The organism is Myroides albus, from assembly GCF_024722315.1.
Lineage (GTDB): Bacteria > Bacteroidota > Bacteroidia > Flavobacteriales > Flavobacteriaceae > Flavobacterium > Flavobacterium album_A.
In genome coordinates this window covers 3,365,585-3,480,927 of record NZ_CP102754.1, presented here as the reverse complement: position 1 = coordinate 3,480,927, position 115,343 = coordinate 3,365,585, and the positions used below count along the sequence as shown (strand labels likewise).

Annotated in this window: 91 protein-coding genes, 1 other RNA gene and 1 pseudogene (2 of these 93 running past the window's edge); 36 read left to right on the top strand and 57 right to left on the bottom strand. The window is 33.6% G+C overall.

All coding sequences use genetic code 11. From position 1 onward, the window contains the following. On the bottom strand, positions 1 to 104 hold the beginning of the coding sequence (locus tag NWE55_RS15475) for a hypothetical protein (protein ID WP_258204385.1). It extends 736 nt beyond the left edge of the window; 104 of the gene's 840 nt are visible here — the first part of the coding sequence; it begins with the start codon at positions 102 to 104; the stop codon falls past the left edge of the window. Between the two features lie 384 nt (positions 105 to 488). Between NWE55_RS15475 and NWE55_RS15470 the strand changes: the two genes are divergently transcribed. Beyond that, positions 489 to 3,923, top strand: a complete 3,435-nt coding sequence (locus NWE55_RS15470) for a methylmalonyl-CoA mutase family protein (RefSeq protein WP_160339022.1) — start codon at positions 489 to 491, stop codon at positions 3,921 to 3,923. An 826-nt stretch (positions 3,924 to 4,749) separates the two neighbouring features. On the opposite strand, the gene NWE55_RS15465 is transcribed toward NWE55_RS15470, so the two are convergent. After that, positions 4,750 to 5,841: a lipase family protein gene (locus tag NWE55_RS15465; RefSeq protein ID WP_160338979.1), complete on the bottom strand. Its 1,092-nt coding sequence runs from the start codon at positions 5,839 to 5,841 to the stop codon at positions 4,750 to 4,752. A gap of 115 nt (positions 5,842 to 5,956) precedes the next feature. On the opposite strand from NWE55_RS15465, the gene NWE55_RS15460 reads away from it, so the two are divergent. The 3 genes from NWE55_RS15460 (at position 5,957) to NWE55_RS15450 (ending at position 9,800) form a co-directional block, all read left to right on the top strand. Then, positions 5,957 to 6,601, top strand: a complete 645-nt coding sequence (locus NWE55_RS15460) for an HdeD family acid-resistance protein (protein ID WP_155091516.1) — start codon at positions 5,957 to 5,959, stop codon at positions 6,599 to 6,601. A gap of 81 nt (positions 6,602 to 6,682) precedes the next feature. Then, positions 6,683 to 7,303 carry a hypothetical protein gene (locus tag NWE55_RS15455; protein WP_160338980.1) on the top strand — a complete coding sequence of 207 codons (621 nt, stop codon included), beginning with the start codon at positions 6,683 to 6,685 and terminating at the stop codon, positions 7,301 to 7,303. A 310-nt stretch (positions 7,304 to 7,613) separates the two neighbouring features. Next, the gene (locus NWE55_RS15450; protein WP_155091514.1) at positions 7,614 to 9,800 is read left to right on the top strand and encodes a glutamine synthetase III family protein; all 2,187 of its coding nucleotides are present in this window, start codon (positions 7,614 to 7,616) and stop codon (positions 9,798 to 9,800) included. 204 nt (positions 9,801 to 10,004) lie between these two features. On the opposite strand, the gene NWE55_RS15445 is transcribed toward NWE55_RS15450, so the two are convergent. From NWE55_RS15445 to NWE55_RS15435, 3 genes are read right to left on the bottom strand one after another with little or no spacing between them, the layout of a single operon-like run. Beyond that, complete coding sequence (locus tag NWE55_RS15445) at positions 10,005 to 13,097, bottom strand: efflux RND transporter permease subunit (RefSeq protein ID WP_160338981.1); 3,093 nt, start codon at positions 13,095 to 13,097, stop codon at positions 10,005 to 10,007. A 13-nt stretch (positions 13,098 to 13,110) separates the two neighbouring features. Continuing rightward, the gene (locus NWE55_RS15440; protein WP_258204384.1) at positions 13,111 to 14,208 is read right to left on the bottom strand and encodes an efflux RND transporter periplasmic adaptor subunit; all 1,098 of its coding nucleotides are present in this window, start codon (positions 14,206 to 14,208) and stop codon (positions 13,111 to 13,113) included. 20 nt (positions 14,209 to 14,228) lie between these two features. Continuing rightward, the gene (locus NWE55_RS15435; protein ID WP_258204383.1) at positions 14,229 to 15,503 is read right to left on the bottom strand and encodes a TolC family protein; all 1,275 of its coding nucleotides are present in this window, start codon (positions 15,501 to 15,503) and stop codon (positions 14,229 to 14,231) included. Positions 15,504 to 16,335: 832 nt separating this feature from the next. On the opposite strand from NWE55_RS15435, the gene NWE55_RS15430 reads away from it, so the two are divergent. After that, entirely contained in the window at positions 16,336 to 16,971 is a 636-nt protein-coding gene (locus tag NWE55_RS15430; RefSeq protein WP_155091510.1) for a LexA family transcriptional regulator, read from the top strand. 85 nt (positions 16,972 to 17,056) lie between these two features. Next, positions 17,057 to 17,725 carry a uracil-DNA glycosylase gene (gene ung / locus NWE55_RS15425; protein ID WP_155091509.1) on the top strand — a complete coding sequence of 223 codons (669 nt, stop codon included), beginning with the start codon at positions 17,057 to 17,059 and terminating at the stop codon, positions 17,723 to 17,725. A 162-nt stretch (positions 17,726 to 17,887) separates the two neighbouring features. On the opposite strand, the gene NWE55_RS15420 is transcribed toward ung, so the two are convergent. Next, the gene (locus NWE55_RS15420) at positions 17,888 to 19,060 is read right to left on the bottom strand and encodes a proline dehydrogenase family protein (RefSeq protein ID WP_155091508.1); all 1,173 of its coding nucleotides are present in this window, start codon (positions 19,058 to 19,060) and stop codon (positions 17,888 to 17,890) included. A gap of 960 nt (positions 19,061 to 20,020) precedes the next feature. Here NWE55_RS15420 and aroB point away from each other — a divergent pair. The 9 genes and pseudogenes from aroB (at position 20,021) to NWE55_RS15375 (ending at position 32,132) form a co-directional block, all read left to right on the top strand. Next, positions 20,021 to 21,088, top strand: coding sequence for a 3-dehydroquinate synthase (gene aroB, locus NWE55_RS15415; protein WP_155091507.1), 1,068 nt, complete (start codon positions 20,021 to 20,023; stop codon positions 21,086 to 21,088). Positions 21,089 to 21,462: 374 nt separating this feature from the next. Next, positions 21,463 to 22,860, top strand: a complete 1,398-nt coding sequence (locus tag NWE55_RS15410) for a type III PLP-dependent enzyme domain-containing protein (RefSeq protein WP_155091506.1) — start codon at positions 21,463 to 21,465, stop codon at positions 22,858 to 22,860. A gap of 39 nt (positions 22,861 to 22,899) precedes the next feature. After that, entirely contained in the window at positions 22,900 to 23,874 is a 975-nt protein-coding gene (locus NWE55_RS15405; protein WP_155091505.1) for a deoxyhypusine synthase family protein, read from the top strand. A gap of 95 nt (positions 23,875 to 23,969) precedes the next feature. After that, positions 23,970 to 24,263, top strand: a pseudogene (locus NWE55_RS15400) (hypothetical protein); the annotation flags it as partial. 136 nt (positions 24,264 to 24,399) lie between these two features. Further along, positions 24,400 to 25,494, top strand: coding sequence for a redox-regulated ATPase YchF (gene ychF, locus NWE55_RS15395; protein WP_155091503.1), 1,095 nt, complete (start codon positions 24,400 to 24,402; stop codon positions 25,492 to 25,494). A gap of 192 nt (positions 25,495 to 25,686) precedes the next feature. Beyond that, entirely contained in the window at positions 25,687 to 26,610 is a 924-nt protein-coding gene (locus NWE55_RS15390; protein ID WP_155091502.1) for a YihY/virulence factor BrkB family protein, read from the top strand. 86 nt (positions 26,611 to 26,696) lie between these two features. After that, complete coding sequence (locus tag NWE55_RS15385) at positions 26,697 to 28,553, top strand: DNA topoisomerase IV subunit B (RefSeq protein WP_155091501.1); 1,857 nt, start codon at positions 26,697 to 26,699, stop codon at positions 28,551 to 28,553. Between the two features lies 1 nt (position 28,554). After that, positions 28,555 to 31,203, top strand: coding sequence for a DNA gyrase/topoisomerase IV subunit A (locus NWE55_RS15380; RefSeq protein WP_155091500.1), 2,649 nt, complete (start codon positions 28,555 to 28,557; stop codon positions 31,201 to 31,203). A 20-nt stretch (positions 31,204 to 31,223) separates the two neighbouring features. Next, a complete protein-coding gene (locus NWE55_RS15375) occupies positions 31,224 to 32,132 on the top strand; it encodes a phospholipase A (protein WP_155091499.1) in 909 nt (302 codons plus the stop codon). A 103-nt stretch (positions 32,133 to 32,235) separates the two neighbouring features. Here the strand turns inward: NWE55_RS15375 and NWE55_RS15370 are convergent, their stop codons facing one another. Further along, a complete protein-coding gene (locus NWE55_RS15370; RefSeq protein ID WP_155091498.1) occupies positions 32,236 to 32,439 on the bottom strand; it encodes a hypothetical protein in 204 nt (67 codons plus the stop codon). 33 nt (positions 32,440 to 32,472) lie between these two features. Beyond that, positions 32,473 to 33,834 carry an oxygen-independent coproporphyrinogen III oxidase gene (gene hemN / locus NWE55_RS15365; RefSeq protein WP_155091497.1) on the bottom strand — a complete coding sequence of 454 codons (1,362 nt, stop codon included), beginning with the start codon at positions 33,832 to 33,834 and terminating at the stop codon, positions 32,473 to 32,475. A gap of 87 nt (positions 33,835 to 33,921) precedes the next feature. Here hemN and NWE55_RS15360 point away from each other — a divergent pair, with 87 nt between their 5' ends. From NWE55_RS15360 to NWE55_RS15345, 4 genes are all read left to right on the top strand, one after another. Beyond that, complete coding sequence (locus NWE55_RS15360) at positions 33,922 to 34,299, top strand: rhodanese-like domain-containing protein (protein ID WP_155091496.1); 378 nt, start codon at positions 33,922 to 33,924, stop codon at positions 34,297 to 34,299. A 102-nt stretch (positions 34,300 to 34,401) separates the two neighbouring features. After that, positions 34,402 to 34,689, top strand: a complete 288-nt coding sequence (locus tag NWE55_RS15355) for a DUF4834 family protein (RefSeq protein ID WP_155091495.1) — start codon at positions 34,402 to 34,404, stop codon at positions 34,687 to 34,689. A 115-nt stretch (positions 34,690 to 34,804) separates the two neighbouring features. After that, complete coding sequence (locus tag NWE55_RS15350; RefSeq protein ID WP_258204382.1) at positions 34,805 to 37,231, top strand: YfhO family protein; 2,427 nt, start codon at positions 34,805 to 34,807, stop codon at positions 37,229 to 37,231. Beyond that, entirely contained in the window at positions 37,227 to 38,525 is a 1,299-nt protein-coding gene (locus tag NWE55_RS15345) for a glycosyltransferase family 4 protein (protein ID WP_258204736.1), read from the top strand. Before NWE55_RS15350 ends, NWE55_RS15345 begins: the two co-directional genes overlap by 5 nt. A gap of 38 nt (positions 38,526 to 38,563) precedes the next feature. Here NWE55_RS15345 and uvrA read toward each other — a convergent pair whose 3' ends face one another. Continuing rightward, on the bottom strand, positions 38,564 to 41,389 hold the full coding sequence (gene uvrA / locus NWE55_RS15340; RefSeq protein ID WP_155091492.1) for an excinuclease ABC subunit UvrA: 2,826 nt from the start codon (positions 41,387 to 41,389) through the stop codon (positions 38,564 to 38,566). Positions 41,390 to 41,641: 252 nt separating this feature from the next. Here uvrA and NWE55_RS15335 point away from each other — a divergent pair, with 252 nt between their 5' ends. Beyond that, a complete protein-coding gene (locus NWE55_RS15335; RefSeq protein ID WP_155091491.1) occupies positions 41,642 to 42,229 on the top strand; it encodes an RNA polymerase sigma factor in 588 nt (195 codons plus the stop codon). 219 nt (positions 42,230 to 42,448) lie between these two features. On the opposite strand, the gene NWE55_RS15330 is transcribed toward NWE55_RS15335, so the two are convergent. Then, positions 42,449 to 43,117 (bottom strand): endonuclease III domain-containing protein, encoded by a 669-nt coding sequence (locus tag NWE55_RS15330; protein ID WP_155091490.1) that lies wholly within the window; start codon positions 43,115 to 43,117, stop codon positions 42,449 to 42,451. 191 nt (positions 43,118 to 43,308) lie between these two features. Here NWE55_RS15330 and NWE55_RS15325 point away from each other — a divergent pair, with 191 nt between their 5' ends. Beyond that, positions 43,309 to 44,178, top strand: a complete 870-nt coding sequence (locus tag NWE55_RS15325; protein WP_258204381.1) for a DMT family transporter — start codon at positions 43,309 to 43,311, stop codon at positions 44,176 to 44,178. 68 nt (positions 44,179 to 44,246) lie between these two features. On the opposite strand, the gene acs is transcribed toward NWE55_RS15325, so the two are convergent. The 6 genes from acs to pyrG form a co-directional block, all read right to left on the bottom strand. Next, positions 44,247 to 46,154, bottom strand: coding sequence for an acetate--CoA ligase (acs, locus tag NWE55_RS15320; protein ID WP_155091488.1), 1,908 nt, complete (start codon positions 46,152 to 46,154; stop codon positions 44,247 to 44,249). A gap of 134 nt (positions 46,155 to 46,288) precedes the next feature. Next, positions 46,289 to 47,245: an NAD(P)H-dependent flavin oxidoreductase gene (locus tag NWE55_RS15315; protein ID WP_258204735.1), complete on the bottom strand. Its 957-nt coding sequence runs from the start codon at positions 47,243 to 47,245 to the stop codon at positions 46,289 to 46,291. Next, on the bottom strand, positions 47,245 to 48,462 hold the full coding sequence (mnmA, locus tag NWE55_RS15310; RefSeq protein WP_155091486.1) for a tRNA 2-thiouridine(34) synthase MnmA: 1,218 nt from the start codon (positions 48,460 to 48,462) through the stop codon (positions 47,245 to 47,247). The genes NWE55_RS15315 and mnmA overlap by 1 nt, the downstream gene beginning before the upstream one ends. A gap of 106 nt (positions 48,463 to 48,568) precedes the next feature. Next, complete coding sequence (gene proC / locus NWE55_RS15305; RefSeq protein WP_155091485.1) at positions 48,569 to 49,378, bottom strand: pyrroline-5-carboxylate reductase; 810 nt, start codon at positions 49,376 to 49,378, stop codon at positions 48,569 to 48,571. 56 nt (positions 49,379 to 49,434) lie between these two features. Continuing rightward, complete coding sequence (yidC, locus tag NWE55_RS15300; protein ID WP_258204380.1) at positions 49,435 to 51,339, bottom strand: membrane protein insertase YidC; 1,905 nt, start codon at positions 51,337 to 51,339, stop codon at positions 49,435 to 49,437. Between the two features lie 69 nt (positions 51,340 to 51,408). Further along, positions 51,409 to 53,019 (bottom strand): CTP synthase, encoded by a 1,611-nt coding sequence (gene pyrG, locus NWE55_RS15295; protein ID WP_155091483.1) that lies wholly within the window; start codon positions 53,017 to 53,019, stop codon positions 51,409 to 51,411. Between the two features lie 561 nt (positions 53,020 to 53,580). Here pyrG and NWE55_RS15290 point away from each other — a divergent pair. Then, the gene (locus NWE55_RS15290; protein WP_208103218.1) at positions 53,581 to 55,038 is read left to right on the top strand and encodes an amino acid permease; all 1,458 of its coding nucleotides are present in this window, start codon (positions 53,581 to 53,583) and stop codon (positions 55,036 to 55,038) included. 72 nt (positions 55,039 to 55,110) lie between these two features. Here NWE55_RS15290 and NWE55_RS15285 read toward each other — a convergent pair whose 3' ends face one another. Next, positions 55,111 to 55,878, bottom strand: coding sequence for a T9SS type A sorting domain-containing protein (locus NWE55_RS15285; RefSeq protein WP_258204379.1), 768 nt, complete (start codon positions 55,876 to 55,878; stop codon positions 55,111 to 55,113). 49 nt (positions 55,879 to 55,927) lie between these two features. On the opposite strand from NWE55_RS15285, the gene tnpA reads away from it, so the two are divergent. From tnpA to tnpC, 3 genes are read left to right on the top strand one after another with little or no spacing between them, the layout of a single operon-like run. Further along, complete coding sequence (gene tnpA, locus NWE55_RS15280; protein ID WP_258204220.1) at positions 55,928 to 56,218, top strand: IS66 family insertion sequence element accessory protein TnpA; 291 nt, start codon at positions 55,928 to 55,930, stop codon at positions 56,216 to 56,218. Next, on the top strand, positions 56,218 to 56,556 hold the full coding sequence (gene tnpB, locus NWE55_RS15275) for an IS66 family insertion sequence element accessory protein TnpB (protein WP_258204378.1): 339 nt from the start codon (positions 56,218 to 56,220) through the stop codon (positions 56,554 to 56,556). The genes tnpA and tnpB overlap by 1 nt, the downstream gene beginning before the upstream one ends. Before the next feature lie 49 nt (positions 56,557 to 56,605). Further along, positions 56,606 to 58,177: an IS66 family transposase gene (tnpC, locus tag NWE55_RS15270; protein WP_258204377.1), complete on the top strand. Its 1,572-nt coding sequence runs from the start codon at positions 56,606 to 56,608 to the stop codon at positions 58,175 to 58,177. A gap of 3 nt (positions 58,178 to 58,180) precedes the next feature. On the opposite strand, the gene NWE55_RS15265 is transcribed toward tnpC, so the two are convergent. The 4 genes from NWE55_RS15265 to def all read right to left on the bottom strand — a co-directional run bounded on the left by NWE55_RS15265 (position 58,181) and on the right by def (position 61,575). Further along, positions 58,181 to 59,506 (bottom strand): S8 family serine peptidase, encoded by a 1,326-nt coding sequence (locus NWE55_RS15265; protein WP_258204376.1) that lies wholly within the window; start codon positions 59,504 to 59,506, stop codon positions 58,181 to 58,183. A gap of 128 nt (positions 59,507 to 59,634) precedes the next feature. Next, positions 59,635 to 60,414, bottom strand: a complete 780-nt coding sequence (gene mazG, locus NWE55_RS15260; RefSeq protein WP_155091481.1) for a nucleoside triphosphate pyrophosphohydrolase — start codon at positions 60,412 to 60,414, stop codon at positions 59,635 to 59,637. 83 nt (positions 60,415 to 60,497) lie between these two features. Further along, the gene (locus tag NWE55_RS15255) at positions 60,498 to 60,923 is read right to left on the bottom strand and encodes a DUF5606 family protein (RefSeq protein WP_155091480.1); all 426 of its coding nucleotides are present in this window, start codon (positions 60,921 to 60,923) and stop codon (positions 60,498 to 60,500) included. A 64-nt stretch (positions 60,924 to 60,987) separates the two neighbouring features. After that, entirely contained in the window at positions 60,988 to 61,575 is a 588-nt protein-coding gene (gene def / locus NWE55_RS15250; protein WP_155091479.1) for a peptide deformylase, read from the bottom strand. A 144-nt stretch (positions 61,576 to 61,719) separates the two neighbouring features. On the opposite strand from def, the gene NWE55_RS15245 reads away from it, so the two are divergent. Continuing rightward, positions 61,720 to 64,023 carry an FUSC family protein gene (locus NWE55_RS15245; protein WP_155091478.1) on the top strand — a complete coding sequence of 768 codons (2,304 nt, stop codon included), beginning with the start codon at positions 61,720 to 61,722 and terminating at the stop codon, positions 64,021 to 64,023. Positions 64,024 to 64,072: 49 nt separating this feature from the next. Here the strand turns inward: NWE55_RS15245 and NWE55_RS15240 are convergent, their stop codons facing one another. Next, complete coding sequence (locus tag NWE55_RS15240) at positions 64,073 to 65,281, bottom strand: NAD(P)-dependent oxidoreductase (protein WP_155091477.1); 1,209 nt, start codon at positions 65,279 to 65,281, stop codon at positions 64,073 to 64,075. Between the two features lie 266 nt (positions 65,282 to 65,547). On the opposite strand from NWE55_RS15240, the gene ssrA reads away from it, so the two are divergent. Together ssrA and NWE55_RS15230 are read left to right on the top strand one after the other, a co-directional pair. Then, positions 65,548 to 65,946, top strand: a transfer-messenger RNA (tmRNA) gene (gene ssrA, locus NWE55_RS15235). A gap of 267 nt (positions 65,947 to 66,213) precedes the next feature. Beyond that, positions 66,214 to 67,380 (top strand): immunity 26/phosphotriesterase HocA family protein, encoded by a 1,167-nt coding sequence (locus NWE55_RS15230; protein ID WP_155091476.1) that lies wholly within the window; start codon positions 66,214 to 66,216, stop codon positions 67,378 to 67,380. A gap of 690 nt (positions 67,381 to 68,070) precedes the next feature. Here NWE55_RS15230 and NWE55_RS15225 read toward each other — a convergent pair. The 3 genes from NWE55_RS15225 to NWE55_RS15215 all read right to left on the bottom strand — a co-directional run bounded on the left by NWE55_RS15225 (position 68,071) and on the right by NWE55_RS15215 (position 70,024). Beyond that, a complete protein-coding gene (locus NWE55_RS15225) occupies positions 68,071 to 68,901 on the bottom strand; it encodes a hypothetical protein (RefSeq protein ID WP_155091475.1) in 831 nt (276 codons plus the stop codon). A gap of 148 nt (positions 68,902 to 69,049) precedes the next feature. Continuing rightward, the gene (locus NWE55_RS15220; protein WP_155091474.1) at positions 69,050 to 69,352 is read right to left on the bottom strand and encodes a thioredoxin family protein; all 303 of its coding nucleotides are present in this window, start codon (positions 69,350 to 69,352) and stop codon (positions 69,050 to 69,052) included. A 252-nt stretch (positions 69,353 to 69,604) separates the two neighbouring features. Beyond that, positions 69,605 to 70,024: a DoxX family protein gene (locus tag NWE55_RS15215; protein ID WP_155091473.1), complete on the bottom strand. Its 420-nt coding sequence runs from the start codon at positions 70,022 to 70,024 to the stop codon at positions 69,605 to 69,607. Between the two features lie 172 nt (positions 70,025 to 70,196). Here NWE55_RS15215 and NWE55_RS15210 point away from each other — a divergent pair, with 172 nt between their 5' ends. Then, the gene (locus NWE55_RS15210) at positions 70,197 to 70,817 is read left to right on the top strand and encodes a class I SAM-dependent methyltransferase (protein WP_155091472.1); all 621 of its coding nucleotides are present in this window, start codon (positions 70,197 to 70,199) and stop codon (positions 70,815 to 70,817) included. Between the two features lie 49 nt (positions 70,818 to 70,866). Here NWE55_RS15210 and NWE55_RS15205 read toward each other — a convergent pair whose 3' ends face one another. Continuing rightward, the gene (locus NWE55_RS15205; protein ID WP_155091471.1) at positions 70,867 to 71,265 is read right to left on the bottom strand and encodes a DoxX family protein; all 399 of its coding nucleotides are present in this window, start codon (positions 71,263 to 71,265) and stop codon (positions 70,867 to 70,869) included. A gap of 22 nt (positions 71,266 to 71,287) precedes the next feature. Continuing rightward, on the bottom strand, positions 71,288 to 71,992 hold the full coding sequence (locus tag NWE55_RS15200) for an SDR family oxidoreductase (protein ID WP_155091470.1): 705 nt from the start codon (positions 71,990 to 71,992) through the stop codon (positions 71,288 to 71,290). Between the two features lie 299 nt (positions 71,993 to 72,291). Between NWE55_RS15200 and NWE55_RS15195 the strand changes: the two genes are divergently transcribed. Further along, positions 72,292 to 74,478 (top strand): S9 family peptidase, encoded by a 2,187-nt coding sequence (locus tag NWE55_RS15195; RefSeq protein WP_308860673.1) that lies wholly within the window; start codon positions 72,292 to 72,294, stop codon positions 74,476 to 74,478. Between the two features lie 165 nt (positions 74,479 to 74,643). On the opposite strand, the gene NWE55_RS15190 is transcribed toward NWE55_RS15195, so the two are convergent. The 5 genes from NWE55_RS15190 to NWE55_RS15170 all read right to left on the bottom strand — a co-directional run bounded on the left by NWE55_RS15190 (position 74,644) and on the right by NWE55_RS15170 (position 78,915). Next, the gene (locus tag NWE55_RS15190; RefSeq protein WP_155091468.1) at positions 74,644 to 75,621 is read right to left on the bottom strand and encodes a quinone oxidoreductase family protein; all 978 of its coding nucleotides are present in this window, start codon (positions 75,619 to 75,621) and stop codon (positions 74,644 to 74,646) included. Between the two features lie 69 nt (positions 75,622 to 75,690). Further along, positions 75,691 to 76,263 (bottom strand): Crp/Fnr family transcriptional regulator, encoded by a 573-nt coding sequence (locus NWE55_RS15185; RefSeq protein WP_155091467.1) that lies wholly within the window; start codon positions 76,261 to 76,263, stop codon positions 75,691 to 75,693. Positions 76,264 to 76,356: 93 nt separating this feature from the next. Next, on the bottom strand, positions 76,357 to 77,271 hold the full coding sequence (locus NWE55_RS15180; RefSeq protein WP_155091466.1) for a hypothetical protein: 915 nt from the start codon (positions 77,269 to 77,271) through the stop codon (positions 76,357 to 76,359). Positions 77,272 to 77,400: 129 nt separating this feature from the next. Continuing rightward, positions 77,401 to 78,090 carry an HAD family hydrolase gene (locus NWE55_RS15175; RefSeq protein ID WP_155091465.1) on the bottom strand — a complete coding sequence of 230 codons (690 nt, stop codon included), beginning with the start codon at positions 78,088 to 78,090 and terminating at the stop codon, positions 77,401 to 77,403. Positions 78,091 to 78,216: 126 nt separating this feature from the next. Further along, on the bottom strand, positions 78,217 to 78,915 hold the full coding sequence (locus NWE55_RS15170) for a carboxylesterase family protein (protein ID WP_155091464.1): 699 nt from the start codon (positions 78,913 to 78,915) through the stop codon (positions 78,217 to 78,219). 233 nt (positions 78,916 to 79,148) lie between these two features. Here NWE55_RS15170 and NWE55_RS15165 point away from each other — a divergent pair, with 233 nt between their 5' ends. Beyond that, positions 79,149 to 79,367: a putative signal transducing protein gene (locus NWE55_RS15165; RefSeq protein ID WP_155091463.1), complete on the top strand. Its 219-nt coding sequence runs from the start codon at positions 79,149 to 79,151 to the stop codon at positions 79,365 to 79,367. Positions 79,368 to 79,534: 167 nt separating this feature from the next. Here the strand turns inward: NWE55_RS15165 and NWE55_RS15160 are convergent, their stop codons facing one another. From NWE55_RS15160 to NWE55_RS15090, 15 genes are all read right to left on the bottom strand, one after another. Next, positions 79,535 to 80,110: a helix-turn-helix domain-containing protein gene (locus tag NWE55_RS15160; RefSeq protein ID WP_155091462.1), complete on the bottom strand. Its 576-nt coding sequence runs from the start codon at positions 80,108 to 80,110 to the stop codon at positions 79,535 to 79,537. A 46-nt stretch (positions 80,111 to 80,156) separates the two neighbouring features. Continuing rightward, positions 80,157 to 80,624: a hypothetical protein gene (locus NWE55_RS15155; RefSeq protein WP_155091461.1), complete on the bottom strand. Its 468-nt coding sequence runs from the start codon at positions 80,622 to 80,624 to the stop codon at positions 80,157 to 80,159. A 21-nt stretch (positions 80,625 to 80,645) separates the two neighbouring features. Beyond that, positions 80,646 to 81,725, bottom strand: coding sequence for an efflux RND transporter periplasmic adaptor subunit (locus tag NWE55_RS15150; RefSeq protein WP_155091460.1), 1,080 nt, complete (start codon positions 81,723 to 81,725; stop codon positions 80,646 to 80,648). A 4-nt stretch (positions 81,726 to 81,729) separates the two neighbouring features. Next, positions 81,730 to 84,888 (bottom strand): efflux RND transporter permease subunit, encoded by a 3,159-nt coding sequence (locus tag NWE55_RS15145; RefSeq protein WP_155091459.1) that lies wholly within the window; start codon positions 84,886 to 84,888, stop codon positions 81,730 to 81,732. Between the two features lie 6 nt (positions 84,889 to 84,894). After that, positions 84,895 to 86,286 carry a TolC family protein gene (locus NWE55_RS15140; protein WP_155091458.1) on the bottom strand — a complete coding sequence of 464 codons (1,392 nt, stop codon included), beginning with the start codon at positions 86,284 to 86,286 and terminating at the stop codon, positions 84,895 to 84,897. 84 nt (positions 86,287 to 86,370) lie between these two features. Next, entirely contained in the window at positions 86,371 to 86,784 is a 414-nt protein-coding gene (locus NWE55_RS15135; protein ID WP_155091457.1) for an HYC_CC_PP family protein, read from the bottom strand. Positions 86,785 to 86,913: 129 nt separating this feature from the next. Continuing rightward, positions 86,914 to 87,471 (bottom strand): hypothetical protein, encoded by a 558-nt coding sequence (locus NWE55_RS15130; protein ID WP_155091456.1) that lies wholly within the window; start codon positions 87,469 to 87,471, stop codon positions 86,914 to 86,916. Between the two features lie 291 nt (positions 87,472 to 87,762). Then, positions 87,763 to 88,221, bottom strand: coding sequence for a MarR family winged helix-turn-helix transcriptional regulator (locus tag NWE55_RS15125; protein ID WP_155091455.1), 459 nt, complete (start codon positions 88,219 to 88,221; stop codon positions 87,763 to 87,765). Positions 88,222 to 89,635: 1,414 nt separating this feature from the next. Continuing rightward, the gene (locus NWE55_RS15120; RefSeq protein WP_155091454.1) at positions 89,636 to 90,496 is read right to left on the bottom strand and encodes an alpha/beta hydrolase; all 861 of its coding nucleotides are present in this window, start codon (positions 90,494 to 90,496) and stop codon (positions 89,636 to 89,638) included. Positions 90,497 to 90,759: 263 nt separating this feature from the next. Beyond that, entirely contained in the window at positions 90,760 to 91,239 is a 480-nt protein-coding gene (locus tag NWE55_RS15115; protein ID WP_155091453.1) for a hypothetical protein, read from the bottom strand. Positions 91,240 to 91,243: 4 nt separating this feature from the next. Next, a complete protein-coding gene (locus NWE55_RS15110; protein ID WP_155091452.1) occupies positions 91,244 to 91,573 on the bottom strand; it encodes a hypothetical protein in 330 nt (109 codons plus the stop codon). A gap of 1 nt (position 91,574) precedes the next feature. Beyond that, complete coding sequence (locus NWE55_RS15105) at positions 91,575 to 92,087, bottom strand: hypothetical protein (RefSeq protein ID WP_155091451.1); 513 nt, start codon at positions 92,085 to 92,087, stop codon at positions 91,575 to 91,577. A 200-nt stretch (positions 92,088 to 92,287) separates the two neighbouring features. Then, complete coding sequence (locus NWE55_RS15100) at positions 92,288 to 92,656, bottom strand: winged helix-turn-helix transcriptional regulator (protein WP_258204375.1); 369 nt, start codon at positions 92,654 to 92,656, stop codon at positions 92,288 to 92,290. 652 nt (positions 92,657 to 93,308) lie between these two features. Next, positions 93,309 to 93,803: a hypothetical protein gene (locus NWE55_RS15095; protein ID WP_155091449.1), complete on the bottom strand. Its 495-nt coding sequence runs from the start codon at positions 93,801 to 93,803 to the stop codon at positions 93,309 to 93,311. A 21-nt stretch (positions 93,804 to 93,824) separates the two neighbouring features. Then, on the bottom strand, positions 93,825 to 94,442 hold the full coding sequence (locus NWE55_RS15090) for a DUF4240 domain-containing protein (protein WP_155091448.1): 618 nt from the start codon (positions 94,440 to 94,442) through the stop codon (positions 93,825 to 93,827). Positions 94,443 to 94,857: 415 nt separating this feature from the next. Between NWE55_RS15090 and folE the strand changes: the two genes are divergently transcribed. From folE to lgt, 4 genes are all read left to right on the top strand, one after another. Next, positions 94,858 to 95,529 (top strand): GTP cyclohydrolase I FolE, encoded by a 672-nt coding sequence (gene folE / locus NWE55_RS15085; RefSeq protein WP_155091447.1) that lies wholly within the window; start codon positions 94,858 to 94,860, stop codon positions 95,527 to 95,529. Positions 95,530 to 95,554: 25 nt separating this feature from the next. Next, complete coding sequence (gene cysS / locus NWE55_RS15080) at positions 95,555 to 97,033, top strand: cysteine--tRNA ligase (RefSeq protein WP_155091446.1); 1,479 nt, start codon at positions 95,555 to 95,557, stop codon at positions 97,031 to 97,033. A gap of 56 nt (positions 97,034 to 97,089) precedes the next feature. Further along, positions 97,090 to 97,314 (top strand): membrane protein insertion efficiency factor YidD, encoded by a 225-nt coding sequence (gene yidD / locus NWE55_RS15075; protein ID WP_155091445.1) that lies wholly within the window; start codon positions 97,090 to 97,092, stop codon positions 97,312 to 97,314. 115 nt (positions 97,315 to 97,429) lie between these two features. Then, complete coding sequence (lgt, locus tag NWE55_RS15070) at positions 97,430 to 98,359, top strand: prolipoprotein diacylglyceryl transferase (protein WP_155091444.1); 930 nt, start codon at positions 97,430 to 97,432, stop codon at positions 98,357 to 98,359. Between the two features lie 41 nt (positions 98,360 to 98,400). On the opposite strand, the gene NWE55_RS15065 is transcribed toward lgt, so the two are convergent. Both NWE55_RS15065 and NWE55_RS15060 read right to left on the bottom strand, forming a co-directional pair. Next, the gene (locus NWE55_RS15065) at positions 98,401 to 98,589 is read right to left on the bottom strand and encodes a DUF4177 domain-containing protein (RefSeq protein ID WP_155091443.1); all 189 of its coding nucleotides are present in this window, start codon (positions 98,587 to 98,589) and stop codon (positions 98,401 to 98,403) included. 153 nt (positions 98,590 to 98,742) lie between these two features. Further along, the gene (locus NWE55_RS15060) at positions 98,743 to 99,207 is read right to left on the bottom strand and encodes a hypothetical protein (protein WP_155091442.1); all 465 of its coding nucleotides are present in this window, start codon (positions 99,205 to 99,207) and stop codon (positions 98,743 to 98,745) included. A 112-nt stretch (positions 99,208 to 99,319) separates the two neighbouring features. On the opposite strand from NWE55_RS15060, the gene NWE55_RS15055 reads away from it, so the two are divergent. After that, positions 99,320 to 101,455 (top strand): class I SAM-dependent methyltransferase, encoded by a 2,136-nt coding sequence (locus tag NWE55_RS15055; RefSeq protein ID WP_258204374.1) that lies wholly within the window; start codon positions 99,320 to 99,322, stop codon positions 101,453 to 101,455. Positions 101,456 to 102,078: 623 nt separating this feature from the next. Here the strand turns inward: NWE55_RS15055 and secDF are convergent. The 8 genes from secDF to NWE55_RS15015 all read right to left on the bottom strand — a co-directional run. Beyond that, on the bottom strand, positions 102,079 to 105,072 hold the full coding sequence (gene secDF / locus NWE55_RS15050; RefSeq protein ID WP_155091440.1) for a protein translocase subunit SecDF: 2,994 nt from the start codon (positions 105,070 to 105,072) through the stop codon (positions 102,079 to 102,081). A 137-nt stretch (positions 105,073 to 105,209) separates the two neighbouring features. Further along, entirely contained in the window at positions 105,210 to 106,145 is a 936-nt protein-coding gene (gene mdh, locus NWE55_RS15045) for a malate dehydrogenase (protein ID WP_155091439.1), read from the bottom strand. Positions 106,146 to 106,218: 73 nt separating this feature from the next. Continuing rightward, a complete protein-coding gene (gene gyrB / locus NWE55_RS15040) occupies positions 106,219 to 108,159 on the bottom strand; it encodes a DNA topoisomerase (ATP-hydrolyzing) subunit B (RefSeq protein ID WP_155091438.1) in 1,941 nt (646 codons plus the stop codon). A 787-nt stretch (positions 108,160 to 108,946) separates the two neighbouring features. Continuing rightward, positions 108,947 to 109,396 (bottom strand): hypothetical protein, encoded by a 450-nt coding sequence (locus NWE55_RS15035; protein WP_155091437.1) that lies wholly within the window; start codon positions 109,394 to 109,396, stop codon positions 108,947 to 108,949. 159 nt (positions 109,397 to 109,555) lie between these two features. Next, positions 109,556 to 111,325, bottom strand: coding sequence for a TonB-dependent receptor (locus NWE55_RS15030; protein ID WP_155091436.1), 1,770 nt, complete (start codon positions 111,323 to 111,325; stop codon positions 109,556 to 109,558). Positions 111,326 to 111,347: 22 nt separating this feature from the next. Further along, positions 111,348 to 114,374 (bottom strand): tetratricopeptide repeat protein, encoded by a 3,027-nt coding sequence (locus NWE55_RS15025; RefSeq protein ID WP_155091435.1) that lies wholly within the window; start codon positions 114,372 to 114,374, stop codon positions 111,348 to 111,350. Between the two features lie 106 nt (positions 114,375 to 114,480). Next, the gene (locus NWE55_RS15020; RefSeq protein ID WP_155091434.1) at positions 114,481 to 115,179 is read right to left on the bottom strand and encodes an LrgB family protein; all 699 of its coding nucleotides are present in this window, start codon (positions 115,177 to 115,179) and stop codon (positions 114,481 to 114,483) included. Further along, a protein-coding gene (locus tag NWE55_RS15015; RefSeq protein WP_155091433.1) for a CidA/LrgA family protein crosses the window boundary here: on the bottom strand, positions 115,176 to 115,343 show its 3' end. 177 nt of this gene lie beyond the right edge of the window; the window shows 168 of its 345 coding nt (coding positions 178-345); its start codon lies beyond the right edge, outside the window; the stop codon is at positions 115,176 to 115,178. Before NWE55_RS15015 ends, NWE55_RS15020 begins: the two co-directional genes overlap by 4 nt.

Below are 115,343 nucleotides of genomic sequence, written 5' to 3'. Positions count from 1 at the left end.
TCCCATGCTAATCCGTTATTAAATCTCTTAAGGGGAACTTTTTCAAAATGGGAGATGAAGTCATCTACTTTATTGAAAAGTACTTCAAATAATTGTTGTTTCATAAAGTTGTCGTTTGGTTGTTGTAAAGTTTTCACAATGTATATAAAAAAAATATTATATTCAATTATTATCCAACTTTTAATTTATTGATCAGATATAGTGATAAATCGTCAACTTTTGATGTTATAATTTATATAATTCTCATTTTATGAGAATTACGATTCCTTCTTTTTATCGTTTTTTTATATTTTCCCATGATCAAATAAAGAATTATACTATTCAAAGCAGTGATTTTTAGGAATTATCATGTATTATCTGCTTTGAGATCCTATAGTAGCTCTATTAACTGTCTTTTTTGAGGATTTATTATTCTTGGAAATTAGATACCAAATATTCGAATATTTCACTATATTGCTTTCCTACTCAAAAACTATAAAATAAGAATTATGCAACAAAATACACCCTATACGCCTACTAACAAGGTGCGTATAGTTACTGCGGCGGCTTTATTTGATGGCCATGATGCGGCGATTAATATTATGCGTCGTATTATCCAATCAACAGGATGTGAGGTTATTCACTTAGGACATGATAAGAGCGTTGAAGAGGTAGTAAATACAGCTATCCAAGAAGATGCTAATGCGATTGCAATGACTTCATATCAAGGTGGTCATAACGAGTATTTTAAATATATGTATGATCTGTTACAAGAAAAAGGAGCAGGCCATATTCGAATCGTTGGAGGTGGAGGTGGAGTAATTTTGCCTAGTGAGATAAAAGAATTAATGGACTATGGTATTACTCGTTTATATTCTCCAGATGATGGACGAGCTATGGGATTACAAGGCATGATTAACGATATGGTAGAGAAGGCCGATTATCCTACAATGGACTTACAATTACCAGACGGAAAAGATGTCTACCAATCTTTAGCAGATAAAGATGTTACTACGATTTCTCGCTTAATCTCTTTAGCGGAAAATAGGGAAGAAGACTTCTTAAAAATATTTAAATACGATCATGAGAAACATAAGAATACGCCAGTATTAGGTATTACTGGAACGGGTGGAGCAGGTAAATCGTCTATGGTAGATGAATTAGTTCGTCGCTTCTTGATTGACTTCCCTGAAAAGACAGTAGCTTTAGTTTCTGTCGATCCGTCTAAGCGTAAGACAGGTGGAGCACTGTTAGGAGATCGTATCCGTATGAACTCGATTAACAATCCTCGAGTATTTATGCGTTCGTTAGCTACTCGTCAGTCTAACTTAGCGTTATCTCGTTATGTTGAAGAAACACTTCAAGTACTTCAGGCGGCTAATTACGATTTAATTATCCTTGAGACTTCAGGAATTGGGCAGTCAGATACAGAAATTTTAGATCACTCAGATGCCTCTTTGTATATCATGACGCCAGAGTTTGGAGCAGCTACGCAGTTAGAAAAGATTGATATGCTTGACTTCGCAGACATTGTTGCAATCAATAAATTTGATAAACGCGGAGCATTAGATGCAATCAGAGATGTAAAGAAACAATATCAACGCAACCACAACTTATGGGATGTAAACCCAGACGAAATGCCTGTGTTTGGTACAATTGCTTCTCAGTTTAACGATCCAGGTACCAATGCTTTATATAAAGCGATTATGGATAAAGTGGTAGAGAAGACCGGAGCGGACTTAAAGTCTAATTTCGAAATCACAAAAGAGATGAGTGAGAAGGTCTTTGTGATACCACCTAACCGTACACGTTACCTATCTGAAATAGCAGAGAATAACCGTAAATATGACGAAACTGTCCTTTCTCAAAAGGAAGTAGCTCAGAAGTTATATGGTATTTTTAAAACAGTAGAAACAGTAGCTGGTAAATTGCCAGAAATAGATAAATCAGGAATTGTAGAAGAAACAGTAGTTTCTAAAGATGCTGATACACAATTGTTCATCAACCTTCTTTTAAAGGAATTTGACAAGGTGAAGATGAACTTAGATCCTTATAACTGGGAAGTTATTTTGACATGGGATCAAAAAGTTAATAAATACAAGAATCCTGTATATTCTTTCAAAGTGCGTGATAAGGAGATTAAGATTGCTACGCATTCAGAGAGTTTATCACATTTACAGATTCCTAAAATTGCACTGCCTAAGTATGAGGCATGGGGAGATATCTTGCGTTGGTCATTACAAGAGAATGTACCAGGGGAGTTTCCTTTTACTTCAGGACTTTATCCGTTTAAACGCGAGGGAGAAGATCCTACACGTATGTTTGCAGGAGAGGGAGGGCCAGAGCGTACCAATAGACGTTTTCACTATGTGTCTTTAGGCATGCCTGCTAAGCGACTGTCTACTGCATTTGACTCAGTTACGTTATATGGTAATGATCCAGGACACCGACCTGATATTTATGGAAAGATTGGAAATGCAGGAGTTTCTATTTGTTGTTTAGACGACGCGAAGAAGTTGTATTCAGGGTTTAACCTTGCACATGCTTTAACTTCTGTGTCTATGACGATTAATGGACCAGCACCTATGTTATTGGGATTCTTTATGAATGCAGCAATTGATCAACAATGTGAAATCTATATCAAAGAGAATGGATTAGAGGCAGAAGTTGAAGCAAAGATTGAAGCTATTTATAAGAAGAAAGGCGTCGAGAGACCGCGATATAATGGAGAGTTACCAGAAGGGAATGATGGACTAGGACTAATGCTTTTAGGAGTAACAGGTGATCAGGTACTTCCAAAAGAAGTATATGCAGAGATTAAAAAGAATACCTTATCACAAGTGCGTGGTACGGTACAAGCTGATATCTTAAAAGAAGATCAAGCTCAAAATACGTGTATTTTCTCTACGGAGTTTGCTCTTCGTTTAATGGGAGATGTACAAGAGTATTTTATTGAGAAGAATGTGCGTAACTTCTATTCTGTGTCTATCTCAGGATATCACATTGCAGAGGCAGGGGCAAATCCTATAACGCAGTTGGCATTTACATTAGCTAACGGGTTTACGTATGTAGAATATTATCTAAGCAGAGGAATGGATATCAACGCTTTTGGGCCAAACTTATCGTTTTTCTTCTCGAATGGTATTGACCCAGAATATGCTGTGATTGGACGTGTAGCTCGTCGTATTTGGGCAAAAGCACTGAAGAATAAGTATGGAGCTAATGAGCGTGCTCAGATGTTGAAATATCACATTCAGACATCAGGTCGTTCATTGCATGCACAAGAGATAGACTTTAATGATATCCGTACTACACTTCAAGCGTTATATGCTATCTATGACAACTGTAATTCACTTCACACTAACGCGTATGATGAGGCTATTACGACTCCTACGGAAGAATCTGTACGTAGAGCTATGGCAATACAGTTAATCATTAATAAAGAGCTAGGATTGGCTAAAAATGAGAATCCAATACAGGGATCATTTATTATTGAAGAATTAACGGATTTAGTAGAGGCTGCGGTATTAGCAGAATTTGATAGAATTACAGAAAGAGGAGGGGTGTTAGGAGCAATGGAGACAATGTACCAACGTTCTAAAATCCAAGAAGAGTCATTGTACTATGAAACATTAAAACACAATGGTACGTTCCCTATTATTGGAGTAAATACTTTCTTGAGCTCTAAAGGATCTCCAACGGTAGTTCCTGCTGAAGTTATCCGTGCAACAGAAGAGGAGAAACTATTCCAGATCAAGACAAAAAAGAATTTGAATAAGGCTAATGAGGCTTTAGTAAAAGAACAATTAGAGCGTATTCAAGAAGTCGCTATTCAAAATGGCAATATATTCGAAGCATTAATGGATGCTTCTAAAGTCTGTTCGTTAGGTCAGATTACTTCAGCGTTATTTGAAGTAGGAGGACAGTACAGACGTAATATGTAAGATTAATTTCTCGCTTATTTATATAAAGCCTGTGGACTGAATGTTCACAGGCTTTTTTTTTGGTTTTTGGTTAATTGTTTTACCAGTAGAGGCAACCCTTTATGTGTCAAACAGGTTAAGAAAACAGTTAAAAGATGTATTATGTGTCACGGAAGATATTTCGACCTTTACCTTATGTGGATTGTGGAAAGATGATGTGGGTATATATTGCAAACTACGCAGCATCTAGTGTACAAAAAAACGCCCTACTAAAGATCTAGCAGGGCGTTTTAAATATATACTATAAACGATTAGTATTATCTCAATAGAGCTTGTTTTATTTCCAAAGGGAATTCTTTTGGATTAATTGGATAGTTAATATGTCCTCAATATAGATAGAATAGAGTATTACGAGGATTGATGCTCTAAAAAAGACTATATCTGAGTAACATCTTAAAAAATATCATATCCTTATAGTTGATTTTTTTTGCAAACAGTATGTTAAAATTTTGTTTTTACATTAATAATACTTGGTAAGTAAATGGTTTGTGTTTGTAAATGTGGATTATTTTAATGTGTTTAATGTAAAAATAATAGTTGTTTGTTTTATTTAATTGATAAAATAACAAAGATGTGTATCTTGTGCCAAGTAATAAGATTAAAAAAGAATTAAACATAGAACAACCCTAACCTAACTATAACTATAATCAATTGAAAAATTGTATTGTGTAAAAGAGACCTAACCAGTCTCTTTTTTTTTTGATGTAGATAAAGCTTTTTATTCGACCATTCTTTTCAGTAAGGGGGGAACAAAAAAAGGCTATCTCATTAAAAGATAGCCGTTGTATTAAAGTTGTTTATTTGTAAGATACTTATAAGCTGGTGGATTGTGGTGCGTCATGATACTTTCAACTTCATTAAACGTCTTCATATATTCTTTATCCTGGATACCATTAAGAATAATAGGGTTGCTTACCCTGTGGTAATTGGCATTTTGAAGATACTTTGGTTCTTGTAGTTCAGGTAAATCTTTGTGGATTTGTTTAAATATAAAACCACCTAAATACTTGTTGTACTTCTTGACAGATTTTTTAGTAGGGTTTTTAAGCCCTTTGAATATGCCTTGTGCAAACCATCTTTTGGGCCAGCTAATTCCTTTAAACATTTTGGTAGTTTCTTTATCCGAAAAAGGACTAATAGCATTAAAATCACTTAGCATTTGCGTAGTAGGTGGTACTTCAGGTACCCAATCTAAAGTATTGATAACTGTATAACTCCATTGCCTTGTGAGTGCTTCGTATTGATAACTAAAATACAGATTACCTGGTTTAGGTGCAGCGATTGCGTAGGTCTTTATTCTCAGATCTTTTGGAAGCTTGTTATCTTTTTGTTGCTGATATAAATTTGCAGTAAGCAAAATGGCGATTGCAGCCCCTTGACTATGCCCTGAAATAATAATATCCCTATGTCCATGAGAAAGTAAGCTGTCTAATTTCGGTTTGATATCTTGCATCAGATACAAAGAGGCAATAGTCCATCCCGCGTGAACTCCTGCTCGAGAATCTTCTGATAATTTGTAATAGACTGTAGTATTAGCATCTAATTTTATACTGTCTGTACTTGGAATCATTGCCGCGTAGTAGTTGGCCATCCAGCTTAGGCCTTTGTTGACAGAACCTCTAATTGCAATTTCGTGGATTCCCTTTTCATTTTTATACAGTGACCACTTATTAGTTAAGCCTATATCATTTGATGAGTAAATCCTTTCGTAATTCGTTAGATCATTTAAAGAGTCTTTGGGATATGCTTTGTGTAGGTCAGTAGCTAATTCAATACTGTTGAGTATCTCTTGTTTATCGTATTTGGGGCTTAGCAGCTGTGCATTGCAAAAATGACTTAGACTTAGAAGTGAAATTATAAGTGCTGATAACTTTTTCATTTATAGTATTTTGTAGTAAATTTATAGAAATAACCTTATTCGAATGACAAATTTACTTCTTATAATGGAGTAAAGGGAATAAAATTTGATTGGGAATTAAACAAAAATCTATATTATGGCACACAGAAGTATTTTAAAACACATTAAGAGCAATGTGAAACATTGGTATATACCAGTTATCTTGGGTATATTTTTTATGATAGGTGGGTTCTTTATTTTCTCCACTCCATTAGCATCTTTTATTACGTTAACTTGGCTATTTGCCTTTTTGTTCTTAGTTTCAGGGATATCAGAAATTATTTTTGCCTTAGTCAATAGGAATGAACTTGAAAACTTCGGATGGTTGTTATTCGGAGGTGTGATAGATACTATTTTAGGGTTAATACTTCTTAACTCGATGGAGTTATCAATGGCTATCCTGCCGATCTATATTGGAATTATCTTAATGTTCCGTTCATTTAGAGGAATGGCTGTATCATTTGAATTAAAGGAATACGGAGCAAAGAATTGGTTCGGTATTTTCATTCTTGCATTAATTGGTCTTATCTTCTCTGTGATGATGGTTGCTAACTTTACTTTTGGAGCATTTACTATTGTGTATTGGACGGCCTTTACTTTTATCTTCTTGGGGGTATCAAGCTTAGTATATGGTTTTCAATTGAGAAGCTTAAAAAAGCACGCTGGGCGAATTAGCGAAGATTTAGCAAAACGCTATGAAGAAATTCAAGAAGAGATAAATAGAGCGATTCACAAGGAGTAATCTTAAATTTATACTAAGGTAATAGTGATTAATACTAAAAAGGTAGTACATTACGTTTTATTATTTTAATGTAGAGTTATTATGAAAAAGTTTTTTGGTATTGCACTATTAATCATTGGAGGAGTAGTTGCAGCAAGTTGTACTGGTTCAGACGGACCACAAGGACCTCCGGGGCCTCCAGGACCTCCGGGATCTGGTAATGGTAATGGTAATGGCAATGGTATTATTGCAGTGTATGAAAAGTTTGATGTTAATTTTGTACAGAATAAAGAGGTGCCAAATCAAAGTAATGAGTATAGAATTGAACACCCTATTGATTTAGGATTAGGAGATGCTGTATTTGTATACTTTTTAGATGGTGTTGATAAGGATGCACCTATATGGACGCCTTTACCAAGAGAGTATAACGATATCGTGCTAAACATTAATGGAAAAGAGGAAAAATCAAGTATCAAGTACTTTTATAACTTTGGTCCTTTTAATGTTGATTTATTTGCAAGAGGAAATCACGATTTAGTAAATTACGATAAGGTAGGACAAATAAGTTTTACCAAAGGACTTGTGTTTAGACTGGTTTATATTCAGGCAGATGACCCGAAAGAAATTAAGTCAGCTAATAATGTTGTGCCATCTAAGCGAGTAAGCTACGATGAGTTAGTAAAGAAATACAACTTTAAAGAAGAAGATGTAATTAAGCTTTAATTACAATTCAACATAGTAAGAGAAGGAGAAGCTAATTTAGCTTCTCTTTTTTTATTTCTGCCCTTTTTACTTTCGAGTTAAGTCGCACTATCCCTAAGTATTAAAACAAAGGGAGAATACAGGGTTAATTAAGCTGTACGAGGCTATAATTGGTTTGCTATATTTTGACTTTGACCAGGGGGTGGTAGGTTGTAAAGATTATTTTTTACATGATTGAGTAAAAAAACAAGGGGGTGTTGGTTGTTTTTTTGAACTTTTTCATACATTTGCATCACTAATAGAGGGGGGGGCCTTCTGAAAAACAATAATTATGTCAACATTTCGTTTTCGAGCAATTGAGAAAGCAGCGTCAAGAGAACCTGTTAAAGTAGAGGAGCTGGGTAGAAAATCATTAATTTTTGGTGACAATGTTTTTAATGATAAGTCTATGCGTCAATTTTTAACTCCTGAAGCTTATCAGGCAGTAAAGAATGCCCAGTTAGGGATTAAAATTGATAGAAGGTTAGCCGATTACATTGCTTTAGGTATGAAGGAATGGGCCTTATCAAAAGGAGTAACACACTACACTCACTGGTTTCAACCATTAACTGGTACTACAGCAGAGAAGCACGATGCCTTTTTTGAAACGCAATTCGATGGCGATCCTGTTGAAAAGTTTAACGGTAGCCAATTAGTACAACAAGAACCAGATGCATCGAGTTTTCCAAACGGTGGTATTCGAAATACTTTTGAAGCAAGAGGTTATACTGCATGGGATCCAACCTCTCCAGCATTTATATTTGGCTCTACTTTGTGTATCCCAACTGTATTTATTGCCTATACTGGTGAAGCCTTAGACAATAAAACACCTCTTTTAAAAGCTATTAATGCTATCGATGATGCAGCTACAGAAATAGCAAAGTTATTTGATAAAAATGTCAAAAAAGTAATACCTACTTTAGGATGGGAGCAAGAGTATTTCCTTGTGGATTCTGCTTTAGCAGAGTCAAGACCCGATATCTTAACTACTGGAAGAACACTTTTGGGGCACACTGCTGCAAAAGGACAACAGCTTGATGATCACTATTTTGGTTCTATTCCGACTCGTGTGTTGAATTATATGCACGATTTAGAGAACAACTGTATATTGTTGGGGATTCCAGTTAAAACAAGACACAATGAAGTAGCTCCGAATCAGTTTGAGTTGGCTCCAATCTTTGAGGAGACAAACTTAGCTGTGGATCACAACTCTTTGTTAATGGATGTAATGAAAAAAGTGGCTGAGCGTCATCACTTTAAAGTGTTGTTCCATGAAAAGCCTTTCAAAGGGGTGAATGGATCTGGTAAGCACAACAACTGGTCTTTAGCAACTGATACGGGAGTAAACCTATTAAGTCCCAGTAAGACACCGAAGAGCAATCTACAATTCTTAACTTTCTTTATCAATACGATTAAAGCTGTAAATGAGAATGAAGAGTTATTGCGTTCGGCAATCGCCTCAGCAAGTAATGATCATCGATTAGGTGCTAATGAAGCTCCACCTGCTATCATGTCTGTATTCATTGGACAGCAGTTGACAAAAGTGTTAGAGGAGTTGAAAGAGGTAACCGATGGAAAACTATCTCCTGAAGAAAAGACTGATTTAAAACTCAACGTAGTTGGGAAAATTCCAGATGTGCTACTTGACAATACCGATAGAAATAGAACTTCTCCATTTGCCTTTACAGGTAATAAGTTTGAGTTTAGAGCTGTAGGTTCAACTGCCAATTGTGCTGGACCAATGACTGTACTAAACACGATTGTTGCAAAACAATTAAGAGCATTTAAAGCACAGGTAGATCAGTTAATGGGCGAAGACGGTCTAAAAAGAGATGAAGCAATCTTTAATGTATTGCGTGAATACATCAAAGAGAGTGAGCGTATTTTGTTTGAAGGAGATGGATATAGTGAGGACTGGGAGAAAGAAGCTGCAAAGAGAGGTCTAAGTAATAATAAGACAACTCCAAAAGCATTGAAAATCAAAAAGTCTGAAGCGACAATTTCTCTGTTTGAAGAAATGAATGTAATGACGAGAAAAGAAGTATTAGCTCGCTACGAAATAGAATTAGAAGAATACGTAAAGAGAATCCAAATAGAAGGACGTGTTTTAGGTGATATTGCAAGAAATCACGTAATCCCAACTGCTATTCGCTATCAAAACCTTGTTATAGACAATGTAAAAGGGCTTAAAGAAATATTTGGAGAAGAAGACTTTAGCAATATTGCAAGTGAACAACTACAAATCATCAGAAAGATTAGTTACCACATTGCAGAGATTAACGCAAAAGTTACTGAGATGACTAATGCGAGAAAGAAAGCAAATCTCATAGAAGACATTGAAGAACAAGCACACGTATACTGTGAAGAGGTTAAGCCATATTTTGATATTATCAGATATCACAGTGATAAGTTAGAGATGAAAGTGGACAATGAATTGTGGACATTAACTAAGTATCGTGAATTGTTATTCACTAATTAAGAGCATTTAAAAATCGCTATACAACACAACACTTACTGGAAAAGGTCTTATCAATTTGATAAGACCTTTTTTATTGTAGTTGTACCATTAACTACCACATAGATTATCATATGTGAGATTTATATTAAAACAAACAAATAAAAAAAGGAGACCAACAAAAATGTCAATCTCCTCTTTCAAACTAGCTACTTAAATAAAATAATGTTATTGTTTTTCTTTATTCTTATATGCCCAGTAGAATATTAAAGGCAATACTGTAAATGATAAAATCATACATACAATAAGTCCACCAACAATCATAATTGCCAAGGGCTTTTGTATCTCAGATCCCATGCCATGAGATAGTGCTGCAGGAAGTAATCCCATAGATCCCATCAAGGCAATCATAATTACAGGTCTGATTCTACTTTTGACCCCATCTTTAATAGCGTCAATTAGCTCCATTTGTTTGCGCATATTTTCTCTCATGACACCAATAAGGACTATACCGTCAATCGTCGCCACACCAAATAGGATAATGAATCCAATACCAGCAGAGATTCCAAATATTGTTCCTGTCATCCATAGGGATAAGAAACCTCCTATAAAGGCAAATGGAATTGTGATGGAGGCAATGGCAGTATCCTTAAAATTGCCAAAGTTGAAGTACAACAAGAATAAAATCAATACAAGAGATACAGGAACGACTAACATCAATTGATTTGCCGCTCTTTCTTTACTTTCAAATTCACCTGCCCATTCGATTTTATTTGATTTAGGCAAGTGTACATTGGCTTCTACTTTTTGTTTTGCCTCTGCTATTGTACTTCCAAGATCTCTACCTTCTATACTAAAGCCAACCCCAATATAGCGACTTGACCCTTCTCGGTAAATAAAAGCAGGACCCGTATGATAATCAATTGTTGCTATTTCCTTCAAGGGAACTTGTTTACCATCTAAGGATGGAATAAGGATATCTCCAATTTTCTCCGCTGAATCACGATAGTTTTTATCGAATCGCAAAACCACATCAAACATTCTCTCATCTTCATAAAAAGTAGTAGCTGCCTGTCCACCGATAGTCATAGCTATCACTGCTTGTGCATCGGCAGTAGTAACGGCGTATTTTGCCATCTTGTGATCGTGAAGAGAAATTCTCAATTCTGGTAATCCGATATTCTTAAAGATATTTAAGTCAGTAACACCTGGTACGTCTTTTATGCTCTTAGCTACCTGATTAGCATAATCTTCCAGTTCAAATAAGTCATTGCCAAATATCTTGATAACCAAAGAACTCTTAACTCCTGCAACATATTCCTCAACGTTATCTTGAATAGGTTGACTGAACCCAAAGTTAATACCTGGGTATTTTTCAAGTGCAACGCGCATTTCTTCTAATAATTCATCCTTGGAAATACTTCTATTCCATTGGCTCTCTGGTTTGAGTTCGGTGTGAAATTCAATATTAAAAAATCCTGTTGGATCAGTACCATCATTAGGGCGACCGGTTTGAGTAAGAACAAACTTAACTTCGTCAAACTCGCGTAGTATACCTTTCATTTCTTTGGTTAATCGAACAGATTCATCAAGATTAATACTACTTGGGAGAGTAGCACGCACATAAATCGCCCCTTCATTTAACTTCGGTAAGAACTCTGATCCATAGTAGTGAAAGCGCACGCCGCAAATCACTAATAGTACTGTAAATAAGCTGAAGGTTACTCTCTTGTTTTTAAAAGCTACCTCAAACATTTTGTATATATTCTTTTTAAAGAAACGAGAGATCATATTTTCCTTTTCTTCAATATTCTTTGTCAAAAGAATTTTACACATTGCAGGAACATAGGTTAAACTCAGAATCAGTGATCCTAATAAGGCATATCCCAATGTAAAGGCGAGTGGAGAGAACATTTTACCCTCTACTTTTTGGAAAGAAAATATTGGCATTAAAGCAACAATCAAGATTAAAAGCGCAAAGAATATATATCCAGCTACGCTTCCTGCACTTTTCTTAATAGTACCTAATTTGGACATCTTATTGAATCGCTGCATGCCCACCATACTTGCTTTTTTCTCTAATCCTACAAATACGTGCTCCACAATTACTAAAGTACCTTCCAGTAATAATCCAAAGTCTAAAGCTCCCATCGAGATAAGGTTTGCAGGGAGTCCTTGTATTTTTAGCATTATGATAGCGAATAAAAAGGCAAGGGGAATTACTGAAGCTACTATAAAAGTTGTGCGCCAGTTGTACAAGAAAATAAATACGATGATAGAAACAAGTATAACTCCCTCTACCAAGTTCTTAGTTACTGTGTGAACTGTTGTATTAACTAAATCAGTACGGTCTATGATAGGCTCTATTTTTACATTCTTAGGTAGAATGCGCTCGTTGAGTTCTTCTATTTTATCTTTCAAACCAGTAATCACTTCACTTGGATTCTCTCCGCGTAGCATAACTACAATCCCTTGTACCACATCGTCCTCATCTTGAAAGCCTACTTGTCCTAATCTTGGTTTGGCACTGATACTCACATTAGCAACGTGTTTGACTAATATAGGTGTATTTCCCTTTACTTCGATAAGGATATTTTCTATATCCTCCACGTTATCTAATAAGCCAACCCCTCTAACAACATAAGCCTGATCGCCGCGTTGAATCACATCTCCACCTACATTTATATTGCTTTTCTCAACGGCCTCATATACATCTAATGGCGAAAGATCATAGTTAACCAATTCAGTTGGGTTAATCTGAATCTCATATATTTTTTCTTCCCCACCAAAGCTCACAATATCAGCAACACCAGGAACAGAAAGTAATTCGCGTTCAATTACCCAATCTTGAATTGACGTAACTTCTTTGATCGGCAAGTCACTTTTGATAATGTATCTAAAAATTTCGCCAGTTGCCCCTGAAGGAGGTTCTATTTCAAAGTCTGCACCCTCAGGCAGATTAACATTGCCCATTCGATTTGATGCATATTGTTGCGCATAGAAATCGTCTATTTCATCATTGAATAAAACGGTCACTACAGACAATCCAAATAAGGAGATAGAGCGTACCTCTGCTTTATTTGGTATGGTATTCATCTCTTTCGAGATAGGTAGAGTGACGAATTTTTCTATTTCTTCAGCACTTCTTCCTGGCCATTGCGTAATAATACGTGCTCTGGTATTAGTCACATCAGGAAATGCCTCAATAGGAGTGTGTATATAACTATAGATTCCTCCAAAAAGCAAGATTAAAACCCCAAAAAGGACGATAAAAGTGTTTTTAAGAGAAAATGAAACTATATTTCTAACAAATTTTTGCATGTTTTCTTCTACTTTATAGTTTGTTTGTTAATTGCTCATAGATCAATAATTCATTTGTAGTAATGACTTGGTCGTTTTCATCTATGTTAGCATTGACATAAGTATATATATTATTCTTGGCGATAGGAGATATACTTCTTATTTCCTGATGACAGTCGTCTTTATAGACTACCACATAGTTTTGATTATTATCGAATATGATCGCGTTATTTGGGATAGCAAGAGCATTTCCTTGATTGTCGTCTAATTGAATAATCACATCAGCTGCCATACCAGGTTTTAGTTTCATTTCGGTATTATTCATGGTTACTTGCGCTTTCAAGACGCGTTCTTCACTATCAAAAACTTGTGAAACTAACGAAATTGTCCCTGCAAAGTATTCATCAGGATAGGCAAGTGTACTTACTTGTACCTTTAAGTCTTTCTTGATGTGTCTCATACTCGTCGCATAGACGTTGATCATTACCCATACATCACTTAGATCTGCTACTGTAAACAAAGCTTCTTCTCCAGCAGAAACAGTTGAGCCATTGGCAATATCTTTGCTGACAATGTATCCAGTTATAGGCGACTTGATTAAAAAAGAACCTGTTGAAGCATTAGCTTCATATCGATTTAAATTCGATCTGGTAGCTTTGACTTTGGCTTCCAAAACGCTTACTTCACTTTGAGCTTCAATTAACTCTTTCTGAGAGGAGATGCCGTCTTCATACATTTGCATTGTCGATTCTAATTCTCTTTTAGCCAGTAGTAAATCTCTTTCACTTGACTTAAGGTCATCTTGTAACTCGCTCAGATCGGTACTGTTTATTTCTGCTAATATTTGTCCTTTCTTTACGTAATCTCCAATAGAGAAGTTAACATGGGTAATAACGCCGTCAACAAGACTGATATAAGGAACAGTTTTGTCTTTGTTATAGTCAATAGTTCCGTTTAAGGTAATTGATCTTTCGATAGGACGATTAACAACTTTCTCTATTTTTAGACCTTCTTTGACTTCAGCTGGAACGCAATAAGGTTTGTCTAGAATCTCTGATACTGATTGTTCTTTCTTACAAGAACTCAAACTTATGGCAGTAAGAAGAAATAGGGGATATATATATTTGTGCATGATTGTATCTTTTTAGTTTATTATAATTCTTTTCCTATAGTGTATTGAAGAACTTCGAAGTAATCAATAACATCTTTCTTCGTTTCTAAAATAAGGTTTTTGTTATCTAAATAAGCTTCTACAAAATCTAAGTATTCTATTAGGCTTACATTTCTCTTTTCAAAATTTCTAAAATAAGCCTCGATAATCTTATCTAATTGGACTTCGTAATCTTTGTCAATTTCCTGGTACAGACTCAAAGCGTTGTTATAATTTCTAAAAGCCTCAATAATCTCATTGGTTATCTCGTTTACCTTGGATTGCGTTTCTAATTTTGTCTTTTCTATTTCGAGTTTAGCTTCTTTAATTCCTCCTTTATTTCTATTGAATATTGGCAAGTCAAAAGAAAGGCCTAATCCCACAAAATCTCTCATGATATTACCTCCTCGATCATAGTCAATTGCCACTGTGAAATCAGGTACTCTTTCTGCTTTTTCAATCTCTAATCGCTTGATAGATTGCTTTTCTAAATTTCTACTTAACAACACATCTGGTCTAAGTTCCATAGCGTCAATTACCCAATCTTGTAATTGCATTTCAGAGACTTCTTTGACAGGTAAACTAAGTTCTTCACTGATCTGAATGGTCAAGTTTTCACTTATGCTAATGAAGTTTTTTAGTTCTTTGAGTGTTTCTTCATAGTCTTTCTTCAATTCGAAGTATTCCTTTTTTAATTGAAGTTCAGCAGCTTTTAGTCGCATATACTCAGCTTGACTGATATTGCCGTGATTTAACTGAGTAGCATAAGCTTTATTAAGGCTTTTAGTTTTGTCAATTTGCTGATTGTATATATTTAATTGTTTTTGTAGCAATTGCAATTGACTGATGTTTTTTCTCAACTCCAGCTTAGCTTCACGTAGGATACTTTCAAACTCTTTTTCCTTTTCTTCAATGGTTAGTTTTTGCAAGGCGATGTTCTTGCGTCTTTTTCCAGCTGTTTGAATTTCTTGCTCTAAGTGAAGTGAGATTTGTTGCGCTTCCCCCCAGTTTTTAAATATGATAGGTTGTTCTTCTATATCTGTTGTCTTCCAGAGGTTGACTTCCGAAATTTCAAAAGTAGGGTTAGGCCATAATCTGGCTTGTATTAATTGGGCTTCTGCTTGTGAAATTTCAAGTCGCTGTGCCAATAAATCTAAATTCTGTTCTAAAAACTTAGCTTCTAATTCTTCTCTTGTCAAGCTAATTACTTGCTCTTGGCTATAACCTATAACAATAGGTGCTATGCAAGCCACGATGTAAAGATACTTTTTAAGCATTTTCTGTGATTTTAACAATTTCAAAAGTATGTTATTCTGATTATAAGCAGATTTGATTCAGATTAAAGCTCTATTAATGTTACATTAGAATTTGATTAGAGTTTTTTCTTCTCATTTCTCTATTATAGTCTTACAACTTTTATTCCAAAGTTTGGAAAGTGTGAATTAGTACTATTTACTGTGTAGTCTGCACAGAATGTATAGCTTATATTTTAACAATTACATACTCATTTGCAACTTCAAGAGTTGAGTATAACTTCACACAATTATTGATTAAACTGCATAAATACATAGTATGAGAAATTGAAAAAAAATATTCTTTTTTGTAACTTGTTGAATAACAAAAAAATAGATTGTTTTTGTTATTCACATATAGTGTCATGATTTAAAAAAAAGGTACAAACAAATCATGTGGAAAGTGTTTTGGCAAAATAATTGTATAGAAGTGCGCATAAAATGAATCAAGTAAAATGATTTTAAGCCCAATATTGATATTAAGAGTTTATCCTTATTGGTTAATCTTTATTAATTAAATGTTAAATTAGGTTATTTTGATGCAAAATATAAATTTCACATATTGTCTGTTTTATAGATCATAATATGTATATATAAGAATAAAAAAGGTTATTTATTTTGTAATTAACTGTATTTTGGTGGTTTTTTATGTTGTAATAGTATTAATTAACATAAAAGGCTTTGATTGTTGTAATTGCAATTGAATAAATGCGAACTATCTTTGTAATGTGATAAGGCAAAATAGTGACTAAAAAAGTCATTATGTCTTATAAAAAATTGAAATAGAAAAAGAAAGAAAAATTAAAAATTGTTAGAAATGCAAAATGCTACTGCAGTAATTAAGAGATTGAAAAAGATGCTAGGCATCAAGACAGATCTAGAATTATCGAACATTTTAAATGTTAAACCCAATACTATATCTTCTTGGAAAAAGAGAGATAGTTTACAATACGATAGTATTATCGCTTTGTGTAAAGAGCACAAGATAGATTTGAATGAATTATTCTTTACAGATTCATCGACTATTTACAACAGCAATTACCAAAAGAGAAAAGTCAAGATGATTTCAGCAGATCATCATTTTGAGTATTTCTTAGATCCTGAAAAAACGTTGGCTTCTGCTCCAAGTTTTATTTTTCCAACAACGGAAGAAGTAGATACCGCTTTTCAAGTAGCTACAGAGAATATGTATCCTACGATAAAAGTAAGTTCATACGTAATCACTAAGCGAATTGAGCTTAGAGATATCCACCCTTGGCATTTGTATTTATTTACACTGGAGGGAAGGGGAATAATGATCTATCGTTTTAAACGTCAGATTGAGGATAACAAATTGCTTTTCATTAGTGATAATACAAACTTCGAAAACTTAGAAGTAAGTCCTGAAGATATCAGAGAGATATTCTGCGTCAGAGGTTCGTTTTTACCTAACTTTAAAAATATTGGGGATTAACTTTATTAAAAAACGTTTATTATTTAGAAAGATTAGTACAGTGTGTACTAATCTTTTTATTTTTGTCCACCTAATATTTTGAATCATGATTAGTAATTTGAGTAGTGATTGGCAAGATAAACTACAGAGCGAGTTTAATCAACCCTATTTTTCAGTTTTGACAAAATTTGTAGAACATGAGTATAAAGAAAAAACTATCTTTCCACCACAAGACTTGATCTATAATGCTTTGAACTTGACGAGCTTTGAAGACGTAAAGGTTGTTATCTTGGGGCAAGATCCTTATCATGGGCTGTTTCAAGCCAATGGGTTGTCTTTTGCTGTGAATAAAGGGGTAAAAATTCCTCCAAGTCTGGTGAATATTTACAAAGAGTTACAAGATGATTTAGGTATTAATAACAAACAAAATGGAGATTTAACCCCTTGGGCAAAACAAGGAGTCTTGTTGCTTAATGCTACTTTGACCGTGGAGCAAAAAAAAGCAGGTTCTCATCAAAAGAAAGGCTGGGAGATCTTTACAGATGCGATCATAAAGCTTATTGCTGAGCAGCGCGAACACGTTGTTTTTATTTTATGGGGGAGTTATGCTCAGAAAAAGGGGAAGGCAATTGATCGAAATAAACATTTAGTGATCGAGACTGCTCACCCTTCACCATTATCAGTTTACCGAGGATTTTATGGAAGTAAGCCATTTTCTAAAACCAACGCTTACTTGAGTGCGAAAGGTTTAAAAGAGATTGATTGGCAAGTGTAAGTTATTCTCACAATGTCGATAAGATGAAATAGGGAATACTATACTGTATTGCTTAGAGAACTTAGGGTTAATTCCAATGAACTAAAAGAGCATAGGATAAAAAATAAAAACGGGGAACTTTTTAAAGTTCCCCGTTTTATATTATAGACCTGTTTTGTTTGCTTACAGGTTTCTTCTCTTCATTTCAGTTTTAATAAGGTCTAACTCTCTGTTAGTTTGACCAGCAACAGAAGTATTTTCTTCAGCTCTTCTGATTAAGTAAGGTATTACATCTCGAACAGGTCCAAATGGCAAATATTTAGCAACATTGTAATTAGCTTTTGCTAAGTTGAAGCTAATATTGTCGCTCATTCCGTATAATTGTCCAAAATACATTCTCTTATCACTGTGTGCTATATTATGTTGCTCCATTAATTGCATCATTAAGTAAGAGCTTTTCTCGTTGTGTGTTCCAGCGAATAAAGCCATGCAATCCATATTTTCAAGCATAAAAGTCACAGCAGCATCATAGTTGATGTCTGTAGCAGCTTTGTCAACGCAAATAGGTGATTTGTATCCTTTTTGTGCAGCACGCTCTCTTTCAATCTCCATATAAGCCCCTCTTACAACTTTCATCCCAATGTGGAAGCCTTCTGCTTTTGCGATTTGGTGCAAGTCTTTAAGGTATTGCAAACGATCCCAACGGTATAACTGTGCTGTATTATATATATATGCTTTTTCAGTATTGTACTTGCGCATCATGTCTAAAACAATCTCATCCGCAGCATCCTGCATCCAGCTGTGTTCTGCATCGATTAAAAGTAAAACTTTTCTCTCAGCTGCATATTGACATGCCACGTTAAAACGGTAAACAATGCGTTCCCATTCTTTTGCTTCTTCTGCTGTAAACTCTTTCTTTTCACCTTTTTTTACAAACATATCAAAACGACCAAAACCAGTTGGTTTGAATACGGCAAATGGAATAGAATCTGGCCTTTCTTGTGCAAATTGAATTGTCTTTAAAGTCATGTTTAAAGCCACGTCAAATTGTTCTTCTGTTTCTTTTCCTTCCACAGAGTAATCTAAAACGGAAGCCACTTTTCCTTGAGAATACATTCTGTCAACTACTGATAAACAATCATCTTCACTGATTCCTCCACAGAAGTGGTCGAAAACAGTTGAACGAATTAATCCTGTTACTGGTAGGTGTGTTTTAATAGCAAAATTTGCCAGAGCAGATCCCATTTTTACTAAAGTGGGTTTGCTGATCATATTAAAAAGAAAGTGCGCTCTTTTTAATTCTTTATTATTTTTAAGTGCAAAAGCAACTTCTGTATTGTTAAATAAATTTTCCATTATAAAAAGTAAATTCGTTAGGCAAATATAAATACTCTTTTAGTAATATTTTAATAGTTTTCAGTATTTATATTACTAATCATGTATTTACTTCAGGCTAATTTTAGTCTTGTCATTTATGTGCTACTCACTGATTGTTTAAACTATTTGAGTTTAAATACTTTAGTTTTTTCTATCGTGTTTTGGTTAGGGATGACTTTGACATTCTTGATCGAGATAAGAGCAGTTGTCGTTGAGAGTACTTAGTTGTTTACTATTATTAGTTAGAATAGAAATTTCCTCTTATAAAGTCCTTTTTGAACAGGTGTTTCTAATCTATATTTACCAAATCCGCAATGATTACAAAAAAGGAATAAATAAACACAAAATAGCACAATTAGATAGGTTGTTTATTGAGCGAGCTTCCCTTTAAAGCCTTATAAATAAAGGGGTGGCTATTTTTTGCTGCATATAATCAATGTCATTTGTTCGGATATTGCTCGGATCAAGTACGGTTTTTACTGGGTTTAGCGCCAATTATCGCAACTAACCCCGACTAAAGCCCGAACAAACTTGGAAGAATAGCTTTTTAAGTATCTGTAAATAGCGATTGGTTATCGTCAAGTAAACAGGTTTAATAGTTGTTTATATCGAGGAGCTTGACTTATTTACAAACTACTTTGGAAAAGGCGTATTTCTCAAAGTTGGTTTAAGCTTTGTTTTGTTTGAAAAGAGAAAGTGTAAAAATCGAGACGTTAGATGAATTAATGTTTAGGGATCTCTGATTGCATTAGATTTACGAAAGGGAATTCTTTTCTAATTTATCTAAAGATATATTTGGTCGAATATCTTTAAAAGCCAACTTTTTTTAACAATAAAAGATGTTTTGAAATTTGATTTGTGGTAAATCGTTAAAAAAGATTTTAAGCGGGCATATTTCAAATATTTATACTTTATTTTGTGTTGAATAAAAACAGTAGCATGGAAAACATAAAAACAGAACATTACGACATCTTATTTGGACAAGAAGCATATGGACAATTGGGGACATATCTAAATAACAATGGTTATAGCAAGCTTTTTATCTTGACAGATTCAAATTGTTACGAACATTGTTTGCCTTATTTCTTAAGTAATTTGCCAACCGAAGTGCCATTTGAAATCATCGAAGTTGAGCCAGGAGAAGAAAACAAGGTATTGGATACTTGTGCAGGTGTGATACAGACTATGTTAGAGTTAGCAGGAGATCGCAAGAGTATTTTAATTACTGTAGGAGGAGGTGTAATCACGGATATGGGCGGATTCATTGCATCTGTTTTTATGAGGGGGATTGATTTTATCAATATACCAACATCGTTGCTTGCTATGGTTGATGCTTCTGTAGGAGGAAAAACAGGAGTAGATCTAAATGGTATTAAAAACTGTATAGGTGTTTTTGCTATGCCTAAAATGCTAATTATCGATGTAAATTACTTAGAGACTTTAGAGGCGAGGCAAATTAAAGCAGGATATGCTGAAATGCTAAAACACGGCTTGATATTTGATGCTAATTATTACAATTATTTGAAGGATATAGCAAATGTTGATTTTGGTGATTTACAGGCACTTATTCATCATTCAGTTGTAATCAAAAATACGGTTGTGACACAAGATCCTAAAGAACAAGGGTTGAGAAAGATATTGAATTTTGGACATACGGTAGGTCATGCAGTGGAGAGTTATTTTTTGACTAATGAAAGTAAACAGACACTACTACACGGCGAAGCTGTAGCTTTGGGAATGGTTGTAGAGGCTTTTATTTCAAAAGAGTTAGCCCAATTATATGAACAAGACTACTTGAATATTAAACACGCGATTCAAAGCATCTATGGGGTGGTTGATTTGTCAGAAGACGACATCCTAAATTCGCTGGAATGGTTGAAGTTTGATAAAAAGAACTACAGTGGAAATATACGCTGTGTCTTATTAAATAAAATAGGGGAGTCTGTCTATGATATTGAGGTAAGTAAGGAGTTGATAATTAGTGGGTTAAATTCATATTTGAATTAAGATTCAAAAACAATCACTTTTTGCTTTTTCATTGCAATATTTTGTTACATTTGCGCTCGTGAAAATAGATGTTTTATATATTAGATTCTGTGTGTCTGCAAGGCACAAAGTAAGGCGTTTTGTCAAAAGGCAAAAGGCCAATTATGTATTTGGCATTATCAAGTATTCTAAGCAGGCACTTAATTCGTTTAGATTTAGAGATAAGTTGCCGATAGTATTTGCTAATATTAGAGTTTGAAAATCGATTAAGTTAGAAGCCAGATTTCGCTCAAAGTAATTAGTAATTATTATCTTTATATTTTAATGATTATAATTGCTGCGTGATCGGAGTTAATTGAGAAAGAATTTTTTTAACCTTTATTAAAAGAAAAGACATGAACACAAAATATGTTGACTTAATCAACCAAACTTTTTACTTTCCACAAGAAGAATTCAAATTAAACAAAGATAACCTTCAGTTTCACAATATTGATTTATTAGGACTCGTTGAAAAATACGGTACTCCATTGAAATTTACTTATTTACCTAAAATCTCTGAAAACATTAGCAATGTAAAGACGATCTTTAGAAAAGCAATGGAGAAGAATAAGTATAAAGCAAATTACTATTACTGTTATTGTACAAAGAGTTCTCACTTCTCTTATGTATTAAACGAAGCGTTTAAGAATGATATTCATGTAGAGACTTCTTCTGCTTTTGACGTTAATATTGTTGAAAACTTATTGGAAACAGGTAAGATTAACAAAGATACTTATGTGTTGTGTAATGGGTTTAAACGCGCGCAGTATATTGATAATATTGCCAATTTAATCAATAATAAACACGAGAATACTATTCCTATTATTGATAACTACGAAGAATTAGATCTATTACAAGAGCAAATCAATAAGAAGTTTAAGATTGGTATCCGTATCGCGTCTGAGGAGTCACCTAAGTTTGAGTTCTATACATCGCGTTTAGGGATTGGATATAAGAGTATCTTACCTTTTTACAGAAAGCAAATAGCTGAGAATCCAAATGTAGAGCTTAAAATGCTTCACTTCTTTATCAATACGGGTATTAGAGATACGGCGTACTATTGGAACGAATTAGTGAAATGTCTAAAAGTTTACATTACTTTAAAGAAAGAATGTCCTACATTAGATAGTTTGAATATCGGTGGAGGTTTTCCGATTAAAGATTCTTTGGCATTTGAGTTTGATTACCAATATATGGTAGATGAGATTATCAATCAAATTAAGATTGTGTGTGATGAAGCTGAAGTGCCTGTACCGAACATCTTTACAGAGTTTGGTTCATACACAGTAGGAGAAAGTGGAGGAGCAATCTATGAGATCTTATATCAAAAACAGCAAAATGACAGAGAGAAGTGGAATATGATTGATTCTTCATTCATTACTACTTTACCTGATTCATGGGCGATTAACAAGCGTTTTATCATGTTGCCAATCAACAGATGGAATGATACTTATGAGCGTATTTTGTTGGGTGGATTGACTTGTGATAGCGATGATTACTACAATTCTGAGCAAAACTTGAACGCTATTTACTTGCCTAAGTACAATAAAGAAAAACCATTGTATATTGGTTTCTTTAATACAGGAGCTTATCAAGATCAAATTGGAGGATTTGGTGGTATTCACCACTGTTTGATTCCACAACCAAAACACATCTTAATTGACAAAGATGAGAATGGAATTATCGCAACAGAATTGTTCTCAGAACAACAGACAGCAGAGCAAGTGTTGAATATCTTGGGGTATAACAAATAAGAATTAAAATAAATATTAATATATAAAAGTAATAATAAAATGAGTAAAGGACCAATTAGTCAGTTTATTGAGCATAACTACAGACACTTTAATGCAGCAGCTTTAGTAGATGCAGCAAAAGGGTATGAAGCACACTTAAACGCAGGAGGTAAAATGTTAATCTCTATGGGAGGTGCTATGAGTACTGCAGAGTTAGGGATTTCTTTAGCAGAAATGATTCGTCAAGATAAAGTACATATCATTTCTTGTACAGGAGCTAACTTAGAAGAGGACGTGATGAACTTGGTTGCTCACTCTCACTACAAAAGAGTTCCAAACTATAGAGATTTGACTCCAGAGCAAGAGAGAGAGTTATTAGATAACCACTATAACCGTGTGACAGACACATGTATTCCTGAAGAAGAGGCATTCCGTCGTTTACAAAAACACTTGGAAGACGTATGGCATGCAGCTGAAGCTGAAGGAAAACGCTATTTCCCACACGAATATTTATACCAATTAGTAAACTCTGGTGTATTAGAGCAATACTATGAGATCGATCCTAAACACTCTTGGATTATCGCTGCGGCTGAGAAAAATATTCCAATCGTATGTCCAGGATGGGAAGATTCAACTTGTGGTAACATCTTTACATCTAATGTAATCAAAGGAAAACTAAATGTACACACTGTAAAAACAGGTATTGAGTACATGATTTATTTAACAGAGTGGTATAGAGCTAACTCAGGAGGACACGGAGTAGGATTCTTCCAAATTGGAGGAGGTATCTCTGGAGATTTCCCTATCTGTGTGGTTCCGATGATGTATCAAGATTTAGAGTGGGAAGATGTACCTTTCTGGTCATACTTCTGCCAAATCTCAGATTCTACTACATCTTACGGATCGTATTCAGGAGCAGTTCCTAATGAGAAAATTACTTGGGGTAAATTGGATATCGACACGCCAAAATTCATTGTGGAGTCAGATGCTACAATCGTTGCGCCATTAATTTTCGCTTATATTCTTGGTAATTAATTTTTTAATTTTTAGCAGCTAAATAATGTGATTTTTTATTTGTATTTTACAATATACCTATTACATTTGAAACTGAAATAAAGCAAGAACAAAGAATGAAAAGAGTAATTGTTGATTACGCAAAGTTAACGAACGAAATCTTGACACTATTAGTGGAAAAGTTTCCTGACGGGTATGACGATTCAGATATTATTCGTTTTAAAAACGTTAAAAACGAAACTGTAGAAGCAGTTGAAGTAAGAACTGAGGATACTATTTACCTGGTAAAAGTAAGTACTAAGTTAGCAGATAGAATTGAGAATTTTGACGATGAAGAAGAAGATTATGTAGATCCTTCAGAAGACTCATTAGATGCATTGAAAGACTTGGAAATTGCCGACGACGAAGATTAACAAATAATCTATATAAAAGAGCCACTCAATTGAGTGGCTTTTTTATTTATTCTATTCTTATATTAAGACTATGAACTTCTATAATTTTCAATATATTTGCAAACGATTAAAAATTCACAATATATTTTAAAATATGAAAGCAGGTATAGTAGGATTGCCAAATGTAGGTAAATCAACATTATTTAATTGTTTATCTAATGCTAAGGCACAGAGTGCTAACTTCCCATTTTGTACAATAGAACCAAATATTGGGGTTGTGAATGTACCAGATCCAAGATTGTCTAAATTAGAAGAGTTAGTAGTACCAGAGCGTGTATTACCTGCTACTGTTGAAATCGTAGATATTGCTGGATTAGTAAAAGGAGCAAGTAAAGGAGAAGGTTTAGGAAACCAATTCTTAGGAAATATTAGAGAGTGTAATGCTATTATCCACGTATTGCGTTGTTTTGACAATGATAATATTATTCACGTAGATGGAAATGTTAACCCTATCAGAGATAAAGAGACTATCGATATCGAATTACAGTTAAAAGACCTTGAAACTGTAGAAAAGAGATTAGAGAAAGTAAAGAAAGCAGCTAAGACAGGAAATAAAGAAGCGCAAGTAGAGGCTGATTTATTAGAACGTATCAGAGTGACTTTATTAGAAGGTAAATCTGCACGTGTAGTGGAGGCTAAGAATCAAGATGAGGAAGAATTATTAGAAGATTTTCAATTAATTACGACTAAACCTGTGTTGTACGTATGTAACGTAGATGAGGGAGCGGCTGTGAATGGAAATGATTACGTGGCTAAAGTAAAAGAGCTTGTAAAAGATGAGAATGCTGAAGTAATCGTATTAGCAGTAGGTACGGAGGCTGATATCATGGAATTGGAGACTTTCGAAGAAAGACAAATGTTCTTAGAGGATTTAGGATTAGATGAGCCAGGAGTATCTAAATTGATCCGTTCGGCTTATAAGTTATTAAATCTTCAAACTTACTTTACAGCTGGTGTAAAAGAGGTTAGAGCTTGGACTATTAAAGTCGGAGATACTGCACCTAAAGCAGCTGGAGTAATCCACAGTGATTTTGAGAAAGGATTCATCCGTGCGGAAGTAATTGGTTATGATGATTATGTCGCTTTTGGTTCTGAGGCTAAAGTAAAAGAAGCAGGTAAGTTAAGAGTAGAAGGAAAAGAGTATATCGTAAAAGACGGAGATGTAATGCACTTCCGCTTTAACGTATAATTCTATACTGATAATATTTGATTAGCCCTCAATTGTTTAATTGAGGGCTTTTTGTTTTTATTAAATAGTTGTTAGTATTTTTAGCAATAAAAAGTGTTGCTTAAATTTAAATTAAACTATTTTTACATCATAAAAGGTTAAAAAAACAAAGTATTGTTTATTGCTCTTGAGTGATTTTGTTGAGAAAAAATAATGAAAAAAGAAGGACTATTTAAACGAGTGATTGAGCTGCTAAAGATCTCAGTATTTGATTTTTTAGATGATAATGCAATGAAGTTCAGTGCGGCTTTGTCGTATTATACTATTTTTGCTTTACCACCACTAATTATTCTTATCATTACAGCCAGTGGGCTTGTTTTTGAGCAAAAGGAGGTGGCGGATTTTTTCTATAGTCAACTAAACGATTTGGTTGGCGAGAATACTTCCATTGAAGTGCGTAAGGCGATGGAGAAGGTGACAGTGAGTCGATCTGGTACATTACCTACTATTATTGGCGTGGGAATGCTCTTGTTTAGTGCATCAGGAGTTTTTGCGGAGATTCAGAGTTCAATTAATTATATATGGGGATTGGCAGCAAAGCCCAATAAGAGTATTGTTCGCTTTGTCAAGAATAGATTGCTGTCCTTTGCAATGATTGCTTCAGTAGGTTTTTTACTGTTGGTCAGCTTGATGGTCAATTCTTTTGTCGGGATTTTATACGATTACATAGCTTCGTGGTTTGATGAAGGATTAGTGGATATTGTTTACTTTATTAATAATATCGTTATCTTTATCGTTATTACATTTTTATTTGCTTTAATATTTAAGACTTTGCCTAATGGTAAGATTGGTTGGAAAGAGACTTTTGTCGGTTCAGCTTTCACTGCAGTATTATTTATGATTGGGAAATTTGGGATAGGTTTCTATCTAAGTACCACCGCAACTTCTTCACTTTATGGCGCAGCAGGCTCTATCATAGTGATGTTAATTTGGGTATATTACTCTGCAATGATTTTATATTTTGGAGCAGAATTTACAAAGAATTATGCTTTAATTTTTGGGAATAAAATAGTCCCAGGAGAATATTCTATTGAAATAGATAAGAATGTAATGAAAAGAGAAAATAAAACTCAATAGTACAGAAAATACAGTAATTACAAGCTTTTATAAATTTTTATTTTAAGCTAAATAATAGTAATTTAGCGCAAATTCCTTACGTTTTTATGCAAGATCAAAGTCAGTATACAGAAGATAATATTCGTTCATTAGATTGGAGAGAACATATCCGTATGCGTCCGGGTATGTATATTGGAAAATTAGGAGATGGATCTTCTCCTGATGATGGTATATATATCCTTATCAAAGAAGTGATTGATAACAGTATTGATGAGTTTGTTATGGGTACTGGTAAGACTATCGAAGTTACCTTAAAAGACAAAACAGTTACTGTTCGCGATTACGGACGTGGTATTCCCTTGGGAAAAGTCGTAGAAGTAGTATCTAAGATGAATACAGGGGGGAAATATGACTCTCGTGCATTTAAGAAATCAGTAGGATTAAACGGGGTAGGTACTAAGGCAGTGAATGCCTTGTCTAACTACTTTAGAGTTGAATCTATTCGCGATGGCCAACAAAAAGGAGCTGAGTTTTCGGGTGGAAATTTAGTTGTGGAAGACGATATTCAAGAAACAACTAAACGCAAGGGAACCCGAGTTACTTTTATTGCAGACGAGACTATTTTCAAAAATTACAAGTACCGTACAGAGTACATCGAGAAAATGCTTAAAAACTATTGTTACCTGAATAAAGGTTTGACAATTATTTTTAACGGTGAAAAATTTTACTCTGAAAATGGATTAAAGGATTTGTTGGGAGAAAACATAGATGAAGAAGATCAAATCTATCCAATTATCCATTTGACGGGGGAAGATATAGAAGTTGCTATTACACATAGTAGAACGCAATATTCAGAAGAGTACTATTCGTTTGTCAATGGTCAGAACACTACACAAGGAGGAACGCATTTAGCTGCTTTTAGAGAAGCTTTGGTTCGTACGATAAAAGAGTTTTTCAACAAGAATTTTGAAGCTTCTGATGTAAGAAAGTCTATTGTTGGTGCAATTTCCGTGAAGGTAGAAGAACCTGTTTTTGAATCTCAAACTAAGACAAAGTTGGGTTCAACCGATATGGGGCCGAATTTGCCAACAGTGAGAACGTTTATCAATGACTTTGTCAAGACGCAATTAGATAACTTTTTACATAAGAATCCCAATGTAGCTGAGGCTCTTTTGAAAAAGATTCTCCAAGCAGAGAAAGAGAGAAAAGAACTCTCAGGCATTAGAAAGATTGCTAAAGAACGAGCTAAAAAAGCCAGTCTTCACAATAGAAAACTCAGGGACTGTAGAGTACATTTGACGGATATAAAGAACCCGCGTTACTTAGATAGTACACTCTTTATTACAGAGGGAGATTCTGCATCAGGGTCAATTACCAAATCACGTGATGTAAATACGCAAGCAGTGTTTAGTTTGAGAGGTAAACCTTTGAACTCATACGGAATGACAAAGAAAATCGTATACGAGAATGAAGAGTTTAATTTACTACAAGCTGCTTTAGATATAGAAGACGATTTTGAGAACTTGAGATATAATAATATCGTAATTGCTACCGATGCCGATGTGGATGGTATGCACATTAGATTGTTGTTAATTACTTTCTTTTTACAGTTTTTTCCAGAGTTGATTAAAGATGGACATTTATACATCTTACAAACACCTCTTTTTAGAGTTAGAAATAAGAAAGAAACAATCTATTGTTACAGTGAGGAGGAACGCATTAACGCTATTGAGAAGTTAAAACCAAAGCCAGAGATTACGCGATTTAAAGGGTTAGGGGAGATATCACCAGATGAGTTTAAATACTTTATCGGAGATGATATTAGATTAGACCCTGTAATGCTTGATAAAGCAATGTCTATTGAGAAAATGTTAGAGTTTTATATGGGTAAGAATACGCCAGATAGACAAGAATTTATTATCGATAATCTTAAAGTAGAACTTGACGTTGTAGAAGAAAAATAAAATGAGCCACGAAGAAAACTTTGATCCTGAATTAAATCATAATATAGAAAGCCAATCGAGTGAAGATGCTACGTCTTCACAAGAGGAAGTACAATCTGAGACTATTACCAAGGTAACAGGATTGTATAAAGAGTGGTTTTTAGATTATGCTTCTTATGTAATTTTAGAACGTGCTGTACCTGCAATTGAAGATGGTTTTAAGCCAGTTCAACGCCGTATTATGCATTCAATGAAAGAATTGGATGACGGGCGCTATAACAAGGTTGCCAATATTGTAGGTCATACGATGCAGTATCACCCTCATGGGGATGCCAGTATTGGAGATGCTATCGTACAGTTAGGTCAGAAAGAACTGCTGATCGATATGCAGGGAAACTGGGGGAATATCTTAACTGGAGATGGAGCAGCTGCTTCGAGGTATATTGAAGCTCGTCTGAGTAAATTTGCCTTAGATGTTCTTTATTCGCCAAAGATTACAACTTGGCAGGCTTCGTATGACGGTCGTCGCAATGAACCAGTTAATTTACCAGTGAAGTTTCCATTGTTGTTGGCTCAAGGAGGAGAGGGAATTGCAGTTGGATTATCAACTAAGATTTTACCTCACAACTTTATCGAGTTAATCACAGCTTCGATTAATATTTTAAAGGGTAAACCTTTTACTATATATCCAGACTTTCCTACTGCTGGTATTGCAGATGTATCCAACTACAACGATGGACAAAGAGGAGGGAGAGTTCGCGTACGCGCCAAAATATCACAGTTAGATAAGAATACGCTTGTCGTAACTCAAATTCCCTTTTCAACTACAACAACTTCTTTGATTGATAGTGTCTTAAAGGCAAATGAAAAAGGGAAAATAAAAATTAAGAAAATTGAAGATAATACAGCTGCGGAAGTAGAGATACTTATTCATTTACCAGCAGGTACTTCTCCAGATAAGACGATTGATGCACTTTATGCTTTTACGGCTTGTGAGACATCGATTGCTCCTTTGGGGTGTATTATTCAAGATAATAAGCCTTTGTTTACAGGTGTGAGTGATATGCTTGTCATGTCAACACATCAAACCGTTGATTTGCTTAAACGCGAATTAGAGATTGAATTAAGTGAATTAGAAGAAAAATGGCATTTCTTATCCTTAGAACGCATATTTATTGAAAATAGAATTTACCGTGCAATAGAGGAAGAAGAAACATGGGAGGGAGTGATTAGCGCAATCGACTTAGGTTTAAAACCGTTTGTTACTAATCTAAAACGCGATGTGACTACTGATGATATTGTTCGACTGACTGAGATAAAGATTAAGCGAATTTCGAGATTTGATATTGATAAAGCTAATCAGATCATCGAGTCTTTGGAAGATGATATCGAACAAGTAAAATACCACTTAGCGCATTTAATTGAGTTTGCTATTGACTATTTTACGCGATTAAAAGAAAAGTACGGAAAAGGCAAAGAGCGCTTAACGGAGCTAAAAAGCTTTGATACAATTGAAGCGACAAAAGTTGTGCTGCGCAATACGAAGCTTTATGTAAATAGAGAAGAAGGATTCTTTGGTACGAGTTTGCGCAAAGATGAATATGTATGTGACTGTTCAGATATTGATGATATTATCGTCTTTTTAAGAGATGGCTCAATGGTAGTCTCTAAAGTAGATGAGAAGAAGTTTGTGGGTAAAGATATTATTCATATTGCAGTATGGGATAAGAATGACAAACGCACAATCTATAATTTAATTTACAGAGATGGTAAGTCAGGTTCTTCTTTTGTAAAGAGATTTAACGTGACGGGTATTACTCGAGATAAGGTATATCCGTTGACACAAGACAAGCCAGGCTCTCAAATATTATATTTTTCTGCAAATCCAAATGGAGAGGCAGAAGTAGTCACAATCTTATTAAGACAATTGAGTAATGTTAAGAAACTCAAGTTTGATTTAGATTTTGCAGAGATGTTAATTAAAGGCCGAGCTGCCAAAGGAAACGTGGTAACTAAATACGCCATTAAAAAAATTGAACTCAAAGAAAAAGGAATTTCAACACTTCGCCCGCGCAAAATATGGTTTGATGAAACTGTTCACCGTTTAAATGTCGATGGTAGAGGAGAGCTTTTAGGTGAGTTTAAAGCTGAAGATAGGTTGTTAGTAATAACACAAAGTGGTAAAGTAAAAACTATCGTTCCTGATCTAAGTAAGCACTTCGAAGAAGATATGATTGTCTTAGAAAAATGGAAACCGACCAAGCCTATCTCTGCTATTTATTTTGAAGGAGAAAAAGAGCGTTACTATATTAAGCGCTTTTTAATTGAGAATGAGAACAAAGAAGAAACATTTATTTCAGATCACGCTAATTCAAGATTGGAATTGGTATCTACGGACTTTAGACCTGTGGTAGAGGTTGTCTTTAGCAAGGTGAAGGGAGTTCAAAAGGACAATCTGGAAGTAAATATAGAAGATTTTATTGCTGTAAAGGGTATTAAAGCACTTGGTAATCAGCTGACTGCAGACAAGATTAAACTTATCAATCTTCTCGAATCTCTACCTTATGAAGAGGAAGAGGAGGAGGAAGAGGAAGTAGTAGATTATTCATTTGATGAGGATCTACCTGATACTATCGTAGATGAGGATGGTCAAGGAACACTGTTATTCTAATTCTTAAAAGAGATCTAATTATGATTAAAAGAATACTATTAATCTCGTTTGCTTTAAGTAGCTATAGTATATATGCTCAAGAAGCTGATGATTTGCTGTTTAGTCAAGATAGGCAAAATCAAGGATTAGATCAAAGATGGGAATTAACCCCAGAGACAAGAGGAAGAACTTTTACGATTAGTCCCTATAAGCCAGTTTATATTTTGCCTTTTCGCTATGTGAATAAGCCTAATGAATTGCCTGCAAGTTTAAGTGAGCCAAATGTTTCTACCGAACACAAAGATTATGATAATTTAGAGATTAAATTTCAGATTAGCTTTAAGACTAAGGTGGTTCAAGGGTTGTTTTTCGGAAAAGGTGATCTATGGGTTGCTTTTACACAGACTGCCAATTGGCAGGCGTATAATGGCGATTTATCAAGACCCTTTAGAGAGTTGAATTATGAACCAGAACTCTTGTTTAATTATCCTTTGAATTTAAGTTGGAATAGATTGAAATTTAAAATGATAGGATTTGGGTTTAATCATCAGTCTAATGGTCAGAGTCTACCAGAGTCCCGAAGTTGGAATCGCTTTACAATGCATTTGGGGATGGAGTACGACCGATGGACTTTCTTTGTAAGACCATGGTTAAGGTTGAGAGAAAAGGCTAATGCAGATGATAACCCTCAGATTACAGAATATGTAGGAAAAGGTGAGTTTAATGCTGTGTATGCCAATTGGGGTCATGTGTTTACCTTGAATTTCAGAACTAATTTTAGGTTTAATGAACACCATAAAGGCTATACGGAGTTTACCTGGTCATATCCGATAAAGAATCACTTAAAGGCATTTCTGGCAATTAGCAATGGCTACGGGGATTCTATGATTGATTACAATTGGAATCAAACCAATATAGGAATTGGAATTTCTTTAATGGAGTGGTTATAAGATATTTGTAAATAACAAAATGAAAAGAGGGAACCATTGGTTCCCTCTTTTTGAATAGCTAATGCTTTGAAATAAACATTTAGCAATAAACAAATGACAATTTTTATTCCCCTTTCTTAGCGTTCTCCTGATCTTGTTGTCTTGCCGCTTTCTTTAAAGAATACACAAGGTATACAGCAAAGATGATAAAGCTTAAATGCGAAAACCAGTTGATTTGAACTGACCATAAATTGGAAGCATCCAAGCTATAAATCCCATAAACAAAGACCAGTAGGACTAAAAAGGTGATTATTTTTTCTATTTTCATTATCTGATACTTTAAAATACTATTATAAATATACTAAATTGTCATTGAAAACAACTGTCTATCTGGCTTATTCGCCTGTAACCTCAAATCGAAGGCCATACAGATGTTTCGAACAAAGGCTCTGCCTTTTCTTGTAATTTTAATAGTATTTCCTTTTACTTCTATGAGTTTATCACTTTCAAACTCTTTCATCTCACTAAGTGTCGTTGAAAAATCAACCTTGTCTAAATCTTCTGTAAGATCCGTTGAAAGTGAACACATCAAGTTTAATATATGTTTTCGTATAATTAAATCTTCTTCATTGAGAATATGACCTTTAACCACAGGAATTGTATTCTGATCTAAAAGCTGGTAATACTTCTCTATGTCCTTTTCATTCTGTGCAAATGCATACCAACTATCACTAATAGATGATACACCTAAACCTACCATTAACATCGTTTTAGAAGAAGTATACCCCATAAAGTTTCTGTGGATATTGCCATTGTTTAAAGACTTGTAGAGAGAGTCACTTTTAAGAGAAAAATGATCCATACCTATTTCTACATAATCGTTTTTTAGCAGCAATTCTTTCCCTTTTTCATATAAAAGGCGTTTTTCATCATCCTTAGGAACGTCAGAATCTTTGAATCCACGTTGACCACTTCCTTTTATCCAAGGTACATGTGCGTAGCTATAAAAGGCAAGACGATCAGGAGATAGCGATTTTGTCTTTTCGATTGTGTCGATGATGTGCTCTAACTTTTGGAATGGCAATCCATAAATTATATCATGTGATATAGAAGTATATCCTATTTCTTTGGCCCATACAGTAACTCTTGCTACATCGTGGAAGGATTGTATTCTATGTATTGCTTTTTGTACTTCAGGGTTGTAATCTTGCACGCCAAAACTAACTCTTCTAAAGCCCAAATTATAAAGGGTTTGAAGGTGACCTTTTGTCGTGTTATTAGGGTGTCCTTCAAAGCTAAACTCATGGTTATCCGCGATTTTGGCTTTAGAGGTAATCCCATTGATTAACATTGTTAAGTGTTCTGTAGAAAAAAACGTAGGAGTACCTCCTCCTAAGTGAATCTCTTTTATAATTGGCGTTTCGTCAAATTCATTACAATATAACTCCCATTCTTTCAACAAAGCCTGAATATAAGGTTGTTCAACCTCATGTCTTTTCGTAATTCTTTTGTGACAACCACAAAAAGTACAAAGGCTTTCGCAAAAAGGAAGATGTATATAGATACTTATTCCTTCATTTGCATTTGATTCCCTAAAAGCTTTTTTAAAAGAATCTATCCATAGATTTCTTTTAAAAGTCTCTTGATCCCAATAGGGAACAGTGGGATAACTGGTATATCTTGGACCGGGAACATTATATTTTTGTATAAGAGATATAGTCATTTTTAGTATATTTGAAACAAATGTAATTGAATAGCAAGCCTATTACAATGACATTTGTCATTTTTTTAAACCACTATTAACAAATGTATGATGATTAAAACACTTTTTTTAACGGTAATGCTGTCAAGTTTATCGTTATCTGCTAGTTATGCACAGGAGAATAATGATAAATTTTTATTGAATAAAGAATCTTTTGAAGTTATATCTAAAGATAATAAAAGCAATGTAATAGATGTGCGAACTGCGAAAGAATTTAGTGAGGGAAGTATAGGAGAGGCAAAAAACATTGACTTCTTAAAAGAAGATTTCATTGATCAAATGAAACAATTCGATAAACAAGAGCCTATTTACATTTTCTGTAAATCTGGAAAGCGAAGTGCAAAGGCAAAACAAGCATTGGTCAATGAAGGTTTTCTACAAGTGTATGAACTTGACGGAGGATATACTAAATGGATAGAAGAATAAGTTATATTAATCTCATAAAGTAAATAGTTTTATCAATATTTTAAGACTATATTTTGTAGTAGTCTTATTATAATTTCTATTTTTGAAAAAAATGAAAAGGTTATGGATACAGCTTCTTTTACAGGTTTTCTAAAAACATTATGTATAATAATCTTAGTTTATTATGCATTTAAATTCGCTATGCGATATTTGTTTCCGATGCTTGTCATTAAGGCGGCAAAGAAAGCAAGTGAGAATTTTCAACAACGACAACAAGATTTCTATCAACAAAATAATAGTTCAACTTCGTCTAATCAAACAACAAATAATGATGATACAGGAGGTAAGGTGCCTCGATCAACAAAAATTGTGGGCGAATACATTGAATTTGAAGAGATAGATAAAAAATAGAGGTTCTGATAATCAGAACCTTTTTTTGTGTCTAATTTTATAGGTGATTCTTCATTGCTCCATTTAATTTATTTAATTTAGCGAATCATAAAAAAAATTAAACTCCTAATTAAAGATGGACACCATAAAGAAGATATTACCTCACTTGCTAATTGTTATTGGTTTTGTTTTTATTTCATTAGCTTATTTTTCTCCAGTATTATCCGGTAAGACTATTAGTCAATCTGATATTGTTCAATATACGGGTATGGCAAAAGAGCAGATTGAATTTCGCAAGAAAACAGGTGAAGAACCTTATTGGACAAATAGTGCATTTGGTGGAATGCCCACTTATCAATTAGGAGCTAAATACCCACATAATTATATTAAAAAGATTGATTCTGCACTGCGTAGTTTACCTCGTCCAGCAGATTATCTTTTCTTGTATTTTATTGGTTTTTATACTTTAATGATTTCCTTGGGGTTAAAGCCACTGCGCTCATTTATAGGTGCATTGGCTTTTGGTTTTTCAACATATTTAATCATTATTTTAGGAGTTGGGCACAATGCAAAGGCACATGCTATTGCTTATATGCCAATGGTGTTAGCAGGAGTAATGTTAGTATTCCGAAAGAAATGGGTAGTTGGATCCATATTGACTGTGTTTGCAGCTGCATTAGAAATTAATGCGAATCACTTTCAAATGACTTATTACTTATTGTTGTTATTGCTAATTGTTACAGCCTATTATACTGTTTTATACATCAAGGTAAAAGATTTTAAATCCCTGGGTATTGCCTATGGTATTTTTATAGTTACTGGTATATTGAGTATAGGAGCCAATGCTACCAATTTATTGGCAACTTCAGAATATACAAAGTTTAGTACAAGGGGTCAGAATGAACTTACTTTTAATCCAGATGGAAGTAAAATAGACACTTCACATTCATTGTCTTATGACTATATTACGGAATATAGTTATGGAAAGTTTGAAAGTTTGAATCTTATTGTGCCTCGTCTAACTGGCGGTGGAAATGCCGAAAAGTTAGATGAGAGTTCAAGTATGTTTAAGTTTGCAACTTCAATTGGTGCTAATCCAATAGAAGCTAAACAATTTTCAGAACAAGCACCAACTTATTGGGGAGATCAACCCATTGTCGCTGCCCCAGCATACATAGGAGCAGTAGTCTTTTTCTTATTTGTATTGGCGTTTTTCGTTGAAAAGAGAAAGATCAAGTATATTTTTATAGCTGGAGCTCTTGTATCTCTTCTACTATCTTGGGGAAAGAACTTTTCTTTACTAACGGATTTCTTTATTAATTATATTCCTTTGTACAACAAGTTTAGAGCTGTTTCCTCAATTCAAGTTATCTTGGAGCTATGTGTTCCTGCATTGGCAATGTTGGGGTTATACAGTTTTTCAAAGGTGACTAAAGAAGAACAATTAAAAGCAATTAAGTATACCACAGCTATTAGTGGAGGGGTGTTATTATTTTTATTTGCTATAAAGGGAACATTGAGTTTCTCAGGATTGAATGACGCTGCTTATAAGCAAATGTACGGTGAGTATGGCAATAGCTTTGTAAGGGCTTTAATAGAGGATAGAAAATCTATTTATACCAGTGATTTACTTAGAAGCTTGTTTTTTGTACTTGTAACTGCTGTAGTTTTATTTGTTGTTAATAAAGGAAAGTTAGCAGCGAACTACGCTTTGATAATCATTGGTTTTTTAATTACTGTTGACCTTGTAGTAGTAGATAGAAAATATGTAAATGACTCGAAATTTGTAGCAAAAAGACAAATGGAAGAACCTTTTATGCCAACAGAAGCAGATAAGGCTATTTTGTCAGATCCAGCACATTTTAGAGTTTTTGAAGTTCAGGGTGGCTTTAGTAGTGCAAGATCTTCGTACTTTCACAATTCTCTTGGAGGTTATCACGCTGCAAAACCGATGAGAATGCAGCAATTAATGGATTATCAGATTAGTAAAAGTAATATGGAGATACTCAATATGTTGAATGTTAAGTATATCATCCAGAAAGATCAAGATAATAACGATATACCTTTAGTTAATCAAGAAGTTAATGGAAATGCTTGGTTTGTATCTACTATTGATAAAGTAAAGACTGCAGATGAGGAAATGAAGGCACTTTCAGGCTTTAAATCTAAAACCAATGCTATTTTAAATTCAACGGCATTTGATCAAGTTTCCATAAAAGATAATTATACAGTTGATTCACTTAGTCAAATTAACTTAGTGAGTTACGCAGCAAATAAAATAGTTTATCAGAGTAATAATTCACACGATGGTTTTGCTGTTTTCTCTGAAATATACTATCCAAAAGGATGGGTTGTTAAAATAGATGGAAAAGAAGTAAATAACTTAGTGGGAGTAAATTATGTTTTAAGAGGATTAGAAATTCCAAAAGGGAAACATGAGATAGAATTTACATTTGAACCTGAAGTAATTAAAAAAGGGAGTAAAATTTCGTTAATTAGCTTTATTGTCATAATTTTATTAACAATTGGATTAATTGCTTATCAACAGAAAAGAAGAGATTAAAAAGATGAAGGAAAGAGTTTTAATTATAAGTTATTATTGGCCACCTGCAGGGGGACCAGGGGTTCAAAGATGGCTTAAATTTGTAAAATATTTGCCTGACTTTAATATAGAACCAATAGTGTATATTCCGGATAATCCGACTTATCCTATTATTGATTCAGAAATAAGTAAAGAGGTTAAGGAGGAGGTTACCATCCTTAGAAATAGTATAAAAGAGCCTTATCGATTTGCTGATTTATTTGGTAGTAAGAAAGCAAAAGCAATGAGTGCTGGAATGATTTCAAATCACCGTAATCAAACTAAATTAGAGAAAATACTACTTTGGATTAGAGGTAATATGTTTATTCCTGATTCAAGAGTAGGGTGGGTTACACCTTCAATTAAATATTTGAAAGAGTATTTAAAGAATAATCCCGATATAACTAAAGTGATTACAACAGGGCCACCTCATAGTATGCACTTGATTGGCAAGGGGCTAAAGAAAGATTTGAATATTAAGTGGATTGCTGATTTTAGAGATCCTTGGACTACTATTGGATATCACAAAGAATTAAAGCTGTCAAAGCGCTCGAAGGCTGCTCATGAACAATTAGAGATTGAGGTTTTAAATACAGCTGATCACATCATAGTAACCAGCAAAGGTACTCGAAAGGAGTTTGAAACCAAGACTAATAAACCTATTTCTATCATCACTAATGGGTATGATATAACTGATGTGCCAAAGGTTGCCTTGGATGAAAAGTTTACCATCGCACACATCGGCTCATTTCTATCAGATAGAAATCCAAGAGTATTTTGGAAAGCTTTAAGTGAACTTAGAAAAGAGAATAAAGCCTTTAAAGATGCTTTTGAATTAAAATTAGTTGGTCGAGTAAGTGATGATATTTTAGAAACGATCAAAGAGTTTAAACTGGATTCATGTACAAATAATCAAGGATATATAAATCATAAAGATTCATTACTTCAGATGAGATCATCTCAAGTTTTATTACTTGTTGAGATTGATTCAGATGATACTAAGTCTATTATTCCAGGAAAACTTTTTGAATATATGGCTTCTGAGCGTCCAATATTGGCTATTGGTCCAGAAGAATCAGATTTCTTTGAAATTATACAACAGACCAATACAGGTAAGATTGCACTCTATAGTGAGAAAGATAAAATTAGAGATATAATCTTAGCGTACTTCGATTTATATCAACAGAATAAACTACAAGTATACGCTATGGGCTTGCAATATTTTAGCAGAAAGCGTTTGACTGAAAGGTTAGCTGCAATTATAGATAAGTTATAAAAAAAGAGGGGATTGAAAAATCCCCTCTTTTTTTATCTTTATGCTTTAAGCTTTTCAGCAAGGTATTTACCTGTTATAGATTCCTTATTTTTGGCAATATCTTCGGGAGCTCCAAAAGCAACTAAATTACCGCCATTATCACCGCCTTCAGGTCCTATATCGATAATGTAATCAGCACATTTAATCATATCCAGATTGTGTTCAATCACAATGATAGAGTGTCCTTTATCTATTAGAGCATTAAATGAATTTAATAGTTTTCTAATGTCGTGAAAATGAAGTCCTGTTGTCGGTTCATCAAATACAAATAACATTTTTTCTCGTGTAGTACCAGCTAAGAGGAAAGAAGCTAATTTGATTCGCTGTGCTTCACCCCCAGATAGGGTTGACGAAGATTGACCAAGTTGAACATAGCCCAATCCTACATCTTGTAAAGTCTTTAGTTTAGTCGTAATCTTGCTTTGCTTGTGCAAGTCGAAGAAGGCAACTGCATCGTCAATTGTCATCGTTAATATATCGTCTATATTTTTGCCTTCAAAGTTTACTTCTAAGATTTCCTTTTTGAAACGCTTGCCATGACATGTTTCACAATCTAAGTGAACATCAGCCATGAATTGCATTTCAACTGTAACAGTTCCTTCTCCTTTACAAGTTTCACAGCGACCACCGTCAACATTAAAAGAAAAATGCTTAGGTTGATAACCTCTTAATTTAGATAATTGTTGTTTTGAAAACAAATCTCGTATATCGTCATAGGCCTTGATATAGGTAACAGGATTAGATCGAGAACTTCTACCAATAGGATTTTGGTCGACATATTCAACTGCTTTTATATTTGAAAAATCTCCTTTTAACTCAGTAAATTGTCCAGGTTTATCACTCATTCCAGTCAGCTTTTTCTGAAGGGCAGGGAATAAGATTTTCTTAACTAAAGTTGATTTACCTGAGCCAGAAACTCCTGTGATTATAGTCAAACACTCTAATGGAAAAGTAACATCAATATTCTTTAAGTTATTTTCTCTTGCTCCAACAACTTCGATGAAATACTTATACTTTTTCCTTTTTAGAGGTATAGGAATAGATAACCTTCCACTTAAGTACTTTGCAGTTAAGGAATCCTCAGAACTTAAGAGGGAATTATAATCACCTTGAGCAACAAGTTGCCCTCCGTGTGTACCAGCTTCGGGGCCAATATCTATAATTTCATCTGAAGCTTTCATTATATCTTCATCGTGTTCAACAACAATTACAGTATTTCCCAGTTTTTTTAAGTTTTCTAAAACGTCGATAAGTTTTTCTGTATCCTTTGGATGCAAGCCAATACTTGGCTCATCTAAAATGTACATTGAACCAACAAGACTACTTCCCAGTGAAGTGGCCAAATTAATTCTCTGTGATTCTCCACCTGATAAAGAAGCTGAGTTTCTATTTAGGGTTAGATATTCTAATCCTACATTACTTAAAAACCCAAGTCTATTATTTATTTCCAATAGTAAACGACTGGCAACTTGAGCATCATAAGCATTTAATTCTAATTGTTTAAAGAAAGGTATTAATTGCTTTATAGGCAGATCTACTAATTCTGATATGGTCTTTTGCCCAACTTTAACGTAATTAGCTTCTTTTCTAAGCCTTTTGCCTTTACAGTGAGGACATTTTGTTTTCCCTCTATAACGTGATAATAGTACTCTATTTTGAATCTTATAATTCTTTTCTTCTAATTCAGTAAAGAAATCGTTTAATCCAGTAAAAAATTCATTCCCATTCCAAATTAACTGTTTTTGTTCTTCACTCAATTCAAAATAAGGTTTGTGTATAGGAAAGTCAAACTTATAAGCGTTGTTCACTAATTGATCTTTGTACCAGCCCATCGATTCCCCTCTCCAAGGAAATATAGCATTCTCATAAACTGACAAAACAGTGTTCGGCACAACTAATTCCTCATCTATTCCAATAATATTGCCATATCCATCACAAGAAGGACAAGCACCATAAGGGTTATTGAAACTAAATAAGTGAATATTAGGTTCTAAGAAAGTGATGCCATCTAATTCAAATCGATTAGAAAAGTGTTGTGTTTTCTGATTTGACAAATCTTGTAAAAAACATTCGCCTTTTCCTTCAAAAAAAGCAGATTCTACAGAATCACCTAATCGATTAAAAAACTCTTCATCTTCTTTAACTACAAGACGGTCAACAATTAAAAAGACTTTTTCAATAGCTGTTTGATCAATATTCTCTGCTGAATTATCTTGAAGAAACTGATCTAATCTATTCATTTTATTATCAACTAAAATACGGGCGTATCCCTGTTGTAATAAAATATTTAGATGCTCACTTAAAAGCCTATCGTTCTCAAGCTTAATAGGAGCTAATAACAATAGCTTAGCTTCTAATTCAAATGTTTTGATATAGTCTAATACATCTGTAACTGTATCTTTTTTTACAAGTTGATTTGAGATAGGAGAGTAGGTCTTACCAACGCGAGCATAGAGCAATTTCATGTAATCATAAATCTCTGTGGATGTTCCTACAGTGGACCTTGCATTAGTGGTATTCACTTTCTGTTCAATTGCAATAGCAGGTGCAATCCCCTTGATATACTCAACTTTAGGTTTATCTATACGGCCAAGAAATTGTCTTGCATAAGAAGAAAGACTTTCAACGTAACGTCGCTGTCCTTCAGCATATAAAGTATCAAAAGCTAAACTCGATTTTCCAGAACCAGATAATCCTGTTATAACAACAAATTTGTTTCTTGGGATAACAACATCAATATTCTTTAAATTGTGAAGTTGTGCTCCTTTTATGATTATATTTTTTTTAGGATCTACTAATGAAAGATCTTTTTGTATATTCTTCATTATACTTTTGAAAGTTAGAAATACAAAGATAAATGATTCTTTACACTATTTAAAGTAGAGTAGAAGAATAAATTTAGCAAATAATAGTACTTTTATATAGGTATAGTTTCTACAAGATTAAAATTTAAACTATTTTTATTTTTTTTAACAAAATTTTTCTATATTTGCTTTGAAATCATAAACAATCAGTGCCTATTAAACATAATTACTTTTAGATTAGAAATATAAATATTGCTATTAAAAGAAATTGTTATGGTATACAGTGAAATGCCAGACGCTAAACTTATAAAGTTATATGTTGACGGCGCGGAGAATGCTTTGGAAGTACTTATTAAAAGACACCAAGCGAAATTATATGGTTTCATTTTTTCAAAAGTATCAAACTCTGAACTTGCAGATGATATCTTTCAAGATACTTTTATTAAAGTCATCCATACTTTTAAATCAGGAAGATATAACGAAGAAGGTAAATTCCTTCCTTGGGTAATTCGAATTGCTCATAATCTTGTCATGGACCATTATAGGAGAGAGAAGAGGTCTCAAGTTGTCAATGACACAGATGAGTTTTCTTACTTTTCAATGATTAGAGATGAAGGCGATACGATTGAAAGTGTTTTAATAAAAGAACAAATTGAAAAAGATTTGAGCTCTTTAATCGATGAATTACCTGAAGATCAAAGACAAGTTGTTTTTATGAGAATTTATCAAGATTTAAGCTTCAAAGAAATTGCAGAACAGACTGATGTTAGTATTAATACTGCTTTAGGTCGAATGCGATATGCATTGCTCAATTTGAGAAAGTTAATCAATGAGAATAATATTATTTTGAGTGAACAATAATAAAGTGATGAGTTTTATCGTTTAGTATATAAACAATAAAACATTTTCGCTTATGAAAAACATCTACTATTCAAGAAAACAAGATGTTTTAATGCCGAAACAAAAGACAATTGATTTTATACTCAACTATTCAAAAAGTCTTAATAACTTAAGTTTAAATGGCATTAAAACAAATTGTTTAATTATTAACAATAGAAATTAAACAAAAAGCACCTAAGATTATTTTTTCTTAGGTGCTTTCTTTTTGTAGTAATCGTTAATCACCGTTTTTCTACCTATAACACTTGTAATTATATCTATTTCAAGGTTCCATGCACGGGCAGGACTATATTGACGACCATACCAAACAAGCTGTAGATGTAGTCTGTTCCATTTGTCTTTAGGAAATAATCTCTTAGCATCTTTTTCGGTTTGCTGTACACTTTTTCCGTTTGAGAAATTCCATCTATACATAAGTCTATGGATATGAGTATCTACAGGGAAGGCTGGTATATTAAAAGCTTGTGACATTACAACACTTGCTGTTTTATGTCCTACAGCTGGCAATGCTTCTAATGCTTCCATATCTGCAGGTACCTGTCCATCGTATTTTTCTACTAAGATTCTTGACAATCCATAAATTCCTTTGGATTTCATAGGAGATAGACCGCAAGGACGGATAATTTCTTTAATCTCTTCAACTGATAATTTAATCATATCAAAAGGATTATCAGCTTTTGCAAATAATATTGGTGTTATCTTGTTTACGCGTTCGTCAGTACATTGTGCAGATAGTAATACAGCAATTAAAAGAGTATACGGGTCTTTGTGATCTAATGGTACAGGGATTTCAGGATATATAGCATCTAAAGTATCAATAACGAATTGAACTTTTTCTTTTTTAGTCATAGTTTAAAAGCTTTAAGTTGCTAAGATATTTAATATTTTTAAATGAAAGAAGTTGAAGTCAGGAGTATTCTCAAAAGTCTATTTTACATAATATGTATTATCGTAAAAATTGCAATTTAATTTTAATAGGTAGATTATACTATAATTTGTAATGAATAATGCTAAATTTGATGAATTTAATTTAAAAACTCATGTTATACCTAATATTGAGTATCTTAGGAAGTGTTTCTGTAGGTATCTTATTCAAATTCAGCAAGAAGACAAATGCAAATATAATGCAAATGGTTTTACTAAATTATATTATAACTGTCTTGCTATCATATTTTAATTTTAATGTAGAACTTAATCAGCTTTCTTTAAATCTACCAATTTTAACTATTATTCTTTTAGGTTTATTATTGCCAACTATTTTTGTAGTTCAATACTTATCTATTTTTTATTCTGGTATAATACGAACTGATATAGCTCAAAGAATGTCATTGTTTATACCAATTCTTGCAGCAATTTTTATTTTTAAAGAACAGATTTCTACCCAGCGCTATATTGCTTTATTTATAGGATTGGCTTCTGTTTACTTAATATTGCAAAGACCTAATTCGGTTTCTGAAACATTGTCAGAAAGTAAAAAGAATATTATTTTTCCTCTATTAACTTTTATAGGATTTGGAGTAATTGATATTTTATTTAAGCAGTTAGCACTTTATAGTGAAGTTCCTTATACAAGTTCTTTGTTTTATGTCTTCTTTAGCGCGTTAATACTCACTTTACTTTATTATTTTATTATTACTATTTACAAAAGAAATTCTTTGTTTACAGTGAATAAGAATACATTAGTATACGGTATTTTATTGGGAGTACTCAATTTTATCAATATCTTGTTCTATATGAAAGCACATCAAGTTTTCGCTCAAAGTCCTACTACTGTTTTTGCAGGGATGAACTTTGGAGTAATTATACTGGGAACGCTAATAGGTTATTTTGGGTTTAAAGAAAAACTATCAAAGCAAAACCTCATAGGTTTAGCATTGGTAATCGTATCAATATTAGTTATTTTGATCTAATTGAATTAATGTTTGAGTTTAATTATCATAAAAAAGCCCTAAGTTCATTACTTAGGGCTTTTTTATATTTACTTTTTACTATCTATTATTTTTTGAATAACTTCTGGATTAATTAATGTTGATACATCTCCAAATTCTTTAGTTTCTCCATTAGAAATAGAACGAAGTATTCTTCTCATAATCTTACCCGAACGCGTTTTAGGTAAACTCTCTACAAATTGGATTTTATCTAATTTAGCAATAGGTCCAATGTGACTTGAGATATACTGATTAATTTCTCTTGTTAAATTCTCTCTATCTCTGGTCTCCCCTTCTACTTTTAAAGTGATGAATCCATAAAGAGCATTTCCTTTTATATCATGTTTATATCCTACTACAGCACTTTCTGCAACAGCTGGATGTTCATTAATTGCATCTTCAATTGGTGCTGTACCTAAGTTGTGACCAGATACAATAACAACATCATCAGCACGTCCAGTGATTCTGTAATATCCAACTTCATCTCTTAATGCACCATCACCTGTGAAGTACTTTCCAGGGAATTTACTAAAGTAAGTTTCTTTATATCTTTCGTGATCTCCCCAAATAGTACGTGCCATCGAAGGCCATGGAAATTTAATACACAACGAGCCATCCACTTGATTATCTTCAATCTCATTTCTTTTCTCATCCATTAACACTGCTTGTATACCAGGTAGTGGCAAAGTTGCATAGGTAGGTTTTGTAGGTGTAATAAATGGCAGTGGAGATACTAAGATACTTCCTGTCTCTGTTTGCCACCACGTATCTACAATAGGACATCTTTTCTTTCCTACATGGTCATTATACCAGTGCCAAGCTTCCTCGTTAATTGGTTCTCCTACTGAACCTATAACTCTAAGACTTGAAAGATCATGAGAATTTACATAACTGTAATCTTCTGTCATTAATGAACGAATAGCCGTAGGTGCTGTATAGAACTGGGTTACTTTATATTTGTCTATAATATCCCAGAATCTACTTGGAGTTGGGTAAGAAGGAACTCCTTCAAACATCACTGTTGTTGCACCGTTTAGCAATGGTCCATAGATTATATATGAATGTCCTGTAATCCACCCACAGTCTGCTGTACACCAAAATATATCCTCATCTTTGTAATCAAAGATGTTTTTAAATGAATAAGCAGTTTGTACCATATATCCTGCTGTAGTGTGTACCATGCCTTTAGGCGATCCTGTAGATCCAGAAGTGTAAAGAATGAACAAAGGATCTTCTGCATCCATTACTTGTGCAACGTGATTAATTGATGCTTCTTCTAAAAGTGGTGCCAACCACATATCTCTACCCTCTTTAAAAGCTATTTCAGCTCCGGTTCTTTTTACTAAAAGAACTTTCTCTACACCTGGACAAGATTCTAAGGCTTCGTCTATAATTGGTTTTAAAGGTATCGTTTTACTACCTCTGTAGCTTCCATCTGAGGTGATTACGAATTTACATTCAGCGTCGTTAATACGCTTAGATACAGCAGAAGAAGAAAATCCTGCAAATATAACACTGTGTATAGCCCCAATACGAGCACAGGCTAACATAGAGATTGCCAACTCTGGAATCATCGGCAAATAGATACATACTCTATCTCCCTTTTTAACTCCTTGTTCTTTTAGAACATTGGCCATTTTACACACTCTATTATATAAGTCATTATAGGTGATCGTTTCAGATTGTTCTTCTGGATTATTAGGTTCGAATAGTATCGCTGGCTTCTCACCTCTTTTTGCTAAATGACGATCAATACAGTTTTTGACAATATTTAGCTTACCATTGACAAACCATTGAAATTTTGATTCTTCCATATCGAACTCAAATACTTTGTCCCATACTTGATACCAAACAAAGTTTTCTTCTGCTATTTTACCCCAAAATTTACGAGGTTCTCGTACGGATTTTTTATAGTGTTTAAAGTATTGTTCTAAATTCTCTATTTTATAATAACTCATATTTTAGTTGTGATTTTTTTATGTTATATTTTTTTAAGCTCCTAAATATATGATTTTAGTAATAAATAGCAAAAAGTCATACAATGTTTTTATTAATAAAAAACACTGTATGACTCTCTATTATTCATTTCTCACTAAAAATGAGCTACTTCTTTTTTGGCTATTTCAAACTCTGCAATAACATTCTTTACAATATCAGCAACAGGTTCGATTTTGTGAATTAATCCAGAGATCTGTCCGACTTCTAACTCCCCTTCTACTAAATCTCCTTCAAACATTCCCTTTTTAGCTCTTGCTCTGCCTAAGTATTCTTTTAATTCTTCAACAGTAGCACATCTTGCATATAATTCTTGTAACCCTGTATAAAACTCATTCTTGATTAAGCGTACAGGAGCAAGTTCTTTTAAAGTTAAAGTCGTATCTCCCTCTTGTACATTTAAGAGTAGATTCTTAAAGTTGTCATGTGCAGAACTCTCCTCGGATGCTATAAATCGCGTTCCCATCTGTACTCCATCTGCACCTAATATCATAGCAGCTAACATTCCTCTACCTGTAGCTATTCCACCTGCTGCAATTAAAGGGATATCAATCTTCTCTCGCACCATTGGGATTAATGTCAGTGTTGTAGTTTCTTCTCTACCGTTGTGACCTCCAGCCTCAAAGCCCTCTGCTACTACAGCGTCCACCCCGGCCTCTTGTGCTTTTAAAGCAAATTTAGAGGAGCTAACTACGTGTACCACAGTGATACCATGCTCTTTTAAGAAAGAAGTCCACGTTTTAGGATTACCTGCAGAAGTAAAAACGATCTTCACGCCTTCCTCTACAATAATGTCCATAATCTCCTGGATATTAGGATATAGCATAGGGACATTTACCCCAAAAGGTTTATCTGTAGCTTTCTTGCACTTTTGAATATGCTCTCGCAATACGTCTGGATACATAGACCCCGCGCCTATAAGTCCTAAACCACCTGCATTACTCACTGCACTGGCCAATTTATAGCCACTATTCCATATCATCCCCCCCTGTACAATAGGATACTGGATATTAAAAAGTTCTACTATTTTATTCTTCATTGTATTTTGGTTGATTATAGTTTCGAAATTACACCCGAACCGATAAGTTCGTCTTCGATATGCCAAGATACAAATTGTCCTTCTGTAATTGCAGATTGCGGTTGGTCAAAACGCACATACATCCCCTCTTTCACTTTGTGTAATGTTGCTTTTTGCAACGGTTGGCGATATCTTATACGTGCTAATATAGACATTGTTTCTCCTTCTTGCAATGCCAGATCTTCTCTAATCCAATGTATTTCCGATTCTTTTACAAATAATGCCTTGTGAAACAACCCTGGGTGATCGCTTCCTTGTCCAGTATAAATGATATTCTCTTTCACATCAGTACCTATAATAAACAAGGGTTCTGCTGTTCCTCCTACATTTAGCCCTTTACGTTGACCGATAGTAAAGAAGTGAGCTCCAAAGTGCTCTCCTACTTTTTTACCCATCTCAGGAGCATATACAATAGATTTAGCTTCATTATACAGCGTCTCTTCTAGAGATACAGCCTCAGCTTCTGCTTGTTCTTTATTGTAAATTGGTGAATCCTTTGCTATTTCATAGATAAGACCATCTTTTCTTTGCAACTGTTGTTGCAAGAACTCAGGTAATCTCACTTTTCCAATAAAACACAATCCTTGAGAATCTTTCTTATCAGCTGTGATTAAATTCATCTTGGCTGCTATCTCTCTGACCTCAGGCTTTAACAACTCCCCTACAGGAAATAATGCCTTAGCTAATTGCTCTTGTGATAACTGACATAAGAAATAAGATTGGTCTTTATTAGGATCTACTCCTGCTAATAATTTATACACTGTCTCTTGTGTACCATCATCTTTTGTTATCACTTGTTCATCCTTACGACAATAATGACCTGTAGCTACGTAGTCCGCTCCTAAGCTCAATGCAATTTTCATAAATACATCAAACTTAATCTCGCGATTACACAATACGTCTGGATTAGGGGTACGACCATTCTCATACTCCTTAAACATATAATCTACAATCTTCTCTTTATATTGTTCACTTAAGTCTACTGTTTGGAATGGAATTCCAAGCTTCTCAGCGACCATTAAAGCATCGTTGCTATCTTCTAACCATGGACATTCATTAGAAATTGTCACAGAATCATCGTGCCAGTTTTTCATGAAGAGCCCAATAACTTCATACCCTTGTTCTTTCAGTAAATAAGCTGCGACACTTGAGTCTACACCTCCCGAAAGACCTACTACTACTCTTTTCTTCATAATAAAAATATTGTGGCAAATTTACAAGAAATGCCGCAATACAAAAAGCTTTTGAATTTATCTTATCTTATAATTATGATTTAACTATAGATAAAATCTATTTTTCTTACTTAGTTTGTTTGCCCAGTAACTCTGACTGTGCTTTTGCTCTATTAACTCCTTCTACTAACTTTTGTAAGATATCTTCTTCATTAAAATATTTAATTGCTTGCTCTGTAGTCCCTCCCTTAGAAGATACTTTAGCAATCCAATCTTGTGTAGATAACGAGTTTGCCTCATACAAACCAAGAGCACCTGATATGGTTTGTTTTACTAATAACTCGGCTTGTGAAGGTTCAAAACCATAAGAAATTGCAGCTTGTATCATTGCTTCCATAAAATAAAATACATAAGCAGGACCACTACCTGATATAGCAGTTGCCGCATCTATTTTATGCTCTTCTAATACATAAACAGATTTACCAGTTGTATTTATCAAATTTTGTATAATGAACAACTCTTTTCTATCCAACTCTTCTGAAGCAGTAAACACAGTCATTCCTTTTCCTATTTGTGTTGGCAGATTTGGCATCGAGCGTACTATTTTAGTTACCAGTAAATCCTTTTTCAAGCGATCAATTGAGACTCCAGCCATTACCGAAACTATAATCTGATCTTGATGTATAAATTTTTTTAAATCATCAGCTAATGTAGAAAAGTCTTGGGGTTTTACTGCTAAAATTACAATATCACAAGTAGCGATACCACTATCCAATTCATATCGATAAGATAGTTTGTGAATATTTCTATTATCCTCTAAAACCTTTTTTGAACGTGTATAAATCAATACATCTGTTGGGTTAATAAACCTTGAGTTTATAAAACCATTGGCAAAAGTACTGCCCATGTTTCCCATTCCTACAATTGCAATTTTCATAAAAAAAAACACCTCTGAATTTGATCAGAGGTGTTAAAAATATTAAATATAATTGATTATTTCTTTTTGTTTTGTTGCTCTTTTAATTTTTGCTGTTCTTGAGCTTGTTCCATCATCTCTTGCATTTTACGTTGGAACCTTCCTTTTGGACGTTTTTTTGTTTTATTGTCTTCAATGATTGCTTTAATCTTGTCTTCTTTTACAATATGGTTTTTAATTACATACATAATACCAATTGTAATAGAGTTAGAAATAAAGTAGTATAAACTCAAACCAGATGCATAGTTATTAAAGAAGAATAACATCATAATTGGAGAAATATAAATCATCACCTTCATTAATTTCCCCATATCAGGCATACCTTCTTGTGTAGGTGCAGCCATTTGTTGATCTCCTGTAGTCATTTTCATATAAATAAAAATTGCAATCGAAGCCAATAATGGGAATAAACTTACGTGGTCACCATAAAAAGGAATACTAAATGGTAAATGCAATACCGAGTCATAAGATGATAAGTCATCTGCCCACAAGAATGATTTCTGTCTTAAATCAAATGCAGACGGAAAGAACTGGAATAAAGCATAGAAAATTGGAATCTGTAATATAGCAGGGATACATCCAGCCATTGGATTCACACCAGCTTTAGAATACAAAGCCATTGTCTCTTGCTGTTTCTTCATTGGGTCATTTTTGTATTTCTCATTCAACTCAGTAACTTCTGGGCGAATAGCTTTCATCTTAGCTTGAGACAAATACGATTTATATGTCAATGGAGAAATTAGCAATCTTACTAAAACAGTTAAAATAATAATTGCAATACCATATGGTAGGAAAGAACTTAATAATCCAAATACTGGAATAAATAAGAAACGGTTTAACCATCCAAAGATCCCCCAACCAAGTGGAACAATATTATCAAGATTTTTATCATAAGATTTTAAAATCTTGTAATCAGATGGTCCAAAGAACCAGTTCATATCATAGTTTAATTCCCCATTAGTATACTCTAAAGGCATTGTAGCAGCAAATGCTTTTGTAAACACAGTATCTACCTTCTCGTCATTTACTAAATTTTTAGAAACAAAATTAGCAGAAGTAAATGCTTTATCTGTTAATAATACAGAAGTAAAGAAGTGTTGTTTGTAAGCAACATAAGTTAAATCTTTAACTGTTTTCTCATCTAATTTACTTGTAGGACTTAAGTCATTGTCTTTACCTTTCTCATACTCGTAGTATAAACGGGTATATCTATTTTCATAAGAGATACTTTTCTCATTTCTAAATGACTTCAATTCCCAGTTTAATTGAGGAGTCTTGCTTAAATCAACTATCTTATTTAAACCTTGAGTACGGATTGAGAAGTCAATCATATAATCACTTGGTTTAAGCACATAGCGATATTCTAAGAATTGATTATCAGATGCTTTTAATTTCATTGATAATACTTGATTCTCTCCTTCTTTAGTTAATTCTGGTTCAAAGTATAAATCTTTTGTATTGAATACTCTGTTATCAGTTGTGTGAATCTCTAAGTTGAAATTAGAGTTGTTATCACTAATTAGAGATACAATCTCATCTGATGTTTTACTAAATCTCTTTTCGTCATTAACAATAACTTTACTTAAAGCTCCTCCTTTATTCTCTACTACAAGAGTTAGGAACTCACTTTTAAGTTCAGTATTTCCGCCTTGTGCAGAAGGTAACGTAGCACTGTATGCAAATTGGCCTAATGTTGCACGAAGAGATTCATTCATTAATGAATCGCTTTGAGTATGCGTAGAAATAGCAGTTTCAATTTTTTCAGACTCTGCCTTTGCTACAACTTCTTTTTGAGCTACTTCAGCATCTTTTTTAATAGATTCTTTCTCATTATTGATGTTGTTTAACATCATCCAAATAAGCAAACCAGCTATAATAATAAAGCCGACAATACTGTTACGATCTAATTTTTTTTCTTCCATTACTTAATTTGTAATTGATCAAATGATTTTTGTAATTATCTATCTAAAGAGCGAATTAAGAGTAGAATATTATTTCTTGTTCTCAATTGCTGCTTTCACAAAACTAACGAATAAAGGATGTGGTTTTGCCACAGTACTTTTGTATTCTGGGTGAAATTGTACACCAATAAAAAACGGGTGATTTTCTATCTCAACAACTTCTACTAATCCTGTTTCAGGATTCCATCCAGCTGCTGTCATACCACCTTTTTCGAATTCTTCTAAGTATTGGTTATTAAATTCATATCTATGACGGTGACGTTCGTTAATTAAACTCTCACCATAGATATTAAATACTTTAGAATCTTCTTTTAATTTACAATCCCATCCTCCAAGACGCATTGTACCTCCTTTATCTGTAATATTTTTTTGTTCTTCCATAAAAGTAATCACTGGATACTGAGTACTTTCATTCACTTCTGTAGTATTTGCTCCAGCAAATCCTAATACATTGCGAGCATATTCTATGACAGCCATCTGCATTCCCAAACAAATTCCCAAGAAAGGTATTTTATTTTCTCTAACAAATTTTACTGTCTCTATCTTTCCTTCAATTCCTCTTGAACCAAAACCAGGTGCTACTAATACAGCATCTAAGTTATTCAACTTTTCACTTACATTATTAGCATTGATATTATCAGATTGAATAGAAATAATATTCACTTTACTTTGGTTCTCTGCTCCACCGTGTACTAAAGCTTCTAAGATTGACTTATATGAATCTTGTAGTTCAACATACTTACCAACTAAACCAATATTTACTACGTGTTTTGGGTTTTTTAATCTATGTAAAAACTCATTCCACTTAATTAAATCAGGTGTAGTCTTCTCAGGTAGATCTAATTTCTTAAGTGCTACTTTATCTAAACCTTCTTGAAGCATTAAGTTTGGCACTTCATAAATGGTGTCTGCATCAATAGACTGGATAACTGCTTCAGGTTTTACGTTGCAAAATTGTGCTAATTTTTGACGTATTTCTGTAGTTAAGTTGTGCTCAGTACGACAAACAAGAATATCTGCTTTAATACCACTTTCCATCAGTGTTTTTACTGAGTGTTGAGTTGGTTTCGTTTTAAGTTCACCAGCTGCAGCCAAATAAGGCACTAATGTCAAGTGAACAACAATTGCATTATTGTCTCCTAATTCCCATAATAACTGACGTACAGACTCTATATAAGGTAGCGATTCAATATCTCCTACTGTACCACCAATCTCAGTAATTACGATATCGTAATCTCCTGATTTGCCTAAAAGCTGCATGCGTTCTTTAATCTCATTTGTAATATGAGGGACTACTTGTACAGTCTTACCTAAAAACTCACCTCTTCTCTCCTTCTCTATTACAGAAAGATATACACGCCCTGTTGTAACATTATTAGCCTGTGATGTAGGTACATTTAAGAATCTTTCATAATGCCCTAAATCTAAATCTGTCTCAGCTCCATCATCTGTAACAAAGCACTCCCCATGTTCATAAGGATTAAGTGTTCCTGGATCAACATTAATATATGGGTCAAACTTTTGAATAGTAGCCGAATACCCTCTCGCTTGTAATAGTTTAGCAAGGGACGCTGCAATAATTCCTTTACCTAGTGAAGATGTAACTCCTCCAGTAACAAAAATATACTTTGTTTGTTTCATTTAGATTTTAATTTGTTGTGTTGTTAAGAATAAAACGGGGCAAAAATACAACTTTTAGAACTATTCTTCTAATTTTAATAGACCTAAAAACAGCTTTAGTCAATAATAAAAGGCATTGTTAATGCTATTTTTAAATACAACTAAAACACGCAAAGTACTTATAAACTTTGAGTTTCAATGACTTTGAATACTATTAAGTCAATAATTTATCATTTTATTCACACTTTTTATCGAACTCATTCAATAGAATTAAAAGTCAAATTGAGTTTTAAATACAGATAAGAGATGTTGTGTCTTCTCTATTATTAATAATTAGAGGTTAAAAAAGTTTATTTTAAAGATAATCTTAAAAGCAAATATTATTCTGTATTATCACCACCGTGCCGAACTATTTTTGTTTTAATAGTCAATATGTAGAATATAATTTACTTTCTATTTTGATATTTGTCTTTAAATATGCGTTTTGAATAATAATATGGTTTGTTTTCAAAATGATATTTATGATTTTATGTGTTATATTGAATTTTTAATATTTAACTTTGCCCGCAAACAAATTAAATAATGAGCACTAATAATACAGTAAAAAGAGGATTAAAAGCAAGACACCTCTCAATGATAGCCATTGGAGGATGTATAGGTACAGGTTTATTTATGGCAAGTGGCGAAGCTATACGTTCAGCAGGACCTGGTGGAGCTTTGATAGCTTATGCTGCTATTGGCCTAATGGTTTACTTTTTAATGACCTCTTTAGGTGAGATGGCAACTTATCTACCAGTATCGGGTTCTTTTAGTACATATGCAGCCAGGTATGTGGATCCTTCACTTGGTTTTGCTTTAGGTTGGAACTATTGGTTCAACTGGGTTATTACTGTCGCTGTTGATGTATCTATCGCCGCCATTGTTATTTCGTATTGGGCACCGATGACCTTTATTCCTACTTGGGGATGGAGTCTAATCTTTTTTAGTATAATCGTATTATTAAATATGTTATCAGTAAAGGCTTATGGTGAGTCTGAATATTGGTTTTCCTTTGTTAAAGTAGTTACCGTTATTATCTTTTTAATAGTCGGATTATTGACAATCTTCGGTATAATGGGTGGTGAATATATTGGCTTTAAGAATTTTACTTTAGGAGAAGCTCCTTTATTAGGCGATGGCTTTTCAGGAAGATTTTTAAGCATATTAGGTGTTTTCTTAATCGCAGGATTCTCTTTTCAAGGTACTGAACTAATTGGAATTACAGCAGGTGAATCTGAAGATCCGGAGAAGAACATCCCTAAAGCAATCAAACAAGTCTTTTGGAGAATATTGATTTTCTATATTCTTGCCATCTTTGTTATAGGTTTGATAATCCCATATACAAGCCCACAACTATTAGGAGCAGATGTAAGTGAGATTGCAAAATCGCCATTTACATTGGTATTTGAAAAGGCACATTGGACTTTTGCAGCCGCTTTGATGAATGCAGTAATCCTTACTTCTATTTTATCAGCAGGCAATTCGGGAATGTACGCTTCAACTCGTATGCTATATGCAATGGGAAAAGACGGAATGGCTCATAAATCTTTTCAAGGAACAAATAAACACGGAGTACCAATCTTGGCCCTTGGTGCTACAGCGTTAGTTGTGTTGCTAATCTTCTTAGTGCAAGCTAATTTTGACAAAGCGGTAGATTATGTATTAGCAGCCTCTGGATTAACAGGGTTTATTGCATGGCTTGGTATTGCTCTTAGTCACTACCGTTTCCGCAGAGCTTATGTGAAGCAAGGAAAAGATATAAATAACCTTGTATACAAAGCTAAGTGGTTTCCCTTTGGTCCTATCTTGGCAGTGATCTTATGTATACTTGTTATCATAGGGCAAGATTCTAAACTTATTTTCGAAGGAGTATTTGATCTTGAAGGAATTATTATTACTTATATGGGTATTCCTTTCTTCTTATTCTTCTATTTGTATCATAAATTGAAATACAAAACGAAAATAGTTCCATTAAGTAAAGTTGATTTATCTAAGAAATAAGTAAAGGCTGTCCATGGACAGCCTCTTTTGTTCTATATTCCTTGTTTATTTATAACTTCCAATTTTGAAACATCACTTCTTGATAATCAAGAATTCTTTTGTTTCTATCTCATTGATAACTTTAACTATATAAGAGCCTTTTATTAAATGAGAACAATCAACCTGTAAGACTGTATCGATAGCTTGTAAGTTTTGATTAAGTACTAATTTTCCAGTATTGTTGTAAATTAATACTTGATGAATGCCTGTATCAAGGTTAGTTTGAATATTTAGCGTAGTTTCAACAGGGTTAGGCCAATGAAGAGGCTTTATTGTACTTGCTTTACTTTCTTTTGTACCGATTGGGAAAGTTACTTTTGTTAGTTTTAAAGGTGTATCAGCTGTTACAACTAATGAATACCTTTGCTGGTCATTAACTAAGGTGCCTTTATGTGTAATTCTAACTAAGAAGGTCTTAGTAGGTAATAAGTCTTCTTCTATTTGCTCTATATTATCAACGTTATTATCTCCTTTAAGTGCTTTTAGATTATTAAAATCCTTATTGAGGTACCAAGGTGAATAAACTTTAGTACCAGAAACAATTCTCATATCCAGGTCATTAACTAAAGCGTTCTTGTATATTTCGTAGTATATGTCACTCATGCTTACTTCTCCTGCAGGATCTGTCCATGATAGTGTTGCTTTAAGGTTTTTGACAATATCCTTACCTGTTATCCAAATAAGGCTTTCTTCTTGGTTGTTTAGCGTTCTTTCGATAACAATTGTTTCGCTATAGGATCTTTCTAAAATATCAAGTCCTTTAGCAGCATTTATCATTCGTATCCACGCGAGCAACCACATATTTCATAAGCTAACTTAAGGTAGTAAGTTTGTTTCAAATAATAAATAGATGAGCAAACAAGAAATAATGTATTCTCATGTAGAGGATTGGAGAACAAGTGGATTAACGCAATCAAGATACTGTGAAAGTGTAGGAATTAAATTAGCAACCTTTAGTTATTGGGTGGTTAAGTATAAGGCAAAGTCAGAGTCAACACAATTAGACAATAATTTTATAACTGTGACAAAAGACCAAGTAAGCAATAGTCAAGAATATGAAATCGTATATCCCAATGGTGTAAAGCTACGTGTACAAACAGACAATCTTAGCGAACTATATTCATTAGTAAACTTAGTATAATGTTTAGTTTGAGTAGTTCTAATCAATTTCATTTGTATAGACAAGCTTGTGATATGCGCAAGAGTTTTGATAGCCTTTGTGGACTTGTCCAGAATGAACTTCATCAAGTAGCTCATAACGGGAGAGTCTATATATTTATCAATAGACGCTGTAATCAAATGAAGCTCTTGCATTGGGAAGCAGGAGGCTTTGTACTATACCACAAACGCTTAGAACAAGGAACTTTTGCTTTTCCCACGCATAGTAAAGCTCAAATAAGTTGGAGTGATTTAGTACTGATGGTAGAGGGAATCCAGGTTATCAAAAGTAACCAAAAAAGGCGTTTTTCATTGAAGTAAAACAGGTTAAAACCTTGTATATTTAAGGCTTTTGACGTATTTTTACTTCATGGAAATAGACTTAGAAAACTTATCGAAAGAACAACTTTTGGCGCTTATAAAAAAGCAGTCCAAGACTATTTCCAAACAAGACAAAGTAAATACTAAGTTAGAGCAAAAGACATCTAAGTTAGAGCAAAAGACATCTAAGCTAGAACAAGAAAAGCAAGAACTCCAACGCTTAGTAGATCTTTTACGACGCATGCAATTTGGACAAAAACGCGAGCGTTTCGAAGACCCTAATCAAACACAGTTACCTTTAGAGGTTCAGCAAGCAGTCTTAGAAGAACAAGAAGAAGTAATCAAACAAGAGATCACTTATTCTCGTCAGAAGAAAAAACATCCAGGAAGAGCTAAACTACCTGATCATTTACCAGTAGAAGAAATAGAAATCTACCCAGAGGGAGATTTATCTGATAAGATTTGCATTGGTAAAGAAACTACAGATGTGTTAGATTATGTTCCAGGTTACTTTAAAATCAAACGGTACATCCGATATAAATACGCCACGAAAGATAAAGACAACACTCAAATTAGTATTGCATTGCTTCCAGAGCGAATTATAGATAAAGGAATACCTTCAGAAGGATTATTATCTACAATACTTGTTGACAAGTATGTAGATCACCTTCCACTATATCGCCAGAAGCAACGCTTTTCAAGAGAAAATATCGATATAGCTTCTTCTACTATAGATGGCTGGGCAACTCAAAGCATGGATGCTTTAAAACCACTATATGAAAAGCTTCTGCTGGACATCAAAAATGAAGGATATCTTCAAGTTGATGAAACCACCATCAAAGTCTTAGATGAGAAAAAGAAAGATAAATCTCATCTTGGGTATTATTGGGTGTATCACGCACCTATATCCAAACTCGTAATGTTCAATTACAGTCCCACACGTAGTGGTAGCGCTGCACTACCTGTATTAGAAAACTTCAAAGGATATCTGCAGACCGATGGTTATAGCGGATACAAAGCCTATGGAGCTAAGTCAGATGTAACGCATCTTGGTTGTTGGGCACATGCTCGTCGTGAGTTTGAAAGAGCTCTTGACAACAAAATCGCAAAAGCACAGCATGTACTTATAGAAATACAGAAACTATATGCTGTGGAAAAAAAGGCGAAGGAACAAAACTTAACACCTGATCAAATCAAAGAGCTTCGTCTAAAAGAGAGTTTACCTATCATCAATGAACTTGGTAAGTATATGTTTGTTCAAATGAAACTTACACTTCCTAAAAGTCAAATAGGCAAGGCCTTTGCTTACTCTCAAACTAGATGGGATAATCTTAGTGCGTACTTATATGATGGAAATCTACAGATTGACAATAATCTTGTAGAAAACGCTATTAGACCTGTAGCGCTTGGTCGTAAAAATTACTTGTTCGCAGGATCACACGATGCAGCGCAAAGAGCAGCGATGGCTTATACCTTTTTTGCTAACTGCAAAAAACACGATGTTAATCCATATCAATGGCTTAAATATGTTCTAGAAAATATTCAATCTATCAATCATAAGAATATTACAGATTTATATCCTCATAACTATAAAAAGGCAATCTCTGACGCTGTAGAATAATTTTTATACCTCACAAGATGTACTTGCTAGGGTGGATACTATCATTCCCCATCCATAAATAGGATTAGGACCTGGGGCAAGTAACTCTCCGTTATAATGTGTCATCTTTGTGGCACTATTGGCCATAATAGCGCGCATTGTAGCTGAATCATAAGCGTTGTTAGTATTCAAGATACACCATTGTTGCCAAAGGCCAATGGTTGCAGCCACAAGAGGAGTAGCCATTGATGTTCCTGTAAGTTCTCCATATACTTGGTTATCTTTTTTGTCAAAAGTCTCTTTTGTATTGGGCGATAAACTTGAATATACTTTAGTTCCAGGAGCAGCGATATCGGGTTTGATTCTAAAATCCTTAGTAGGTCCGAAACTACTACTTATCTCAATATCCATTTGACCATTGTTTAGCTCTCGGTCAATATTCCCAACTGTGATTATATTCTTTGCAACAGCTCTATTTACAAGAATGTCAAATCCATTTTTCTTGTTAATTCTTCGATGCTCGTCCCTATTATTTCCAGCAGACACCACAGGTTGATACTTGGGTGCAGCATAAGTTATACGATCAATATCACTTGCTTGTCCATAGTATGCCCCAATTATTTTTGGATCTAAAATAAAACTACCGAAATAATTAAAGAAACTTAAACCATAAGAGTGATTCGAAACCAGTAGTCCATTCTGCGCGGCATAATGCATTTCAATGGTATCATCTAACCAATCATAACCGTGAATTATATAATCGCTTCCAACCCCTTTACTTTGAGGATTAACTCCATAGGCTCCTATTGTTCCAGCAATGTGAGTAGCATGTTGTTGTCTGTATTGATATGACCACAATTGATTGCGATTATCTAAGATATCCGGATAGGCATTTTTATACAATATCCGATTTGGAATATTCTCAAATTCTCTGTGTTCCTTATAGGGTAAAGTCCCATCCCATAAGCCTATTTCCATATCCTGACCTAAAAGAGTAATGCCTTCAAATACTTTTTGTTGGACAGATTCTATTCCAATAATACCCCTATTGATAGAATTTGTAGATTCATAATAAATTGGATTTCCAAATTCGTCTACTGAAACTAATTCAGCAAAACTTCCATTTCTACTGATAAAGAAAGGGTCAAGCTTATTAATAGAAATAGCTATCAGCTTTTTTGTACGTGCATACTTAGACTTTCTTTTTAAGGAATTAGCAACAAGCTCCGCTTCTTGGGGATCATAGTTTTTAGTTATATTCCTTTTGGTATCAACAGACTGACCATAACAAAAAAGCATATTAAAAAAACAAAATAGCAAAATAGCAGATAATAAGTTTAGATTTTTCATAATTTCATGTTTTTACTGTTACTACAGTTCTCACAAGCAATATGCCATCTAAAATGATACTTTCTATTTTATATACTATTGTTACTTTAATATTTGTTTATTATACTTAATAAATTAAGAATCTTAAGTTACAAACCAATTTTCTTAACTTCTATCCAATATTGATTTAGTTCTTCAGCAGATAAGTCACTTATTACTTTATTGTCTTTGATAATAAGTTGTTCTAATTTTTGAAAACGATTAATAAATTTGTTATTCGCTTTAGCCAATGCTTGTTCTGGATCTATTTTCACAAAACGCGCATAGTTAACCAAAGAGAATAAAATATCTCCAAATTCATCTTCCATTTGTGTTTTATCCCCTTTTACCTCTTCTACTTTAAATTCTTCGATTTCCTCTTCAAACTTAGCCCAAACATCTTCTTTGTTCTGCCAATCAAAACCTACTCCACTTGTTTTGTCTTGTATTCTATAGGCTTTGACCATTGCCGATAAACCTTTAGGGACACCTCCTAAGACAGATTTATTTCCTTCCTTGAGCTTTAGCTTTTCCCAATTCGACTCTACTTCCTTTTCATCAGCTACTACAACATCAGAATAAATATGAGGGTGTCTATAAACAAGTTTATCAGACACGCTATTGGCTATATCTGCTATATCAAATAAGTTTTGCTCACTACCTATCTTAGCATAAAAAACAATGTGCATTAAAACATCTCCAAGCTCCTTTTTTAACTCTGGATAATCTTTTTGATCAATGCTATCGGTTAATTCATAAACTTCTTCGATTGTTAAATTTCTCAATGATTCAAAGGTCTGTTTAGCATCCCATGGACATTTTAGTCTTAATTCATCCATGATATCTAAAAGGCGTTCAACAGCGGCCAATTGTTCTTTTCTATTGTTCATAATTTGTTTTTATACCTAGCAAGTTAAAAAATAAAAGCCCGTAGATAAAATCTACGAGCTTTAAATTTATATTTTAGAATAAACTATTTAGCTTCTTCTTCTTCTTTCTTTTCTGCAGCGCTAAAAGCATCAGCAATCATTCCTCTTTTTTGAAGAATATTATACCAGTTTAATACTTTTTTAATATCTGAAGCATATACTCTTTCTTCGTCAAATTCTGGTAAAACTTCTCTAAAGTAAGCAACTAACTCTGGGTTTGATGCTTTGTGAGAAATAGCTTCTCCATTATTTTCTTTTGTAGCAATATTTTTAAATACATCAAATAATTTAATCTCATCATTGTATGTATAAATAGATATCTCAGACAACAAGCTAACATTGTTTCTTAAACCTACAGTACTTTTTTTCCCATCTGCTATTGATTCAGCTACGAATCCTGTGCGAGTTTGCACTAATAACTCATATAAACCTGGCTTTCCTGAAATAGCTAATACTTTTTCTAAACTCATTTTATTCTAAATTTTTACATTAAGATGCACAAATATCTTAATTACTAGTTAATTTCCAATTAATTTATCTACCTTTTTTTTGAGCAAATTTCATTTTGTAATCAGTAAATATTTTACCTTCCAAAATATTGTTTAATTTTTTTGAAATAAGCTTCTTCTTTAAAGTCGAAAGTTTATCTGTAAACAGCACACCTTCAATGTGATCGTATTCATGTTGAATAACTCTTGCAGCTAAACCGTCAAATACTTCTTCATGTTTAACGAAATTTTCATCATAATATTCTATGGTGATTCTTTCTTTTCGTTTAACTCCTTCGTGTATATCTGGAATACTTAAACATCCTTCATTAAACACCCATTCTTCTCCTTCTTCTTTTAAGATCTTAGCATTGATGAATGTTTTCTTTAAAGTCTTTAAAAATGCTGCTTCTTCCTCTGTATTCCCGTCTAATTCAGCAAAAGGAGCTGCGTCAATTACAAATAGGCGAATAGGTAGTCCTACTTGTGGAGCAGCTAATCCAACACCACTTGCAGAATACATCGTTTCGTACATATTATTCACTAACTCTTTTAATTCGGGGTAATCTTGGGTTATATTCTCTCCTACTTTTCTTAAGACAGGATCGCCATACCCAACTACTGACAATATCATAATTATTATTTTTCTCGAAAATTGAGTAGCAAAATTAAGGAAAAATAAGCGAATAAATAATCTTCTAAATTATTTTTGATGTTTAAATTGTTTTATCTTGCTTACTGAAAAAGTAGACTCACGCTATAATACCTCAAACAAGTTATGCTAACTAAAGCAAGAAAATATACAGACAATTCACACCTTGGAGATTCATTAAAAATTACAATATCAGCAGTTATTCCTTTTTTGGTTTTAATGCCTTACAAAGAATTTAACTGGGCCTTTGCTGCAGCTATGGGAGCCATGCTTACCGCACCAGTAGATATTCCGAGTAATTTAAAGGATAAGGTAGTCGGATTATTTGTAGGTGCTTTTACTGTCCCTGCTGTTACTCTTGTGCTGTCTCTAACGAATAATCATTGGTACTTCTACCCTATTTTTATCTTTATTCTATTTTCTTTAAGCATGATTTCCGTTTACGGACATCGTGCCAATATGCTCTCTTTTACTGGCCTATTAGCAGCAAGTTTAGGTTTGGCTCACAACTATGAGGGAAATGCTTTACTAATGCACTGTTTAATGTTATTATTGGGTGGATTGCTTTATTTATTGGTTGCAGTTATTTTTTACTTTATTAGACCTCGTAGATATGGAGTTTTACAAACTTCAGAATGTATGACACTTACAGCCGATTACTTAAAGTATCGCGCTATGCTGTGGTCTGAGAAAGCTGATACTCAAAAGATAGTTGAAGAACAGTTAAAAATTCAAGTTAGTCTGAACGAAGTACACGAAAACTTACGTGAGTTTTTAGTCAGAAATAAAGCAAACTCAAGTAACTCCTCAAATAATAGACGCCTATTGGTTGCATTCTCTACCCTGGTTGAAATATTAGAGATTGCAGCTTCTACTTCTTTCGATCACAAAAAATTAAGAGAGTATTTTAAAGATAGAATTGATATTATCGAAGATTATCAAAAGTTGGCTCAAGACTTTTCTCTAACAATTCAAGAGTTAGGTGAAGCGTTAAATATGGGGTTAAAGTATCAACCAAAGTATAAGTTAGACCAACAAATTGAATTATTACAAAACAAATTAAGTGAGTTTTCAACAGAAAATACCTCTGAGAATAAAATGGAAGCAGTACTGATGTATTCTAATGTTCTTCATTATGCTCAAAGCCAAATTGCTAAAATCCATATCTTAGAGAAGATTCTAATTGAAAAAGCTTTTACTACAGATGTAAAAGAGAAGTTTAAAGATTTGGAAAAGTTCCTTACTCCAGTTCACTACCGTTGGGAGACTTTGAGAGAAAACTTAAACTTTACTTCAACGATCTTTAGACATGCAACAAGATTAACACTAACCATTTTAGTTGGTTTTATTATAGGTAAAGCTTTTGCTTTATTAAACGCATATTGGATTTTATTAACCATTGTGGTAATCATGAGACCTGGTTTTGGATTGACCAAACAGCGCGCCTTTGAACGCGTTATAGGTACAGTTATAGGGGGATTACTTGCCTTGGGATTATTGTTATTTATAGACAATGTATCAGTAATTGCCTACTTAACAATTTTTACCATGATTATAGGGTATTGGTTTTCTCATACTGATTATAAAGTAGGTGTTACCTTCATTACCATGTACGTTGTACTCATCTATGCTATATTGACACCAAATTTTATGGATTTATTACTCTATAGAATTGTAGATACTGTAATTGGGGCTGTTTTAGCTTTTGGAGCAAATTATCTATTATGGCCTTCATGGGAGTTTTTAAATGTCAATACACATCTTTCTAAATCTGTAAAAGCAAATAAAGATTATGTGAAAGAGATTACTTTACTATATAATGAGAAAGGTGAAGTTACCCTCCCTTATAAATTAGCTCGTAAATACGCTTTTATTGAAATAGGAAATTTAATGGCATCGTTCCAAAGAATGATACAAGAACCTAAATCTAAGCAGACTCTACGATCTGAAATATACGAATTAGCAGTACTTAATCACACTTTTTTATCAACAGCAGCCTCTATTGGTATCTATGTTCAACACAAACACACCACTAAGGCTTCGGAAGCTTTTAATATTGTTATGGATTATATTGATAAGAACTTAGATATGTCTGTGGAGTATTTAGAACAATATAATGTAGCTAATTTGCATGAAAATTTAGTGACAGATTCTATCCTTGCGAGCTATAATGTCAGTCTTGAATACCTGAAAAACTTAAGGGAATATGAATTAAAGAAAAAGTATTCAGATGATGAGGAAATAAAAAACTTAATGGAAGAATCTATTTTAGTGATTGAACAGCTAATGTGGTTGGCTCAATTGTCTGAAAAAATTCTAAAAATCAGTACAAATATTTCAAATAAGAGAAAGGAATTAAATGATTCTACTAAAATAAATCTACATATTCCAACAACGTTATTTAATAAGCGTAAAACAAAACTTCAATAAAATAAAGAAAGCCTTATGAAACATCTTCATAAGGCTTTTTATTTAACATCTATTCTTTATCATCTACAAAATCTTGAAGGTAACTAAACTTCTGTGTTAGTTTGCCGTCTTTAGTTATGGTTGATTTTTCCAATATTTGGTCTTTATCTCCATTAAAAAAAGCAGGTAAAATTTCTCGAACAAAAATCTCCCCAAATCCCTCACTGGAATCTTTTGGCAATTCACAAGGAAGGTTATCTATAGCCATTACGGTAATAGCAGCTGGGTGATCAAATTCTACCTCTATATTTTTACCTGGGTGATATCCATAGAAAGGATCTGCAACAGTTGAGGCTCTTAAAGTAGAAGCAATAGGTCCGTGATCTACGTCACAGGAAACATCCCCTACTACTTTTATTTGATTATGCGCTGAGTTTAGCATTTCTTTGGTAAGTATTGCAGGAGAACCCTTCTTAAAAAAGTGGCCTGTGATAAGAATATCAGAAACTCTACTGTACTTTTCAAAATCACTCTCAAAAAGTTCAGGATCAGCATAAAAATCTTCTTTGATAGCAGGACTTCCGTCTATTCTCTTATAATAGTCAGTAACTCCGATTTGAGTATAAACAGCTCTATCGTATTTTTGATTCAAAAAGTGCTCTGGAGACACTCTTTTTATCTTAATAGCATCGAGTATCTCTATAATGCCATTAGCAACTTTACCTGATCCGGTAACAACGATTTTAATAGGTGGAAAAAATTGCTTCTTTAAACGGTGAACTAAATCTTCTTTGTGTAGTAGTGTTTCCGCTTTTGCGATATTGTACAATTCATACTTTAGTCCAAATGCGCGTAATGTATTGTATGCTCCAACTATTCCAGCATAACGACCAAAACCAATAATCCTCTTATTGTTTTGATCAACAAATGTTTCGTGATCCATTAATCTTATGTTCTTCTCTAAACAAGCTTGAAGTAGCTTGCGATTGTGTTCTTGTTTCTTTATTGTGTGCGAAAAGAAGATATAAGTTTTATTTGGTATAAGTGCTTGGACAGGAACTTCTTTTACCCCCAGTAATATATCACATGAATCCATATCTGAATTAACTTCTAAGTTTTCATCCATGTATTGCTTATCTGAAAAAATCCTGATATCTGACGGCTCTATAGCTATACTAAGCTGATTATATGCTGCTAAGGCATTTTTTGCTTGTTTAGGACAAAGCACAACGCGTCTATCAGGAGGGTTCTTCCGCTCCTTAATAATTCCAATTTTCATAATAATAGTTTGTTTGGTTTTTTATAGGTTTTCTTGGTTCTCCAAATATAGAATTATTTCTGAATAAATAATTAATTGCTTTTAAAAAAAGCCATATTCTTGTAGTTAAAAATGTACATTTTATAATATAACCAAAAAAGTAATAAACTATTATAGAGTATATTAGTGAGAAAATTGTTTTATTATAAAATATATTACTTGGCAATACTTTGAAAACAGTAAAAAACAATGTATTTTTGCACAAGTTTAGATAACTAAAACACTATGGGGTCGATCGGTTTTGACAGCGAGTGGAATTAGTTAGTAAGCACGTCGAGCGTTGTTAGGTTGCTCGTAAATATCATCTAACGAACTTTTTAAACGGCGAAAATAACTACGCTTTAGCTGCTTAATCTGAATTATAGTAAGATTGCCTTTAGTTTCCACCAGGTGGAAGAGCTGAATTCTCCTTAAGAGCCTTGGTTTGTGGCGCTTTGTCAAGGGGAACCGTAAAATAAACCTAGAGATGTCTATTGTTTCGCTAGCATCTTGACATTTTAGAAACTAAGCTTTTGGTGGCTGTTTTTTGCCAAGCCAACGGTCGAAAATCTAATAAAAAACTAAGCGTGTAGAAAGCTTTCTGATTGCTTGTTTGGACCCGAGTTCGATTCTCGGCGACTCCACAGAAACAAAAGCCTAACTATTGATAAGTAAATAGTTAGGCTTTTTTTATACTCGGATTTGTACGCTTTTATTCTGGGGATACTTTTACATTCATATTTATTTTGAAGCGATTTTATATTAATATGAACAGTAGACTACACACTTTGAGAGATTATATCTAATTTTAATATATATAGATTCCTCATTTTATATTTAATCCTTGGTATACCTTCTTTTTTATCTTTATTTTTACGAAAAGTCTAAGAAATAAAATATTAATTCGAAAAAGAATGGATACTCCAACTTTTGAACTTTCAAATGAACAACGTACTTATTTAGGCCTTGAACTAGTTGAACCCCATTGGGAACGCGTTTCGTTGTTTGACAAATATTATTACTTTGAGGGAGATACGATACGCAAAGAAATAAGCGTGGGAGAACAAGGCTATACTGAGCGTAGTCTTAATGAAAAAACAGCAGTGAATCGAAGTATCCTCTTGCCTAAAACAGCTAAAGGCAAGAGCAAAAAGCTCAATTTTACGGCCTCTCAATCCTTTAAAGGTATTGGTGTTTATTTTTCCTTTTGGAATGAATACCTAACGCTGTCAAACTATACCACTCAGACCTCATTTTACAGCGAACAGCTGCCCAATCAAAAGCTAAAAGACCTACCGCTGTGGTTAGACCAATGGATCGCGGATACCACTCCTCAAGAGTTAGAAGCGATTAAACAATTTAGCCAAGCCCATCGACAGCACTGTAAGTATGCTGAGGGTGACTTTTTTACTTTCAAGATTGGAAGAAAACAATGGGGTTTTGGGCGTATCCTCCTTGATGTTCAAAAGCAGATTAAAACCAATAAAATAAAGCGTGACGAGCACTTTGGATTGACGAATCTCATGGGAAAATGTCTTCTTGTCAAGATATACCATAAAATAAGCAATACTCAAAACGTAGATTTACAAACACTTGCTCAAACACCTGCGCTACCTTCTCAAATTATCATGGATAACCATTTTTACTACGGACAAAATCCAATAATTGGTCATTTTCCTTTACAAGCACAGGAGTACGATATGCTGATTTCTTATAGTAAAAGTATTAGTAGTGACTCACCACGAACAGTTTATCTTCAATATGGGATGCTGTTTCGTACCCTAGATGTGCAAGTGTTTGATCGCTATCTCCTACATGAAGATGACAGCCTTTATCTGGGCTATGAAGAAAATCCGTATCGCAAAGAGGATTCGGGCTTTGGTTTGGATACCGATAGCCTTGAAGACTGTATCAAGGCAAACTCGAATCTCCCATATTGGCAGAGTGAAGCCGCAAAATACGACACCCAGTTTGATCTAAGAAATCCAGCCAACCTTGCTATAAAACGAGAGATATTTAAGGCTTTTGGCTTAGATGCGGATAAAAGCTATATAGAAAATTTACAACTAATTAATAACTAAAACTTAAAGTTAGAAAATGAATTAGACTGCTATGAATAAAAATATTGAAGCATTAATCAATGGCTGCGTCTCAATGCAGTAAGAATTAGTCTAAAGTATCCAACTTATTATCCATATAAAAAACCCTAACTATTGATTAGTAAATAGTTAGGGTTTTTTATATGTCTTATTTGTACATCCCCTTTTTGAGTTTTTATACTATTCATTTATATAATTCTGCTGGGAAATATCTAATAAATTGAATTAAGATAATCTGATATAAAAAGGTTTTAAAAAAAATCGAACTACCCAGAATCAATCATATTGAATACTGTCAATTCATTTTATACTGACAGTTAATTGCATCTAGTTGTATATTGATATTCATCCTAAATATTTATTCCGATATACTAAGACATTGCTTGGGGGTTTCTTGCACCTTTCTTCGACAAAAACGTGCTTTAGGCTAGTAAACCCCTAGAAAAGTGCAAGGAATCCCCTAGTAAGTGCAAGCAAACCGCTCTTATAGAACATGCTAATCTGCTTTTTTTAAATTTGTTATCTGGTTCTTTAATTTTGGTGATTTTGTTCCAATCTTAAATTGAGCCAATCTTTTATGTTGAATAAATACCTATAAGTCAAGACCTTAAAAGCTATGATCTTTTTTCTATTCTTATATTGACCTTATGTAATATAGATTTGTTCTTCTAATTACCATCTAAAGAATCCTTTCAAGGTTAAGTAAATACCTCTTAGTACAGACTCTGTATGCTCTGTATCCTCAATAGTTTGTGATTTGCGTTTTCCTATAGCTTTATATGTATCTGTAGTTGATGTAATTTCAACATCAAAAGTGTTTTCGTCTATAAAAGTAGCCTCAATTAAAAAAGGTTCAGAATGGTGAAATGATGAGCATATAAAACCATCGGAAGTCATCACTCCATCAAATCCTTGAATGCCGCCAGCTCCATATGCTTTTCCAATTACAACATTCCCGTTTCTATACAAATCAAAAGTTTGTACTCTATCTATATTATATCTCAATAATTCTTTTGAATCACTCAAATCTTTTAGCTGTCCAAAATTGAGTTCCCAAGTACCTATTGGCGAGATAGCACTTGGATTAGTTATGATAGGAAATGGTGTTTCTTGTTTTTCTACCTTTTGAACTTCAAACTTTGCACGTTCTTGCTTAGTTCTAACACCATCTATATAGATTCCAGATATTTTATCACCCTGTCTAATACCTTTAAACTCGCTGTGTAGACCAGATTGAAAACTAATAGAATCTCCTCTATCAATCCAATAACTCCAATGCGCTAATTCAGGTCCACTAAATAGGCGTACTTGCCTTGTACCTTCTTTTGCTTCAACGCCAAATAACAAAGGAATATGTACACCATCTTGAACTATAAAGTTTCCTTGCCAAACCTCGTAACCATGCTCTCCTGCATCCTTAGATTCTAACTCATAGCTTTTTGTGCAAGAAAAAAGAAGAAAAGCTAAACTGGTGAGTACAAAAATATGTATTGAATATTTCATAATAAAAATGCTGTTCTTACTTGAAAACAGACTTAAGATTTTAACTTTACTTAAAAATAGGAAAACTCATCAACACTGCAATGTTTTAAGTCTAACTATTCTTTAGAAGCATAAATTTAGAAGCTATCTACTAACCTGTATCTTGTACCTACCTTTCTACCTGACTGACGTGTTTAATAATTTCTTGAGGCGAAACTACACCTGTTTGGCGCCAATAGATATCTCCTTTTGTATTAACCAAAATAAGTGTTGGTACAGAGCGAACAAAGAACTCTTGTTTTAGTACCTTATCTATATCAATATCTACTTTTATAAAATCGACATAAGCTTTAATGTCTTCTTCTATGTGATTAATATATTTTGACAGGGTTTTACAAGGAGCACACCAATTAGCATAAAATTGTAATAATATTGGACGATCTAAATTGTCAAAGTCTATATCTTCATACATTGTTTATCGTTTTTTTAAATAATAAATTCTATTTCTATTGAATAAAAAAACACTATTAATTTGATATAACAAAACTAATAGCGTTCAAATTTTAAATCTATATAAGCCTAAGTAAATAAAATGAATATATTCTTACTTAAAGAATTGAAGGCATTTTATCTTTAGTTTAAATTCCTTTTGAAGGAGACAATCAGTAAGTAGTAAGGTCTTTAGTCAAGAAATATTAAAACTTTGTGGTTGTAAAGCTCTGAGTTACTTAAATCTATTCCAAGAAATTAGACTACAGGATTTAAAGTCATTAAGTATAAAAAATAATAGGCCACCAAAAAGGGCAATATTCTTCCAAAGTGGTCCATGTAGCAAACCATTTCCCATCTGTATAGTTATAGTTATTGGAATGAGTATGACAAATAAAATCGCAGCAACATATCTAACCATAAAACCGATTAGGAATAATACACCAAATAGTATCATTGCATAACCAGAGATGATCCCTAAAGTATAAGGATCTCCAAATAGATGTGCAAAATTGCCAAAATTCGCATTTGCAATTCGTTTACTTACTTGGTCAGGCGCAATAATGTGTGAGGTACCCGCAACAATAAAAATACCACTTAGAGCTACTCTTAATATGAGTAGAGAAAATGGGTTAACTTTAATCTCCTGTTTCATCTGTTTTAAATTATAGAGCATTAAGTGGTAAAAATAGAAACAATTCTCAGTTTGGATTGTAACCAATGTTACTTATTGAGTCTATTCTTATATATATTTGGCAATTCTATTTAAAATCAGACAGGCATTTGAAAAAAAGACTTACTTTCGATCAAAATTAAGAAGTTATCAAATGCAATGTACCTTATGTAATTTGCCTTTAGAGAAAAAGGTCGATGAGTTTTATTTTATTTGTGACAACTGTGAAGCTTATCTTAAGGATAGTCAATATTATTTTTCACCTGATAAGGAGAAAAAACACTACGAATGCCATAATAACGATATTAATGACATAGGTTATCAAGAGTTTACTTCTCCTGTAACTAACGCGATTTTAGAACGCTGTACAAGTGATATGTTAGGTTTAGATTATGGCTGTGGAAAAGGTCCTGTTATTACTAAGCAATTAAATGAAAAAGGCTATCAGATTAATTTATATGACCCTTTTTTTTATCCGAATCAAGATTATTTAAATTACAACTATGACTTTATTTTTAGCTGCGAAGTATTTGAACATTTCTACAATCCTTTTCAAGAGCTAACAAAACTTTATAATCTATTGAAAACAGGTGGCTTGTTAATTGTCAAAACTCATCTTTACACAGGGAAAACTGATTTTGTCAATTGGTATTACCGCAAAGATCAAACACACGTTTTTATTTATACTTTTAAGACTTTCGAAGTTATTAGTCAACAGTTTGGTTTTGAGATAGAACACCTCAGTGAGCGTCTTGTCATTTTAAGGAAAATGTAAAGAGGATTTACTTTTAATGTAAACCCTCTTTCTGTTCTTTGTATCGTATTTAGGCTAAAAATCCAGCTCCTTTATATAGTCTAAACTTTCCTGGGCCAATAAAGGCAATAGCTAAAGAGCTAAATAAGAAAAGTAGATTTAATTCACCTGCTAACCCTCCAGTATTTGTTGTATTAAATACAGCCATTCCGTTTACTAAGAAGATTGACATTACCATTGTGAAGGCAATAACAGCAGCCGAGAATCTCGATGCAATACCTAAGATTAGAAAAAGAGGTGCAACTACTTCTCCAATAGGCACACCTAACCATAACCAAGTAGGTAAGCCTTTAGCGGATAATTGATTAATAATGAAATCATGCCCGTGAATCAACTTATAAATTCCGTGAAAAATCATCAGTCCACCAACTCCTAATCTCAAAAGAAGTTTTCCAAAGTCTGTTCCCATAGTTTGTATATTGTTTGAATTTTTAACTTGTTTTGGTTGGGCGAATCTCTATTTTACTTGGTAAAACATTTGGATTCATCTTTAAAATATCTACTACTAACTCTCCCATATCTTCTGGCTGAATCTTCCAAGCGTCTAACTCACTTGGAATATGATTGTTGAAGTTTGTTGATACAGATCCTGGAAGAATAGTAGTTACTTTTACATCGTGGTTTCTCAAATCTAGCATGGCAGCTTGCGTAAAACCAACAACACCGAATTTACTTGCATTATATCCAGTCCCATTAGCAAAGAAATTAATTCCAGCCAAGCTGGCAATACTTATATAGTATCCTTTATTTGCTTTTAATTGAGCAACAGATGCTTTAAGGGTATGAAACACTCCTGTTAAATTGGTATCAATCATTGTATTCCAATCCTCAATTGATATTTCTTCGATAGATGAAAAAATACCTACACCTGCATTGGCAATTACGATGTCTAAATGCCCAAAAGTATCTACAATTTTCTGTACTGCTGCTTGTTCCTGTCCATAATCTCTTACATCAGATTTGATAGCCAAAACGTCTTTGCTATTAAATTCACTGACTACTGACTCTACATCTGATAATTTACGACCACTAATAGCTATTTTACAACCTTCTTTTAAAAGTGCCGCTGCCATCCCTTTACCTATTCCTTTGGTTCCTCCTGTGATATATACTACCTTCCCGTTGATTTGTTTCATTTGTATTTGTTTATTTTTATAAAAGTACAAAATAAAAGAGCATTTATTCTCATCCAAGTTTTCAAGCCTAAAAGTTCTTTTTGTAAAAGAATAAAATTATGCATTATGACAATAACTAATAGGTTTTAACGTCAATAATTTTAATATTGACAACTTATTTAAAGATTATGGTGGTAAATAACAAGCTAAATTTGACAAAGAGCTTTTGGGTTTAACAGGGGATTACTCCTCTATTTTTAAAGGAATATTGTATGTACAGCACAATTAGTTTAAATTAGCTTTTTAAACTTAAAAATATGATAAAAAAAAGCTCGCTACTATTTTTACTACTAACGGGTAATATACTATTTGCACAAAGAGATTTAACTATTGCAGAGGCAACAAGAGCACAATATTCACATTTTGCTCCAAAGAGCTTAGCTCAACCTCAATGGAAGAATGATAGTGCTTTTACTTTTGTAACATCACAAAGAGATAGTTTACTTTTAAAGTCAAAAGAATTAAAATGGCAAGACCAAACTATTCTAACAGCTAAGCAACTTGAATTAATCTTAAACCAGAACTTTAAAAACAGTCCTTTTGAATTAAACACTATTCCATTTGATTTTAAATGGGTACAAGACAATGTCGCTGTTTTTACAGTTATGGACAAAGAGAAAAAGTTTAAATACAATATTAAATTAGATACGAAGGAACAAAAAGTAACTAACTTCTTTAAATACAATAGTATTGCTCAAGAGCAAACAATATCTCGCAATGAGAACTACCTTGCTTGGTTAAAAGACAATAATATCGTGATTACTGACAACAAAGGAGCTGATATGGTTGTTACTGAAGATATCAATATTGATGTTGTTAATGGAAGTGGAAGTACTCACCGAAACGAATTTGGTATTGACACAGGTATGTGGTGGAGCCCAAAACAAGATCAATTATTGTATTATAGAAAAGACCAAAGTACAGTTACAGATTATCCTTTAGTTCAATGGGGTGAACGAGTAGCTGAAAATAAGAGTATCAAGTACCCAATGGCTGGTATGACTAATGAACGCGTTTCTTTAGTTATATTCGATGTTCTTACAAAAGAAAAAGTAACATTAGATACTGGATATGAAGATCAATTTCTGACGATGGTAACCTGGGATCCTTCTGGTAATTATGTATATGTTGGAGTTTTAAACCGTCATCAGAACCATTTAAAACTAAATCAGTATAATGCTGCAACAGGTGCATTTGAAAAAACATTATTTGAAGAAAAAGCGACTACCTATGTTGAACCTTCTCAAGGATTAGTTTTTACACCTAATAAAAAATCGTTTATTCACTTCTCTGAATCAGAAGGATATAGACAAATGTATTTATATAATACAGATGGCAAATTAGAACAAAAGTTAGGATTTGAGAATGTCATAGTTTCTAAATTCTTAGGATTCGATCATGAAGGAAAGCACGCTTATTATGAAGGAGTTACTAATCAAGGGTTAGATAGACAACTTTTTAGAGTTAATTTAAAAAAGGGAAAAACGGAGCAATTGACTGAACTTTCAGGAACACACAACGTTGTTTTAAACAAGAGTAAATCAGTTTTCTTAGATCAATTCAACAATTTAGAGACTCCTAATAAAGCTGTTGTCCAAAACACGGATAATAAGAAAGAAATTGAGTTATTTGAAGCTGTTAATCCTTATCAAGGTGTGATTAACATGCCTAAAATGGAATTGGTTAAGTTTAAAGCAGGTGACAATAAAACAGATTTAAACGCGCGAATTATTTATCCAACAAACTTTGATCCAAACAAGAAATATCCTGTAATGGTTTATGTTTATGGTGGACCTCACGCACAGCTTATTACCAACTCATGGTTAGGTGGAGCAAATTTATTCTTCCACTACATGGCCCAAAACGGTTATATTGTCTTTACTGTAGATAATAGAGGTAGCTTCAATAGAGGACGTGATTTCGAACAAGTAATTCACAGACAGTTAGGACAAGCTGAAATGCAGGATCAATTAAAAGGAGTTGAATACCTAAAATCACTTTCTTTTGTAAATCAAGACAAAATCGGTGTTTATGGATGGAGTTTTGGAGGTTTTATGACTACTACCCTATCTATCAATCATCCAGAGATATTTAAAGTTGGAGTTGCAGGAGGACCAGTTATGGACTGGAAGATGTATGAGATTATGTATGGAGAGCGATATATGGATATGCCTCAAGAGAATCCTCAAGGATATGAAAAGACAAGTCTATTGAATAAGGCGGATAAATTAAATAACAAACTCCTTATTATTCACGGAGCTCAAGACCCTGTAGTTGTACAGCAGCATTCTATGGAGTTCATAGAGTCGTGTATCAAAGAGAACAAACAGGTTGACTATTTTCTTTACCCAACGCATGAACATAATGTACTTGGGAAAGATAGAATTCATTTGAATACAAAAATTGCAAATTACTTCTTTGACTTCTTAGAAAAACCAACAAAATAAATAAGACAAGAGGCTGTTTAGTTAAACAGCCTCTTGTTATTTTATATTCGATTGATTAACATTTTTAATAACAGTTGGTTAACTTGTTAATTATTGCGAATTTGTAAATGCTTTATCGCTTGATACAATTGATTATCAAAATTAGAAAAGAAGAAGTTAGCCTATCTATGCTACTTCAAATACAAGTCTAACATTGCTTTTTAATGATTGATTCCATACTTGTGTTACTTCTTTCCAATTATAGGAAATAGTATCTAAAAAAAGTTTCTTCTCACAAGCTAAATTAAAAGCTTCTGGTAGCAACTCCCTAAAGAAAAGATCAATATCGTCTTGAGGCCAACTACCCAATCCTGAGCCTAATAAGACTAAATCAGTTCCTCTTAAAATAGAAGAAGATAACTGCAGATCATCACCAGACATAGCTCCCACATTGACAAATCGAGTATGGTGTTGATAAGCTCCTTTGTCTTTTAAAGTGTTTAGTATGACACTTGCACTCTCTCCCCATAAATAATCAATGACGATGTCAATAGGAAACTCTTGATTTAATTTGTGTATTTGTTGACTTAATTCTTCACTTGATTGAGTTAAGCTGATAAGTTGATCTGCGCCATAGTGTTCTAATTTTTTGAGTGCATCAGCATTGCGACCTGTTACAAATACTTTACTTGCCCCATAATATTTGGCCATTTGCACTGCTACTTGCCCGGTTACACCTGTTGCGCCATTTATCAGTACAACTTCTGATTTTTTGAGCTTTGCTCTTAACATCAGAGCTATAACAGACCCCATCAAAGCATTTGGTAAAGCAGCCGCAAGTGCTATATTCATTCCTTTAGGCAGCGGAACTATCTGATTTTTATCTACATAAGCATATTCACTTAAAGTTCCTTGTATTCCAAATCCATATACTAATCTGCCATCTTCAAGCTCACCTACAGCATCAGTTCCTATGACAAATGGATTGAAACTCTTAGTACTCACAGAATAATGCTTACCACTGGCTATGGCTCTATCTAAGTTTTTAATAGCAACAGCTTTAACGCGCATAAGCACAGCATTTTTCGCAATAGCCTTTGATGATTTAAAATTGGGAGTATAAGTGGGAGTTTTCCCTTTTTCTTCTACAATTACTGCTTTCATTTTGTTTAATATTTAGATTGTAAAAGTAGTAGTGGCTCTACATCTAAAGCGATAACATTTGTTATCAATTTAGCTTTTGAGCAATTTTTTCTTGATACGACTTAGATGTACCTTAGAAATTCCGATATAAGATGCAATATAATGTTGAGCAATGCGCTTTATTAATTCAGGTCGCTGCTCAACTAAATTTAAATAACGCTGTTCAGGAGTAGATTGAACAAAAGATAAACTGCGTTGCATATAATCAAAGGTACGCTGAAAAATAGCATCAATAAACAGATTTCTATAAGCTTCTTCTTGTAAAGTCTTGTCTAATAATGGTTTGAGATCTTTCTTATCAGCGACCCAAACTGTTGTAGGTTCTATAGTCTCTAACGTAAATAGACTGGGAGTACTCTGCCAAAAACTTTCAATTGATGCAACTAAGCTATTTTCAAGAAAGAATTGAAAGGTAACTTCTTGACCATCTTTGTTTAACCAAATACGCATACACCCACTCTCAATCCAAAAGATTTTCTCAGCAACTTGCCCTTGGGCTAATAAAACTGTTTTGCTCGGATATGACTCTATTCTAAAATGAGATTGATACTCTTCCAGAAATGATTTGGTTAGCACAGATTCTCTATCTATATATTCGAACATACCTTAAATGTTTTCTAATTAAAAAGCTATAATTGATTGGTTTTACTAAGATACCAACATTTTTCAATTACAGACAGAGTCAAAAAAACATACTCAATCTAATTGAACTATCTTTTTTGATAAATAATATCGGTGATATGCCAATGCTATGAATAGCGAAAAACTACTCAATAAAACTGTTAGCCAAGGCAAATTGATTACCTGTTCTTTAGAAAATATAAATACTAAGAAAGGAAAAGCATACGCTGGTGGCATCTTCATTTGAAATAGCTCTAATAAAAAGTATATTGACAATAGCATCAATATAGTAATTACAATCCAATTGGAAATACAAAGATAGAGGATTACTCCTATAGAAATAGACAAACTCAATACTGCTATCTGTTTAACTACCATTTTAATTGTATATTGTTTCATATGCAGTGTCTCGTAAAGAACCACAGCAATAGGTGGTATAACAACGTATTTCTCCTTACCAAAAAGCAGTGCAATCAAAATAGTACTCAAAACAATCCCTGCATAAACAGTCATTGCTGTAGTATTTACTTTACTATTTCTATCTATATTCTTGTTTAACTTAAATAAATAGATGCCAATCATCAAGATAAAAGTAGTAGCTAAAATAGCGTATACAAAAGACCAATGTGTTGCATTAGTAACAATAGGTAGAAAGCCAGTAGCTAAAGCGGGTGGTAAACTATAGTTAATTACTTTCATTAATATTAACATGAAAAACAATATTCCCACTATTTTAACGACATAAGGTATCTCTAACATATTTATGCTAAATCCAACAAAAGCGGTAATGGAAGGTAGAATAAAGACCTTTTCAGGTTGTCTTAACCAAGCTTTCTCCTGAAATACCCATAGCCCAATTGTCAGTGCAGCTATCTCTGGTAACACGATTTCTCTATCTTTAAACAGTACTGCAGCGGCCACCATACTAACAATAAAGGTAAAGGCTACTAAGTAGTTCTTTCTATTTGGAATGTTTAAAAGATAATTCATTTGCCTATTGATCTAAGATTATGTGGACAAAAATACTTGAAAAACTCCCTTTAACTTTTATACAATTTTGAGTTTTTGTTATCTTTTTTGAAACACAAAACTCATCTATGGTGTAGATGAGTTTTAATCTTATTTGAGAAAATCAACAACTTCTCTGATGTTATCTAATTTGTAATATCCTTTATGGTCAACTGCTTCTACTACTTCATGCGCCCAAGTTACGTGAAAGGGAATATGCAAGGCATTGGCTCCAATTTCTAAAACAGGAATAATATCTGATTTTACTGAATTTCCTACCATCATAAATGCTGGGGCAGTGATATTCAATTTGTCAATTAACTTGTGGTAATCTTCTGTCTGCTTATCACTCATGACTTCCACATGATCGAAATACTTGCCTAAATTTGAGTTCTTGAGTTTGCGTTCTTGATCTAACAGATCTCCCTTAGTTGCTAAAATAAGGGTGTAATCTTTACTTAAAATCTCCATTGTCTCCTGTACACCATCTAATAAAGTAATGGGCTTATCTATTAAAGCATGGCCTAAATCCAGAATTTGCTGCATCAAAACATCATTCATTTTCCTTTGAGTTATCTGCATAGCTGTTTCTAATAAGCTAAGTAAAAAGCTCTTGGCTCCAAAGCCATAACGACTTAAATTCCTCATTTCTGTTTCAAACAGTACTCTCGAAGTATCTTCTTTTGGGAGAAAATCTTTTAATAACTCACAAAAAGCTTGTTCTGTTTGCTGATAATATATTTCGTTATCCCATAGTGTATCATCTGCATCAAATGCGATGGTCTTTATTCTATTACTCATACCTATTAAACTTAATTTTGGCAGTAAATTTAAGGTCTTTCCAGTAGCTCGGATAAGACATTTGTCTATTATTAGAAATCACTTTAATACAATTAGTAAACTTATTGAGTATGATAAGAGGTAATTCTATTGCAAAGAGATTTCCACTGTCTCTATTTTCTTTTGATGCTTAAGCAGCCAATTATATAGTTCTATATGTCTATATAGATCCTCTACACTTCCATGTGTTCCGCCTTTTATTACTTCTAACTCGACAGGAGCATTAGAATCGCACTTTTGAATGGCATTCAGGATGCTTTTGGATTCTTTCATTGGTATAATGTTGTCCTTATCTCCATGTATAAGCTTAATTGGTACGCTTGCCAAACTACAAGCATCTCTATTTTCTCCACCACCACAAATTGCTATAGCAGCAGCTACACGATTTGGATATTTGGCTGTGTACTTCAAGGTTCCATAGGCCCCCAAACTCATACCAGTCACATAAATACGAGATTCATCAATCGGGAAATGTTTTATCATATAAGTAACTATTTCCTCTACTTTATCAGGATTCCAAGGTCCTGAAGGCAATTGAGGTGCTACTAAGTAAGCGGGAATATCTAACCCTTTCTCAATTCCCTTTAAGGCTCCATATCGCTTAACCCTATTGATATCTGTACCGGAAAGACTTTTACCATGTAAAAAGATAATCAAAGGAGTTTTATCTTCTACTACTTTAGGTTCGTTTAGCCAAAAGTGATAAGTCGTTTGATCTATTACTGCTTTTGGTTGAGCAAAACTAACCACTGTAAACAAGCAGATTAAAACTTTAATAATATGCATACTTTTTGAAGTAAATATAATCAAAGAAATTAGAGTTTTTAGTTGGTTTAGAATCCGTGTTTTTTTTAAAAAATAAATCTTTTTAAGCAAGGGAACTACTAAGTTTAAATAACTTCATAAGTGAACTCTGATAATAATAGGATTCAAAACAAATAATATTATCTTAAAAGTCTTCTTAATTGCTGATATTTTATTTTTTTTGAGTAAATTACTTTATTAAAACACAAACAATTATGAGTAGCAAAAAATTATATGCTGGCAGTGAGATAATGGTATTGGCTGTCAGAGATCTCTTAGAAGAAAATGGCATTGCATACATTATTCGCGATGATATCGAGTCTGGTATTGCAGCAGGATATGGAATACTCGGTAAAGCTGTAAATGTATTTGTCGATCAAAATGATTTACACCGAGCACAAGATTTACTCAAACAGAATAATATAGAAGAATAGTAAACGGTTAGGTCGTGACCTAACCGTTTACTATTTTATTGCTTTTAATTCGCAATTGACAAAAATGATTAAAGCTCAATAAAAAACGGGGATACTCCATACATAGCATCCCCGCAATACAAATAGAAAAACTGACCATATCAAGTTTATATGGTCACAAAAGTAAATTAAGTAATAATCTTATCTAAGTGATTCCTTTGAAAGACTTGATCTTTTTTATATTTTGAAGGAGAAACTCCCATCACATTTTTAAATTGTTTGCTCATATGGCTTAAATCATTGTAGTACAGTTTAGTTGCTATCTCTACTAAAGACAATTCACCATAAGAAATATACTCTTTTACTCGCTCAATTCTCAGTAGTATATAATAACGTTCAATAGTAATCCCTTCACTTTCAGAGAATAATTTACTGGCATAACTATATTCAACATCCAATTGTTCACTGAGATAGTAGGACATATTAATAGCTAACTTCTCATCAGCATCGACAATCTTAATTACTAAATTCTTGATTTGCTCTACTATGGCTCCACGCCTATTCTTAATTAACTCAAATCCCAAGGCTTGTAATTTCTTTTCAAATAGCAGCATCGTAGAACTCGCAAGTGGATAATGCAATATTACTTTTCCCAAAGTAACAGTGGCTTCAAGTACACCTAATTTCTTTAGTTCTTGATCTACCACGAGTACACAACGGTGGCAAACCATATTCTTTATATGTAAAACGCTATTAGTTTCCATATTTGTTTAAAGTATTATGGGGCTAAGGCATAGCCCCATGATTAAGTTATGCTTCTTTTGCTTGCGCAAGTAGTGATTTGTAGTTACTCTCATTTTCAAAGTAAGCCACTTCTCCATTATTGCCAATGATAACAATATAAGCCAAAGCTTTGTCCACTTGCTTTAAGCTAAAAGGATCTAATGCAAATCGAACTGAATTATCTTGTGGTATTCGACTCTGACACATCTGACAACAACCATAATACATCTTCCCCTCAAAAGGGACTTCTAATTGTTTGTTTCCCCCCATGTAAGCATCATTAACCATGCAAACTAAATCAGAAGGAACGTGATCACCCTTCTTATAGGAAGTATTACTTGTCACCTCTTTGTTTTCTTGTTTTGGTAAACTTTGATGTATTTCTTCCATTGAAGTTGTTTTAACAACTGTTGTGTTGTTTTCTTTTTGCCCACAAGCAATCATTAAAAGTGCAGTAACAAACAGTGCAATACCTTTTAAACTAATTAATTTCATTCTCTTTTGTTTTACTAATTATTAATTGATTTTTAACCCATCGGCAATTTCTTCTGTTGCCATTTTAAGCATTCTCATCCCTTCGTGAAGATCTCCAAATACCTCTATCATCATTGGCATTGTTCTACCTTTTCTAACTTTATGATGATGAGCGATGCCTGCTTTATTTTCAATAAGGTATAAGCCCAAGTTACTCTCCACTAATGCTGATTTAGGCACAAAGAAACTCGCCTGTTTTGCTTTGAGTTGTACAACAGCATCGGCAATCATATTAGGCTTTAGCAATCCTTTGCTATTATCTAAATCTGCTTGTACTTGTTCTGATCTCAATTTAAGATCTAAACTTCCAGCCTTACGCGTAATTATAGCTTTAAATCTATCCTGAGGCATGGTTCGTACAGTAAAGGAAACTGTATCACCCATTTGCAAATACGGTGTATTAGCCTCCGATATGGATAAGTTTAATCTCAACTTATTGGTATCCTCTACAATAAGTAAAGGCGTTTTATTCATTGGCCCTACATAAGCACCTACATCCACTTGTCTACTGGTAACTACTGCGTCAAAGGGCGCTTTAATAACTAAATATTGATCAATACTTTTAACCTCTTGATAAGCAGCTTTTAGAGCATTCAATTGTGCCTGATCTGCAAGCATTTTAGCCGTAATTTGCTCTAAAAAATCCGGAGCAATAGCCCCTTGGGTTTGATTTGCTTTCAATGTTCTATCATACGTAGCTTTAGATGAGATATAATTTGCTTCTTGGGCCTTGTATTTAGCTTCTGCACTGAGCACTTGAGCTTGTAGTTCCGGAGCGTTCAAAATCATCAATACTTGCCCCTTTTTAACTCTATCTCCTATATCTACTTTTAGATCTGTTACATAACTATTGACCTTAGCAAATATCTCGGTGCGTTGATCCGCTCTAATTTCTGCTGGGAGTTGTAATTTTACATGAGGATTAGACTTCTTTAGTTCAAAAGTCTCTGTGAGCATCATATTCATTTGTTGTTGCTCATTTGCCTGTACAGGCTGTTCTTCTTTTTTATTGCACCCAGCAAGTACAATTAAACTCAATATAGCGATATATACTCTTTTCATTTTATTACTTATTATCAACTGGTAAATAATGGATACTTTCTTTATCTTCTGGGTCTAACGACGGTGACTGTCTTGTAGATTTATTCATTACCCATGCAAAAACCATAGGCAAAATTATTAGTACAGAGAAAGTCGAGGCGAATAAGCCTCCTATCACAGCTCTACCTAATGGAGCTACCTGCTCTGTTCCTTCACCAAATCCTATGGCCATAGGCATCATTCCCGCAATCATTGCTAAAGTCGTCATTGCTATTGGACGAATGCGCAGTTTGGTTGCTTCTATAGCAGAGGCTGTTGCACTCCAACCTGATTTTCTCAAAGTCTCTGCATTGTTAATTAACAATACTGCATTTGCTATGGATACACCTACAGACATAATTATTCCCATATATGATTGTAGGTTTACAGTCGATCCCGTTAGTTTAAGTAAACTCAATGAGCCCAACATCACAAAGGGAACGGTAGTTAAAATCACAAACGACACTTTAAACGATTGGAAGTTAGCAGTCAACATTAAAAAAATAACGACAATGGCAACTAACAATCCATTAGCAAGGCTCTTCATTGTTTCGTCCAAAACAGGGGCCATTCCCTTTAATTCAACGTTTACTCCTTTTGGCAATTCTCCCAACTCTGCAATAGCTTTTTCTACATCTTGCTTTGCTCGATTCAAATCTGTCTGATGTATATTGGCAATAACGGTGACATATCCCATGGTTCCTTCATTATAACTTTCTGCTAAAGCTTTACTTTCAGTAATTGTTGCTACATCACTTAGAACTGGGCGATCTGCATTCTTAGTCAATGGAATACTCTCTAACTCCTGCTTGCTGTTTAATTGATTTTGAGGCATTTGAACTTGCACGTCATAGGCAATCCCCATCATACCTCCTACCCACATATTGCGATTAGTATATCTGGAAGAAGCTGTTGTAGCAACTAATGATTTGGCAATATCCATTGCATCTAACCCCAATTGTGCTGCGCGTACTCTATCAATATTAATCTCATAAGAAGGATAATTCATCGAGATTGGCATTTGTTGGTCACGCATATAGTCTATCTGATTGAGTTTGACCAATAACTTATTAGCTACCATCATATTCATTTTTCTCATCATACCAGATACGCGTATTTCAATTGGTGTATTGGTCCCTTGACTCAAGATCTTCTCCGTTAACTCAATAGGTTCAAAAGTTAGTTTTAACTCGGGCAATGTCTGTTTTATTCTCTGTCTTATTTCATCTTTCAATTCGTCCGTATTACCCTTGAAATCCTTAAACGAAATCTGCATCAACGCTTCGTGTGGTCCAGCATTGTATAAGTAAATCGGGCTAACAGCAAACGATGAGGGATGTTGTCCTATAAAGGCAGAGGAAATAGCAATCTTTTCTTTGCCGTATAAATCCTCTATTTCTTTCAATACTGATTTTATCTTTTTTTCAGTATGCTCAATTCTCGTTCCTTCAGGAGCGGTAATTCTTAATTGAACCTGACTTGAATTAACAGTAGGAAGGACGTCTTTTCCAATGTTGACATATAAAATTGCTACACTAATCAAAGCGATAACGGTTGAGAAGATTACAATAATGCGTTTACTTGGCATCATTCGATCCACCAAAGCGACAAAGCGATTCTTAAATTTGTCAAAGCCACTTGCCTTCTCTGGTAGGTTGTGTTTAGCTATATCGTATTTCATCATCCAATTGGCCATAATAGGAACAAAAGTCTGTGAGAGCAAAAATGATACTGTCATTGCAAAACCAATAGCCATTGCCAAAGGCATAAACAGCGAACCTGGTATACCAGTCATCATAAAAGCTGGTGCAAAAACGGCCAGAATACTGAACAAAATCAATAGCTTAGGAAAAGCTATTTCCTTACACGCATCCCAAATAGCTTGTGCCTTATTCTTACCTAAGGCCAAATGTTGATGTATATTTTCTATAGTAACCGTACTTTCATCTACTAAAATACCAATAGCTAAAGCTAAACCTGATAAGGTCATAATATTTATAGTCTGACCAAATAATTTCAAAAATAATACTGATGAAATAATGGCAATTGGTATGGTAAGAATAACAATAAAAGCTCCTCTTGGATCTCTTAGGAACATCAAGACCATAAGTCCAGTCAATAAAGCACCTAAAACTCCCTCTACAATTAAGCTCTTTACAGCATTGATTACATTGACAGATTGATCAAACTCATAGGAGATTTTCACATCTTCAGGTAAGTTTCTCTGTATATGAGGAATAGACTCTTTTAGTTTCTCTACTACATCATAAGTAGAAGCTTTACCTGACTTGGCAATGTTGATATATACAGAACGCTTACCATCGACAAGGGCATACCCTGTTGTTATATCTGCACCATCTTTTACAGTAGCAATATCGCGAATATACACGTTGTCTACTTGTCCTTTGAACAGGGGAATATCACCAAACTCCTCGACTGTTTTAAGCGTATTGTTTGTTGGTGTTAAATAGTTTTTATCTCCAACGTAAATATTTCCAGAAGGCATAGTCACGTTTTGACGAGTGATTGCCTCAACAACTTGTTCTGGAGAAATCTGATGTGTACGAATTTTATTCGGATCAATATTAATCTCTATAGTACGCGGAGACCCACCAAAAGGAGGTGCAGTTGTTAATCCTGGAATTTTAATCAAATGAGGCCTTGCTGCAAAATTCGCAATATCTTGTAATTCATTATTAGTTTTAGTATTCGATCTAAAGACCAACTGCCCTACAGGTTGAGAAGATGCGTCAAATCGAATAATAAAGGGAGGCGGTGCTCCTGGTGGTAAAAATATAACTGAACGATTAGACAGAGCGGAAATTGAGGCAATCGCTTCTCCCATATCTGTTCCCTCGTAGAAATTTATTTTCATCAAGGTCAACCCTTGTGTGTTTTTTGTTTCTATACTCTTGATGCCATTGGCAAACAACATCATATTTACATACATCTTTGTAAAATAACCTTCCATTTGTTGTGGTGTATACCCATTGAATGAATGGGCTATATAAACCACTGGCAGGTTCATCTCGGGTAAAATATCAACAGGGATATCTTTAGATGACTTTACTCCAAAGAATAACAGTCCCAATACCAATACCATAATTGATATTGGTTTGCGCAAAGCAAAACGTATTAAATTCATCTTTTTTTATTTTTGGGGTATAGCGTTTAACAAGTAATTTATATCTCCCTTAGCAGAAGATTCCAATAACAAAGCTTGCCAGACATTGTTCTGTGCTATCTCAAAATCAATCTCGGCTCTTTGTAGGGTATACAAAGCTTGTGTAAAATCTACTAAGTTGCTCAATCCATTCTCATACAATGCTTTTTGCTGTGCAAAAGCAGTGCTTGCAGCACTAACCTGTATTTTTGTTTGTCCTAAAATATCCTGGGCATTGACAAATTTTTCTGCTGCCAACTTTTGTTGATTTTCCAGTTCTTTGCTCATCCTACTGTATTGATAAGAAAGGCTATTTGTGAACTGCTCTTGTTCTTTGCGTTTGGAAGTAGTCTTGAAAAAGTTTGTAATATTCCAAGTCAAAGTAAGACCTACTAAATAATTTGAACGATCAATACCAACGCCATTGCTGTAATTTCGAGTAAATGCAGTATTATCTTGTACATAGTTCCACTCAAAACCTGATCCTCTACCCTGAATAATACCAAAGGCATTTAAAGTAGGTAGACTCCCTTTAACAATGAGTTTCTCCATAACTTTGCTTTGATCTATTTGACTTTGATGCAATTGCAAAATAGGGTGTTCTACTACCTCATTGGATAAACCTTCAGCTATATTGGGCTGAGAAATCGTAAAGACTTCATCCAACTGATATGGCATTGTTGTTTGATTTAGCAAAGCAGCCAAAGCTTCTTGATATTCAATCTCCTTGTCGTAAGCTTTTAGATAAAGTGCTTGAGCATTGGCTAATTCTGCTTGAGCTAACTGTTCGTCCACCTGAGCAATTAAACCGCTATCAGCATTGGCTTTTGTTACCTCGTAGAATACCTTAGCCCTCTGAAGATTTTGTTCTTGTACAAATTTAATGCGCTGAGCTGCTAAAAGGTTCAAATAAGTAGCTCCTACTTTGATTTGCTGCTTAAATACTTCTTGATTGAGATCTTCAAGGCTTACTCGTTCTTGAGCTTTAGCCATCTTTACTTGTTGTCTTGTTTTTCCAAATGAGAAAACATTCCAATTAATGTTGGCAAAGTATAATGATCCGAATGCAGCATTCCAATTCTGTTCTGCTAAAGGCATTGAAGTTGAAGCAGATCCCAATCCTCCATAAGCATAAAGAGGACCATTCTGAGCATTAATAGTACCGTAACTTTGTTGAGCACCAAAGGTCAAATCAGGGAAGTAGTTTCCTTGCGTATAAGTAGTATTCTGCTGTAGCGCTTTTAGTTTAGCTTCTTTGACTTTTAATAAGTCATACTCTTGTGTAGTTTGTTCGATTGCTTGTTGAAGTGTCAGCTTTTGAGCATAAGCACTTGAGGCAATACCAAATAAAATGAACAAAGCTAATTTATTCATTTTCATAAATATTCATTGCGTTTAATTAAAAAATAAAGAACTCTATACCTTAAAATTGAATAAGGTATATTTATCAATATGATTTCTTAATCAAATTCTATATACGCAATTCTTGATGTAGATAGGAATTTCTCTTACGAAGTAAACATAAGGAAGAAAGGAAGCAGTCTGAGAAACTGTTGAAACAACACCTTGGAATACGTAACCAAAATAAGGATGTAAAATGGCATCTATAAAGAATGATGCCTTGACAATTTGAGCAGATGTTTTCTGAAAATCAGCTTTTACTTTTACTATCTCAACAGTTTGCTTACAACATTCCTTTTGTGGGTTCTCCACTTGTTTTCCATTCACCTTACAGAATCCGCATTCACTTTTTGATTCGTAAGTTGAAGACATAGAAGTCTGTTGCACGATTCCTTGACAGATGTGCTGATATGTTGTAAATCCAGACGAAATAACAACAAATAATAGACTAAATAATATGGAAAATACCTTCTTCATTGTGGTTGCTAAATTATACTACTTCTCTAAATAGATTGTTATACAATTTTGATAGGGAGTTGTATAATTATGCTTGAGAACAAGCAGAAAAAAAGCTCTAAAAATTAAATAGAGCTTTTTATGCAAATCTTACCAAGGTCTTTTGTCTGTTTGTACAGGCGCCGTTAAATCAAATTCTACTGAGAAAGCACTCTCTTTATCAACGCGTTTTAAATTATAGGTAAACTTAAACTCATCGACTGTAACATACCAAACATTGCCAGCAGTAGGCGCTAATAAATCAACTGTCTGTTGATCAGCTGGAAAGAATTGGATATTATTAGTTCCTGTATTTGTTGTTGTTCCACCATACATTGTTACTTCATCTGCTACTCCATCCTCCTTGCGGTGATCGTGTTTTAGCTCCAACCTTTCTCCCTTTAGAGTAAATATCCATGTTCTCGATAAGTCATCACCTACAAAAAAGGGAATCTTAACTTGATCGCTATTGCATTGCATAACATACATAAGCAATTCTTTATCTTTAAAATCTTCAGGAACAGAAGTCGATACAATCTTGCCTTTATAAGCTGTACCACATAATTGTGATAAACTGTTTAGAAATTTTTTTGGAGCTAACTCCTTTGAAGATTGTGCAAAAGAGTTCACGGCAAATGCCAAACTGAGTAATATAAACGTATTTTTCATTATAAAACATTTTGTATCAAACATAATCATTCCTTCAATAGCTTAGTTGTCTATGACTAAATAAAGTCTAAAAACTATAACACATAAATTCAATGAGTCTTTAAAAAAAGAAAATAATTCTCTTTAACCCAGATTACGCTATAGACATATAAACGAAAAGTAATGATACAAAACAGTTCTAAATTAGTCAGTGAAGCATACGATAGTATGGTTTTAGAACTAATGAAAGAGATATGAAGTAGAATTGCTTTATAGTATTTGGCTAATGCGGAATCTGGGTTTAAGGCTTAGCTATTCCTTAGTATTCTCCCAAAGAGATTTCATATTCAAGTCCAATACCCCTTTATAAGGCCCTAAGACACTAAAAAAGGCATTATCTACTTCTTTTACTACAATGATAGCTTTCTCTAAAGATTCTTTCCCAAAAGGGCTCAAATTGATTATTTTGGCCCTGGTGTCTGTAGGGTGATCTTTTCTTTGAATCATCTTCTTTTCTTCTAAAGTGCGTAAAACTTTCGATACCATCATGCGATTTGTATAACTGTGGTTCGCTATATCAATCTGTGATACGATATTAGTTTGTAGTAAAAGCGAATCCAATGTTGTTAATAAAACAAATTGGGTATAGGTAATGTCCAACTTATCTAACTCTTTTTTTATACTTCTCTGCCAAGCCATAGTTACTTGCCAAAGTAAAAAACCAGAACTTAATTCTGTCGATTCGAATTGTAAATCTCCTGTTTGTGTCATCGTAATTTCTTATGTCTTTGATTCTAAATTTATCTCTTGTCTTTACTTAATAAATTTCAAAATATACTCCAACTTATGGAAGCCGATTTTTCAAATTCTAAAACTAAAATTTATTGCATTTTTTTCACGGTAACTAGAATAAAAAATGTGGTGTTTTTTATCTATTTCTAAAAACTATTCCAATTGTAAAAGTCAGAATGCTTAACCTATTTTTCTTATAGTATCTATAAGTTAAATCGAACCAAACTTGTCGAGATTTAGTTCTTGTATTAAATCTGCTAACTACATTGGAAGCAGATCATAATTACAGAGGAAAATAAATTTAGCAACAAGTCAACTCTATATAACTAACTGCTCAATGCTATTCAAATACGAATCTGATCAAAATAAGTTAGCTCAAAAATAAAACAACTTTAAAGACTGCTAAATTAAGTTGCTTTAGGGTGTTTGACTTTGAAAAAGCACAATTAACTTCCTTTGTTGACTGAGAGCTGGTTTTAGCTATAAAATAACTTTTGACAACTTCTTATAGTTTGAAATAAGCCACATTGTTGTTGCAAATATAATAACCTTGACAACAATATGCAATTTTTATATTTAACAATAAATATTTTAATTACATTAATATCTTAAAATCAAATAGTTGTAAATAATACTTAAAGTCTTAGTTTAAGTTAGGTTTAATTAGTTATAAGGGGCCTTACCTATATCTTATTTTAAAAATTAGTGTTTTTTTAAGGAATGATTTTACCAACTTTAAACCTAATTAAACCTTGCTAAATGAACCTCTTAGGGATACTGACATTTTGACAAAAAGACCTTTTTACAGAGGGACTCCTATTCAAAATAGATGGCTAACAAAGTAAGTTAACCTATTAATTTTTTATTTAAAGTATTAGTTTAAGTAAAGATACTTAACTCCTATTTTATATCTTGTAATATTATATAGATTCAGGAGATTCATTTTGTCAGTTTACCAAATTACAAACCTTACAATTTCGAAAATAAACGATATACTATGATGATAAAGATCTGCAACCCTACCCTTTTTATACTCTCTTTTATAAGAAATTATTTTACCTGAAAAACATCTTTTATTTCAAATTTCTATCCTAGAATCAACTTTACATCACGGTCTAAAGAAGATTATATTAATTGACTTTTTTACTTATCTGCATCTAACTTTATTTCTCATTATAACAAGGAAAAGCTTTGAGATAGCTAAACCCAAAACACAGCTTTACGCCTTTTTGATGAAGTATAAAAAAGAGCATTTTGACTTGTTCTTTCTTATGTAAAAAGCGATGCTTTTTCCCTTTGATCTAACCATGTGTTGAAGGCTTCAAAAAAACAGAAAGGGCTAGCTACCCAAAGAATGAGTAGCCCTGTGTATTATTTTTAGTTGAATAATCTCCTATTTAGAGAAATAAGTTTTATTGTAGATTAAACGGAAAGCATTATTAACAGCTTGATGAATGACAGTTGAATGTAACTCCTCTGGCAGGTAGTCAAAGTGTGAAGTAATATGTTTATTACCTTGTAAGCTGTCATATAAATCCTTAGCATACTGATACATCATTTCATCTTCTTCTTTGCTTGGAGCGCCTACATAAACATTGATATCCTGTTTAATTTTATCTAACAAACAAAGGGAGTCTTTATTTAATAACTTACCATCTGCCCACCATAAACTTGGACTTATAATAATATAATTTTCAAATAAGTATGGATGTTTTAACAGGACATAAGTTGAATATAAGCCGGCTAACGATTCTCCGATAACAGTTCGTTGATTACTTGCGTGAAAGTTTCTTTCTATGTAGGGAATTACTTCAGATTCTAAGAATGCAGTATAAGCTTCTGCTCTGCCGTATTCAACAAACATATCTTTGCTATACCCCACTTTCTCAACGAAATCAAGGTTATCTACTGCAAAAGTCATATCCTTTCTACGATTGATCGTTTCTATACCCACTACGATAGAGTTAGGAAAACGCGCTATCCAAGGCTGAGAGTTAAACTTGACCAATCCTGCCAGGTGAATAAAATCTTCTTCTACTCCACCGTCTAATATGTACACAACGGGATATTCTTGTTTAGATAAAGGATCATACTCTGCAGGTAAAAGGACATTGATTACTCTTTCTTCATTTAGAATTTCTGAGTGCAATGCTATAGTTTTACCAATTTCTAATGGTTTTATATTTTCCTGAGCAATACTGGTCATTGTAGCTAATAACGCTGCTCCACATAAGGCTAATTTTATATTCATCATTTTTGTTTTATTAGTTTGAAACTTCCAAATGTATCAAAAAGAATAGTTTTATTTAATTTAATTATTCCAATGAAGTTTGCTAAAAATAGAAAAGGAGCTATTCTCCAATAGAATAGCTCCTTTTTCAACAACAACAAAACGTCTTTTCTTAGCCAGTTAAATTTACTAACTCTCCTATTAGGTCTGTTACGGAAACCCGTAAAATCAAACAAAAAAAGGCATCTAATTTAGACACCTCTTTGTTTTATTATTTAATACCTTCATTATAAGTCACTTGCTCTTCCATAAAAATTATCGTCTTCTACGACAGAACGATAATAAAAAGTGCCTAAATCTAATCCTGTATCTTTAAATAGTTCTTCAACCGTATACTCCTTCTCACTGCGATAAAACAAATCCGAGTCAATATACCCTATAGTTCCCGTGTTGAGGTTTAAAATTATTAAATCATCGTGTAATCCGCTACCGATGATATAATATCCTTTTTTATAGATTTCTTTATTGTATTTACTAAAGTTAGAACCATGTAAGAAAGCAACTTGACTAAACAAATTCTTGCCAAAACGCCATCCAGATTCGTAAGAGTGGTTAATAAAGAACGTACCTATTTCCTCTCCGAAATTTCGAATAAAATTAGCTTCAGCAGTTTTTGTTAGAGGGCGTTTCTCCATATTAAACTTCTGTTTCATAATCTCAACCGCTTGGTCAAATAGCGCAACATTAATACTTTTTATTTCTTTCATACTACTAAATTACAAAACTATTGTTATACTCCATAAAGTTATAAATCTTCCCAAACAATGCAATCTGCTCTAAATCAAAATTGATAGACATCTCATATTGGTTCTGTCCATTAGGGTAAATTTGAAATACTATCACTACAGTATTTTCAATTTCCTTCACCGTAAGAAAGTGGAAGTTATGTCGTTTAAAGTTTAAGATCACCTCCTTTGTTTGCATATTCTCAATTGAAAATACCCCTACCCATAGCGACATTCTCATTTCAACAAACTCAATATGAATGAGGTATTGACCATCGACAATGGAAATTTGCTCGGAACTATTCTCTTGCACCATACTACTCGCCTATTAATTTTCGTACAATTTCCTGAATACTGTACTCAAAGTAATTTCCATACTTATCTCTATTTCGAAGAAATAAAGCGTAGTCATATCGCTCAAAATTAAGCTTTAACCACTTGTGGTAATACTCATCTAAATACAATCCAAATTCTTGTTCGAAAGTCAAGACTTCTTCTTGTCCTAATTGATCTTCAAAAGTCTTTATTTTAGTAATTACTTGCGTCAATTCTTCTTGGCTAACATGTTTTACTATTAGTGGATCTGGTAAAGCAATACGGAAAGCAAGAACCTCCATTTCTTCCTCCTCCCACCATTCACTCAAATTGTATTGAGAGAGGTCTTTTTGGGTTAGTTCTGATAAGTACTCCTCTACTTTGCTATAAATAATGCCATGCTTATCATCATACTCATTAATATACTGGGAGTAGTCTCGTATAGATTTTAGCACTTGAGCATAATGCTTTTGTGCAATATTCATTTGTGGCAATATTTCTTTTCTCAATTCCATTTAAACTCATTAATTGCTCTCATTCTATTTTCCTAATTACTGTAATTCGCCTTGTTTTTAAGTATATTTCACAAAAGGACCTCTAAAATATGGTATAAAAAATCCATTTGTAATAACCTTCTAAATCTTTAAATAAGAATACCCCTAAGAACGGTACTTAGTTGTTTAATATTTAGTTTAAAACAGCATTTAAAACCTTGTTACTCTGCATTCTTGAGTAAGTGCTTATTGTGTTTGTCGCTCCAAAGTTGTAATTGCTTCAAAATATAGACTATTTCTACGCCACGTGGTGTTAACTCATACTCTATCTTGAGATTTGTCTCAGGAACGATCTTCCTGCCTATTACCCCCAATTGTTCAAGCTCATTTAATTGATTAGACAAGATCCTTTTACTTATTTTAGGAATAATACTTCTATGTAATTCTAATGTGCCGGCAGGAACCAATTCAAGTTCTAATAAAATTGCAGCATTCCAACTTTTGGCTAAAATATCCAAGGGCAAACGAACACCACAAACATCATAAATCTGCTTTGATTTTGCTGAAAACATATCAATTTCTTGTAACATACAAAGATACTATATTCTATCTCATTTTGTGAATAATATACTACCGAAATAACTCTATTTGTTATTCTAAAAGTAACTTATTGTATTTAATTTGGAATAGGTTTCAATTTTAAATGAACTTTTAGCAATGGTAAAAGGGAAAGCTTTAAGAATTAAACTATTCATTTTTACAAGTGATTGTCCTCATATAATTCTGACTGATTATCTTTTTTTACAAAAAAGGAGGCTATTTTGGTCGCACTTCCTTAGGGGTTGCTTGGGGGTTGGTAGCAGTTTGCTTGCTAAAACACCCCTTTTTGGCAGTAAAACTGCAAGAATAGTGCAAGAACCCCCCAAGAAACCCCCAAGAAAGACCAAGGAAAGCAGTATTATGTCATTTGTTTAATAAGTTTGGAATTTGCCTAACACACTAAAGCAAAATAATACGTAGTTGTATGAATAGAATATTCTCGTTAAACCTTTCAATATTAAAATCAAACTACTTCGCATAATGAGTAAGAACACGTGCAAAAGGCAATCTTGTTTATTCTATTTAACCAATCTTTTACATATCCTCTGACTTGAGATATCGAGTAAAAAAAAGCGCACCTGAAATAAATTCAGAATACGCTTTTGTAGGTAATTAAAGCTAAGTTATCTTTAAGTCGTGTTGTTAAAAATCTGTAGCTTCGTTATAATGACTAAATGTCTTTGCTGTATAGGCATCTATAGAAAAATCAGCAGCAGTAGCTGACAAGTAAAAGAATGTTCCCAAGTCCATGCCCATATCGATGTGTACTTCACTTATAGGTAGGCTATTGGATTCCCATAGCAAGTCGTGAAAGATATACCCTATACGAGAAGTATGTTTGTTAAAAACAATAGGATCTCCGTTCAAACCACTTCCTATAATGAAATATCCCTTCTTGTATAATTCTTGATTGTGTATTGCTAAATTCTCTGTTCGAAAGCTGTTAGGAGTATGAAAGTAATTGCTATTAAAGTCAAGTTCTTGTCTAAAGGAATACTTTCTCATAAACTCTGCAAAGTCTAAAGAAAGGTATTCTTTCATGAATTGATAATTCAACTCTGTTAGTTTGATAATAGCTAAATCTTCTTGATCAAAAGTTTGCTTTATAGCATCGATAAACAATTCTTCTCCAAACATATGCGTAGGCATTAGGATTACTTATTCGCTTCTTAATTCTCCAATTTCTCTAACTAATTCTGGATAGTGTTTTTGAAGTTCCTTACCTGAATAAGGCTCACGAACCCAGTCACTCTCAGCTAAATCATAATGTTCTATTTCAGGATATAGTAAATCAGTTGCATCTCGAATTACTAAAGAGTCTTCCTTGTCATATTTCACTTCATAGGCTGTCTCACTAACATACAACAGTCCTTCTGCACTTGTATCCCCAATATCGCAAGAGTAGTCACCACTGATAAATGATTCTATATTCTGAACTATATCATAGAAAAATTCCTTTCCCTGTAAGATTAGCCAACAGCGAAAATAGATAAAATCATCTGTTGAAATATATCCTTCAAAATCGTAAACCTCTTTTTTAAATTCAAAAAAATTGTTCAGAATAATATAAAAATCAGCTATTTCCACTTTGTTTAACTGATTGATTTTCTCCCTCAATACTTTTTCAAATAGAATAAAATCGTCTTTCTCATATTGAGATAAAACGGTAACTATTTGATCTATATGTTCATCAGTATCGAAAGGTTCCTCATTTTGACTTTGATTACCTTGTCTGATAATATCCCAAAAAAAGGCTTCATCTAAACGTATATTCATATACAGTTATTTTCACTTAGTAAGTAGATAAGCTATTCTTTTCAAAGATTTGCTTATCCCTTAAACAAATTTAGAACTAATACTTTTGTATAACAATAGTGATTGTTAAAGAGTTTTTTGTTATTTTAATAGAGAAAAGCTAAGTACCAATTTACAATTAATTAATCTTTTTATAGAAATTCAATGAATACAGGATGATCTACTCTTATTTTTATTTGGATATAATACAGTTACTTTCAAATAGATAACATTTTAAACCTGCTGCTGTAACAATTAAAAACTTAGCCCTATAATTCAAAGGAATAACAACCACTGTACTTTCACTTATATTTTATAAATACTCCCCTACCTTGGTCTATATTTATTACTTATATTTGTAGCGATTAAAAACAATATGTATTAAAAATAAGCATAAATGAACACAGACGAAAATTTTCACGACGAAATGGGAGATAACCACATTGCTTCAAGTGATGCTACACCATTAAGAAGTGATGCGTTTGACCGCACAGATGACGAAAAAATAGAAATTATAAAAAAAGATGTAGAGAACATTTTAAACACTTTAGGTTTAGACTTAACTGATGACAGCTTAAAGGGAACACCTAACCGTGTAGCTAAGATGTTTGTAAAAGAAATATTTGGAGGGTTAAACCCAGCAAAGAAACCAAGTTCTTCTACATTTGACAATAAATATAAATACAACGAAATGTTAGTTGAAAAGAACATCGTTGTATATTCTACTTGTGAGCACCACTTACTTCCTATCGTAGGACGTGCACACGTGGCTTACATCTCTAATGGAACAGTAGTTGGTTTGTCTAAAATGAACAGAATTGTAGATTACTTTGCTAAAAGACCACAAGTACAAGAACGCTTAACTATTCAAATCGTTAATGAACTCAAAAAGGTTCTTAATACAGAAGATGTTGCATGTGTGATTGATGCAAAACACTTATGTGTAAACTCTCGTGGTATCCGCGATATCGAAAGTAGTACAGTTACTGCTGAATTTGGTGGACGTTTTCAAGAAGAAAGTGTACGCAAGGAATTTTTAGATTACATCAAATTAGAAACTAAATTCTAATTACAACATAGATATTATTTTAAATATGGCATTATATCAAGAACAACAATTAAAAGTGTACAACTCCTTATCTGGAGAAAAAGAAGTTTTCACACCTATCCATGATGGAAAAGTAGGTATGTATGTATGTGGACCTACTGTTTACAATTATGTACATCTTGGGAACTGTCGTACTTTTATTTCTTTTGACTTGGTGTATCGCTATTTAAAGCACTTGGGATATCAAGTACGCTACGTTAGAAACATTACCGATGTAGGACATATGGTTGACGATGTAGACGAAGGAGAAGATAAAATCGCTAAAAGAGCTCGTATTGAACAAATCGAGCCTATGGAAATTGTGCAAAAGTATACCTTAAACTTTCACAACATCCTTAAGCAGTTTAACAATTTACCTCCAAGTATTGAGCCTACAGCTACAGGACACATTATTGAACAAATAAACATTATTCAAGAAATCATCAACAATGGTTTTGCTTATGAAGTTAATGGTTCTGTTTACTTCGATGTCGAAAAGTATAATAACTCTTATAACTACGGTGTTTTAAGTGGACGTAAGATCGAAGATATGTTATCTAATACAAGAGAATTAGACGGACAATCTGACAAAAAGAATCCTTTGGACTTTGCCTTATGGAAAAATGCTGAACCACAACACATTATGCGTTGGCCTTCTCCATGGGGAGATGGTTTCCCTGGTTGGCACCTTGAATGTACAGCAATGAGTACAAAGTACTTAGGTAAGCACTTTGACATTCACGGGGGTGGAATGGATTTAAAATTTCCTCACCACGAATGTGAGATTGCACAAAATGAAGCCTCTACAGGTAACTCACCTGTTAACTATTGGATGCATGCTAATATGCTTACTCTAAATGGTAAGAAAATGGCTAAATCTACTGGAAATAATATCTTGCCAAACGAATTGTTCTCAGGAGAAAATAGCATCCTAAGTAAAGGGTTTTCACCAGCTGTGACAAGATTCTTTATTCTACAAGCTCATTATAGAAGTATTTTAGATTTTTCAGATGATGCTATTTTAGCCTCTGAAAGAGGTTACTTCAGATTAATGGAAGCAATTAAATCGCTAAAAGATTTAAAGACTTCAAGTAATTCTTCTGTAGATATTGCCAAGTGGAAGCAATCTTGCTATGATGCAATGAACGATGATTTTAATAGCCCAATTTTAATTGCAAACTTATTCGAGGCAGTTAAGATGATCAACTTAATCAAAGACAATAAGGAAACTATTTCAGTTTCTGATTTACAAGAACTAACTACAAGTTTGAATGGTTTTGTATATGATGTCTTAGGTTTAGAAGATAGTCAAGCAACTACTGTTGATAACGGAAAACTTGAAGGGGTAGTCAATATGTTAATCGGCATGCGAAACGAAGCTCGTGCTAATAAAGATTTTGCAATGTCTGATCACATTAGAGATGAACTTGCCAAATTGGGTATTGAACTTAAAGATGGTAAAGAAGGCACTACATTTACATTTTAATAATATAATAAAAGCTATAAGATAACCTTCTTATAGCTTTTTATTCTTATAGACTTATGCTTAAAAAGATTCTGATATTTCCTTTTATTGTGCTTGTGCGATTTTATCAAGTCGCAATATCTCCTCTGTTTCCCCCTGCTTGCAGGTATAGTCCTACTTGCTCACAATATACTTTAGAGGCTTTAAAGAAACACGGTTTATTTAAAGGAGGATGGTTGGCTATTAAGCGTATTTTGAGTTGTGGCCCTTGGGGAGGTAAAGGATATGATCCTGTCCCTTAAGTTGACTACTCAGCCTTATTAAACAAACTTAATGATGAATGCACTTAAACTGCAATCTCTTTTTTAAAAGTAAAGATAAATTCATACTTTTAACTTTTAACTCTACACTGTATTTATGATACACTCACTAAATATGATATGGAATCCTTCAGAAGGATTTGACTTAGGTTTTATTAAACTGCGCTATTACAGCTTGATGTTTGTTGTAGCTTTTGGTTTAGGTTGGTTCTTGATGAAAAAGATCTATGATCGCGAAGGAGAATCAGTTGAAAAACTCGACAAGCTTTTTATTTACACAGTATTAGCTACTTTAGTTGGAGCTCGATTAGGGCATGTATTCTTCTATGATTGGGATTACTACAAAGACCACCTTTTTGAGATTATCTCCCCTGTGCGCTTTTCTCCTAAGTTTGAAATCGTTGGATTTAGTGGACTTGCCAGTCATGGGGCAGCAATAGCTATTATTTTAGTTATGTATTATTACAGTAAGAAAATTGTAAAGAAACCTATCCTTTGGATATTAGATAGAATCGTTATACCTGTTACCAGTGGAGGAGTATTTGTTCGCTTAGGTAACTTTTTCAACTCTGAAATTGTCGGGCATGAAACAACAAGCGCTATGGGTATTCGCTTTCTAAGAGATCGCTTTTCACCAAATGAAATCAGACAAATCACTGGGATAAATGATTACAACCAAGCTTATCATGCAGCTGCTACAGATCCTCGTTTTGCCGAAGTATTAGCCAAAGTAGTACCTAAACATCCTACTCAATTGTACGAAGCATTTGGATATGTGATTGTCTTTATCATAATTTACTATATGTACTGGAAGACAGATGCTCGTAAAAACTTAGGTTTAATATTTGGTGTCTTTTTAGTTCTATTATGGACAGTAAGATTTATAGTAGAGTTTGTCAAAGGTAGCCAAGGAGGCTTTGAAGATACTTTAGGATTGCTATCAACAGGACAATGGCTTAGTATTCCGTTTATCCTTGTAGGAATTTACCTGTGGATAACGGCTAAAAATAGAGTTTATACATCATAAAATAAAAAGAGAGCTAATCAATCAAGATTAGCTCTCTCTATTTATATTTCTCTCTTGAAAGTATAATAGATTCTTTGTGTAGTACTCCCGGTAATACAAGGGGCTGCAGATACAAGTTCCCAACCTTGACTTCCTAAATCATTTAATATCCTATCCGCTTCTTCTATTTTCATTTTGGCAAAGAATCCATTGGTTAGAATTTCAATTGTTTTGTATTCAAATCTTTTCATAAGACAATATTATTAATTATTAGTTCTAAGATAATCCTTTTTTATATACTTAGCCACTTACGCTATGATTTCACTGCCGTTGGATTTGCTTGTAATAGAAAATTATAAAAGCTTATAAAGTCTTTATTCCACAAGCGAATGTTAAGGATAAACTTATAGGTTATTATCCCCCCCTGCCTCACTTATAGAAATACTCCAAACGGATGTGTTGGCAATCTTAGTACTTGTGCGCTTTACTTCCACAATTGAATCTAAAGGATAATTTACTTTACCGCTGTTTGGATACACGAGAGATAGATTTTGGGAATTAAAGTACGATTCAATATTGCTTACTGCGCTTTTAAACAAAAGTGCTTTAGAGGAAATCTTCTTGTATCCTCTTAGATTTACTGAGTCCGAAAGCATAGGTATATGTGATGGATGACTATAAAGAGTATTGTTATATTGCTTTTTATCTTTTAAAAATTGATAAGTAATCAAACTGCCTAATAATAACGTTATCAGTGACAAAACGATAATTAACACTTTGGAAGATATTGGCAAGACAAACACAAGCAGCATCAAGAGAATTGCATATCCCACAAAATACATAAGAATTATTCTAATTATATTTTTCATTCTACTTTATTTCATAATTAAGACAAATCGCCTCCACCCTATTTAATGTAAATTTTCGTTGCCTTTTATAGCATAAAATCACTACTTTTCATCAGGCAAAATATACATCAAAATGGATATCAAATATACTACTCAGGATAGAGGTAATAAAAAAGATTATCAACAATATTTACAAGCAATGGATGCTATTTCCATTGAAAAGGTTGCGTCTGCAAGTGTTTTCTTTCAACCTAAGGATGGGAATACTATAGTAGATGTTGGAATGGCCTCAGGAACCAGTACGGCAATCCTTGCTCAACTATTCCCTAACCAACATATTATTGGAGTCGATATAAACCCTAAGATGGTCGAAATTGCAAATGATTTATATACAATGCCCAATCTTACGTTCAAAGAAGATGATGGAGAAAAACTATTGGCATTTGAAGAAAATACAATTAGTGGCTTTTTTAATTGCTCTGCTATTCATCACATCACTTCTTACAATGATTATGATTCTAATAGAGCTTTGAGCACCCTTAAAAGGCAAGTAGATTTACTGAAAGAGAACGGTATACTTGTCATCCGTGACTTTGTAAAGGTAGAACAAAAAGAGGTTGTAGTAGAGTTTTCTACTCTGGATAAAAAAGATAGACCAAACGATGCAGATCTCTTTATTCAATTTAGTAAAACTGCAAGATCTTTAGCGACTGAACAAGGGTTTCCAATAGCGGAATTACCTTCTATAAAAACCAATACCAAACGCTTTCAAGCTTATTATACTGATGTAGTAGAGTTTGTCCGCCGAAAAGATTACTATGCCAACTGGAATATTGAATTACAAGAGGAATATGGTTATTATACACAAAGTGACTTTGAGACGATCTTTAAAGAATTAGGCTTGCGTATTATTGTATCTGCTCCAATTTATAATCAGTGGATCATTAACAATCGTTATAAAGGAGAATTTACAATCTATGACTTAAATGGCAATGATATAGGCTTTCCTCCAACTAACTACCTAATTGCTGGTGAAAAAGTGGTTCAAGGAAAAGACATTCAACTCGTTCGCCACCTACCAAAAGCTCAAGTACCTTTTCTCAAACATTCGTCTTTTATCAATAAGAATACAAAGCAAATTTACGATGTCGTAGAACGTCCCAATAGTGTAATTGACATTATTCCATACCGAAATACAAACGAAGGTTTAAAGATTATTGCAAAGCGTGGATACCCACGTCCTCTTGCCAATTTAAACACAGACTCGCCCATTATAGATTGTAAACACTACAGCGGTTATATTACAGAGGGAATTGCCCTTGGAGAAAGTAATGACTTATGTGCCGAATTACAAAGGAGATTTAAGATACAAGCTAATGAGACAATGTTCACTAATTCTCTATCCTATTATACTTCACCAGGAGGGATAAATGAAAGAGTAAAGGCCTTGTTCTTACCACTTGAAAAGACAATAAAACAGAACCTACCTTTAGATGGAAGTATCACAGGATTTAAAGATTCTGGTTTCTTACACGAATATGACGCAGCCCAACTATTAAGTACCGCTCAGACTGGAGCTTTAGTAGAGGCTAGATTAGAGTTAAATATTTACAATTTATTCTTTAACTTAAAAATGGCTTTACCTAAGTGGTTAGGTATTAAACCAACTATAACAACGACAACAGAACTAAAAATTACTAATATTCATGATTTATTAAGTATAAATACTCAAGTATATGAAAACAGTTTAGAAAATGCTGAATTTATGCGTTCGAGTAGAGCTTATTTTAGCGAAACAAAACAAATGCACAGTAATACAATACTTGAATATGTATATCCGAGAACTTATAGCTGCAATACAGTGGTAACCATACCTGTAGTTAAGAAAGAAGATCAAGTTTATATAGGTTTAGAAAGAAGGGATTTACCTGTGCCTCAATCCTTTTCTGGCAATAGTTCAATAATTACTGTTCCTGCGTTTCGCTTAAACAAGAATATAGCTCATTTTAATCAATTAGAACAGTATCTCTCAAGTTTAAAGATCGAAGGTTGCCAAGTAACACATTACTCAAAGCTTGGTGAAAAATACTTTCCAAGTATAGGTATCACACCTGAGCAGGCATACCCATATCTCGTTCACTTAGATAAGCCAAGTGAACAGCTATACTGGGTTAATTTAGATGAACTACTAAAAAATATTCAAAAGATTCAAGATGCTCATTTGCTTATCGCCATTTTTAGATTAAATCACTGTATCAAAAATCAGTAATATAAAAGTTCCCATTAACTCTTTATGTCAATGGGAACAAACTTAATTTTTATATTAAGTATATTGATTAAAATTGAATATACATCCTTTTCGATTGTTTTCATTAATAATACTAAAGCTTGATTTAATAGCATTTGATATTTAATTCTTCAAATAAATCATTGACCTTATATTGTTATAAAATGCTCTTATTGTCAAGTCTCCATTGTGTAATAAAGTCATTACTACTTTTGTTCCTTGACTATCTATATGCTATCAACAATACTTTTTAAAGTAAATCAATCAATAATCTCTGTACTAACCTGTTTACTTTCATTTAAGTAAATGTATACTACCATAACAAATGCTGCTAAGTTGCATAACTATTCTAATCAACAAGCGATTCTATTAGATCTAATACAGAAATAATATATCTATGGCTAAATACATATCGCAAACTCATCTAAACCTTTCTATTAATAAGCAATGAAGTCATAGCTATACTATTGTCTTATATCACATAGAAACTGTTTGACTTTTAGAGAAGATTATCATACTTCTATATTAAAGTTTCTTGATAATTCAATTAATAACAAAAGCCACTCATTACTGAGTGGCTTTTATATATTGTAAGTCAAAAAAGATTAAGCTTGCTCTGCAGCTAATTCTTCTTGAGCTTCTTTGTGTCTCTTTTCAATTTCTTCTTTATCCTTACGAGGCATTGTATCAACTAATACTGGAGTTGCTAAGAATAATGATGAATAAGTACCTACAACGATACCAATCAACATAGCGAAAACAAATCCTCTAATTGAATCTCCACCAAAGATAAACATAATCAATAATACCATGATTAATGTTACAGAAGTATTGATTGTTCTTGATAATGTTGTATTTACAGAGTCATTAACAATCTTATTGAAATCTCCTTTCGTTTTACCTGCAATATATTCACGTACACGGTCAAATACAATAACAGTATCATTCATTGAGTAACCAATTACAGTTAATATAGCTGCAATAAAGTGTTGGTCAATCTCCATGTGCCAAGGCATAATCTTATAAGTTAAAGAGTAAATACCCAATACGAAAATAACATCGTGCGCTACAGAAATAATTGCTCCAAGTGAGTATTGCCATTTTTTGAATGAGATAGCAAGGTAAATAAAGATTGCAATCATAGAACCAATAACAGCCCAGTACGCATTTTGTTTTACGTCTTTTGCCATACTCGGTCCGATTTTAGAAGCTTGAATAACCCCTAAACTCTTACCTTCACCAGTGTTTACAAATTGATCATAAGTTAACTCCTCTTTATAGAAAGGTTTTAGTCCTTCATATAACTTCTCGTTTACTTCTTTATCAACTGCAGCACCTTCTTCTTCTACTCTATATTTGGTAGTAATCTTAAGTTGTTCTTTGTTACCAAACACCTTCGCTTCCACATTCACACCAAATACTTGACCTAACTTATCACCTACTTCAGTAGCTGCAACAGGTTGATCAAAACGCACTTGGAAAGTTCTACCTCCTACAAAGTCAGTTCCTTCATCAAATCCATTAGTAAAGAATGATACAAAAGAAACAATTACAATCACTGCTGATAGTCCATAAGTAGCTTTCTTCAATTTCAAGAAATCAAAATGGAAATTAGTGAACCAGTTTTTAGTTATACTTGTACAGAAAGCTAAAGTTCTTCCTTTTATTACATCTCTATCCATAAAGATACGAGCAATAAAAATAGATGTGAACAAAGATGTAGCAATACCGATTAATAAAGTAGTTGCGAATCCTTTGATAGGTCCATCACCAAAAGCAAATAAAATAACCCCTGTTAAGATATGTGTAACGTTAGCATCAACGATAGGACGCATTGCTCCATGCCAGCTATATGATTCTTTGATTGTCTCTGAAAGATTCATTCCCTTGCGTAGACATTCTTTTGCACGTTCAGAGATAATAATGTTTGCATCCACCGCAGTACCCATTGTCAATACAATACCTGCAATACCAGGTAGAGTTAATACAGCACCTAAGCTTGCTAAAACACCAAATAAGATTAACAAGTTAGCTAATAAAGCAATGTTTGCATACCATCCAGCTCTTCCGTAGTAGAATGCCATCCAAGCTGCTACAATAATTAAACCAGCTACAGCAGATAACATACCAGCATCAATAGCTTCTTGTCCAAGTGATGGTCCTACAACTTCTGACTGAACTATATCAGCACCTGCAGGTAGTTTACCAGCTCTTAAAATATTAGCTAAATCTTTTGCATCAGCAATTGTAAAATCTCCTGAGATAGATGATCTTCCACCTGAGATAGGTCCTGAAGTAACACCTGGAGCAGAATACACAACGTTATCTAATACAATTGCAATTTGAGATCCCTCTCTATAAGCTTTACCAGTTAAGTCTTCCCAGATTTTTGCACCTTTTGGACTCATTTGCATTCCTACAACTGATTTACCAAACTGATCAAATTCATCTTGAGCACCAGTAACAACACTACCACTTAATGGTGGAATACCATCGCGATTAGTTTTTAAAGCGTACAATTCAACTACACCTTCGTTTTTCTTTGCAGGTTTACCCCACACAAAACGAGCGTATTTCTGATCTGCTGGCAATAAATTGCGAACATCTTGACGCTTTAACAATGCATTTACCTTTACAGTATCTCTTGCTTGGAAATAAGCTAAGATTGGCCCCTCTGGATTACCTTCTCCTAACATTAAGTCAAGGATTGGTCCTCTTGAAACTGGTTCAGCTGCAATACTATCATTGTTAGCAGCACCTAAAATAGCTTCTAATTCAGATTTTTCAGAAGTTGTATTATCTACTACCTCTTGTTTTTTAGTATCAACTTTTTTCTCTGTTGACTCTAAATATGCGTTAGCAGAATATAGGAATCCTCTAATCTCTTTGTTTTTGAAAGTTTCCCAAAATTCTAATTGAGCAGTACTTTGCAATAAGTTCTTAATACGATCAATGTCCTTAGCTCCTGGTAATTCTACTAAGATACGCCCAGAAGTACCCAACAATTGAATAGTAGGTTGACTTACTCCAAACTTGTCAATACGCTCTCTAAAAACTCGATAAGCACTCTCGACAGACTCAGCAACCTTTTTTTCTAAAATTGTTTTTACTTGGCTATCAGACATATCTACTGTTATTTCGCTAAGATTTCTATTAGCGAAGATGTCTGAAGAAGCTAATTTTACTGTTCCATTTGACGCTTTATCGAAAGCTTGAAAGAAACCATCTAAATATGTTTGGTTTCCTTGTCTCATAGACTCAGCATCAGCTAATGCCTTATTAAAAACAGCATTTTTTGAGTTATTAGATAAACCTTTCAAGATATCTTTAATAGAAATCTGTAAAGTCACACTAATTCCTCCTTCTAAGTCCAAACCTTTATTGATTTGCTTAGCTCTTACTTCATTAAATGTCTGTCCTAAAAATACCGTTTGATTACCAATAGAATCTAAGTATTGAAACTCTTTATTAGAGTCTCCTCCAGCAAAAGCCTTAGCCTTATCTTCATAATGGTTGGTAACAAAGGTGAATGAAAGTTGGTAAATACTTACCAATGCAAATATTATTGCAAAAAATTTAACGAGTCCTTTGTTCTGCATTATTATTAAAAATTAATTATTTATTATTTTAAAAACGAGCAAATATAAAATATGCATAATACTTAACCAATATTTCCTTGAAGAATATCAGTAAAAAACAGTCGCAAAGTATTACTTTATTTTAACATTTCAGCTTATTAACCCAAAAAATTTGTTAATCCTTTATTCGTTTCTAATATCGCTTCTACACTTGCATTGAATTTTGCCTTTTCAGCATCGTTCAAATTGAATTCTACTATGCTTTCAATTCCATTTTTTCCAAGGATACATGGAACCCCAATAAACAAATCTTTTACTCCATATTCTCCTTGAAGAAAAGCTGAACATGGAACCATCTTTTTTCTATCGTTTAAAATGCAATCTACTATATATGAAACAGATGCTCCTGGTGCATACCATGCTGAAGTACCAAGTAGTTTAGTCAAAGTTGCTCCACCTACCATAGTTTGTTTTGCCACTTCTTCTAAGTCCTGTTCCGATGCAAATTCACTAAAAGGAACTCCTTTATAAGTTGCAAATCGCGTAAGTGGAATCATAGTTGTATCACCATGCCCACCGATAACTAAACCTTCAACATCAGCCATAGGTTTTTGGAATTTTTGACTCAAGAAATATCTAAAACGAGAAGAATCCAATGCTCCACCCATTCCAATAATTCTGTTTTTAGGTAAACCTGTAATTTTTAAAGCTGCTAAAGCCATTGTATCTAATGGATTAGTTACAATTACAAATATGGCATCTTTAGAGAATTTTAAAGCACTTTCAATAACTGTTTTAACAATAGCTGCATTTGTTCCGATTAACTCCTCTCTTGTCATGCCTGGTTTACGTGGTATTCCAGAAGTTACAACAACAACGTTGCTATTTGCCGTTTTTGAATAATCATTTGTAGAACCACTTACAACAGTATCAAATCCTGAAGTAGCAGCACATTGCATAATATCCATCGCTTTACCTTCGGCATAGCCTTCAACGATATCTACTAAGACAACTTCACTTGCAATTCCTCTATTTGCAATAACTTCTGCACAGGTTGCCCCAACATTTCCTGCGCCAATGATAGAAACTTTCATACTTATATCTTTGATTTATGTTATTAAAAAAAGGTCATTACAAATATGCATGACCTTTATTTTTTATTATATGTTAAACATCAATTTTAGCATAAGTAGCATTTTTTTCAATAAACTCTCTACGAGGCGGAACTTCATCCCCCATTAGCATCGAGAATACTCTATCTGCTTCTTGCATACTATCAATTGTAACTTTTCTTAAAATACGGTGTTCTGGGTTCATTGTAGTTTCCCACAATTGCTCAGCATTCATTTCCCCAAGACCTTTATAGCGTTGTACTGAAGATCCACTACCCATTTGTTCAATCAAGCTAAGGCGTTCTTCTTCTGTCCATGCGTAATCTTTCTTCTGACCTTTCTTAACCATATACAGCGGAGGAGTTGCAATATAAACGTGACCGTTCTCTATTAAACCTCTCATATATCTAAAGAAGAAAGTCAAGATAAGCGTTGCGATGTGGCTACCGTCCACATCGGCATCACACATGATTACTACCTTGTGATAACGCAATTTCTCTAAATTCAATGCCTTACTATCTTCTTCTGTTCCGATTGTAACACCAAGGGCAGTAAAGATATTCTTAATCTCTTCGTTCTCAAAAACCTTATGTCCCATTGCTTTCTCAACATTAAGAATCTTACCTCTTAATGGCAATATAGCTTGGAAGTTTCTATCTCTACCTTGTTTAGCAGTTCCCCCCGCAGAGTCTCCCTCCACAAGGAATACTTCACATTTAGTTGGATCTTGTTCAGAACAATCAGATAGTTTACCAGGTAAGCCTCCTCCAGTCATCACAGTCTTGCGTTGAACCATCTCACGTGCTTTCTTAGCTGCATGACGAGCTTGAGCGGCAAGGATTACTTTTTGAACAATTATCTTTGCATCATTAGGGTTTTCTTCTAAGTAACTCTCTAACATTTCTGCTACAGCCTGACTTACTGGAGAAACAACTTCTCTATTACCTAACTTAGTTTTAGTTTGTCCTTCAAATTGAGGCTCCATTACTTTTACAGAAATTATAGCTGTCAGTCCTTCACGGAAATCATCTCCTGTAATCTCGAACTTTAATTTTTCAAGCATACCAGAAGCATCAGCATATTTCTTTAAAGTACGAGTAAGTCCCATACGGAAACCTTGTAAGTGAGTACCTCCCTCATGTGTATTAATATTATTCACATATGAATAAATATTTTCCGCATAAGTATCGTTGTAGATCAAGGCAACTTCAACAGGAACATCTCCTTTATCAAGTTCCATTGAGATAACGTCTCCAATAATTGGCACGCGGTTCCCATCTAAGAATTTGATAAACTCTTTTAAACCTTCTTTAGAGAAGAAAGTTTCTCCCTTATCACTGCCATCTTCTAATTTCTCTCTTGCATCTGTCAAGGTAATTGTCAATCCTTTATTTAAGAATGCTAATTCTCTTAAACGACCTGCTAAAGTTTCATATGAATACTCTGTAATTTGAGTAAAAATAGTTGTATCAGGTTTAAAAGTAACTTTAGTCCCTCTTTGGTCAGTTTCTCCTATTACTTTTACAGGGAATAACGCTTTACCTTTTGAATACTCTTGTTCATAGATCTTTCCATCTCTGTAAACCGTAGCGCGCAATAAATCTGATAATGCGTTAACACACGATACACCTACACCGTGTAAACCTCCTGAAACTTTATAAGAATCTTTATCAAATTTACCTCCTGCTCCGATCTTAGTCATTACTACTTCAAGTGCAGATACTCCCTCTTTTTTGTGAATATCTACTGGAATACCACGACCGTTGTCTTCTACAGTTATAGAGTTATCCTCATTAATTGTAACTTTAATAGTATCACAATACCCTGCTAAAGCCTCATCTATTGAGTTATCTACTACTTCATAAACCAAATGATGAAGACCTCTTACTCCTACATCACCAATATACATCGAAGGACGCATCCTTACGTGTTCCATTCCCTCAAGAGCTTGTATGCTATCTGCTGAATAATTATTCTTATTTGTTTCTTGGCTCATAATTTTTTTCTAAAATAAGTAACGTACAAATATAAACTAATTCAAAGACTTTATCAAGATTAACCTACCCTTATTAATCCCAAATTGCAATCTTTTCACAGTTTTTCTTTCAATTGATATATAAAAACAAATATGAAGATAAAGAGTTTTTTCTAAATCACACCTTCTTCTACAAATTGGATTGAAATACTTCTCTACTTCGACTCTTGTAAAGCTTCTATATTGGTTTTATAGAGTGTTGCAGAATTGTGACATGAACTGCATATTCCTTTCTATTTTTATTTGAGATATAAAATTAAAAAATACACATGATATAGTATTGATTCAATAGTTCTTAAATTAGGGGAAGTTATGGCATGAAATATTAACTATTCAACAGTTCTCTATTTTGAGTTTGAGATAGCTTATTTCAGAAGAATTTGGAAGCTTTATTGGCAATGAGCCCAATTGAATTATACGTTACAACTGATTTAATGTTAACTCACTATAGTAAACTTTGAATAATAGCCTTTATGATCCATATATAAGGCAATTACAAAAATAAAATAGTTACTAACGATATTGCAACTGAGATTCATTTTGCAGCCTATTTATGTCGTCGTTTTTCTTTCTCACATTGCTACAGAAACCCACATCAGATACTTTTATTTTATTATTACCCATCGAAAACGAACTCATATAGACTAATACCTCATAAGTTTCTGCTTAAACTTTTCCTATAACAGAAAAAAAAGAAAGCGCGAAAAGAAAACTTCTCGCGCTTATCAAATATATAATTATGGTAATCTTACTCTAAGTAATTCACTTTAAATTCACAATTGTTGAAAATAAAAGTCTCATTTAGCTTTCTTCCCAATAGTTCTTTAGCAATAGGTGCATCAACAGAAATTGCTAAAACAGATTGATCGTCAATAAGAATCTTTGGCAAAGCTGCTGAAAAAAATAAGGTTACAGAATTAATTTTAACAACACTTCCAAACTCCACTTTCTCACTCACTTTGTTCTCATCTATTTTAGAAATAACTTCTAACATTGATAAGTTTTCCTGTATTTTCTTACTTATATTTTCTTGTTCGATGTGTAGCATCGCCAAGGTTGTTTCATGTTTATCTCCAGCAGAACTTTTAGCATCATTCTGAGCGCCATTTGACATATCTTCCACAATCCCTTTGAAAGCATTAATCTTATCTTCCAACCGCTCAATACAAATTGATTTAAGTTTTTTCTTTAGCGTCATTATTCAAATTTTAGTGTCCTCCCTTACAAGGAATATGATTATTGTTGTTTGAGTCGCAAAAGTAAGTCTTTCTATGAATGAAAAAAATAATTATGCGCAGTTTTATTGCCTATTTTAAAGTAAATAGTAAAATTTTAAACTTTATTTAAGCTTTTTTTCTCAAAAATCAAACTTGTAGATTGCACCACCCATAACTTGGAATCCTTGAACTTGAAAATTATCCCATTTGTCGTATTTATCGTTCAAAATATTATTGGCTTTGACAAAAGCTGTCCAATTCTTTGTTATGCGGTAACCCACACTTAAATTCAAATCAACATATCCTTCTAATTCTCTTACTTGCTGCATTTGAATTGCTTCCATATCTCCGACGATATTCGCATCGATATCCGAGATAGAAAATGCATCATATCGCTTACCTACATAATATAAGTCAACATTTGCATACCACTGTGGATCGAAAGCTACATCAACATTAGCTCCAAACTTCATCTTTGGGAGATTCCACGGCTTTATGCCATTTGTATCATAGTTGTTCCACTGTCCATAAGCCCCAATAGAAGTCTCTTGACTAAACTCGTACTTTAATTCACCAAAAAGACTGAAAGTCTTTACCTTTTGAGCTTCTGTCATAAATGAATTACCTAAGCCATAGGCAACTTTAGCCGTATTTGTTGAATAAGGCGTATGAACAAAAAGCAATTTATCAGATTCGTTCTTATAAGATCCTTTGACATTATAAGATATATTGTGATCTAATTTTCCTCTTAAACCTACGTATATATCGTATTTTTTATCTGTTGGTGTAATTAATAAATCTGGTGCAACGAAAGGATTTACTCCCACTAATTCCTTAAATGAGTTCTGCTGTAGTCCACCTTCTATACCTGCATACGTAATTAAGAGATCTTTGACCAAGTTATACGATCCTTTAATCTGTGGATAAACGTAAAACTTGTTATCTGAACTATTATTTACTTTACCATCATTATAGTAAATACCTAAACCAACTTGTAAAAAGTAATTTTCATCTTTAAAGATTACGTTAGGTTCAAAACCAATATTGAAATGTGTGTTTTTATTGGTTTCCCCTGTGTTAAATCGATCTTTAAACTCTGTACTCACATAGTCTAACACTACACCTAATTGAGCATGCGATAAGTAGCCAATTCTGGTTTGAATATTGGGTTTAATGGAAAATCTATTTTCTACAGAAGAAAAATCATCCCAAAATCTATCGTACTTAACTTCTACATTCTTAAAAGGTGAATTGTCAAATTCTAAATTCGCATTGACAAATATATCCTTATAACGCTGTCTTTCTTTTATCCCTGTAACATCTCCTCGGTTGAAAGCAACTTCTTCTGTTGGTAAACCATACCAATTACTCATTTGATAGCTTCCTCCTAATTCAGTATTCCAAGCAAACCCTTTAAGCTGACCGCCATAAAAAGCGCTTACACTTGTCTTCGAAAAAGCATCATCTAACAACAAATCCTTTATTCCTCCTTGTGAAGAAACGTGTTTTGCAAAACCTGCTATATAACTTGTTTTGTCAAGTTTATAACTCAAGAACACTTCTCCTGTTAAGTTAGAGTAGTTTCCAAATGAACCTAATGCGTAGTTATTATAGGCCTTTAAAGGACTTGTTTTTTCTACTTCAGCTACTTCTCCTTTTTCAGGGACAAACGTAGATTCAACTGGATAAGAGTTAATCGTATAGATGACATTTTTCTTTTGCATATCACCTTCCTGTTTTGCTTCGGGTAAATCTTTCACCTTTGAGGCATCAGACACAGTAGCGTCGTAGTTTCTAACTACATTAACTACTTCTGTTCCCAAATCCTGCTTCTTCTGATCTTGTGCCTGCACCACTGTTGAGCATAGAATTACAGATGCTGCGGCTATATATATATTTCTATTTTTCATTGTTGACTTTCTTTAGCAAAAATTAGTTAGCAATTGAAGAATTGTGTTTTGCTTCTTCTTGTTTGATTAGATTTAACTCTTGTAAAGCTTCTGCTTTAACATCAGCATAATCACCAAAGTTTTTCACTACGCTTTCTAAGATATAGGTTGCTTGGTAGCTATCATTCAAGGCGTAGAAGTTCTTAGCCATTAACAACAAACCTTTTGCTCCGTAATACTTGTATGATGAGTAGTCTTTGGCTAACTTTTGTACTACTTCATTAGATGCCTCATATTTTGCGTCTTTATTTTTAAAATATGCATCATAATACATAGCTTCAGCTGCTACTTCTCCTTTTGCTTGTTTTAAGACATCTTGATAAGCAGTCCTAGCTTTATCTTCATTTGCTGTGGCAAAAGCTGTACGTGCAATAATTAGTTTTGCATCACTGCTTACTCTGGCATCTAATGCTCCTTTTTGCAACACTTTTTCAGCATTGGCCAAAGCTTTGCTATACTCTTTTTGATTATAGTATACTTTCATCAAATTAGACAATGCAAATATTTTGTTTTGTTCTTGAACGGCTTCTTTGTCTAACTGCAATAATTTTTCTATTGATTTTGCTTGATCTTTTCGTTTAAGGTAAATCTCTGATGTTCTAACCAAAGCAAGTTCGGAGTACTCACTTTTTCCAAACTTCAACAAGTTTTCGTAATGTGCCACAGCTTTATCCTCGTTCTTTTGCTCTAAGTACATTTGCGCCAAGTAATAATGTGCTTGGAGTGCTTTTTGTCCATTAGGATAGTTTTTTAGATAACTTTCATAACCTTTGATAGCTTCCTGTTTGTTGTTTTGGATAAATTGTCTTTCTGCTGACTCAAAAGTGTCGCTATCTAACTCTGATTCACTTACAGAGATAAAGTCAAGCCCTTTTACCCAAGCTGCATATTGGTCAACTTGCCCTTTGTCTACATAAACTAAGCGAGCATTTTGAACCGCCTCGACCGCCTCTGGCGTATTGGGAGCACTTGATACAACTTGTTTAAACTTAGACAATGCTATATCTGCTTTGCCTTGACTATAATAGATCAACCCTTGACGCAACATCGCTCTACTTTTGAAAATGGAAGAAGGGAAATCTAAAATTAATTTATCATAAGCTTGTAAAGCTTTTTCTTTTTGATTCAATACATCATAACCAACTCCAAGTTCATACTGTGCTTTATCTGCTAAAGTTGACAAAGGGTGATCTTTGACAAAAGCCAATAAATCATCTACCTTCTTCTGTGTACGATCGACAAAACCATACGATATCGCTTTTTGAAACTTAGCATACTCTATATCTTGTTGATTGGCATCAATGACAACATTATATGCGTCCATTGCTGGCCAATATTTACCTAATACAAAATTGCAATCCCCGATGCGTAAATAAGCATCATATTTACGAGTAGCATCAATAGAAGATTGAGAAACAAATGAATTGAAGAACGAAATTGCACTCTGATATTCCTTTATCTTAAAATAAGTATATCCAATATTGTAATCCACGTTTTTAAATTCTTCTACACTTGAGGCTCCTTGACTATTTTTAAAATCATCGTAAGCGTCAATGGCTTGATTAAACTTATCAAGAGCGAACATAGACTCTGCTTTCCAGTACAATGCCTTTGCAGTAACCTTAAAGTCCTGGTCTTCACTACTGGCACGACTAAACAACTCCAAAGCTTGAGTATAATCGCTATTTGAAAATAACTCTAAACCTCTATATAGCAACACTTTTTGATATACTTCTGCATTGCCTTTTGAATGGCTATTCTCCAATATATTCAAAGCATCTTTATAGTTCTTGGATGTTATATAAGAATCAATCAATAGACCCTCTATTTCCTCTTTATGCGGTGAATTTGGATATTTCAACATAAAAGAGTTTAAAACAGACGGAGCACTTTCAAAGGCGTTTCCAATTTCATAACTCAACTTGGCATAATTCAGAAATGCATCCTCCTGAATATCCTTATTAAAGCTCATTTCAGAGGCATTCTTAAAGGCATTCAGAGCTTGGGTTTTCTTGTGCGTATGTAGGTAACTTTCACCCAAGTGATAATAAGCATTCTGAGCTACAGGGTCGTTCCCCGAAATAATTTTATTAAACTGCTCTATTGCTTTTTCGTAATCCTTTTGTTTGTAGTAAGTATATCCCAGTTGGTAGTAATCTGTATTACTCCACTTACCTTCTTTACCTTTGTATTCTACAAGATAAGGCAAAGCTTTTTCAAATTGTCCAACATTGAAAAAACTCTCTCCTACCATTTTTTGTAGCTCAGATTTTTCTGATTCTTCTTCTGTCTTTTCTATTTGAGCAAGACCTTCCGAAATAGCTTTCTCAAAATTTCCTGACTTGAAGTTCATATCTGCACGATAATACCCAATGCGGTCTTGGTACTTAGACTTATCTCCTACCATTTCGAATAGCTTTTCAGCGTCTTCCACATTGTTCGAGTCATACGCCATATAACCTAAATAATAAGCAGCTTGATCTCCCCACTCATTACCAGGTCTAACTTGTCTCAAGGCGCGTTTAGCCTCTTTGACATTCTTGACATAAAAGAAAGAATATCCCTTTTGGAAGTTAAATTTATCTTCATTCAAGGCACCTACATAAGAAGGTTTCTTAATCTTAGTAGCATAGTGTAGCGCTTTTCGGTAATCCCCTTTATTGAAATAATAATCAGTCACATCAAGATAAGCTTGATGTTGTTTAGCACTGGTAGGATATTTACTTACAAAGTCATCTATTTTTTGTTCTGCATTGCTTTGATTTAATCGAATCGCACAATTGGCGATATAATAAGCACAATCTGCCTCAATTTCAGTATTCAAGGCTTGTTGTGAAGTTTTTACTTTTTGAAATAAAAGTTGAGCGGCTAAATATTGCTCCTCATTGTATAAATTAACAGCATGCTTAAACTCAGTAAATTCATTTGTATATCTTTGTGTTTGTTGAGCATTTGCTGTAACAGCTCCAAGAGCTAAAGCCAAATATGCTAATCTAATATTTTTGCGCATTTGAGTCTGTTTTATTTATTGCCAAATATATCTATTATAGTAATTAAAACATATTTTTCGGCAATATATTGCGCCATTTATCACTATTAACAAAAAGTTTTTCTCATTAAAGATATGAATCTAACCAAGTTAGAATAATTGGAGCTAAAAAAGCAGTCAAAATACCATTAAAAATCATTCCAACACTGGCAAAAGCACCGTACTTATTACTAATTTCCATTGCTTTCATTGTTCCTAACGCATGAGAGGAGGTTCCCATGGCAATTCCCTGGGACATAGGATTACTAATACGCGACATATTGAGAAACTTAAAGCCTATCATACTTCCAAAAATACCAGCGATCATTACAGATGCGGCAGTAATAGAAGGAATACCATTCACTGTGTTTGAAATTTCTAAAGCAATGGGAGTACTTACAGATTTTGGAGCCAATGACAAAATAATTTCCTTATCAGCACCAGTCCATTTTGCGAGAAAAACAACAGATACTACTCCGACAATGCAGCCTAATAACTGACTACATAAAATAGCAAATAATTGTTTTTTAATCTTGTCCCATTGAAGATAAAGAGGAACGGCAAGAGCCACAATAGAGGGCTTCAAAAAAAAGTCTATATAATGTCCTGCAATACTATACTTTTCGTAAGGTATTTTTAAGATCAGTAAATAACAGATCAAAATAGTAGTCGATAAAATAATAGGATTGAAAACAATCCACTTTTTTTTACTTGTCAAAAAAATACCTAAGCTATAAAAAGCCAAAGTTAAAAACAGTAAAAATGTTGGGTCTGTAAGAAATTTCATCTTTTTCTTCTTAAAAATTGGTGACTTAATCCAGTGACAAAAATAACAAGAGCTGTACTGACAAGTGTAGCTATGATAATCGGGATAATAGATTCGCTTAAAATGCCAAAGTAGTTGAGCATCGCTACACAAGGAGGTACAAAGAATATTCCCATATTTTTAAT

Excerpts from the sequence above, each read along its gene's own strand:
- NWE55_RS15445 (WP_160338981.1), bottom strand. The coding sequence starts at position 13,097 with ATGCAAAAATTTGTTAGAAATATAGTTTCATTTTCTCTTAAAAACACT.
- NWE55_RS15100 (WP_258204375.1), bottom strand. The coding sequence starts at position 92,656 with ATGTTACAAGAAATTGATATGTTTTCAGCAAAATCAAAGCAGATTTAT.
- NWE55_RS15120 (WP_155091454.1), bottom strand. The coding sequence starts at position 90,496 with ATGATGAATATAAAATTAGCCTTATGTGGAGCAGCGTTATTAGCTACA.
- NWE55_RS15150 (WP_155091460.1), bottom strand. The coding sequence starts at position 81,725 with ATGAAAAGAGTATATATCGCTATATTGAGTTTAATTGTACTTGCTGGG.
- NWE55_RS15450 (WP_155091514.1), top strand. The coding sequence starts at position 7,614 with ATGTCAACATTTCGTTTTCGAGCAATTGAGAAAGCAGCGTCAAGAGAA.
- NWE55_RS15025 (WP_155091435.1), bottom strand. The coding sequence starts at position 114,374 with ATGCGCAAAAATATTAGATTAGCATATTTGGCTTTAGCTCTTGGAGCT.
- NWE55_RS15245 (WP_155091478.1), top strand. The coding sequence starts at position 61,720 with ATGCTAACTAAAGCAAGAAAATATACAGACAATTCACACCTTGGAGAT.
- NWE55_RS15230 (WP_155091476.1), top strand. The coding sequence starts at position 66,214 with ATGGATACTCCAACTTTTGAACTTTCAAATGAACAACGTACTTATTTA.
- NWE55_RS15190 (WP_155091468.1), bottom strand. The coding sequence starts at position 75,621 with ATGAAAGCAGTAATTGTAGAAGAAAAAGGGAAAACTCCCACTTATACT.
- NWE55_RS15115 (WP_155091453.1), bottom strand. The coding sequence starts at position 91,239 with ATGAAAGAAATAAAAAGTATTAATGTTGCGCTATTTGACCAAGCGGTT.
- NWE55_RS15360 (WP_155091496.1), top strand. The coding sequence starts at position 33,922 with ATGATGATTAAAACACTTTTTTTAACGGTAATGCTGTCAAGTTTATCG.
- NWE55_RS15110 (WP_155091452.1), bottom strand. The coding sequence starts at position 91,573 with ATGGTGCAAGAGAATAGTTCCGAGCAAATTTCCATTGTCGATGGTCAA.
- uvrA (WP_155091492.1), bottom strand. The coding sequence starts at position 41,389 with ATGAAGAATATACAAAAAGATCTTTCATTAGTAGATCCTAAAAAAAAT.
- secDF (WP_155091440.1), bottom strand. The coding sequence starts at position 105,072 with ATGCAGAACAAAGGACTCGTTAAATTTTTTGCAATAATATTTGCATTG.
- NWE55_RS15065 (WP_155091443.1), bottom strand. The coding sequence starts at position 98,589 with ATGAAAAGATTTGAATACAAAACAATTGAAATTCTAACCAATGGATTC.
- NWE55_RS15105 (WP_155091451.1), bottom strand. The coding sequence starts at position 92,087 with ATGGAATTGAGAAAAGAAATATTGCCACAAATGAATATTGCACAAAAG.
- NWE55_RS15330 (WP_155091490.1), bottom strand. The coding sequence starts at position 43,117 with ATGACTAAAAAAGAAAAAGTTCAATTCGTTATTGATACTTTAGATGCT.
- NWE55_RS15225 (WP_155091475.1), bottom strand. The coding sequence starts at position 68,901 with ATGAAATATTCAATACATATTTTTGTACTCACCAGTTTAGCTTTTCTT.
- mdh (WP_155091439.1), bottom strand. The coding sequence starts at position 106,145 with ATGAAAGTTTCTATCATTGGCGCAGGAAATGTTGGGGCAACCTGTGCA.
- NWE55_RS15370 (WP_155091498.1), bottom strand. The coding sequence starts at position 32,439 with ATGAAAATAGAAAAAATAATCACCTTTTTAGTCCTACTGGTCTTTGTT.
- NWE55_RS15405 (WP_155091505.1), top strand. The coding sequence starts at position 22,900 with ATGAGTAAAGGACCAATTAGTCAGTTTATTGAGCATAACTACAGACAC.
- acs (WP_155091488.1), bottom strand. The coding sequence starts at position 46,154 with ATGAGTTATTATAAAATAGAGAATTTAGAACAATACTTTAAACACTAT.
- NWE55_RS15200 (WP_155091470.1), bottom strand. The coding sequence starts at position 71,992 with ATGAAACAAATCAACGGGAAGGTAGTATATATCACAGGAGGAACCAAA.
- aroB (WP_155091507.1), top strand. The coding sequence starts at position 20,021 with ATGGAAAACATAAAAACAGAACATTACGACATCTTATTTGGACAAGAA.
- NWE55_RS15155 (WP_155091461.1), bottom strand. The coding sequence starts at position 80,624 with ATGAAATTAATTAGTTTAAAAGGTATTGCACTGTTTGTTACTGCACTT.
- NWE55_RS15165 (WP_155091463.1), top strand. The coding sequence starts at position 79,149 with ATGAGTAGCAAAAAATTATATGCTGGCAGTGAGATAATGGTATTGGCT.
- NWE55_RS15090 (WP_155091448.1), bottom strand. The coding sequence starts at position 94,442 with ATGAATATACGTTTAGATGAAGCCTTTTTTTGGGATATTATCAGACAA.
- cysS (WP_155091446.1), top strand. The coding sequence starts at position 95,555 with ATGGCATTATATCAAGAACAACAATTAAAAGTGTACAACTCCTTATCT.
- NWE55_RS15220 (WP_155091474.1), bottom strand. The coding sequence starts at position 69,352 with ATGTATGAAGATATAGACTTTGACAATTTAGATCGTCCAATATTATTA.
- hemN (WP_155091497.1), bottom strand. The coding sequence starts at position 33,834 with ATGACTATATCTCTTATACAAAAATATAATGTTCCCGGTCCAAGATAT.
- NWE55_RS15205 (WP_155091471.1), bottom strand. The coding sequence starts at position 71,265 with ATGGGAACAGACTTTGGAAAACTTCTTTTGAGATTAGGAGTTGGTGGA.
- NWE55_RS15030 (WP_155091436.1), bottom strand. The coding sequence starts at position 111,325 with ATGAAAAATAGAAATATATATATAGCCGCAGCATCTGTAATTCTATGC.
- NWE55_RS15140 (WP_155091458.1), bottom strand. The coding sequence starts at position 86,286 with ATGAAAATGAATAAATTAGCTTTGTTCATTTTATTTGGTATTGCCTCA.
- lgt (WP_155091444.1), top strand. The coding sequence starts at position 97,430 with ATGATACACTCACTAAATATGATATGGAATCCTTCAGAAGGATTTGAC.
- NWE55_RS15335 (WP_155091491.1), top strand. The coding sequence starts at position 41,642 with ATGGTATACAGTGAAATGCCAGACGCTAAACTTATAAAGTTATATGTT.
- yidD (WP_155091445.1), top strand. The coding sequence starts at position 97,090 with ATGCTTAAAAAGATTCTGATATTTCCTTTTATTGTGCTTGTGCGATTT.
- NWE55_RS15350 (WP_258204382.1), top strand. The coding sequence starts at position 34,805 with ATGGACACCATAAAGAAGATATTACCTCACTTGCTAATTGTTATTGGT.
- NWE55_RS15385 (WP_155091501.1), top strand. The coding sequence starts at position 26,697 with ATGCAAGATCAAAGTCAGTATACAGAAGATAATATTCGTTCATTAGAT.
- NWE55_RS15430 (WP_155091510.1), top strand. The coding sequence starts at position 16,336 with ATGCAAAATGCTACTGCAGTAATTAAGAGATTGAAAAAGATGCTAGGC.
- mnmA (WP_155091486.1), bottom strand. The coding sequence starts at position 48,462 with ATGAAGAAAAGAGTAGTAGTAGGTCTTTCGGGAGGTGTAGACTCAAGT.
- gyrB (WP_155091438.1), bottom strand. The coding sequence starts at position 108,159 with ATGAGCCAAGAAACAAATAAGAATAATTATTCAGCAGATAGCATACAA.
- NWE55_RS15170 (WP_155091464.1), bottom strand. The coding sequence starts at position 78,915 with ATGCATATTATTAAAGTTTTAATCTGCTTGTTTACAGTGGTTAGTTTT.
- NWE55_RS15410 (WP_155091506.1), top strand. The coding sequence starts at position 21,463 with ATGAACACAAAATATGTTGACTTAATCAACCAAACTTTTTACTTTCCA.
- NWE55_RS15095 (WP_155091449.1), bottom strand. The coding sequence starts at position 93,803 with ATGTTTGGAGAAGAATTGTTTATCGATGCTATAAAGCAAACTTTTGAT.
- NWE55_RS15455 (WP_160338980.1), top strand. The coding sequence starts at position 6,683 with ATGAAAAAGTTTTTTGGTATTGCACTATTAATCATTGGAGGAGTAGTT.
- tnpC (WP_258204377.1), top strand. The coding sequence starts at position 56,606 with ATGGAAATAGACTTAGAAAACTTATCGAAAGAACAACTTTTGGCGCTT.
- NWE55_RS15035 (WP_155091437.1), bottom strand. The coding sequence starts at position 109,396 with ATGACGCTAAAGAAAAAACTTAAATCAATTTGTATTGAGCGGTTGGAA.
- tnpB (WP_258204378.1), top strand. The coding sequence starts at position 56,218 with ATGTTTAGTTTGAGTAGTTCTAATCAATTTCATTTGTATAGACAAGCT.
- NWE55_RS15290 (WP_208103218.1), top strand. The coding sequence starts at position 53,581 with ATGAGCACTAATAATACAGTAAAAAGAGGATTAAAAGCAAGACACCTC.
- NWE55_RS15265 (WP_258204376.1), bottom strand. The coding sequence starts at position 59,506 with ATGAAAAATCTAAACTTATTATCTGCTATTTTGCTATTTTGTTTTTTT.
- def (WP_155091479.1), bottom strand. The coding sequence starts at position 61,575 with ATGATATTGTCAGTAGTTGGGTATGGCGATCCTGTCTTAAGAAAAGTA.
- NWE55_RS15180 (WP_155091466.1), bottom strand. The coding sequence starts at position 77,271 with ATGAATTATCTTTTAAACATTCCAAATAGAAAGAACTACTTAGTAGCC.
- NWE55_RS15020 (WP_155091434.1), bottom strand. The coding sequence starts at position 115,179 with ATGAAATTTCTTACAGACCCAACATTTTTACTGTTTTTAACTTTGGCT.
- NWE55_RS15125 (WP_155091455.1), bottom strand. The coding sequence starts at position 88,221 with ATGACACAAACAGGAGATTTACAATTCGAATCGACAGAATTAAGTTCT.
- NWE55_RS15130 (WP_155091456.1), bottom strand. The coding sequence starts at position 87,471 with ATGAAAAATACGTTTATATTACTCAGTTTGGCATTTGCCGTGAACTCT.
- proC (WP_155091485.1), bottom strand. The coding sequence starts at position 49,378 with ATGAAAATTGCAATTGTAGGAATGGGAAACATGGGCAGTACTTTTGCC.
- NWE55_RS15465 (WP_160338979.1), bottom strand. The coding sequence starts at position 5,841 with ATGAAAAAGTTATCAGCACTTATAATTTCACTTCTAAGTCTAAGTCAT.
- NWE55_RS15375 (WP_155091499.1), top strand. The coding sequence starts at position 31,224 with ATGATTAAAAGAATACTATTAATCTCGTTTGCTTTAAGTAGCTATAGT.
- NWE55_RS15255 (WP_155091480.1), bottom strand. The coding sequence starts at position 60,923 with ATGAGTTTAGAAAAAGTATTAGCTATTTCAGGAAAGCCAGGTTTATAT.
- NWE55_RS15175 (WP_155091465.1), bottom strand. The coding sequence starts at position 78,090 with ATGAGTAATAGAATAAAGACCATCGCATTTGATGCAGATGATACACTA.
- NWE55_RS15055 (WP_258204374.1), top strand. The coding sequence starts at position 99,320 with ATGGATATCAAATATACTACTCAGGATAGAGGTAATAAAAAAGATTAT.
- NWE55_RS15160 (WP_155091462.1), bottom strand. The coding sequence starts at position 80,110 with ATGGAAACTAATAGCGTTTTACATATAAAGAATATGGTTTGCCACCGT.
- NWE55_RS15435 (WP_258204383.1), bottom strand. The coding sequence starts at position 15,503 with ATGCTTAAAAAGTATCTTTACATCGTGGCTTGCATAGCACCTATTGTT.
- NWE55_RS15240 (WP_155091477.1), bottom strand. The coding sequence starts at position 65,281 with ATGAAAATTGGAATTATTAAGGAGCGGAAGAACCCTCCTGATAGACGC.
- NWE55_RS15210 (WP_155091472.1), top strand. The coding sequence starts at position 70,197 with ATGCAATGTACCTTATGTAATTTGCCTTTAGAGAAAAAGGTCGATGAG.
- yidC (WP_258204380.1), bottom strand. The coding sequence starts at position 51,339 with ATGGAAGAAAAAAAATTAGATCGTAACAGTATTGTCGGCTTTATTATT.
- NWE55_RS15060 (WP_155091442.1), bottom strand. The coding sequence starts at position 99,207 with ATGAAAAATATAATTAGAATAATTCTTATGTATTTTGTGGGATATGCA.
- NWE55_RS15185 (WP_155091467.1), bottom strand. The coding sequence starts at position 76,263 with ATGTTCGAATATATAGATAGAGAATCTGTGCTAACCAAATCATTTCTG.
- NWE55_RS15440 (WP_258204384.1), bottom strand. The coding sequence starts at position 14,208 with ATGCACAAATATATATATCCCCTATTTCTTCTTACTGCCATAAGTTTG.
- NWE55_RS15285 (WP_258204379.1), bottom strand. The coding sequence starts at position 55,878 with ATGTGGTTGCTCGCGTGGATACGAATGATAAATGCTGCTAAAGGACTT.
- NWE55_RS15135 (WP_155091457.1), bottom strand. The coding sequence starts at position 86,784 with ATGAAGAAGGTATTTTCCATATTATTTAGTCTATTATTTGTTGTTATT.
- NWE55_RS15460 (WP_155091516.1), top strand. The coding sequence starts at position 5,957 with ATGGCACACAGAAGTATTTTAAAACACATTAAGAGCAATGTGAAACAT.
- mazG (WP_155091481.1), bottom strand. The coding sequence starts at position 60,414 with ATGAACAATAGAAAAGAACAATTGGCCGCTGTTGAACGCCTTTTAGAT.
- folE (WP_155091447.1), top strand. The coding sequence starts at position 94,858 with ATGAACACAGACGAAAATTTTCACGACGAAATGGGAGATAACCACATT.
- ychF (WP_155091503.1), top strand. The coding sequence starts at position 24,400 with ATGAAAGCAGGTATAGTAGGATTGCCAAATGTAGGTAAATCAACATTA.
- NWE55_RS15215 (WP_155091473.1), bottom strand. The coding sequence starts at position 70,024 with ATGAAACAGGAGATTAAAGTTAACCCATTTTCTCTACTCATATTAAGA.
- tnpA (WP_258204220.1), top strand. The coding sequence starts at position 55,928 with ATGAGCAAACAAGAAATAATGTATTCTCATGTAGAGGATTGGAGAACA.
- NWE55_RS15380 (WP_155091500.1), top strand. The coding sequence starts at position 28,555 with ATGAGCCACGAAGAAAACTTTGATCCTGAATTAAATCATAATATAGAA.
- NWE55_RS15390 (WP_155091502.1), top strand. The coding sequence starts at position 25,687 with ATGAAAAAAGAAGGACTATTTAAACGAGTGATTGAGCTGCTAAAGATC.
- NWE55_RS15420 (WP_155091508.1), bottom strand. The coding sequence starts at position 19,060 with ATGGAAAATTTATTTAACAATACAGAAGTTGCTTTTGCACTTAAAAAT.
- ung (WP_155091509.1), top strand. The coding sequence starts at position 17,057 with ATGATTAGTAATTTGAGTAGTGATTGGCAAGATAAACTACAGAGCGAG.
- NWE55_RS15355 (WP_155091495.1), top strand. The coding sequence starts at position 34,402 with ATGGATACAGCTTCTTTTACAGGTTTTCTAAAAACATTATGTATAATA.
- NWE55_RS15145 (WP_155091459.1), bottom strand. The coding sequence starts at position 84,888 with ATGAATTTAATACGTTTTGCTTTGCGCAAACCAATATCAATTATGGTA.
- NWE55_RS15470 (WP_160339022.1), top strand. The coding sequence starts at position 489 with ATGCAACAAAATACACCCTATACGCCTACTAACAAGGTGCGTATAGTT.
- NWE55_RS15325 (WP_258204381.1), top strand. The coding sequence starts at position 43,309 with ATGTTATACCTAATATTGAGTATCTTAGGAAGTGTTTCTGTAGGTATC.
- pyrG (WP_155091483.1), bottom strand. The coding sequence starts at position 53,019 with ATGAAACAAACAAAGTATATTTTTGTTACTGGAGGAGTTACATCTTCA.